This is a genomic window from Ruegeria sp. BI12, assembly GCF_056537985.1.
Map to the genome: position 1 here is coordinate 445,360 of NZ_JBQFSL010000001.1, position 110,436 is coordinate 555,795.

General features: G+C 57.2%; 120 protein-coding genes (1 of these 120 only partly in view). 62 read left to right on the top strand and 58 right to left on the bottom strand.

Annotation, left to right across the window (positions count from 1 at the left end; translation table 11 throughout):
• Positions 1–597: the 5' portion of an adenosylcobinamide-phosphate synthase CbiB gene (gene cbiB, locus ACR0AK_RS02375; RefSeq protein ID WP_480792241.1), read on the bottom strand. Its footprint begins 324 nt before the window's first position; the window shows 597 of its 921 coding nt (coding positions 1–597); its start codon is at positions 595–597; the stop codon falls past the left edge of the window.
• Positions 594–1,559, bottom strand: a complete 966-nt coding sequence (locus ACR0AK_RS02380) for a threonine-phosphate decarboxylase (protein WP_480792242.1) — start codon at positions 1,557–1,559, stop codon at positions 594–596. The genes cbiB and ACR0AK_RS02380 overlap by 4 nt, the downstream gene beginning before the upstream one ends.
• A 184-nt stretch (positions 1,560–1,743) precedes the next feature.
• Between ACR0AK_RS02380 and ACR0AK_RS02385 the strand changes: the two genes are divergently transcribed.
• On the top strand, positions 1,744–2,106 hold the full coding sequence (locus tag ACR0AK_RS02385; RefSeq protein ID WP_480792243.1) for a response regulator transcription factor: 363 nt from the start codon (positions 1,744–1,746) through the stop codon (positions 2,104–2,106).
• Here ACR0AK_RS02385 and ACR0AK_RS02390 read toward each other — a convergent pair.
• Positions 2,088–3,077, bottom strand: a complete 990-nt coding sequence (locus tag ACR0AK_RS02390) for a glutathione S-transferase family protein (RefSeq protein WP_480792244.1) — start codon at positions 3,075–3,077, stop codon at positions 2,088–2,090. The genes ACR0AK_RS02385 and ACR0AK_RS02390 overlap by 19 nt on opposite strands.
• 211 nt (positions 3,078–3,288) lie before the next feature.
• On the opposite strand from ACR0AK_RS02390, the gene ACR0AK_RS02395 reads away from it, so the two are divergent.
• Positions 3,289–3,642: a hypothetical protein gene (locus tag ACR0AK_RS02395; protein ID WP_170561222.1), complete on the top strand. Its 354-nt coding sequence runs from the start codon at positions 3,289–3,291 to the stop codon at positions 3,640–3,642.
• Positions 3,643–3,678: 36 nt separating this feature from the next.
• Here ACR0AK_RS02395 and ACR0AK_RS02400 read toward each other — a convergent pair whose 3' ends face one another.
• On the bottom strand, positions 3,679–4,851 hold the full coding sequence (locus ACR0AK_RS02400; RefSeq protein WP_480792245.1) for a MalY/PatB family protein: 1,173 nt from the start codon (positions 4,849–4,851) through the stop codon (positions 3,679–3,681).
• A 95-nt stretch (positions 4,852–4,946) separates the two neighbouring features.
• On the opposite strand from ACR0AK_RS02400, the gene def (ACR0AK_RS02405) reads away from it, so the two are divergent.
• Genes def (ACR0AK_RS02405) through ACR0AK_RS02425 form a run of 5 tightly spaced genes read left to right on the top strand, consistent with a single transcriptional unit; the run spans position 4,947 to position 7,371 of the window.
• Positions 4,947–5,465: a peptide deformylase gene (gene def / locus ACR0AK_RS02405; protein WP_480792246.1), complete on the top strand. Its 519-nt coding sequence runs from the start codon at positions 4,947–4,949 to the stop codon at positions 5,463–5,465.
• Entirely contained in the window at positions 5,462–5,956 is a 495-nt protein-coding gene (gene def / locus ACR0AK_RS02410) for a peptide deformylase (protein WP_480792247.1), read from the top strand. Before def (ACR0AK_RS02405) ends, def (ACR0AK_RS02410) begins: the two co-directional genes overlap by 4 nt.
• Positions 5,957–5,958: 2 nt before the next feature.
• Positions 5,959–6,864 (top strand): methionyl-tRNA formyltransferase, encoded by a 906-nt coding sequence (fmt, locus tag ACR0AK_RS02415; RefSeq protein ID WP_480792248.1) that lies wholly within the window; start codon positions 5,959–5,961, stop codon positions 6,862–6,864.
• A 14-nt stretch (positions 6,865–6,878) separates the two neighbouring features.
• On the top strand, positions 6,879–7,133 hold the full coding sequence (locus ACR0AK_RS02420) for a hypothetical protein (protein WP_058278955.1): 255 nt from the start codon (positions 6,879–6,881) through the stop codon (positions 7,131–7,133).
• Between the two features lies 1 nt (position 7,134).
• Positions 7,135–7,371: a GlsB/YeaQ/YmgE family stress response membrane protein gene (locus tag ACR0AK_RS02425; protein ID WP_058273291.1), complete on the top strand. Its 237-nt coding sequence runs from the start codon at positions 7,135–7,137 to the stop codon at positions 7,369–7,371.
• A 6-nt stretch (positions 7,372–7,377) separates the two neighbouring features.
• On the opposite strand, the gene ACR0AK_RS02430 is transcribed toward ACR0AK_RS02425, so the two are convergent.
• The 7 genes from ACR0AK_RS02430 to ACR0AK_RS02460 all read right to left on the bottom strand — a co-directional run bounded on the left by ACR0AK_RS02430 (position 7,378) and on the right by ACR0AK_RS02460 (position 11,865).
• Entirely contained in the window at positions 7,378–7,980 is a 603-nt protein-coding gene (locus ACR0AK_RS02430) for a COG3904 family protein (protein ID WP_480792249.1), read from the bottom strand.
• 54 nt (positions 7,981–8,034) lie between these two features.
• Positions 8,035–8,658, bottom strand: coding sequence for a trimeric intracellular cation channel family protein (locus ACR0AK_RS02435; protein WP_170561216.1), 624 nt, complete (start codon positions 8,656–8,658; stop codon positions 8,035–8,037).
• The gene (rnhA, locus tag ACR0AK_RS02440; protein ID WP_480792250.1) at positions 8,655–9,122 is read right to left on the bottom strand and encodes a ribonuclease HI; all 468 of its coding nucleotides are present in this window, start codon (positions 9,120–9,122) and stop codon (positions 8,655–8,657) included. The genes ACR0AK_RS02435 and rnhA overlap by 4 nt, the downstream gene beginning before the upstream one ends.
• Positions 9,115–9,702 carry a class I SAM-dependent methyltransferase gene (locus ACR0AK_RS02445; RefSeq protein WP_480792251.1) on the bottom strand — a complete coding sequence of 196 codons (588 nt, stop codon included), beginning with the start codon at positions 9,700–9,702 and terminating at the stop codon, positions 9,115–9,117. Before ACR0AK_RS02445 ends, rnhA begins: the two co-directional genes overlap by 8 nt.
• Positions 9,699–10,151 carry a DUF3429 domain-containing protein gene (locus tag ACR0AK_RS02450; RefSeq protein WP_480792252.1) on the bottom strand — a complete coding sequence of 151 codons (453 nt, stop codon included), beginning with the start codon at positions 10,149–10,151 and terminating at the stop codon, positions 9,699–9,701. Before ACR0AK_RS02450 ends, ACR0AK_RS02445 begins: the two co-directional genes overlap by 4 nt.
• Positions 10,148–11,098, bottom strand: coding sequence for a 4-hydroxy-3-methylbut-2-enyl diphosphate reductase (gene ispH, locus ACR0AK_RS02455; RefSeq protein WP_170561212.1), 951 nt, complete (start codon positions 11,096–11,098; stop codon positions 10,148–10,150). The genes ACR0AK_RS02450 and ispH overlap by 4 nt, the downstream gene beginning before the upstream one ends.
• 194 nt (positions 11,099–11,292) lie before the next feature.
• Positions 11,293–11,865, bottom strand: a complete 573-nt coding sequence (locus ACR0AK_RS02460) for a LabA-like NYN domain-containing protein (RefSeq protein ID WP_058278950.1) — start codon at positions 11,863–11,865, stop codon at positions 11,293–11,295.
• A gap of 153 nt (positions 11,866–12,018) precedes the next feature.
• Between ACR0AK_RS02460 and folK the strand changes: the two genes are divergently transcribed.
• The 11 genes from folK to ACR0AK_RS02515 all read left to right on the top strand — a co-directional run bounded on the left by folK (position 12,019) and on the right by ACR0AK_RS02515 (position 20,417).
• Positions 12,019–12,576, top strand: a complete 558-nt coding sequence (gene folK / locus ACR0AK_RS02465) for a 2-amino-4-hydroxy-6-hydroxymethyldihydropteridine diphosphokinase (RefSeq protein WP_480792253.1) — start codon at positions 12,019–12,021, stop codon at positions 12,574–12,576.
• 94 nt (positions 12,577–12,670) lie between these two features.
• Positions 12,671–13,024 carry a DNA-directed RNA polymerase subunit omega gene (rpoZ, locus tag ACR0AK_RS02470; RefSeq protein WP_170561210.1) on the top strand — a complete coding sequence of 118 codons (354 nt, stop codon included), beginning with the start codon at positions 12,671–12,673 and terminating at the stop codon, positions 13,022–13,024.
• Positions 13,025–13,050: 26 nt separating this feature from the next.
• Complete coding sequence (locus ACR0AK_RS02475; RefSeq protein ID WP_480792254.1) at positions 13,051–15,183, top strand: RelA/SpoT family protein; 2,133 nt, start codon at positions 13,051–13,053, stop codon at positions 15,181–15,183.
• A gap of 16 nt (positions 15,184–15,199) precedes the next feature.
• Positions 15,200–15,898, top strand: a complete 699-nt coding sequence (locus ACR0AK_RS02480) for a DUF2062 domain-containing protein (RefSeq protein WP_170561208.1) — start codon at positions 15,200–15,202, stop codon at positions 15,896–15,898.
• Positions 15,891–16,637, top strand: coding sequence for a pyridoxine 5'-phosphate synthase (locus tag ACR0AK_RS02485; protein WP_170561207.1), 747 nt, complete (start codon positions 15,891–15,893; stop codon positions 16,635–16,637). Before ACR0AK_RS02480 ends, ACR0AK_RS02485 begins: the two co-directional genes overlap by 8 nt.
• Positions 16,634–17,257: a LysE family translocator gene (locus tag ACR0AK_RS02490; RefSeq protein ID WP_480792255.1), complete on the top strand. Its 624-nt coding sequence runs from the start codon at positions 16,634–16,636 to the stop codon at positions 17,255–17,257. The genes ACR0AK_RS02485 and ACR0AK_RS02490 overlap by 4 nt, the downstream gene beginning before the upstream one ends.
• 13 nt (positions 17,258–17,270) lie before the next feature.
• On the top strand, positions 17,271–17,798 hold the full coding sequence (locus ACR0AK_RS02495) for a hypothetical protein (RefSeq protein ID WP_480792256.1): 528 nt from the start codon (positions 17,271–17,273) through the stop codon (positions 17,796–17,798).
• A complete protein-coding gene (gene acpS / locus ACR0AK_RS02500; protein ID WP_170561204.1) occupies positions 17,795–18,214 on the top strand; it encodes a holo-ACP synthase in 420 nt (139 codons plus the stop codon). Before ACR0AK_RS02495 ends, acpS begins: the two co-directional genes overlap by 4 nt.
• Positions 18,215–18,271: 57 nt before the next feature.
• On the top strand, positions 18,272–19,111 hold the full coding sequence (gene lepB, locus ACR0AK_RS02505; protein WP_480792257.1) for a signal peptidase I: 840 nt from the start codon (positions 18,272–18,274) through the stop codon (positions 19,109–19,111).
• Positions 19,108–19,785: a ribonuclease III gene (gene rnc, locus ACR0AK_RS02510; protein ID WP_480792258.1), complete on the top strand. Its 678-nt coding sequence runs from the start codon at positions 19,108–19,110 to the stop codon at positions 19,783–19,785. Before lepB ends, rnc begins: the two co-directional genes overlap by 4 nt.
• Before the next feature lie 155 nt (positions 19,786–19,940).
• Entirely contained in the window at positions 19,941–20,417 is a 477-nt protein-coding gene (locus ACR0AK_RS02515) for a hypothetical protein (protein WP_480792259.1), read from the top strand.
• Between the two features lie 29 nt (positions 20,418–20,446).
• Here ACR0AK_RS02515 and ACR0AK_RS02520 read toward each other — a convergent pair whose 3' ends face one another.
• Complete coding sequence (locus ACR0AK_RS02520; RefSeq protein WP_480792260.1) at positions 20,447–21,823, bottom strand: multicopper oxidase family protein; 1,377 nt, start codon at positions 21,821–21,823, stop codon at positions 20,447–20,449.
• Between the two features lie 157 nt (positions 21,824–21,980).
• Here ACR0AK_RS02520 and era point away from each other — a divergent pair, with 157 nt between their 5' ends.
• From era to recO, 4 genes are all read left to right on the top strand, one after another.
• Positions 21,981–22,889, top strand: coding sequence for a GTPase Era (gene era, locus ACR0AK_RS02525; protein WP_480792261.1), 909 nt, complete (start codon positions 21,981–21,983; stop codon positions 22,887–22,889).
• Positions 22,886–23,215 (top strand): DUF1491 family protein, encoded by a 330-nt coding sequence (locus ACR0AK_RS02530; protein WP_480792262.1) that lies wholly within the window; start codon positions 22,886–22,888, stop codon positions 23,213–23,215. The genes era and ACR0AK_RS02530 overlap by 4 nt, the downstream gene beginning before the upstream one ends.
• A 271-nt stretch (positions 23,216–23,486) precedes the next feature.
• Positions 23,487–24,386 carry a hypothetical protein gene (locus ACR0AK_RS02535; protein WP_480792263.1) on the top strand — a complete coding sequence of 300 codons (900 nt, stop codon included), beginning with the start codon at positions 23,487–23,489 and terminating at the stop codon, positions 24,384–24,386.
• Positions 24,387–24,465: 79 nt separating this feature from the next.
• Positions 24,466–25,191 (top strand): DNA repair protein RecO, encoded by a 726-nt coding sequence (gene recO, locus ACR0AK_RS02540; protein ID WP_480792264.1) that lies wholly within the window; start codon positions 24,466–24,468, stop codon positions 25,189–25,191.
• Here recO and ACR0AK_RS02545 read toward each other — a convergent pair.
• From ACR0AK_RS02545 to ACR0AK_RS02555, 3 genes are all read right to left on the bottom strand, one after another.
• Positions 25,175–25,567: an META domain-containing protein gene (locus tag ACR0AK_RS02545; protein WP_480792265.1), complete on the bottom strand. Its 393-nt coding sequence runs from the start codon at positions 25,565–25,567 to the stop codon at positions 25,175–25,177. The genes recO and ACR0AK_RS02545 overlap by 17 nt on opposite strands.
• A 49-nt stretch (positions 25,568–25,616) precedes the next feature.
• Positions 25,617–26,171: a hypothetical protein gene (locus ACR0AK_RS02550; protein WP_170561195.1), complete on the bottom strand. Its 555-nt coding sequence runs from the start codon at positions 26,169–26,171 to the stop codon at positions 25,617–25,619.
• A gap of 216 nt (positions 26,172–26,387) precedes the next feature.
• Entirely contained in the window at positions 26,388–28,079 is a 1,692-nt protein-coding gene (locus ACR0AK_RS02555) for an acyl-CoA dehydrogenase family protein (protein WP_170561194.1), read from the bottom strand.
• Positions 28,080–28,224: 145 nt separating this feature from the next.
• Between ACR0AK_RS02555 and ACR0AK_RS02560 the strand changes: the two genes are divergently transcribed.
• On the top strand, positions 28,225–28,989 hold the full coding sequence (locus tag ACR0AK_RS02560) for a sulfite exporter TauE/SafE family protein (RefSeq protein WP_170561193.1): 765 nt from the start codon (positions 28,225–28,227) through the stop codon (positions 28,987–28,989).
• Here the strand turns inward: ACR0AK_RS02560 and ACR0AK_RS02565 are convergent.
• The 3 genes from ACR0AK_RS02565 to ACR0AK_RS02575 all read right to left on the bottom strand — a co-directional run bounded on the left by ACR0AK_RS02565 (position 28,986) and on the right by ACR0AK_RS02575 (position 31,821).
• Positions 28,986–29,528: a hypothetical protein gene (locus ACR0AK_RS02565; protein ID WP_368040284.1), complete on the bottom strand. Its 543-nt coding sequence runs from the start codon at positions 29,526–29,528 to the stop codon at positions 28,986–28,988. The genes ACR0AK_RS02560 and ACR0AK_RS02565 overlap by 4 nt on opposite strands.
• Before the next feature lie 33 nt (positions 29,529–29,561).
• Entirely contained in the window at positions 29,562–29,852 is a 291-nt protein-coding gene (locus ACR0AK_RS02570) for a hypothetical protein (RefSeq protein WP_058273655.1), read from the bottom strand.
• Positions 29,853–30,222: 370 nt separating this feature from the next.
• Entirely contained in the window at positions 30,223–31,821 is a 1,599-nt protein-coding gene (locus ACR0AK_RS02575) for a phosphoenolpyruvate carboxykinase (RefSeq protein WP_480792266.1), read from the bottom strand.
• Between the two features lie 348 nt (positions 31,822–32,169).
• Here ACR0AK_RS02575 and ACR0AK_RS02580 point away from each other — a divergent pair, with 348 nt between their 5' ends.
• From ACR0AK_RS02580 to ACR0AK_RS02610, 7 genes are read left to right on the top strand one after another with little or no spacing between them, the layout of a single operon-like run.
• On the top strand, positions 32,170–32,874 hold the full coding sequence (locus tag ACR0AK_RS02580; RefSeq protein ID WP_170561191.1) for a response regulator transcription factor: 705 nt from the start codon (positions 32,170–32,172) through the stop codon (positions 32,872–32,874).
• A gap of 32 nt (positions 32,875–32,906) precedes the next feature.
• Positions 32,907–34,619 (top strand): sensor histidine kinase, encoded by a 1,713-nt coding sequence (locus ACR0AK_RS02585; protein ID WP_480792267.1) that lies wholly within the window; start codon positions 32,907–32,909, stop codon positions 34,617–34,619.
• Positions 34,620–34,622: 3 nt separating this feature from the next.
• Positions 34,623–35,093 carry an HPr kinase/phosphorylase gene (locus ACR0AK_RS02590; protein WP_480792268.1) on the top strand — a complete coding sequence of 157 codons (471 nt, stop codon included), beginning with the start codon at positions 34,623–34,625 and terminating at the stop codon, positions 35,091–35,093.
• Complete coding sequence (rapZ, locus tag ACR0AK_RS02595) at positions 35,090–35,971, top strand: RNase adapter RapZ (protein WP_170561188.1); 882 nt, start codon at positions 35,090–35,092, stop codon at positions 35,969–35,971. The genes ACR0AK_RS02590 and rapZ overlap by 4 nt, the downstream gene beginning before the upstream one ends.
• On the top strand, positions 35,968–36,360 hold the full coding sequence (locus tag ACR0AK_RS02600) for a PTS sugar transporter subunit IIA (protein WP_170561187.1): 393 nt from the start codon (positions 35,968–35,970) through the stop codon (positions 36,358–36,360). Before rapZ ends, ACR0AK_RS02600 begins: the two co-directional genes overlap by 4 nt.
• Positions 36,361–36,377: 17 nt before the next feature.
• Positions 36,378–36,647: an HPr family phosphocarrier protein gene (locus ACR0AK_RS02605; protein WP_058273259.1), complete on the top strand. Its 270-nt coding sequence runs from the start codon at positions 36,378–36,380 to the stop codon at positions 36,645–36,647.
• Positions 36,648–36,686: 39 nt separating this feature from the next.
• Entirely contained in the window at positions 36,687–37,586 is a 900-nt protein-coding gene (locus ACR0AK_RS02610) for a lysophospholipid acyltransferase family protein (RefSeq protein ID WP_170561186.1), read from the top strand.
• Between the two features lie 50 nt (positions 37,587–37,636).
• Here the strand turns inward: ACR0AK_RS02610 and ACR0AK_RS02615 are convergent, their stop codons facing one another.
• Positions 37,637–38,512, bottom strand: coding sequence for a 3-hydroxybutyryl-CoA dehydrogenase (locus tag ACR0AK_RS02615; protein WP_480792269.1), 876 nt, complete (start codon positions 38,510–38,512; stop codon positions 37,637–37,639).
• 162 nt (positions 38,513–38,674) lie between these two features.
• Between ACR0AK_RS02615 and ACR0AK_RS02620 the strand changes: the two genes are divergently transcribed.
• The gene (locus ACR0AK_RS02620) at positions 38,675–39,496 is read left to right on the top strand and encodes a DUF6473 family protein (RefSeq protein ID WP_480792270.1); all 822 of its coding nucleotides are present in this window, start codon (positions 38,675–38,677) and stop codon (positions 39,494–39,496) included.
• Positions 39,497–39,555: 59 nt separating this feature from the next.
• Here the strand turns inward: ACR0AK_RS02620 and ACR0AK_RS02625 are convergent, their stop codons facing one another.
• The 6 genes from ACR0AK_RS02625 to ACR0AK_RS02650 form a co-directional block, all read right to left on the bottom strand.
• The gene (locus tag ACR0AK_RS02625) at positions 39,556–40,485 is read right to left on the bottom strand and encodes an electron transfer flavoprotein subunit alpha/FixB family protein (RefSeq protein WP_170561183.1); all 930 of its coding nucleotides are present in this window, start codon (positions 40,483–40,485) and stop codon (positions 39,556–39,558) included.
• Positions 40,485–41,243, bottom strand: coding sequence for an electron transfer flavoprotein subunit beta/FixA family protein (locus tag ACR0AK_RS02630; RefSeq protein WP_170561182.1), 759 nt, complete (start codon positions 41,241–41,243; stop codon positions 40,485–40,487). The genes ACR0AK_RS02625 and ACR0AK_RS02630 overlap by 1 nt, the downstream gene beginning before the upstream one ends.
• Positions 41,244–41,424: 181 nt before the next feature.
• On the bottom strand, positions 41,425–41,997 hold the full coding sequence (locus ACR0AK_RS02635) for a cob(I)yrinic acid a,c-diamide adenosyltransferase (protein WP_170561181.1): 573 nt from the start codon (positions 41,995–41,997) through the stop codon (positions 41,425–41,427).
• Positions 41,998–42,201 carry a twin transmembrane helix small protein gene (locus ACR0AK_RS02640; protein WP_170561180.1) on the bottom strand — a complete coding sequence of 68 codons (204 nt, stop codon included), beginning with the start codon at positions 42,199–42,201 and terminating at the stop codon, positions 41,998–42,000.
• A gap of 80 nt (positions 42,202–42,281) precedes the next feature.
• Positions 42,282–43,109, bottom strand: a complete 828-nt coding sequence (locus tag ACR0AK_RS02645) for an SDR family NAD(P)-dependent oxidoreductase (protein WP_480792271.1) — start codon at positions 43,107–43,109, stop codon at positions 42,282–42,284.
• A gap of 69 nt (positions 43,110–43,178) precedes the next feature.
• Positions 43,179–43,790 carry an SH3 domain-containing protein gene (locus tag ACR0AK_RS02650; RefSeq protein WP_254453027.1) on the bottom strand — a complete coding sequence of 204 codons (612 nt, stop codon included), beginning with the start codon at positions 43,788–43,790 and terminating at the stop codon, positions 43,179–43,181.
• Positions 43,791–43,990: 200 nt separating this feature from the next.
• Here ACR0AK_RS02650 and ACR0AK_RS02655 point away from each other — a divergent pair, with 200 nt between their 5' ends.
• The 3 genes from ACR0AK_RS02655 to tuf all read left to right on the top strand — a co-directional run bounded on the left by ACR0AK_RS02655 (position 43,991) and on the right by tuf (position 48,320).
• On the top strand, positions 43,991–46,339 hold the full coding sequence (locus ACR0AK_RS02655; RefSeq protein ID WP_480792272.1) for a DNA topoisomerase IV subunit A: 2,349 nt from the start codon (positions 43,991–43,993) through the stop codon (positions 46,337–46,339).
• A 98-nt stretch (positions 46,340–46,437) separates the two neighbouring features.
• Complete coding sequence (locus ACR0AK_RS02660) at positions 46,438–47,031, top strand: hypothetical protein (protein ID WP_170561177.1); 594 nt, start codon at positions 46,438–46,440, stop codon at positions 47,029–47,031.
• 113 nt (positions 47,032–47,144) lie between these two features.
• The gene (gene tuf / locus ACR0AK_RS02665) at positions 47,145–48,320 is read left to right on the top strand and encodes an elongation factor Tu (RefSeq protein ID WP_010441214.1); all 1,176 of its coding nucleotides are present in this window, start codon (positions 47,145–47,147) and stop codon (positions 48,318–48,320) included.
• Between the two features lie 86 nt (positions 48,321–48,406).
• Here the strand turns inward: tuf and ACR0AK_RS02670 are convergent, their stop codons facing one another.
• A complete protein-coding gene (locus tag ACR0AK_RS02670) occupies positions 48,407–48,748 on the bottom strand; it encodes a RidA family protein (protein ID WP_480792273.1) in 342 nt (113 codons plus the stop codon).
• A 204-nt stretch (positions 48,749–48,952) separates the two neighbouring features.
• Between ACR0AK_RS02670 and ACR0AK_RS02675 the strand changes: the two genes are divergently transcribed.
• Complete coding sequence (locus tag ACR0AK_RS02675; RefSeq protein WP_480792274.1) at positions 48,953–50,194, top strand: dipeptidase; 1,242 nt, start codon at positions 48,953–48,955, stop codon at positions 50,192–50,194.
• A gap of 521 nt (positions 50,195–50,715) precedes the next feature.
• The gene (locus ACR0AK_RS02680; protein WP_480792275.1) at positions 50,716–52,071 is read left to right on the top strand and encodes a tetratricopeptide repeat protein; all 1,356 of its coding nucleotides are present in this window, start codon (positions 50,716–50,718) and stop codon (positions 52,069–52,071) included.
• Between the two features lie 25 nt (positions 52,072–52,096).
• Here the strand turns inward: ACR0AK_RS02680 and rpe are convergent, their stop codons facing one another.
• On the bottom strand, positions 52,097–52,786 hold the full coding sequence (rpe, locus tag ACR0AK_RS02685; RefSeq protein ID WP_170561173.1) for a ribulose-phosphate 3-epimerase: 690 nt from the start codon (positions 52,784–52,786) through the stop codon (positions 52,097–52,099).
• 163 nt (positions 52,787–52,949) lie between these two features.
• Between rpe and phnC the strand changes: the two genes are divergently transcribed.
• The 5 genes from phnC to ACR0AK_RS02710 all read left to right on the top strand — a co-directional run bounded on the left by phnC (position 52,950) and on the right by ACR0AK_RS02710 (position 57,695).
• On the top strand, positions 52,950–53,771 hold the full coding sequence (gene phnC / locus ACR0AK_RS02690; RefSeq protein ID WP_170561172.1) for a phosphonate ABC transporter ATP-binding protein: 822 nt from the start codon (positions 52,950–52,952) through the stop codon (positions 53,769–53,771).
• A gap of 64 nt (positions 53,772–53,835) precedes the next feature.
• A complete protein-coding gene (gene phnD / locus ACR0AK_RS02695; protein WP_170561171.1) occupies positions 53,836–54,738 on the top strand; it encodes a phosphonate ABC transporter substrate-binding protein in 903 nt (300 codons plus the stop codon).
• 67 nt (positions 54,739–54,805) lie between these two features.
• Entirely contained in the window at positions 54,806–55,687 is an 882-nt protein-coding gene (phnE, locus tag ACR0AK_RS02700) for a phosphonate ABC transporter, permease protein PhnE (RefSeq protein WP_480792276.1), read from the top strand.
• Positions 55,684–57,051: a phosphonate ABC transporter, permease protein PhnE gene (gene phnE, locus ACR0AK_RS02705; RefSeq protein WP_480792277.1), complete on the top strand. Its 1,368-nt coding sequence runs from the start codon at positions 55,684–55,686 to the stop codon at positions 57,049–57,051. The genes phnE (ACR0AK_RS02700) and phnE (ACR0AK_RS02705) overlap by 4 nt, the downstream gene beginning before the upstream one ends.
• A 23-nt stretch (positions 57,052–57,074) precedes the next feature.
• The gene (locus tag ACR0AK_RS02710; protein WP_480792278.1) at positions 57,075–57,695 is read left to right on the top strand and encodes an LbetaH domain-containing protein; all 621 of its coding nucleotides are present in this window, start codon (positions 57,075–57,077) and stop codon (positions 57,693–57,695) included.
• A gap of 98 nt (positions 57,696–57,793) precedes the next feature.
• Here ACR0AK_RS02710 and phnF read toward each other — a convergent pair whose 3' ends face one another.
• Entirely contained in the window at positions 57,794–58,504 is a 711-nt protein-coding gene (gene phnF, locus ACR0AK_RS02715; protein ID WP_480792279.1) for a phosphonate metabolism transcriptional regulator PhnF, read from the bottom strand.
• Positions 58,505–58,607: 103 nt separating this feature from the next.
• Here phnF and phnG point away from each other — a divergent pair, with 103 nt between their 5' ends.
• The 7 genes from phnG to phnN all read left to right on the top strand — a co-directional run bounded on the left by phnG (position 58,608) and on the right by phnN (position 63,901).
• Positions 58,608–59,066 carry a phosphonate C-P lyase system protein PhnG gene (phnG, locus tag ACR0AK_RS02720; protein WP_480792280.1) on the top strand — a complete coding sequence of 153 codons (459 nt, stop codon included), beginning with the start codon at positions 58,608–58,610 and terminating at the stop codon, positions 59,064–59,066.
• Positions 59,066–59,641: a phosphonate C-P lyase system protein PhnH gene (phnH, locus tag ACR0AK_RS02725; RefSeq protein ID WP_480792281.1), complete on the top strand. Its 576-nt coding sequence runs from the start codon at positions 59,066–59,068 to the stop codon at positions 59,639–59,641. Before phnG ends, phnH begins: the two co-directional genes overlap by 1 nt.
• A gap of 3 nt (positions 59,642–59,644) precedes the next feature.
• Complete coding sequence (locus ACR0AK_RS02730; RefSeq protein ID WP_480792282.1) at positions 59,645–60,736, top strand: carbon-phosphorus lyase complex subunit; 1,092 nt, start codon at positions 59,645–59,647, stop codon at positions 60,734–60,736.
• A gap of 297 nt (positions 60,737–61,033) precedes the next feature.
• A complete protein-coding gene (locus ACR0AK_RS02735; RefSeq protein ID WP_480792283.1) occupies positions 61,034–61,894 on the top strand; it encodes an alpha-D-ribose 1-methylphosphonate 5-phosphate C-P-lyase PhnJ in 861 nt (286 codons plus the stop codon).
• Positions 61,891–62,661, top strand: a complete 771-nt coding sequence (phnK, locus tag ACR0AK_RS02740; protein WP_480792284.1) for a phosphonate C-P lyase system protein PhnK — start codon at positions 61,891–61,893, stop codon at positions 62,659–62,661. Before ACR0AK_RS02735 ends, phnK begins: the two co-directional genes overlap by 4 nt.
• Before the next feature lie 11 nt (positions 62,662–62,672).
• Entirely contained in the window at positions 62,673–63,356 is a 684-nt protein-coding gene (gene phnL / locus ACR0AK_RS02745; protein WP_170561161.1) for a phosphonate C-P lyase system protein PhnL, read from the top strand.
• The gene (gene phnN, locus ACR0AK_RS02750; RefSeq protein WP_480792285.1) at positions 63,353–63,901 is read left to right on the top strand and encodes a phosphonate metabolism protein/1,5-bisphosphokinase (PRPP-forming) PhnN; all 549 of its coding nucleotides are present in this window, start codon (positions 63,353–63,355) and stop codon (positions 63,899–63,901) included. Before phnL ends, phnN begins: the two co-directional genes overlap by 4 nt.
• Here the strand turns inward: phnN and ACR0AK_RS02755 are convergent.
• Positions 63,883–64,566 carry a DUF1045 domain-containing protein gene (locus ACR0AK_RS02755; RefSeq protein ID WP_480792286.1) on the bottom strand — a complete coding sequence of 228 codons (684 nt, stop codon included), beginning with the start codon at positions 64,564–64,566 and terminating at the stop codon, positions 63,883–63,885. The two genes, phnN and ACR0AK_RS02755, sit on opposite strands and share 19 nt — an antisense overlap.
• 52 nt (positions 64,567–64,618) lie before the next feature.
• On the opposite strand from ACR0AK_RS02755, the gene ACR0AK_RS02760 reads away from it, so the two are divergent.
• A complete protein-coding gene (locus ACR0AK_RS02760) occupies positions 64,619–65,758 on the top strand; it encodes an alpha-D-ribose 1-methylphosphonate 5-triphosphate diphosphatase (RefSeq protein WP_480792287.1) in 1,140 nt (379 codons plus the stop codon).
• On the opposite strand, the gene ACR0AK_RS02765 is transcribed toward ACR0AK_RS02760, so the two are convergent.
• From ACR0AK_RS02765 to ACR0AK_RS02800, 8 genes are all read right to left on the bottom strand, one after another.
• Positions 65,759–66,235 (bottom strand): class I SAM-dependent methyltransferase, encoded by a 477-nt coding sequence (locus ACR0AK_RS02765; protein ID WP_480792288.1) that lies wholly within the window; start codon positions 66,233–66,235, stop codon positions 65,759–65,761.
• Between the two features lie 14 nt (positions 66,236–66,249).
• Positions 66,250–67,005 (bottom strand): polysaccharide deacetylase family protein, encoded by a 756-nt coding sequence (locus tag ACR0AK_RS02770; protein ID WP_480792289.1) that lies wholly within the window; start codon positions 67,003–67,005, stop codon positions 66,250–66,252.
• Entirely contained in the window at positions 67,002–68,144 is a 1,143-nt protein-coding gene (locus ACR0AK_RS02775) for a glycosyltransferase family protein (RefSeq protein WP_480792290.1), read from the bottom strand. The genes ACR0AK_RS02770 and ACR0AK_RS02775 overlap by 4 nt, the downstream gene beginning before the upstream one ends.
• Positions 68,141–68,725 carry a histidine phosphatase family protein gene (locus tag ACR0AK_RS02780; RefSeq protein ID WP_480792291.1) on the bottom strand — a complete coding sequence of 195 codons (585 nt, stop codon included), beginning with the start codon at positions 68,723–68,725 and terminating at the stop codon, positions 68,141–68,143. Before ACR0AK_RS02780 ends, ACR0AK_RS02775 begins: the two co-directional genes overlap by 4 nt.
• Positions 68,722–69,798 carry a glycosyltransferase family 4 protein gene (locus tag ACR0AK_RS02785; RefSeq protein WP_480792292.1) on the bottom strand — a complete coding sequence of 359 codons (1,077 nt, stop codon included), beginning with the start codon at positions 69,796–69,798 and terminating at the stop codon, positions 68,722–68,724. Before ACR0AK_RS02785 ends, ACR0AK_RS02780 begins: the two co-directional genes overlap by 4 nt.
• On the bottom strand, positions 69,798–71,045 hold the full coding sequence (locus ACR0AK_RS02790; protein ID WP_480792293.1) for a glycosyltransferase family 4 protein: 1,248 nt from the start codon (positions 71,043–71,045) through the stop codon (positions 69,798–69,800). Before ACR0AK_RS02790 ends, ACR0AK_RS02785 begins: the two co-directional genes overlap by 1 nt.
• The gene (locus ACR0AK_RS02795; protein ID WP_480792294.1) at positions 71,042–72,256 is read right to left on the bottom strand and encodes a glycosyltransferase family protein; all 1,215 of its coding nucleotides are present in this window, start codon (positions 72,254–72,256) and stop codon (positions 71,042–71,044) included. Before ACR0AK_RS02795 ends, ACR0AK_RS02790 begins: the two co-directional genes overlap by 4 nt.
• 98 nt (positions 72,257–72,354) lie before the next feature.
• Positions 72,355–72,495 (bottom strand): hypothetical protein, encoded by a 141-nt coding sequence (locus ACR0AK_RS02800; RefSeq protein WP_480792295.1) that lies wholly within the window; start codon positions 72,493–72,495, stop codon positions 72,355–72,357.
• A 117-nt stretch (positions 72,496–72,612) separates the two neighbouring features.
• Between ACR0AK_RS02800 and ACR0AK_RS02805 the strand changes: the two genes are divergently transcribed.
• Positions 72,613–74,988, top strand: a complete 2,376-nt coding sequence (locus tag ACR0AK_RS02805) for a mechanosensitive ion channel domain-containing protein (protein ID WP_480792296.1) — start codon at positions 72,613–72,615, stop codon at positions 74,986–74,988.
• Between the two features lie 88 nt (positions 74,989–75,076).
• On the opposite strand, the gene ACR0AK_RS02810 is transcribed toward ACR0AK_RS02805, so the two are convergent.
• The 5 genes from ACR0AK_RS02810 to ACR0AK_RS02830 are packed head-to-tail and all read right to left on the bottom strand — an operon-like array spanning position 75,077 to position 82,298.
• Positions 75,077–76,432, bottom strand: coding sequence for a CoA transferase (locus ACR0AK_RS02810; RefSeq protein WP_480792297.1), 1,356 nt, complete (start codon positions 76,430–76,432; stop codon positions 75,077–75,079).
• A complete protein-coding gene (locus ACR0AK_RS02815; protein WP_480792298.1) occupies positions 76,429–77,583 on the bottom strand; it encodes an ABC transporter permease in 1,155 nt (384 codons plus the stop codon). The genes ACR0AK_RS02810 and ACR0AK_RS02815 overlap by 4 nt, the downstream gene beginning before the upstream one ends.
• Positions 77,580–78,608 carry an ABC transporter permease gene (locus ACR0AK_RS02820; protein WP_170561146.1) on the bottom strand — a complete coding sequence of 343 codons (1,029 nt, stop codon included), beginning with the start codon at positions 78,606–78,608 and terminating at the stop codon, positions 77,580–77,582. The genes ACR0AK_RS02815 and ACR0AK_RS02820 overlap by 4 nt, the downstream gene beginning before the upstream one ends.
• 14 nt (positions 78,609–78,622) lie before the next feature.
• Positions 78,623–80,533, bottom strand: a complete 1,911-nt coding sequence (locus ACR0AK_RS02825) for an ABC transporter substrate-binding protein (protein ID WP_480792299.1) — start codon at positions 80,531–80,533, stop codon at positions 78,623–78,625.
• Complete coding sequence (locus ACR0AK_RS02830) at positions 80,526–82,298, bottom strand: ABC transporter ATP-binding protein (RefSeq protein ID WP_480792300.1); 1,773 nt, start codon at positions 82,296–82,298, stop codon at positions 80,526–80,528. The genes ACR0AK_RS02825 and ACR0AK_RS02830 overlap by 8 nt, the downstream gene beginning before the upstream one ends.
• 233 nt (positions 82,299–82,531) lie before the next feature.
• Between ACR0AK_RS02830 and ACR0AK_RS02835 the strand changes: the two genes are divergently transcribed.
• The 7 genes from ACR0AK_RS02835 to ACR0AK_RS02865 all read left to right on the top strand — a co-directional run bounded on the left by ACR0AK_RS02835 (position 82,532) and on the right by ACR0AK_RS02865 (position 90,510).
• Positions 82,532–83,029 (top strand): class I SAM-dependent methyltransferase, encoded by a 498-nt coding sequence (locus ACR0AK_RS02835; protein WP_480792301.1) that lies wholly within the window; start codon positions 82,532–82,534, stop codon positions 83,027–83,029.
• A 20-nt stretch (positions 83,030–83,049) separates the two neighbouring features.
• Positions 83,050–83,679: a glutathione S-transferase family protein gene (locus tag ACR0AK_RS02840; protein WP_170561142.1), complete on the top strand. Its 630-nt coding sequence runs from the start codon at positions 83,050–83,052 to the stop codon at positions 83,677–83,679.
• A gap of 112 nt (positions 83,680–83,791) precedes the next feature.
• On the top strand, positions 83,792–86,194 hold the full coding sequence (locus tag ACR0AK_RS02845) for a GcvT family protein (RefSeq protein ID WP_480792302.1): 2,403 nt from the start codon (positions 83,792–83,794) through the stop codon (positions 86,192–86,194).
• A gap of 2 nt (positions 86,195–86,196) precedes the next feature.
• Complete coding sequence (locus ACR0AK_RS02850; protein ID WP_480792303.1) at positions 86,197–87,747, top strand: trimethylamine methyltransferase family protein; 1,551 nt, start codon at positions 86,197–86,199, stop codon at positions 87,745–87,747.
• Positions 87,748–88,422: a TetR/AcrR family transcriptional regulator gene (locus tag ACR0AK_RS02855; protein WP_170561139.1), complete on the top strand. Its 675-nt coding sequence runs from the start codon at positions 87,748–87,750 to the stop codon at positions 88,420–88,422.
• Positions 88,419–89,723, top strand: a complete 1,305-nt coding sequence (locus tag ACR0AK_RS02860) for an NAD(P)/FAD-dependent oxidoreductase (protein WP_480792304.1) — start codon at positions 88,419–88,421, stop codon at positions 89,721–89,723. Before ACR0AK_RS02855 ends, ACR0AK_RS02860 begins: the two co-directional genes overlap by 4 nt.
• Positions 89,724–89,778: 55 nt before the next feature.
• Positions 89,779–90,510, top strand: coding sequence for a hypothetical protein (locus tag ACR0AK_RS02865; protein ID WP_480792305.1), 732 nt, complete (start codon positions 89,779–89,781; stop codon positions 90,508–90,510).
• 12 nt (positions 90,511–90,522) lie between these two features.
• Here the strand turns inward: ACR0AK_RS02865 and ACR0AK_RS02870 are convergent, their stop codons facing one another.
• Positions 90,523–90,882: a DUF3307 domain-containing protein gene (locus tag ACR0AK_RS02870; protein ID WP_438826354.1), complete on the bottom strand. Its 360-nt coding sequence runs from the start codon at positions 90,880–90,882 to the stop codon at positions 90,523–90,525.
• Positions 90,883–91,126: 244 nt separating this feature from the next.
• Between ACR0AK_RS02870 and ACR0AK_RS02875 the strand changes: the two genes are divergently transcribed.
• Entirely contained in the window at positions 91,127–94,123 is a 2,997-nt protein-coding gene (locus ACR0AK_RS02875) for a cyclic nucleotide-binding domain-containing protein (RefSeq protein ID WP_480793628.1), read from the top strand.
• Between the two features lie 3 nt (positions 94,124–94,126).
• Here the strand turns inward: ACR0AK_RS02875 and ACR0AK_RS02880 are convergent, their stop codons facing one another.
• The 9 genes from ACR0AK_RS02880 to ACR0AK_RS02920 all read right to left on the bottom strand — a co-directional run bounded on the left by ACR0AK_RS02880 (position 94,127) and on the right by ACR0AK_RS02920 (position 102,300).
• Entirely contained in the window at positions 94,127–94,417 is a 291-nt protein-coding gene (locus ACR0AK_RS02880; protein WP_170561135.1) for an ArsR/SmtB family transcription factor, read from the bottom strand.
• 109 nt (positions 94,418–94,526) lie between these two features.
• Positions 94,527–95,759 (bottom strand): mandelate racemase/muconate lactonizing enzyme family protein, encoded by a 1,233-nt coding sequence (locus ACR0AK_RS02885; RefSeq protein ID WP_480792306.1) that lies wholly within the window; start codon positions 95,757–95,759, stop codon positions 94,527–94,529.
• 24 nt (positions 95,760–95,783) lie between these two features.
• On the bottom strand, positions 95,784–96,878 hold the full coding sequence (locus ACR0AK_RS02890) for a Zn-dependent alcohol dehydrogenase (protein ID WP_480792307.1): 1,095 nt from the start codon (positions 96,876–96,878) through the stop codon (positions 95,784–95,786).
• Positions 96,879–96,959: 81 nt separating this feature from the next.
• Positions 96,960–98,159, bottom strand: coding sequence for a TCR/Tet family MFS transporter (locus ACR0AK_RS02895; RefSeq protein ID WP_480792308.1), 1,200 nt, complete (start codon positions 98,157–98,159; stop codon positions 96,960–96,962).
• Positions 98,160–98,226: 67 nt separating this feature from the next.
• On the bottom strand, positions 98,227–98,955 hold the full coding sequence (locus ACR0AK_RS02900; protein ID WP_480792309.1) for an alpha/beta fold hydrolase: 729 nt from the start codon (positions 98,953–98,955) through the stop codon (positions 98,227–98,229).
• Between the two features lie 12 nt (positions 98,956–98,967).
• Positions 98,968–99,756 carry a 3-oxoadipate enol-lactonase gene (gene pcaD, locus ACR0AK_RS02905; RefSeq protein ID WP_480792310.1) on the bottom strand — a complete coding sequence of 263 codons (789 nt, stop codon included), beginning with the start codon at positions 99,754–99,756 and terminating at the stop codon, positions 98,968–98,970.
• A 59-nt stretch (positions 99,757–99,815) separates the two neighbouring features.
• Complete coding sequence (locus tag ACR0AK_RS02910; protein ID WP_480792311.1) at positions 99,816–100,790, bottom strand: threonine ammonia-lyase; 975 nt, start codon at positions 100,788–100,790, stop codon at positions 99,816–99,818.
• The gene (locus tag ACR0AK_RS02915; protein ID WP_480792312.1) at positions 100,787–101,614 is read right to left on the bottom strand and encodes an alpha/beta fold hydrolase; all 828 of its coding nucleotides are present in this window, start codon (positions 101,612–101,614) and stop codon (positions 100,787–100,789) included. The genes ACR0AK_RS02910 and ACR0AK_RS02915 overlap by 4 nt, the downstream gene beginning before the upstream one ends.
• Positions 101,614–102,300, bottom strand: coding sequence for a haloacid dehalogenase type II (locus tag ACR0AK_RS02920; RefSeq protein ID WP_170561127.1), 687 nt, complete (start codon positions 102,298–102,300; stop codon positions 101,614–101,616). The genes ACR0AK_RS02915 and ACR0AK_RS02920 overlap by 1 nt, the downstream gene beginning before the upstream one ends.
• A 128-nt stretch (positions 102,301–102,428) precedes the next feature.
• Between ACR0AK_RS02920 and ACR0AK_RS02925 the strand changes: the two genes are divergently transcribed.
• Positions 102,429–102,857 carry an FKBP-type peptidyl-prolyl cis-trans isomerase gene (locus tag ACR0AK_RS02925; RefSeq protein WP_170561126.1) on the top strand — a complete coding sequence of 143 codons (429 nt, stop codon included), beginning with the start codon at positions 102,429–102,431 and terminating at the stop codon, positions 102,855–102,857.
• 18 nt (positions 102,858–102,875) lie between these two features.
• Here ACR0AK_RS02925 and ACR0AK_RS02930 read toward each other — a convergent pair whose 3' ends face one another.
• Genes ACR0AK_RS02930 through fabA form a run of 4 tightly spaced genes read right to left on the bottom strand, consistent with a single transcriptional unit; the run spans position 102,876 to position 105,691 of the window.
• Positions 102,876–103,064 carry a hypothetical protein gene (locus tag ACR0AK_RS02930; RefSeq protein ID WP_480792313.1) on the bottom strand — a complete coding sequence of 63 codons (189 nt, stop codon included), beginning with the start codon at positions 103,062–103,064 and terminating at the stop codon, positions 102,876–102,878.
• Positions 103,065–103,123: 59 nt separating this feature from the next.
• Positions 103,124–103,915, bottom strand: a complete 792-nt coding sequence (locus ACR0AK_RS02935) for an enoyl-ACP reductase FabI (protein ID WP_170561124.1) — start codon at positions 103,913–103,915, stop codon at positions 103,124–103,126.
• A 5-nt stretch (positions 103,916–103,920) separates the two neighbouring features.
• Positions 103,921–105,150, bottom strand: coding sequence for a beta-ketoacyl-ACP synthase I (fabB, locus tag ACR0AK_RS02940; RefSeq protein WP_170561123.1), 1,230 nt, complete (start codon positions 105,148–105,150; stop codon positions 103,921–103,923).
• A 31-nt stretch (positions 105,151–105,181) separates the two neighbouring features.
• Positions 105,182–105,691 carry a bifunctional 3-hydroxydecanoyl-ACP dehydratase/trans-2-decenoyl-ACP isomerase gene (gene fabA, locus ACR0AK_RS02945; protein ID WP_058279458.1) on the bottom strand — a complete coding sequence of 170 codons (510 nt, stop codon included), beginning with the start codon at positions 105,689–105,691 and terminating at the stop codon, positions 105,182–105,184.
• Between the two features lie 188 nt (positions 105,692–105,879).
• Here fabA and irrA point away from each other — a divergent pair, with 188 nt between their 5' ends.
• Positions 105,880–106,296 carry an iron response transcriptional regulator IrrA gene (gene irrA / locus ACR0AK_RS02950; RefSeq protein ID WP_480792314.1) on the top strand — a complete coding sequence of 139 codons (417 nt, stop codon included), beginning with the start codon at positions 105,880–105,882 and terminating at the stop codon, positions 106,294–106,296.
• Position 106,297: 1 nt separating this feature from the next.
• On the opposite strand, the gene ACR0AK_RS02955 is transcribed toward irrA, so the two are convergent.
• Complete coding sequence (locus tag ACR0AK_RS02955; protein WP_480792315.1) at positions 106,298–107,188, bottom strand: LysR family transcriptional regulator; 891 nt, start codon at positions 107,186–107,188, stop codon at positions 106,298–106,300.
• 86 nt (positions 107,189–107,274) lie between these two features.
• On the opposite strand from ACR0AK_RS02955, the gene ACR0AK_RS02960 reads away from it, so the two are divergent.
• Positions 107,275–108,072 (top strand): phytanoyl-CoA dioxygenase family protein, encoded by a 798-nt coding sequence (locus tag ACR0AK_RS02960; RefSeq protein WP_480792316.1) that lies wholly within the window; start codon positions 107,275–107,277, stop codon positions 108,070–108,072.
• Between the two features lie 29 nt (positions 108,073–108,101).
• On the opposite strand, the gene ACR0AK_RS02965 is transcribed toward ACR0AK_RS02960, so the two are convergent.
• Positions 108,102–108,965 carry a hypothetical protein gene (locus ACR0AK_RS02965; protein ID WP_480792317.1) on the bottom strand — a complete coding sequence of 288 codons (864 nt, stop codon included), beginning with the start codon at positions 108,963–108,965 and terminating at the stop codon, positions 108,102–108,104.
• Between the two features lie 120 nt (positions 108,966–109,085).
• Between ACR0AK_RS02965 and miaB the strand changes: the two genes are divergently transcribed.
• Positions 109,086–110,405, top strand: a complete 1,320-nt coding sequence (gene miaB, locus ACR0AK_RS02970; RefSeq protein WP_480792318.1) for a tRNA (N6-isopentenyl adenosine(37)-C2)-methylthiotransferase MiaB — start codon at positions 109,086–109,088, stop codon at positions 110,403–110,405.
• The last annotated feature ends 31 nt before the right edge of the window (positions 110,406–110,436 follow it).

The window sequence follows — 110,436 nt, forward strand, 5'->3', positions numbered from 1 at the left end:
CAGATTCAACACATCGTCCAAACGCGCGGCGGCCCAGCCAAAGTCGCGGTACTTTTCAGAGCGGTAGCCGATCATGCTGTCGGCTGTGTTGACTGCCTTGTAGATCAATAGTCCGGGGAGGCCCGCAACCAGAAACCAGAAGGCTGGCGCAATCACCCCGTCGCTGAGGTTTTCGGCGGAGCTTTCAATAGCAGACCGTGCGACCTGAGCCTCGGTCATGTCCCGCGTATCGCGTGAAACGATCATAGCGACCTTGGCCCGGCCCTCAGCCAATGATTTGCGCAACCCATCACCTACGTCGCGGACATGCGTCACCAGCGATTTCTGTGCCAACAATATCGCACCCAGGATGATTTCCGCGACTGGGCCCAACAGCGCCAGCGCGCGGCCCAGAAACACTGCAGCAAAGACCAAAAGCAGCACGACGACCACGCCCTTCAGCCGCCTCTGTTTTCCCTGGTTCAGGCGTTGATCCAGCCAGCCAATGCCATTCCCAACCATCACCGCTGGATGCCGGATGCGCGACCAAAGCCAATTTGGCTCTCCCAGTGCCGCGTCCAGACACATGGCGCAGACCAGCAGGAAAGCGGTGCTCACAACGCTGTCTCCAGCCGGCTCCACCCATCTTCGGGCGGCAGGCCCAGACGCAGATAAGTGCGAGAATAGGGAAAAACGCGGCTCCAAATTTGGGAGCTGGCGAGCTTAGCCTGCCAAGCGATAGCGTCGTCTACATCGTAAAGGCGAAACAAGGTGGTTCCACCGACCAGTTTTGCACCTTTGCCAGTTACGATCCGGTCCAGCCGTTCTGCTGCATCTGCCAATTGTTGTCGGGTTGCGTCGGCCCAATCGACGTCCCTCAGTGCCTGTTCCCCGATCCGAAGGGCAGGGCCGGAAACGGCCCACGGCCCGGTCAGATCGTTCAGTTTTGTGATCAGTTCAGGTTGGCCAATCGCAAAGCCCAGCCTTAGCCCGGCAAGCCCCCAGAACTTGCCGAAACTCTTCAGCACGATCACACCGGGTTGCTCGGTCAGATGAATCAGAGATGTATCTGGGCGGATATCGCAAAAGCTCTCATCAATCACGGTCAATGGGGCATTGACATCGTCCGCGCTCCAGATGCGCCCGTCCGGGTTGTTGGGGTTCACGATGACGCGCGCCTCGGCTGGACCATTTGGTTGAACCGTCCAGCCTTGCGCGGCAAAGGCCGCGGCGTGTTCGTTGTAGGTAGGTGCCGTGATTTGAACCCGGCCCGTCGTCGCAAGGGCAGGAATGCGCGCAATGACTGCTGATGCGCCGGGCGCAGGCAGGATCGCAGCACTATCGGGAACGGACCAGAACTGACGCGCCGCTGCAGACAGCCGCTCAAACGCGCCGTGATCAGGCAACGCAGTCCAATCCGACGAGATCAGCCCTGACACCGGGTACGGGTGTGGATTGATGCCAGTCGAAAGATCCATCCAGGTTTCGCGCGCCCCACCGAACCTGGCAATGGCACTGTCCAGCCCTCCGCCGTGGTCGCGCACCGCGCGCGGGTTCAAGTCTGTATTGGGGCTTACCATTGGGATTCTCGTCGGATTTACGTGTTTGGGGCTGCTTCAAGCGGATTTTTGCCGCTTATTCAAGCAAATCCGCGTGATCGGGCCGGTTGGTCGGCATCGTTAACACTTTGTTAAGGAATAAGCGTGATCACAAACAAACGGGGGTCGGCACCGCACACTCTACCAAGTGCCGAGGTTGTTGCAAATGAAAGTATTGATTGTTGAGAGTAACCCCGATCTTGGTCGGGTCTGGAGAAGGCATCTGGAGCGGCAAGGAGCCGAGGTAACGCTTGTTGCCGGGCAAGAGGCTGCGATCCTTGCGCTGTATGGCACGGATTTCGATATCATCGTGTTGGATCTGGTGTTGGAAAACGGCAGCGCCTTAGCGGTTGCCGATTTCGCAAGCTATCGCCGCCCCGAAGCACGGGTGATCTTTGTTACCAACACGACCTTCTTTTCGGACGGATCGATCTTTGCCCACAGCCCGAATGCTTGCGCCTATGTGCAAAGCGGCACGCCGCCAGAGGATCTGGCGGCGATGGTCGAACATTATGCGGCGGGACGCTGACCGCGCCCATGCGGCTCTTGGTAGTCCAGCACCGGGTTCGTAGGGATGATCCGATGCGGATTAATGCTTTCGTGACTAAAGTGATAATGGCGCACGATGTGGGGCATGTTCACTGTCGATGCAACGCCCGGCCATTGGTATAACTCTCGGGTATAAGCCCACAGATTTGGGTAATCGATCAGCCGCCGCCGGTTGCATTTGAAATGCAAATGATAAACCGGGTCGAACCGGATCAGCGTCGTGAACAGCCTCCAATCGGCCTCGGTCAGGCGATCCCCTATCAGGTAGCGGTTAGAAGCCAAACGATCTTCCAGCCAGTCCAGTGTTTCAAACAGCGGATCCACGGCGGCGTCATAGGCTTGTTGACTGGTGGCAAAACCGGATTTGTAGACGCCGTTGTTGACGTTGGAATAGATGCGCGCATTCACCTCTTCGATTTCTTCGCGCATCGCTTCCGGCCAATAATCGTTGGTGTTGCCAGTGATCCCGTCAAAGGCCGAATTGAACATGCGGATGATTTCCGAGCTTTCGTTCGATACGATCGTCTGCTGTTTCTTGTCCCAGAGGATCGGCACTGTGACCCGGCCCGAATAAGAAGTGTCGGCCTTGGTGTAAATCTGGTGGGCAAAGTCCAGACCGTACAGGGTGTCCCCGGTTGCCCCATTGCCATCAGTCTCAAAGGTCCAGCCCTTATCCAGCATGTCGGGATGAACAACAGAAACAGAGATGTGATTGGTCAAACCCTTGAGTTCCCGGAAAATCAGAGTTCGGTGCGCCCAGGGGCAGGCATGGCTTACGTAAAGATGATACCGCCCGGTTTCAGCGTTGAACCCGCCCTTGCCCGAAGGCCCGGCGCTGCCATCGGCCGTTAGCCAGTTGCGAAACTGTGCGGCGCTGCGTTTGAACGCGCCGCCAGTGGATTTGGTGTCATACCAGGTGTCATGCCATTTACCGTCGACCAACAGGCCCATCTCATGCCCTCCGAAAAGCGATTACGCCAAACATAGGCTGTCGCGTAGGGCGTTCCTATGCGAGGGCGCGCGCATCCTGCCTGCGCATGCGCACAGGTTGGACTGGGATTTCTGTGCAACAGATTGAATTCTCGGTTCGTATTGAAGTTACGTTCACTGGATTTTCATAATTTGCGCCTCACAATAGAGTACTCTGCCGGGGGAACTTTTTATGAGTACTTATATTTCAAAGGAAATAACTGCTGAATTGGATGCGGCACGAATCGCGGGGCTGAAGAAAACCAGCCGACTGCGTGTTGAGATTGGCGACAATACTTACAAAATTCTTCGATTGTGGAGGGATGGGTTTACAGTTGAGGCTGAAACAACGCCACAACTGCGCGGACTTGTGGATATCTATGATGGCGCCAACCATCTGTACCAATGCCTTATCATCGCAGATGAGGATGAAGCGGGCGAGATGCGTTACGAGTTCAAGCGCAGCACTGCTGCAGCCGACAAGGCTCCGCTGGATTTCTACCGCGCGCCGGATGCCCCAATTGCGTTGTTGGGCCACGAGGATTGAGGGGAGGGCCAACGACATCGCCGTTGGCCACCTCGTTCACTGCAAATCAGCAAAAGCAAGCTTTAGTCGGTCGCATGCGTCTTCGACCCGGGCGCGTTGAGTGGCCAGGTTAAACCGCTCAAATGTCTCACCACCTGCGCCAAAGCCGGGTCCGGAGGAGGTCGCAATCTTAGCATCTTTGCGCAAACGGCGGACAAACTCATCGTGGTTCATACCGGTGCCTGAAAAATCGATCCACGCAAGATAGGTGGCCTGCAGGGGCATGGACCACAGACCGGGAATTTCGGCGATGGCGGCATCGAAGACCTCGCGATTGCCCGCAAGATGCGCGACTTGTTCGTCGACCCATGCGGCCCCTTCCGGCGTGTAGGCTGCGGTGATCATTGCCACGCCCAGCGCGCTGGGGTCGTAATCAAGCGTCTGAATGCGATGGCGCATGGCGGCACGCAGTTTGGGGTCGGGGATGATCATATTGCCGGTACGCTGTCCCGCGATATTGAAAGTTTTAGACGCCGCTGTCAGGGTCACGGTCCAAGGTCGCGCATCGGGTGCCGCCACATCCATCGGCACGAACGTGTTTCCGGGATAGACCAGATCGTGATGGATCTCGTCAGAAACCAATATCAGTCCATTGCGCTCGGCAAACGCAGCCACAGCGTGCAGTTCATCCCGTGTCCAAACCCGACCCGAAGGGTTCTGGGGCGAACACCACAGCAGCATCTTCTCGGATCCGTCCAGCCGTGATTGGGCGTCGTCCAGATCAAGCCCATAGGTGTCACCCTGCCGCACCAACGGGCATTCCACCACGCGGCGACCGGATTTGTTCACCTTGTGGGCGAACTCATGGTAGACCGGCGTAAAGATCACTACGCCGTCGCCGGGTTCGGTCCAAACGTCCAGGCAAAGGGCGATTGCATTGCCCAACCCCTGTGAGGTCAGCACCCAATCGGTGTCGATTTCCCAGTTGTGGCGGTTTTTCATCCACCATTGGACCGATGCCAGATAATTCGGGTGTATCCACGAATACCCAAAGACGCCGTGATCGGCGGCCTTGCGAACTGCGTTAATCACGCAAGGGGCCGTGGGATAGTCGGAATCTGCGGTCCACATGGCCAGCCCGTATTCGGGCGAAACGCCATACAGCTGCTCCATCTTGTCCCATTTTGAACTGTTGGTTCCCCGGCGGTCGATCAGGTCGTTGAAAGTCATGTCTTCTCCATCTGTCCGGTCGAAAGCTAGCCACAAAAACGACAGGCGCAAGGGGGGGCGTTGCGGCTGGGAGCGGGATGGCCTAAATCAACCCCATGAAACGCAATATCCTGATCCATCCCGATCCCCGCCTGAAAAAGGTCTGTGCGCCCGTAGCCGACATCAGTGACGAACTGCGCACGCTGGCCGATGACATGCTGGAGACGATGTATGATGCGCCCGGCATCGGCCTCGCAGCACCTCAGATCGGCGTGCTTGATAGGTTGATCGTGTTGGACTGCATAAAGGAAGAGGGCGAAGCGCCACGCCCGCTTATCATGTTCAATCCCGAAATTATCGCCTCGTCTGAGGAGACCAATGTCTACGAGGAAGGCTGCCTGTCGATCCCTGAGCAATTCGCCGAAGTGACCCGCCCCAAGGTGGTCGACGTCACGTGGTTGGACCGGAATGGCAACCAGCAGCAAGAGTCATTCGATGGCCTTTGGGCGACTTGTGTTCAGCATGAAATCGACCATTTGAACGGCAAGCTGTTCATCGACTATCTCAAGCCGCTGAAACGTCAGATGATCACGCGGAAGATGCAGAAACTAAAACGCGAGCAAGCCCGCGCATGACCGTTCGTACCTGCCTGCCCTGGCCCGACAAACGCCTGCGCACCAAGGCCGAGGACGTCACTGAGATCACTGACGAAATTCGCACGATCTGGGACGACATGATCGACACTATGGAAGCTATGCCCGGTGTCGGTCTGGCCGCGCCACAGATTGGCGTCATGTTGCGTTTGGCAGTTGTTGATGGCTCGGCCGAGAGGGGCAAGGCTGTGCGTCTGGCTAACCCTGAAATCCTGCACAGCTCGATCGAACTGCGAGAACATGACGAGGCTAGCCCGAACTTGCCCGGTGTCTCGGCCAAGGTAAAACGCCCGCGCGCGGTGACGGTCAAGTTTCTGAATGAACAGGGTATGGTGGATCGCCGCGATTTTGTCGGGATCGAGGCCACCAGCGTGCAGCACCAGATCGACCATCTGAACGGCCAGATGTATTTCGATCGGCTCAGCAAGGTCAAACGGGACATGCTGCTGCGCAAAGCGAAAAAACAGGGGTAGAGATGCGCGTTGTATTCATGGGCACGCCCGACTTCTCGGTTCCTGTGCTGGATGCTCTGGCCGAGGCGGGGCATGAGATCGTTGCCGTCTATTGCCAGCCGCCGCGCCCAGCGGGTCGAGGCAAGAAGGACCGCCCGACACCTGTTCATGCTCGGGCCGAAAAACTGGGGCTGACCGTCCGCCATCCGGTGTCTTTGAAATCTACTGAAGAGCAGAGCGCTTTTGCGGCACTGAACGCAGATGTGGCTGTCGTGGTGGCGTATGGCCTGATCCTGCCGCAACCAATTCTGGACGCGCCAAAGCAAGGTTGCTTGAACATACACGCCAGCCTACTGCCGCGCTGGCGCGGGGCGGCCCCGATTCACCGGGCGATCATGTCGGGGGATGCGCAAACCGGGATATGTATCATGCAGATGGAGGCCGGGTTGGACACGGGCCCCGTTCTTATGCGCGAGGCAACAAATATCGGGATCGAGGAAACCACCGATCAACTGCATGACCGCCTCTCAGTGATGGGCGCACAACTGATCATCGAAGCACTGCGTGACCTGCCGGATTTGACACCCGAGCCGCAGCCCGAGGTTGGCGTGACCTATGCCGCCAAGATCGACAAGTCTGAGGCGCGGATTGACTGGTCCCGTCCTTCAGCCGAGGTCGATCGGCAGATCCGAGGGTTGTCGCCATTTCCCGGGGCCTGGACTGAGATTGATGGCAACCGGGTGAAAATGCTGGCGTCGCGTCTGGCCGAGGGGCAAGGCGTACCTGGCGAAGTCCTGGACGATGCTCTGACTGTTGCGTGTGGCGAGGGTGCCGTTGATGTGTTGCGCTTGCAACGGGCAGGTAAAGGCGCGCAGGATAAGAAAACCTTTCTGCGGGGCTGGCCTGTGGCCAGGGGAAGCCGGATTTAGAAGGAATAACAGACTTGTACATGACTTTGATGGGGACGGTGTTGATCGCAGCCGTTGTTGGAAGCCTCGCGGAAAAAACCGGCTTTACCCGAAACGGCTATCTGCAATCTATCATCATTTGTATCGGCGGTGCCTTTCTGTTTTTCTTTGCTCAAATCATGTTTGGCAGGATGTTCGGGTTTAACCTAGCTTTTGGGTCCCCGGGTTTGAACGCTATCGTGTCATCCGTCGGCGCGCTGATCATCGTGCCGACTCATTGGAGGAAGTGACATGCCTGTCATTGCCCTGATCGTCATCGGAGCCGCTGCTGGGTTCCTTGCCACCCGCCTGATGCGGATTGAGGCCAACATTCCCACGACCATGCTGATCGGGATCGTTGGCGCGCTTGTCGGCGGCTTCCTGTTGCGGGCCTTGATCACAGTGGCGGGTTGGTTGTCTGGCTTTGTCGGTGCAGTTCTGGGCGCGCTGCTGGTGATTTGGATCTGGCAGACCTACCTGCGGCGTTGAACTGCGCTACCGCTCGTCGCAAATCACTGTCGAACCCAATGAACTCGACCTGCCCGTGGCCATTTTGAAGCGATTTGCTTCCTCCGCCGACATCCAGTGCATTTCGTCCTCGGGCGCAGCATCAAGCGTGAACCAGTAAAAGGCCGGGTCGACGCCAATGTCATCGAAATAGTCGAGATAGCGATCATGCTCGGGGTGGTCTTCCGGCAGGTTCGCGGCAACATATCCGCCGCCGCCCCAGCTATGGACCCCGACACATGCGCCAGGTTCCAGGGTACGTTGATTGCCCGCTAGAAACAGGTCGGTGCCGCCAGACGCGACCAAGCCATCAGAAGGTACCACTGTATCGAACCCTTCTTCCCTGACAACGCGGCTGAAAACTACATTGGCATCATCATCGACCGAGCCTTCGATGTTCTGCAGCACAAGTGTTTTAATCCCGGGGTTCGAGGCAGTGATTTCTTCGAAAGCATCGAGCGTCGTGTGATCAATGGACCCCGAAGCAACGATTTCATCCCCCTGCACAACGAAACTGACAGGGTCATATTGCGCTGCACAAGCACCAAGAAAGGCCAGTGAGGTAACAAACAAGGGGAGAGTGATGTTCATCTCAGTCCTCACATCTGTGGCGCCGGAAATGCTGTCCGTGTAAATAATACCCGTTTATTGCCGAGGCGGTCGTGACTTGTAAACCGGAAGTCGCCAGCCAAACACCAATGATCCCGCTCTCAGTGCCCAACAGATTAGCGCGCAGGCGGCCAGTGCGGGCAGTTCGTCAAAGCCAAGCCGGTCCGCGATCACAGCGGCCAAGGCCCCGGCAAACGCGCAAGAGACATAGAGTTCGCCTTGTTTCAGGACCAGGGGCACTTCGTTGCAGACCACGTCGCGCATCAACCCGCCTAGACAACCAGTGGTGACGCCCATCAGCACTACGATAACACCGGTTTGATCCATGGATAAAGCCGCGCCCGAGCCCGCCGCGGCGGCGATGGCAAGGGCAAAGCTGTCCAGCCAGATCAACCAGTTGTACCGGCTTTCGACCAAGTGGGCCGTGAAGAAGACCAACACAGCGGCACCTACGGCGATCAGGATGTAATCCGGCTGGCCGACCCAGAATACTGGGTGGCGATCAAGCAGAAGGTCGCGGACGGTGCCTCCTCCCACGGCCGTCAGGCAGGCGATAAAGGCGAAGCCGACCAAATCAAGCTGAGCCCGACTGGCCACCAAAGCGCCAGTTAACGCAAAAACCAGTACCGAGGCATAATCGAGCAGTGCAAGGCCGCTCACGCCTGCGCCTTTTTGGGTTTGAACGGGGCCATGCCTGCGCGTGCCAGTTCATCGGCTTTTTCGTTTTCGGGATGGCCCGCATGGCCTTTGACCCATTCCCAGGTCACTTCATGGCGCGCCTGCGCCTCGTCCAGCCGCTGCCATAGATCGGCATTCTTGACTGGCTTCTTGTTCGAGGTCTTCCAGCCGTTACGCTTCCACCCGAATATCCAGCCGGTCACGCCGTTTTTTACGTAGGCGCTGTCGGTCACCACGGTGATCTTCGAAGGCCGCTCCAGCGTTTCCAGTGCGCTGATCGCGGCCAGTAATTCCATGCGGTTGTTGGTGGTTTCCGCCTCGCCGCCGTTCAATTCGCGCTCTTTCAGGACTTTTTCACCGTCCATCGCGCGCATCAGTACGCCCCAGCCGCCAGGGCCGGGATTCCCCGAACAGGCTCCATCGGTGTAAGCAAACAGTTCAGGCATGCGCGATCACCAGAATAAAGCCATCATAAGAGCCGGCCAGACCTTTACCTACGCCGGTTGTGACCCGGTCGATTGTGAATCCGGTCTCGGCCAGCGCCTCTTCGATCTCAGTCTGTGAGAAATAAGTGTAAAAGCGGTCGATATCGTCGCGGTGTTCGCCCGTACCCAGTTTCAGGCCAAGAAAAAAAGTACCCTCTGGTTTCAGCGCCCGGTGAATGGTGGCCAAGTGGCGCGGGAAATCTTCGCGCGGTGCATGCAGTAGCGAAAAGCTGGCGTAAATACCGTCATATTCGGCCGTTTCGGTCACATCATCAAATGTGCCCACATGTGCATCCACGCCGTTTTCGCGGGCATGATCCACAAAAGCCGGCGTCGCATCCAATGCCCGAACCCGTAACCCTTCACGCAGGAAGAACATGCTGTCCGCACCGGGGCCCGAGCCGAGGTCCAGCACATATCCGCCCGGCGTAACCGCTTCGGCAAAGGCCATGCGCGCTTCGATCTGTTCGGGCGGCAATGGAACGCTCAGATACTCGGCGACGCGCGTTGTGTAGGCGTCAATTGTCTTGCGGTCGGTCACAGGTACACTCCTACAGCAAGGCATATCAGGACGATCACGGTCAGCAAAATGCGCAGCCTAAGCCACCATGTTGGGGTCAATCGCCAATATGCAAACACAGCGTCCAATATCAGCAAGCCGGCGAAACCGTACATCAGGTTGATGCCCGCCTCGACGGGCCCGCCGCCAGTCATGAAGAAAGCCCAAAGCGCCGGAAGGACCGACAGTGCATAGCAAGTTGCTGCCTTGCTGCCAGACGTCTTGGTGGCGAACCCCCACAGAACACCGGACATAAAGCTAAGAATGACCGAGCCGTAGAACAGTTGAATATAAGGCCCGACAAACCGCGACCCCAGCGCCTGTCGCCCCCAGTCCTGCAAATCGCCGTTCAGATAGGTCAATGCGCCCCAAATGAATGGGATCAGCCCTGCCAGCGCCAGAACCAGCGGCGCTCTTGGAACACCTCTCATGCGGTTTGCCTCAAGACGCGTGGCACTTTGAATTCAACGTTTTCGACAGCGGTTTCGACCAGTTCGACCGTCACGCAATAGTGGTCGTTGAATGCGTCAATCACCTCATTCACCAGCACTTCTGGTGCGGACGCGCCTGCGGTGATGGCGATGGTCGAGATCCCTTCCAGTGCCCGCCAGTCGATATCGCCTGCGCGCTGTACCAGCTGCGCATAGTTGCATCCGGCGCGCGCGGCAACCTCGACCAGTCGGCGCGAGTTTGAAGAGTTCGGAGCCCCGACAACAAGCAGAGCATCTGATTTGGGTGCTACGGCCTTGACTGCCTCTTGCCGGTTGGTGGTGGCGTAGCAGATGTCTTCCTTATGCGGCCCAACGATGGCCGGAAAACGTGCCTGCAGGGCAGCGATGATATCCTTGGTGTCATCGACTGAAAGTGTCGTTTGAGTGACAAATGCCAGCTTTTCCGGATTGCGCACATGAACCGCGGCCACGTCGTCGACGGTTTCCACCAGCAGCACTTCGCCGTCAGGTAACTGGCCCATGGTGCCGACGGTTTCAGGATGGCCCTTGTGGCCAATCATGATCATCTGCAATCCGGCTTCGGCATGGCGCTGTGCCTCAACATGGACCTTGGAAACCAGCGGGCAGGTGGCATCGACATAGATCATTTCACGCTGAGCCGCCGACGCAGGAACGGATTTCGGTACGCCATGCGCTGAAAAAATAACTGGTCGGTCGTCAGGACACTCATCCAGTTCTTCGACAAAGACTGCACCCTTGGCGCGCAGGCCGTCTACGACAAATTTGTTGTGGACGATTTCGTGCCGCACATAAACCGGGGCTCCCCATTTTTGCAGCGCCATTTCGACGATCTTGATCGCCCGGTCGACACCGGCGCAGAACCCGCGCGGGGCTGCGAGGTAAAGGGTGAGGGGCGGCTTGGTCATGTCGTGGTCTCCATAGGCCACAGGTAAGTCTTTTCCTAGCCGTGGTCCAGACAGGACGTTGTCATTGATCTGACATGAAACGCTGTTAGCCAGTAAGTGTTTCAGCACCTGTGTTTAGTTAAAGAAGCGCGGCCAGGTTCAAATAAACCTGACCGCGCCAATTTCTTCCCCCAAGGCTAGTGAGTGGCCTTGTATTACTGTCCACCCGCAGCAACGCTGCGCGGCTCCATCGGCATCTCGCGCGGAGGTCGTCCGATCACATCGCGCAGGTCTTCAAGTTCGATGAAGTTGTCCGCCTGGCGGCGCAGCTCGTCCGAGATCATCGGCGGTTGGCTGCGGATGGTCGAAACCACCGAAACGCGCACGCCCTGACGCTGAAGGCTGGCAATCAGCGGGCGAAAATCCCCATCACCCGAAAACAGCACAATATGATCGACGCGCGGAGCTAGCTCCATGGCGTCCACGGTCAGTTCGATGTCCATGTTTCCTTTGACTTTCCGACGCCCCATACTGTCGGTGTATTCCTTCGCCGGTTTTGTCACCATGGTGAAGCCGTTGTAGTGCAGCCAGTCAACCAAGGGACGGATCGGGGAATACTCGTCATTTTCCAATAGCGCTGTGTAGTAAAAAGCCCTAAGCATCTTGCCGCGGCGCATGAATTCCTGGCGCAGCAATTTGTAGTCGATGTCAAACCCCAGTGCTTTTGCGGCCGCATAAAGATTCGAGCCGTCGATGAACAGCGCTAGCCGTTCGTCTTTATAGAACATAAATAGGTCCTTCCGGTATAATACAGAGCGCCGGAGTGTTACGTGAGTGGGTATTGGAAATAAGCGGCGCGCTGGTATCCCTATAATTAGGCCATTTCGGACTTATCGCAAGCATGCAATTCGCCGAATATAGTGAATGGAACGCACAAAACTATGTCAAAAGCGGTTATCGCACTGGGTGCAAATCTCAATTTGAGAGGACAGGGGCCCAAGGTGACACTTGGCGATGCTCTTGACGCGTTATTGCGTCAGGGGTTGGTGATTCGTGCCGTAAGTCGTTTTTTTGAGACCCCGTGCTTTCCCGCGGGTGCCGGACCGGACTATATCAACGCGGCTGCATTGATCGAATCGGACAGGACGCCTGCCGAATTGTTGCATTTGCTTCACCAGATTGAGCATCAGTATGGCCGCGAAAGAGTGCAGCGGTGGGGTATGCGAACTCTGGACCTGGATTTAGTGTGTTACGATGATCTAGTTCTGCCTGATCATGCCCAATACGACAAATGGTTGACCCTTTCGGCTGAGGAGCAGACCCAAAAAGCGCCAGATCAGCTGATCATACCCCATCCGCGCCTTCAGGATCGCGCTTTTGTGTTGGTTCCGATGGCAGACGTGGCCCCGGACTGGCGGCATCCGGTCCTGGGGCGGACGGTGACCGAAATGCTTGCAGACCTGCCCGCAGCGGATATTGAAGCAGTCACGGCAGCGTGAAGGGTGCATTTGCAGCATTTCTTGCTTGTCAAGGCAGGGATTCGCCCTTAGATAAACCTCTTCCTGACATGGATTCAGTAACGGAGAGCGCTCAATGGCCCGCGTAACGGTTGAAGATTGCGTAGACAAGGTTCCGAACCGGTTTGAACTGGTGATGCTTGCCGCCCATCGTGCGCGCGAGATTTCCGCCGGTGCGGGGATCACCGTGGACCGTGACAACGATAAAAACCCCGTTGTGTCGCTGCGCGAGATTGCCGACGAAACCCAAAGCGCCGACGATCTGCGCGAGCGCTTGATCGAGGCCAACCAGACCCAGATCGAGGTCGACGAGCCGGAAGAAGATCAGATGGCTCTGCTGATGGGTGCGGAATCGGACAAACCTGCCGATGACGACATGTCCGAAGAGAAGCTGTTGCGCGCTCTGATGGAGGCTCAAGGCCAGGGGTAAGCCCCAAAGATGAAGGTGCGGACCGGATGATTTCTGCAGACGACCTGATTGCGCTGGTCCGCAACTACAACCCAAAGACAAATGCTGACCGCATCGCCCGGGCCTATGAGTTCGGGAAGCAGATGCATGATGGTCAGTTCCGCCATTCTGGCGAACCCTACTTTACCCACCCAGTAGCCGTAGCCGCCATCCTGACTGAACAGCGTCTGGATGATGCGACGATCATCACGGCGCTGCTGCATGACACGATTGAAGACACCAAAGCCAATTATGGCAAAGTGTCCGAGCTGTTCGGCGAAGAGGTAGCCAAGCTGGTCGACGGCGTCACCAAACTGACCAACCTGCAACTGTCCAGCCGCGAAACCAAACAGGCCGAGAACTTCCGTAAGCTGTTCATGGCCATGTCCAAGGATCTGCGAGTTATTCTGGTCAAGCTCGCTGACCGTCTGCACAACATGCGCACGATCAAGGCGATGCGGCCTGAAAAACAGGTTCAAAAGGCGCGCGAGACTATGGATATCTACGCGCCGCTTGCAGGTCGGATGGGTATGCAATGGATGCGCGAAGAGCTTGAAGACCTTGCTTTCCGCGTTCTGAATTCCGAAGGCCGTCAGTCTATCATTCGCCGCTTCATCACGCTGCAGCGTGAAACCGGCGACGTGATCCACCGGATCACTGGCGACATGCGGCACGAGTTGGAGAAGGCGGGCATCGAGGCCGAAGTGTTCGGTCGTGCCAAAAAACCCTATTCGATCTGGCGCAAGATGCAGGAAAAGGATCAGGGCTTTTCGCGCCTGTCCGATATTTACGGCTTTCGCATCATCACCCGGTCCGAAGAAGATTGCTATCGCACGCTTGGTGCCATTCACCAGCGTTGGCGCGCTGTGCCGGGGCGGTTCAAGGATTACATCAGTCAGCCGAAATCAAACGGGTATCGATCGATCCACACAACGGTTTCGGGGCGCGACGGGAAACGGGTCGAGGTGCAGATCCGTACGCGCCAAATGCATGACGTAGCCGAAACCGGCGTTGCGGCGCATTGGTCATACCGCGATGGCGTCCGTTCGGAAAACCCTTTTGCCGTCGATCCGGCGAAGTGGATTGCAAACCTGACCGAACAGTTCGACAGCGAGGAAGATCACGAGGATTTCCTCGAAGCAGTCAAACTGGAAATGTACTCGGATCAGGTGTTTTGCTTCACGCCTAAAGGTGACGTGGTCAAGCTACCGCGCGGGGCCACGCCGATTGATTTCGCCTATGCGATCCACACCCGTATTGGACATGCCTGCGTTGGTGCCAAGGTGGACGGCATTCGTGTGCCATTGTGGACGCGCATTAAGAATGGTCAGTCTGTGGATGTGATCACCGCGGATGGTCAGACGCCCCAAGTTACCTGGCTTGAGATTGCGGTGACCGGCAAGGCGCGAACCGCCATTCGACGCGCCCTGCGCGAGGTCGACCGGGAAAGGTTTATCAAGCTGGGCAAGGAACTGGCGCGCTCTGGGTTTGAACATGTTGGCCGCAAGGCCACCGACAAGGCGCTGGACACGGCGGCGAAGCACCTGCGCCTGAAAGACCGGCACGAATTGTTGGCCCGTTTGGGCAGCGCCGAGCTGACGGCGCATGATGTAGTCAGTGCTGTTTACCCTGAACTGACCCAGGATGAGGGGGACGCCATTTCCCCGCGCCGCGCGGTGATCGGCCTTGAGCCCGGCCAAAAATTCGACCGCGCCCCCTGTTGCCAGCCTTTGCCGGGCGAACGCATCGTAGGCATAACGTATCGCGGCAAGGGTGTTGTCGTGCATGCGATCGACTGTGACCGCCTCTCAGAATTCGAAAGCGAACCTGATCGCTGGGTCGATTTGCACTGGCATTCGGGAACGCACCCGGCTGTCTATGGAGCGACGCTGGATATGACCATCGGTAACGATGCCGGTGTGCTGGGACGCATTTGCACGTTGATCGGCGAGAAAAAGGCCAATATCTCGAACCTCGAATTCGTCGACCGCAAACCGGATTTTTACCGCTTGCTGATCAATGTCGAACTGCGTGACCTGGAGCAGTTGCATTCGCTCATGCTGATGCTCGAGGCCGAAAGCGACGTGGCGGCTGTGGAGCGGTATCGGGACAGGGCAAAAACCGCAGTTGCGGCTGGCTGAGAAGGGGTGATCAGGAGTGGTTTTCAAGCGCCGAGACCGACGCTCGCCTGTCCAGATCGCGTCTGAATTCGTCTATCCCCGAGGTGGATGGACGCGGGCCTTTCACTACGTCAAACACCGTGTTCGCAGGCTGCCGGATTCCCCCGAACGCATCGCGCGCGGGATCGGCGCGGGTGTTTTCACGGCCTTTACCCCTTTCTACGGGCTGCATTTTTTAGTTGCCGCCGTAATCGCTCGTCTGATCAACGGCAATATTCTGGCCGCGCTCAGCGGGACGTTTTTTGGCAATCCTCTGACCTATGTGCCCATTGGGGTCGTGTGTCTGCAGACGGGTCATTTCCTGCTGGGTGATGATTTTAGAAAAGAAGAAACCAAGGGCTTGATGAAAAACTTCGGCGACGCGCTGGGGGATCTCAAGAACAACTTTGTTGCTTTGTTTACCGACCGTGTTGCTGATTGGCGGGGCTTGAGCGTTTTTTATGATGAGGTGTTTTTTCCATATTTTATCGGCGGGATATTGCCCGGATTGCTGGCCGGAGCGATCTGCTATTACCTCAGCCTGCCATTGATCCGGACGTACCAGCAACGCCGTCGTGACAAGATCAAGGCAAAGTTTGACGAAATCAAACGCTTGGCCGAAACAAAGCCTGCCGTTCCACATACGAATGCCCTAGGTTCGGACCAAGGGCTGAAGAAGGATTCGAGCGATGTCTGACAACCAACTGCGTCTTGGCGTGAATATCGACCACGTGGCCACAGTGCGTAACGCTCGGGGCGGGGCCTATCCTGACCCTTTGCGCGCTGCAAAGTTGGCCGAAGAGGCCGGTGCTGACGGCATCACCGCGCATCTGCGCGAAGATCGCCGCCATATCTCGGATGCAGATATCGACGGGTTGATGGAGGTTCTGTCAGTACCGCTGAACTTTGAGATGGCCGCGACGCCAGAGATGCAGAAAATTGCGCTGCGCCACAAACCTCATGCCGTTTGCATCGTTCCCGAAAAGCGCGAGGAACGCACCACTGAAGGCGGGCTGGAAGTCGCGCGCGAGGAAAACAAGCTGGCCCATTTCATTGCACCGCTGCGCGAAGCCGGGTGCCGTGTGTCGATCTTTATCGCCGCGGACAAGCGCCAGATCGAAGCCGCACACCGGATTGGCGCCGAAGTGATCGAGCTGCACACCGGTGCATATTGCGACGCGATGGCCGAGGGTCACATGGACGCGGCCAACCGCGAACTAGAAGCCCTGCGCGAGATGTCATCATTTGCCCATTCGCTGGGCCTTGAGGTCCACGCGGGGCACGGCCTGACCTATGACACCGTGCAACCGATCGCGGCGTTCCCCGAAGTGCGCGAGTTGAATATTGGCCACTTCCTGATCGGCGAGGCCATCTTCCGCGGTCTCACACCAGCGATTGCCGAAATGCGCCGCCTGATGGACGAGGCGCGGGCATGATCACGCCCGGATTTGTCGCCATCTGGTTTGCCTGGCTGATGGCCGGTGGCTCTCCGGGACCGGCGACTATGGGGATCGCCGGAACGGCTATGAACGAAGGCCGTCGCGCGGGGTTGGTGTTTGCCTTGGGTATCTGCGCGGGATCTGCTGCGTGGGGCATTGCCGCTGCGCTGGGGCTGTCAGCGATCATGCTGTCCAATATCTGGGTGTTCGAGGTAATCCGCTATGCGGGCGTGGCCTATTTGGGCTGGCTGGCGGTCAAGGCATTGCGCCGGGCAATGACGTCAGATGAAGTCGCTATGGGCAACCCCGTCACCGGCTCTTTGCGCGCAATATTTGCCAAGGGCGCGGCCATCCACCTGACAAACCCAAAGGCTATCCTGAGTTGGGGTTCGATCTATGCCATCGTGGCCCCGAATGATGCGAGCCTGTCGATGCTGCTGGGTTACTTCGCCATGCTCTATGCAGGATCTTTGCTTGTCTTCATCGGCTACGCCTTTCTCTTCTCCTCGGAACGTATGGTGCGAGCCTACCGCCGCGCCCGCCGCTGGTTCGATTTTGCATTTGCCGGTTTTTTTGGACTGGCAAGTTACAAGATTCTGACGGTGCGGTTGGGTTGATAAGGGCAAGGGAATGAACTTCAGTCTTCTCAGATACCTAGCGGTGTTTTCAGCGGCATATCTTACCGTTAACGTGTTAGGCATTGTCGAACTGGTCTGGCTGGCTTTGTCGCTGGAATTTGAATTCAACAGATACTTGGGATCGCGGTTTTTGTTCCTCTACCCGGGGATCATTTTTGGTCAGTACATCCTGGATCAGTTCTTTGCCATGTTGATCGTCATATGCCTTGTTGTGTTTGCCATATCCGCCCTTGTGGAAGGGTATTACTACTACAATCGTAATTCCGCTGTACCATCCAATGTGAGCATGTTGTCTGGATCAGTTGCGATGGCGGTGAGTGGAATGGGGGTGATCTACTTGGCTATTCTATTGATTTACTTCATTGTTCTCGGAGACCTGTCCCTTCTCGAATTCGGGTTCGACTTTTGGGAGTATTATTGGATTGCAGCCCTAATAGTTTCTGCGTCGATCGTGTGCCGCGTTGCGTTTGGCGTCGGTCTCAGACAGGCGCAACCCGTTACAAAAGGTATTGCCAAATGATCCTCGGTATCGGCACGGATCTCGCGAATATAGACCGCATTCAGGGTACGCTCGACCGGTTCGGAGACCGGTTTCGCAACCGTGTATTCACTGAGATTGAACAGAGCAAAGCCGAACGACGCGCTGATGTCGCCGGAACCTATGCCAAACGCTGGGCTGCAAAAGAGGCATGTTCTAAGGCGTTAGGCACGGGTCTGGCTATGGGCATCGCCTGGAAGGATATGTCGGTGACCAATCTACGCACGGGTCAGCCAGTGATGCATGTCACGGGGTGGGCGGCGGATCGACTGAAAGAGATGACGCCCGAAGGGTATGAGGCCATCATCCACGTCACCCTTACCGACGATCACCCTTGGGCACAGGCATTCGTGGTGATCGAGGCGCGCCCGCTTCAAGATAGCACCACGCAGCCTTGACTTGCCCCCACCCGACCCGCATGTAGCACCCCAACAACCTAACGACCGGAGAGCAGTATGGCCGAGGAAGCCAAAACAGGTAACGCCGTGTGGGAGACGATCAAGACCATCGTATATGCCCTGCTGATCGCGGGCGTGTTCCGCACGATCCTGTTCCAGCCATTCTGGATTCCGTCGGGCTCGATGAAGCCCACCTTGTTGATCGGCGATTTCCTGTTCGTCAACAAAATGTCCTACGGGTATTCCTACGCGTCATGCCCCAGCCTGATCATCCCGAGCGTCGGCCTGAATGTTGACGCCGAAGATATCTGCGGCTGGATGCAAAGCGGCGAAAACACCCGCATCTGGGGTGGTGACCCCGAACGTGGTGACGTCATCGTTTTCCGCCACCCGGTCAGCGGCCGCGATTACATCAAGCGTCTGATCGGCCTGCCCGGGGACCGCATTCAGGTGCGGGACGGTCAGATCATCCTGAACGGCACACCGGTACAACAACAGCCTGATGGCGTGTTCACTGAAATTGCCGAACCACAAGGTTCGCAAGGTCTGCGCCCGCGCTGCGAAAATGGCCCTGTCGGCTTCGGCGGTGTCTGCGAAAAGTCGCGGATGATCGAAACCTTGCCCAACGGTGTGTCATACGAAGTGCTGAACATCGGCAATCAGGCGGCGGACAATACCGGTATCTATACGGTTCCCGAAGGCCACTACTTTTTCATGGGTGACAACCGCGACAACTCTAGCGACAGTCGCGTGCCGCAATCCGCAGGCGGCGTCGGCTATGTGCCCTACGAAGACCTGATCGGTCGGGCGGACCGTATCCTGTTCTCGTCTGCTGGCCGGTCGATGCTGTTCTTCTGGACGTGGCGCGGGGATCGCTTCTTCAAGGCGGTCAATTGAGGCCTTCTGCCGAGATAAAGGCGTTCCAGCAGCGTCTGGGGTATGAATTCGCCAACCCTGAACTGCTGGTGCGGGCGCTGACGCATGGTTCGGTGTCGTCCGCGACACGACCCGACAATCAGCGGTTGGAGTTTCTGGGTGATCGGGTTCTGGGCCTTGTCATGGCGACCGCCTTGCTGGAGGCCGACAAGAAAGCTTCGGAAGGGCAATTAGCCCCGCGGTTCAATGCGTTGGTCCGCAAAGAGGCCTGCGCCGATGTGGCCCGACAGATCGACCTTGGCGCGGTGCTGAAACTGGGCCGGTCCGAGATGCTGTCAGGTGGGCGCCGCAAACAGGCCCTGCTGGGTGACGCGATGGAGGCGGTGATCGCCGCAATCTATCGCGATGCCGGATTTGAGGCAGCCCGGGACGTCATCCTGCGACTGTGGGGAGATCGTGTCCACAACGTTGAAGCGGATGCCCGGGACGCCAAAACATCGCTTCAGGAATGGGCGCAGGCGCGCGGGCAAAAACCGCCCGCTTACGTCGAGGTCAAACGCAGCGGCCCCGATCACGCCCCGGTGTTTACGATTGCGGCTCGGTTGCAGGACGGAACTGAAGCGCAGGCAACGGCAGGGTCGAAACGTCAGGCGGAACAAGCCGCCGCGAAGGCGCTGCTGGACCAGTTGAAATAGCAACTCTCGACAGCCCGAATATGTCACAATTCTCAATCTAACTTGAGGCCTATGGCAGACCTCGGGTCGCGGGCGTATCTGAACATCATCCGCTTTGGCGCATTTCTAAGAACAAGCGAGCAAAGCGAAATGGATACAATGAGTTGAGGCATTCCATGCAAAACGCAAAACTGACTACTGTGAATATCGGCTTTCTGTTTATCGCCGGTTTCATCGCTACGATCGCCTTCGATTTCTGGGGGCAGGTTGTCAGCCCCGGCATCGGCTGGGCCAATCTATCGCCCGAAGGACTTGCGCAAAGCCTGCTGGCCAGTCTCGGCTTGCCCAGCAATGCCTTTCTTGGCTTCTTCGTGCATTTCTATCTTGTGGGCCTGATTGCCTATCCGCTGGGGTGGTTTCTTATTTTCAAACCAGTCTGGGTTAAGGTACTTGGCCCCGTTCATATGTTTGTGGCCTCGGCTATCTACGGGTTTGGCCTTTGGGTTTTTGCTTTGGGCGGTATCACGACCTTGTCCGGTCTGCCGACTTTCCTGAACTTCTCGGCGATCACATGGGTCGCACTGATCGGGCATGTTCTTTACGGGATCGTCATGGTTGCCGTCCTGCGCCTGATTGAGCGCCAGAACGGCTGAGCCAAAAAGGGGGGCGCCTGGTGCGCCCCTCATACCACTCGGATAAATCCTGTCAGCCCGGTCTTCTGGTGCTCGATGACATGACAGTGGAACGCCCAGTCGCCCGGGTTATCTGCGACAAGCGCGATCTCGGCCACCTCGTCCTTCAGCAGCAGCATCGTGTCGGTCATCAGGGGCGGCAATTTGCGCAGGTTCGACCGTAGCGGGACAAAGGCCAGCCCGTGCAGGTGGATCGGGTGCAGGTTCGGGGATTCATTTCGCAGTCGCAGGACATAGGTTTTGCCCATTTCCAGTGTTGCGAGCGGACCGACACCCTGTGTCGCGTCACCGGGCCAGGGTTTGCGGTTGATCGACCAGAAGTTATACCCCAGCGAGCCGCAGAACCCGTTGTTGGGTTCACCACCTTCGGGGGTCCAACCAAAAACAAATTCCTGCAGTTCGGCGTTGGTCAGATCGGGTTTGGAGACCGGGTTTAAAGGCAGGGGGCGCAAATCTTGCAGGCCTCGTGCAGCCGATGATCCTATCGCGCGCAGCTGCGCCATGGATCTGTGTGGCTGACCCGGCAGTTTGGCCATCAGCGCAACGCTGCGCCCTTCGTTGCCGGGCATTGCAACCGCAATATCCACGCGCTGACCTGGTCCCAACAGAAGTGGCTCATCTGCGCTTGGCATTGGAATGCTGATCTCAAGCGGATGACCATCCCACGCGATGATCCGCGCTTCGCCACCTTCAAGATGTAATTTGTAGATGCGCGTTGTGTCCGTATTCACCACTCGCAATCTTACAAGGCTGCCCGCGGTGTGATCGTAGACAGGACCTTGTATCCAATTGGCGGTTTGGACGTTGCCGAACGTTCCAGCCCGTGCTGCGCCTCGTTGAGTAAAAGCCGGCAGAAACAGACCATCATCGTCCAGCCGGAAATCACGCAAGTTGATCACTTGTTCGCTGTCAAAACCGGGGTTTTCGGGTTCGGCAATCACCATGACGCCCGTCAGGCCGTGGGCCATCTGCTCCATCGTCATACAATGCGGATGATACCAATAGGTGCCTGCATCCGGAGGCGTGAACTCGTAGTTGAAGATCTCACCTTCGCCCATTGGCATCTGGGTCAGGTACGGCACGCCGTCCATATTGTTGCCGATCCGCATCCCATGCCAGTGCATTGCGGTATACTCAGACAGCGTATTGCGCACTGGCAGTTGCATCAACTCGCCCTGTTTGCCGTACAAGACCGGTGGCGGCGCGTTCGGGGACAGGCTGACCATCCCGGTCGTCACCGTATCTCGCAGGGCAAAGCTTGCCGGTTGAATGGTTAACTCCGGCGTCCCCTGCGCCAACCCGAAACCGCCCAGACCCAGCGCGCCGGCAGTGGCCCCGCTGCCCAAAAGAAACTCGCGACGTTTCATGTCTTGCCTCATTTTCCGATGGTTGCCTGGCTGGATTTGGCGCGGCTTGGATGAGGCGTGCCACCGATTTTGCATGGCCGCAATGCGACAAATCCCTCTGGCCCGCCGGGGCTTTCTGCTATAGGGGTGCGCACTTGCAAACAGGATCGCCAGACACATGACCACACGCGCCGGATTTATCGCCCTGATCGGAGAGCCCAATGCAGGCAAATCCACCCTTCTGAACCGCATGGTCGGGGCCAAGGTCTCGATCGTGACGCATAAGGTGCAAACCACCCGCGCCCGTATTCGCGGCGTGGCGATGGAAGGCGATGCACAACTGGTCTTTGTGGACACTCCCGGTCTGTTCAAACCTCGCCGCCGTCTGGACCGCGCCATGGTTGCAGCAGCCTGGGGCGGGGCAGCAGATGCGGATGTTGTTGTGCTGATGGTCGAGGCGCATCGTGGCATTACCGAAGGGGTGGAGCGCATCCTTGAGGGTCTGGAAGAGATTGGGCAGGGTCGAAAGATTGCGCTGGCGATCAACAAGATCGACAAGGTCCAATCTGAGGTGCTGCTGGCCCTGACAAGTGACCTGAACGCACGCTACCCGTTTTCCGAAACCTTCATGATTTCCGCTGAAAAGGGTTATGGCGTTGACGATCTGCGCAAATGGCTGGCGTCAGAATTGCCCGAAGGCCCGTGGTTGTATCCCGAAGATCAGATTGCAGATTTGCCCCTGCGCATGATCGCCGCTGAAATGACTCGCGAGAAACTGACCCTGCGCCTGCACCAGGAACTGCCCTATCAGCTGACGGTCGAGACCGAAAACTGGGAAGAGCGCAAAGACGGTTCCGCCAAGATTGATCAGGTCATCTATGTCATGCGCGACGGTCACAAGGGCATCGTGCTGGGCAAACGTGGCGAGACGATCAAAGCTGTTAGTCAGGCGGCCCGGGCCGAACTGGAAGAATTCCTGGATCGCAAAATCCACCTGTTCATGCAGGTCAAGGTCCGCCCGAACTGGCTGGAAGAGTCCGAGCGTTACTCGGAAATGGGGCTGGACTTCAAAGACGGCAACGCATGACTCGCCTGACGGCCGACTTCTGGGTGCACGCCTATCTGGCGCGACTTCGTTTCCAGGAAATCCCGGCTTTTGTCGTGTCGCATGGTGATGACACGGCGGGCGCTGTTTTGGTCAAACTAAACACGCTGGACGGGCAAGCTGTTGCATTTCAGCGTAGCTTTGATCTGATGAGCGGTGAGCGCAAATGGGTCGAACTCTTATCCGGTGCTGAGGCAGATGTAGACGATGCCATCACCCGGCAACGCAGTTTTGACCCCGACCTTTGGGTGATCGAAGTTGAAGATCGGCAAGGGCGCCATTTATTGGGGGAAGAGGGGTTGGAATAGCTCTCACAGCCATCGGTTTTGACTGTCGCGTCAAGCGCGCCGGTGTTGGGTGAGACCTAGTCAAATTCATAGGTTTTGGCGGAAAACGATATACGGCTTGTTTGAGATTGTACGATTGTCGGCGCTTCGGAGTTCAGCAAATTGCCGACGCAGAGACTCTGGCTTCGATTTCATTGTCACACGCTGCAATTCCATTCACTGCATCCGTTTGATCCAGTCCAACAAAATGCTATCTGAGAATGCGTACATGGCCCTATCGAGTTGAAAAACGATGAAAACCTTTGCTCTGACCTGCTGTTCAATGTGCCTTGTTTTGGGCGTGACAGCGTCATCCGCTTTTGCGCAACAAAGGTTAGGGTGGGTATATCAAATAGACGGGTTGGCAGCCTACCAAAGTGATGCGGACCTAAGTGACGGCGGAGAGTTCTCGGCCAGCCGGGCGTTTTTGCGAACTACCGCTTTGTATAATCTGGATGGTGGAACCTCGGTTGGGCTTTCGGCAAGCATCGGCCGTTTCGACTACAACTTCAGCCAGGCGAACAACCAGCCGTGGGAGGATATCCGCGATATCAGAATCTCGGCCCCGGTACGATTTCGTGTCGGCAACACGGCCAGCGTGTTTTTGTCACCGCAGATCCGATGGGATTATCAAAGCGGCGCGGATGCATCGGACGGCAGGACTTATGGCGTTTTCGCCGGTATCGCTTGGAAGTTAAGCGAGAACCTGACCATCGGCCCCGCCTTCGGGGCGTTTTCTCAGCTCGAAGATGATGATGTCGATTTCTTTCCGGCGCTTCTGGTGGATTGGGATATCAATGATCGATGGAATCTGAATACGGGTTCGGGGATTGGTGCAACGCAGGGGCCAGGCCTGACACTCAGCTATGCGCTGAACGACACAATGACCCTAGGCCTGTCTACCAGGTCCGAGCGTATTCGGTTCCGGCTTGACGGGGATGGGTTGGCCCCGAGCGGAATAGGCGAAGACAAGAGCATTCCAGTTGTGGTTTCCTTTGGCTACAACCCTAACCCCGGTGTTTCGCTGAACGTATTCGCGGGTGCCGAATTAGATGGCCGTCTTACGCTGGATGATGCGAACGGTACGGAACTTAGCCGTCAGAGCTATGAAACAGCGCCGCTGGTTGGGGTGGCCTTTCGGGCTCGTTTCTAGGTCCAAAGGTTCTTGCGGATGCGCACGCCTTGCGATTTGTTGCATGGAAAGGGCGAGCTGTGGATGAGAGGAGCCTGATTTGGACTGGCGCGATCACGGCATCCTGCTGACCACCAGACGCCACGGCGAAACGGCGGCGATTATCGAGGTGTTCACCGAAGATCACGGTCGGCATGCCGGCGTCGTGCGCGGAGGGACAAGTCGCAAGATCGCCCCGATCCTGCAACCCGGCGCACAACTGGATGTTCTTTGGCGCGCCCGGTTGCAAGAGCATATTGGCACATTCCAGGTTGAACCCCTTCGTTCACGCGCTGCAGCGGCGTTTTCCGGGCGGATGGCGCTGGCCGGCCTGAACGCCGTGGTTGCGCTCATGTCGTTTTGTCTGCCTGAACGTGAGCCACACCCGAGCATCTACAAACAGACGGAACAGCTTATGGATCTGCTGGGGCAGGACGATATCTGGCCGCTGGCATACTTGCGCTGGGAATTGGCGTTACTTGAAGAATTGGGTTTTGGCCTGGACCTGTCGACCTGTGTGGTTACAGGGGCAACTGAAGGTTTGATTTATGTCTCACCAAAGACTGGTCGAGCCGTCAGCGCCGCTGGAGCCGGGGAATGGGCGGATAAGCTGTTGCCTCTGCCGCCGTGTTTGCGCGGTGAAGGCTTGGCACCGGACGGCGAGATTGCCGCAGGGTTAAAAACCACCGGTTACTTTTTGGAACACCACCTTGCCCCATCCTTGGGCCACAACCCCTTGCCCGAGGCGCGGGCAAGGTTTGTGGATCAGTTCACTCGGCGGCTTTGAAGACCATCTCGTGCCCGTCGTCATTGCGCAAGATCAGCACGTCGCCGGAAACTTCGGACTGTGTCATCGCAATCAACGCGGCGAAATAGAATCCTTCGGCCTCAAGTCCGGCGCAGGCTGAGCGTGTTGCGGTCAGATCCAGAATCTCAAACCATGGGTAGGGTGCATTCAGGATGCCGCTATAGCTATTGCATGGGGCGTTGCCGGCGATCTTGCCCTCTTCAGGGAACCGCAGCATGGCACTGGACTCGAAAGGCTGTCCGTCAATTTCCTGCAGCACCCAAGTCTTGTCCGCGGCGCCATAGGCGGCAATAGATTCGTCCCTGTCGCATTGAAACAGGCCAATCAAGGGCAGTGTTAGGATCAGGCGCATCATACGGGTGTCCTACTGTCTTGTTGGCGCTGAGGGAACCGGAGAGGCCAGATTAGTAGGGGATCTCACCACTGATCAGTTCGTCGCGAACTTCCAGGCGTGGCCTCCAGTTGTATCTGGTATCCTCAGATACCTGATCCCAAAACAGAGCACCGCTGTTGCGCCATGGATCAAGGATGATGCCATCTTTCATCGTGTCTCCTTTGGCGCTGATAGCGGCAGAATGGTGGATGATCCGAAAAGCGGTTGGGGGCGACGTAGCCCAGTGCACGTCCAGAGTGCGGAAGTTTTCCTGTTGCAAGCGGCGGGTCATGGCCTGCGCCCAGTCGTTGCACAAACCCTTTTCCCGAAATCCGTTGATGACCTTGGTGTTATGGATGATCGCCGGGTCGGTGACGTTCCAATCCCGCTTCAGTTGCTGTGAGTAGGAGTAAGCGATGCTGGCGGCCTTTTGCGCTTCGGCCGGATCGACTTGCGGTCCAAGATCTTCGATCGCCAGCGCAAGTTCGTCTGTCTCGCTCTGGCCCGCCACAGGGTGGGTTGCGGCGCAACCGCCCAGTATCAGGGCTGCGATCATCGCCCAAAGCGCAAAAAATAGTCGGGTCATTCTATCGTCACCATCCTTCGGCCCGGTCTGGGTCGCAGCGTGCCCTAAAGGGGTTTCCGCCAAAAGCAAAGGGGGAAGTTTTTTGTACAGGACACAGAAAGGGTCTCTTTCTTGTCACAGATCGAACGTCATGTATTTGAAGCCAGGGCGTTGAGCAAAGAAAATGACCCGGCACAAGGCCGGGTCTAGTTGGGGAAACGGGATACCTAATTCCGGTCAGCCCAGCAGACGCCGAGCAATGACCTGTGCCTGAATTTCGGCAGCCCCCTCAAAAATGTTTAGAATGCGCGCGTCACACAGAACGCGGCTGATCTTGTATTCCAGCGCGAAACCGTTGCCGCCGTGAATTTGCAGACCATTATCCGCCGCAGCCCAGGCGACACGAGCGCCCAGCAGCTTGGCCATACCGGCCTCAAGGTCGCAGCGGTGACCGTGATCTTTTTCCCATGCCGAGAAATAGGTCAGCTGTCGGGCGATCATGATCTCGACCGCCATCATGGCCAGCTTGCCGGACACGCGCGGGAAGTTGATCAGTGACTTGCCAAACTGCTTACGGTCCTGCGCGTATTGCATTGCGATATCCAGCGCGCTTTGGGCGACACCAATGGCGCGCGCAGCGGTTTGGATGCGTGCGCTTTCGAAGGTTTCCATCAGCTGTTTAAAGCCTTTGCCTTCTTCGCCGCCCAACAGGTTCTCACCTTTGACTTTGAACCCGTCAAAACCTAGTTCGTATTCTTTCATACCGCGATAGCCAAGAACTTCGATCTCGCCGCCGGTCATGCCGGGGGTAGGGAACGGGGTCTCATCTGTGCCGGGCGTCTTTTCCGCAAGGAACATAGACAGGCCGCGGTGATCGGTGGTGTCCGGGTTGGTCCGGGCCAGCAGGGTCATCACATGGGTCCGCGCCGCGTGGGTGATCCATGTCTTATTGCCGGTGATCTCATAATCACCTTCCGCGTTTTTGACCGCGCGCGTACGCAGGCTGCCAAGGTCCGAACCGGTATTGGGTTCCGTGAAGACCGCGGTCGGCAGGATCTCGGCGCTGGCCAGCTTTGGCAGCCAGTTGGCCTTTTGTTCATCGGTGCCGCCCGCGATGATCAACTCGGCCGCGATCTCGGACCGAGTGCCCAGTGAGCCTACGCCAATGTAACCACGCGACAATTCTTCGGAGACCACGCACATCGAGGCTTTGGATAAGCCAAACCCACCGAACTCTTCGGGGATGGTCAGGCCAAAGACACCCATTTCGGCCAGTTCCTCGATGACTTCCATCGGGATCAGCTCGTCTTTGAGGTGCCATTCATGGGCATAGGGTTCGACCTTTTCGACCGCATAGCGGCGGAACTGGTCGCGGATCATCTCGAGTTCTTCATCCAGGCCTGAGGCGCCGAACATAGTGGCGCCGGCCTGATCTTCCATCAGAGCCACCAGCCGTGTGCGGGCTGCCTGAGAATTGGCCTGCGCCATCAGCGTTTGAATTTCGGGGATTTGAAAGCCGGATAGGGCGTCCCAACCCAATCCCATGTCCTGAAGACGCACGAGTTCGCTCTGGTTCATCGGAATGCCGCCTGCGACCTGATGCAGGTATTCGCCAAATGCGATCTGGTGCAGCAATTGTTCGATCTCACCGAACTTGCCATCGGCCTCCAGCGCTTCGGCCCAGCGTTGCATCTGTTTCAGCGACTGTGAATATGTCGCCAGCCACGACAGGCCGTGAGCGGCTGTTTGATTGGCTTCGATCAAAGCACCAGATACCCGGCCATCAGCGGAAACCATGCCGCGAACCGACTCGCGGGCAAGCTCGAAAACTGTCTCAACGGCGGGTGCAGCCGCACGGGTCAGCGTCAGAAGATCGGGCAAAATCGCAGGTGTCGTCATCTGGGTCATATCCTGTCCGTCATGGGCCATGAATCGTGTCCTTTTTCCGTGTCGTCTGGTCATACCATGCTGCACGTGCAGCGCAACAAAAATACGTATTACGTTACGAAAAAGTTCTAATATTACTTGCGCATTTTTGCAGTGCAGCGCTCGTCAGGGATGATATCACGGGGCCATGACATTGTTTTCCTTACTGTCCCCGCAGGATCTTCTGCTGGCTCTGAGCGTTGCGTTTTTGGCAGGGTGGGTCAAAGGTATTGTCGGATTTGCCATGCCGATGGTTATGGTTTCCGGGTTGAGTGTCTTTTTGCCGCCCGAGCTGGCCATTGCAGGCCTCATCCTTCCGACGCTTGTTACCAATGTATTTCAGGCGTTGGGCCAGGGCGTTTCCGCGGCGGTGACTTCGATTAAACAATTCCGCATTTTTCTGATTGTGGGCCTGGTGTTCCTTTTGGCCGGTGCCAAGCTTGTAACATTGGTGCCGACCACGACCTTCTTGTTGATGATTGGCGTTCCGGTCACGTTCTTTGCTCTGATCCAGGTTCTGGGTGTGAAATTGGTTCTGAAAGAGCCATCGGCCCGAATTGAGGCTCTGATAGGGGCTGTCGCGGGATTTGTCGGCGGAATGTCTGGTATCTGGGGCCCGCCGACGGTGGCGTACCTGACGGCTTTAAACACACCCAAGGCGGCGCAAATGCGTGTGCAGGGGGTCATCTATGGGCTGGGCGCGATTGCCCTCGTGGTTGCCCATCTGGGGTCGGGTATCTTGCGGGCCGATACTGCGCCGTTTTCGGCTGCGCTGATTCCTCCGGCGGTGGCCGGGATGTGGGTGGGACTGCAGTTGCAGTCGAGGATCGATCAGGCGCTGTTCCGTAAAGTGACGTTGATTGTTCTGCTGGCCGCCGGATTGAATCTGCTGCGCCGCGGTCTGATGGGCTAAACCCTGCGATCCATAAATCGAAACGCGAAGTAGAGCCCCAACATCAGGAAAAACAGACCCGAGATATCGCCGATCAGATAGGCAACATACTCTATTCCTGAACTGCCAAAGCTCATATTTGTCATGGCCGATGCCAAAACCGACGTAATCACGCCTACACCCATGACGCATAACCAACAGGGTTTGCGATCAGATCTTGGAAACAAGTCCCAGCCGGCCCACTTTATTATGTAGAACACTGCCGGGACAGTTGTGACCGCTATGATGATCGCCAACAATCTGCTGGGCAAAAAGACATCCATTCCCCCTAGAAACGCGAATACGGCAAAGACACCTGGCAACAGCGCGAAGATTGCACGCCATCCCAGCAGCCACGCCGCCAGAACCCTAACCCCATGGGGCAGGAATAACAGGCTTGCCCGGCTTGGATATTCCGGAAAGAACACGTTTTGCAGCGGCATCAAAACCTCGAACGTGAGGAAAGATGCAACTACGTAAGCCAATGAGGCGATGAAGGTATCAGAGGCCCATCTGCGCACGCGGTTTAGCCATCGACGCGCAGGTTGGGGGCATCACCTGGGCGCATGTACGATATACCGCCCCCGGTTGGCGTTGCCGCTTTGGGACAGATAACCTTTTTGGACCAGCGATTTCAGCGCACGGAAAAATGTCGGGCGCGAGACGCTTTGAACAAGGGTATGCTCGATCAAACCGAACGTACGGACTTCCTGATCGGCTTTAGACAATTCTTCAGCCGCGTAGTAAATGTCACGCTCAACCGGAGAGAGTTGTTCCAGGCCAAGCGTCCGTTCCATACTCTGCATCAATTTGCGAAGTTCGGTCAGTTTCGAGATTTCCGTCATTTGTTTACCTGTCGTTTTCCCTGTCGCCTTTCGCGCTAAAGCGAAAGTTAGAAACTCGCTGAAACTGAATTTTTTCAGCACGTCTCATGTTGACACCCATCCCCGATGGATTACACTAGATATCTGATTAGGTTGCTCAAATCGCGAATGTGAGTGCGCGCTCATTGAGTGTCCCCAAGGTCTTTTTACTTCCTGCCCGGTGCGAAAGCGCCGGGCTTTTACGTCATAATGACACAGTGGAGTACTGCAATCTGCTGCAGCGGGCAATGAATTTGTATATGCAAGGTGCATTATACAACCACAAGAAGATTACCGCGCAGTTACTCGTCTGTGGGAGGAGGAAGGGGGCGAAAACCGCCCCCTTTTGATATCAACCGATTGCGACGGCTTTGATGTCATCGTCAATAAAGGGCAAATACTGCTCGAAATTCTCGGCAAACATCTGCACCAGTTTTTCAGCCTGCTTGTCAAATGCCGCCTGATCATCCCAAGTGCGGCGCGGGTCCAGCAGAACTTCGGCAACGCCGGGAACGGAGACCGGGACGTCAAAGCCAAAATTCGCATCCTTGCGGAACTCGGCGTCGCGCAACGAACCTTCCAGCGCCGCGGTCAGCAGCGCGCGGGTTGCGCGGATCGGCATCCGGCTGCCAACGCCATAAGCGCCGCCGGTCCAGCCGGTGTTCACCAGCCAACAAGTTGCACCGTGTTGAGCGATCTTGTCGCGCAGCAGATTGCCGTACTCTTCTGGGCGACGCGGCATGAACGGCGCGCCAAAGCAGGTCGAGAACGTAGGCTGAGGCTCGGTCACGCCACGCTCGGTTCCTGCGACTTTCGACGTGAAGCCAGACAGGAAGTGATACATCGCTTGTGCCGGTGTCAGTCGCGCGATCGGAGGCAGAACACCAAATGCGTCACAAGTCAGCATGATGATGTTCTTGGGATGCCCACCCAGCGCGCTGCTCGAGGCGTTCGAGATATACTCTAGCGGATAAGCGCAGCGCATGTTCGCGGTCAGCGAGTCATCCTCGAAATCCAGTTCCTTGGTTTCGGGGTCGAAGACCATGTTCTCGATCACGGTGCCGAATTTGTTGGTTGTCGCATAGATTTCCGGCTCGGCTTCCGCGTTGAGGTTGATGGTCTTGGCATAGCAACCGCCTTCGAAGTTGAAGGTGCCGCGATCCGACCAACCGTGTTCGTCATCCCCGATCAGCGTACGCGACGGGTCCGCCGACAAGGTGGTCTTGCCGGTGCCGGACAAGCCGAAGAACACCGCAGTATCCACCGGGTTGCCAACAGCGTGGTTGGCCGAGCAGTGCATCGGCATCACGCCTTTTTCCGGCAGCATGTAGTTCAGAAGGGTGAAGACGGACTTCTTGTTCTCACCTGCGTATTCCGTGCCACCGATCAGGATCAGCTTGCGGTCGAAGTTCAGCGCAATCACCGTCTCGCTGCGACAACCATGCTTGGCCGGGTCGGCCTGGAAGCTGGGGCAGTTGATGACGGTAAAGTCCGCAACGAACTCTTCCAGATCTTCGCGATCGGGACGACGCAGCAGGTGCCGGATGAACAGATTGTGCCAGGCCAGTTCGGTGACCATGCGCACGTTGATCGAATAGGCCGGATCGGCACCACCAACGAGATCTTGGACGAAATAATCGCGGCCCTTCATGTGCTCGAGCATGTCAACGTAGAGCGCGTCAAACCCCTCGGGGGTCATCTCGGCGTTGTTTTCCCACCAGATGGTGTCAACGACGCTGTCGGTTTTGACGACGTGCTTGTCCTTGGGCGAACGGCCGGTGAATTTGCCGGTGGTGACCAGAAAAGCTCCGCCATTACCAAGGGTGCCCTCGCCGCGCTTCAGCGCTTCTTCGATCAGCGCCGGTTCCATGAAGTTGTAATAGACATTTCCCAGACCCTCGATGCCCTGATCTTCGAGGCGGAATTGCGGGTTAACCCGTCCAGATGTCATGCGTTTCTTCTCCTGTGGCGGCGCGTCGGCGAATGGGCCGGGATGCGCTCTTGGGGCAGTATACCGGGAAAACCCGGCGGATAGGCGGGTCTTAACATGGTCGTTTGGGGCATGAACAGGACGGTTTGGCGCAGTTAGCGCAACCAAGTCAAAGTTTAGCGCCACCACTAATTTCCTGTAGGAAAACAAGGCACTTTTCTGCGCGCATTAACGGCTTTTTTGCCGCATCTGTGTGACAACAATCGCACGATTCGCAGATACGGATTGATTCGGGGCCATAAAAACGACAAAGATGCCTTACTAATAAGAGAAATATTGCGTGAGTGAGCAGGAATAGGGGTTAACCCGATGTCGAAGATTGCATTGGTGGACGACGACAGGAATATTCTGACGTCCGTTTCCATGACACTTGAAGCCGAAGGGTTCGAGGTCGAGACTTATAATGATGGACAGGCAGCGCTGGACGCTTTCAACAAAAAGCTGCCCGATATGGCTGTTCTGGATATCAAGATGCCGCGGATGGACGGGATGGACCTGTTGCAACGCTTGCGGCAAAAAACCCAAATGCCAGTGATTTTCCTTACATCCAAGGATGACGAGATTGATGAGGTGCTCGGCCTGCGCATGGGCGCGGACGACTACGTCAAAAAGCCTTTCTCTCAGCGTCTTCTGGTCGAACGCATCCGCGCGCTGCTGCGCCGGCAAGAGGCGACAACTGGCGATGTGACAACCGCCAACACGGGTGACGCCAAAGTAATGGAGCGCGGTGATCTGCGGATGGATCCCCTGCGCCATGCGGTCAGTTGGAAGGGCTCGGACGTTTCTTTGACCGTAACCGAGTTTCTGTTGTTGCAAGCGTTGGCTCAGCGACCGGGCTTTGTCAAAAGTCGCGATCAGCTGATGGATGTGGCCTATGATGATCAGGTCTATGTGGATGATCGAACGATCGACAGCCATATCAAGCGACTGCGCAAGAAAATGCGCGCTGCCGATCCTGAGTTTTCGGCGATCGAAACACTGTATGGAATTGGCTACAGGTACAACGAAGAATAGGCGTGGCCAAATACTAGGGGTAACCGGGTCTCGTGCGCGATACGGAACAAGCCAGCGAATTGCGGGACGGTGATGTCGTTCTGGGGGATGATTGGGTCATCCCGCAGGATCCCGAGTCGGCCGAGTTTCGGGGTGCGCGCCGCCGCCGCGGCCTCTTTGCAATGCGCGGCTCGCCGCTGGCGCGCAAGATCATCACCCTCAACCTGATCGCTTTGGTGACCTTGGTCGCTGGATTGCTGTATCTCGACGATTCCCGTGATGAACAGGTTCAACAGACGGCGCGCAACCTGATCGGGGACGCGCAGCTGGTCAGTAATGTGTTCGAAGCACAACTGCGCCAGACGGCATCTGGCTTGACGCAGGATGCCACTGTGCTGGATGTGAAAGACACGCTGGAGGGTCTCACTCTGCCCGAAGGCGGCGAGGTCTTTGTCTACGACGCGCGGGGCACTCTGATTGGATGGGCGCGCGGCGCGGCATCCGAGCAGGCGGCCCTGTTGGCTTCCGAATCCGAGATTCAAACTGGCAGTACCCTGATCAGTGACGCCTTGAACGCTGTTTGGACAGGCCTGTCACGCGTGTTCACCGGCTCTGAATCTTCTGAAGCACCTACGCTGGCGCAGCGGGTTCAGGCAATAGTTCCCGGCGCGTTGCAGGGACAGATGCAGGTGGAAGCCGTTAAGGATGACTTTGGCGAGACGGTAATCGTAGCAGCCGCCCCGATCTTGCAGGATGGTGTCGCCGTAGGGGCCGTCGCCATGGCCGGCCCCTCCGGAGAGATTGACGCCCTCGCCCGACGGGCGCAGGAACGCATCCTGCAGATGTTTATCGTCGCGCTTCTTGTGTCGATCGGACTTAGCCTTGTTCTCGCCTCAACAATCGCAAATCCGCTGGCCGATCTTGCTGCGGCCGCCGAACTGGGCAAGGACCGGGGTGCCGGGGTGAACCCCGGCCGCATCCGTATTCCCGACCTGACCGCGCGTCCCGACGAAATCGGTCTGCTCAGCCGTGCGTTGCGTGGCATGGTAACCGCGCTTTACAACCGAATTGACGCGAACGAACAATTCGCCGCTGACGTCGCGCACGAGATCAAGAACCCTTTGGCAAGCCTTCAGTCTGCCGTGGGAACGTTGCGAATGGTCAAGCGGGAGGACCAGCGCGAGAAACTGATGGGCGTAATCGAACATGACGTTCGCCGTCTGGACCGTTTGGTCAGTGATATTTCGAACGCGTCCCGACTGGATGCTGAATTGGTCAAGGAAGAAGAACAGCCATTCGATCTGTTGAAGTTGGTCGGCAATATCAGCCAGTATCTGGGTGAAGATGCACGGGCCAAGGGGATCGACTATGTAACCGATCTGCCGTCCAACCCAATCATAATAAACGGGCTGGAGGCGCGACTGGCGCAGGTCTTTGTCAATCTGATCACCAACGCGATCTCGTTCTGCGAAGAAGGCGACGCGATCCGCGTTTGGGTGCGGCGGCGCGAAAACCGGGTGCTGGTCGTGGTCGAAGACACAGGCCCAGGTATTCCGGAACAGGCGCTGACCAAAGTCTTCAAAAGGTTTTATTCGCAACGCCCTGCTGAACACTTTGGAAACAACTCCGGCCTAGGGTTGGCAATCTCAAAACAGATTGTCGAAGCACACGGCGGTGTGATCTGGGCCGAAAACATCCGCCCGACCGACGCTGATGTTACTTCGGACCCACTGGGCGCGCGCTTTGTTGTCGGGTTGCCCGTGTAAATCATGAGCGCCCCGACAATCTATGATCTGGAAAAACAGGAAAGTGCCATAATCCATGCCAGCTGCGTTGCAGTTGGTAGGCGGGGTCTGCTGATTGTCGGCGCATCAGGGGCGGGCAAGTCCGCGTTGGGCTTGCAGATGATCGCTTTGGGCGCTGAACTTGTTGGCGATGACCGCGTGGCTTTGCGAAGCAATGGCGGCGAGGTGACAGCTGATGCAGCCCCGAACATCCGCGGCGTAATTGAGGCCCGCGGTATCGGACTGTTACGCGCATCACCGGTGGGACCCGTGGGTTTGCGCTATGTGGTGGACCTTGACCTTCAGGAAAAAACGCGATTGCCTGATCCAACCTCGATCCGAACCCTGGGGCAAACTGTTCCCTTGCTTCGCGGGCATGGCGTCCCCAATTTGGCCTCAGCTTTGATGCAATTGATGAAAATGGGACGTGTGAACCCGGAATGGCCCAGCAAATGAAACAACAACGGCGTATCGTTCTGGTCACAGGCCCTTCGGGTGCTGGGCGTACAACGGCGATCCGTGTGCTTGAGGATTTGGGCTTCGAGGCAATCGATAACTTGCCGATGGGTTTGATGATGCGCTTGCTGGACGGTTCAGAAAACGATCGGCCGATGGCCCTAGGCATTGATGCACGAAATCGCGATTTCTCGACAATTGGGTTCATTGATCTTGTGATGCGGTTGCGGCGGACAGAGCGGGTGGAGCTCACGATTCTCTATCTTGATTGCCGAAACGAAGTGCTGCTGCGCCGGTTTTCGGAAACCCGACGGCGCCATCCCGTTGCGGCCAATGCCGGTCCAGAATCCGGTGTGCTGCAGGAAAAAGAGCTGTTGGCCCCGATCCGTGAAATCGCCGACATTCTGATCGATACCAGCCAGCTAAACGTTCACCAGCTGCGCAAGGAGGTCGAACACTGGTTCGCTCCGGAAGGCGGCCGGCATTTAGCGGTGTCGATCGAGTCCTTTTCATACAAGCGGGGTTTGCCACACGGGTTGGATATGGTTTTTGACTGCAGGTTTCTTGCCAACCCGTATTGGCGGGCGGAATTGCGCGCGGAAGACGGTCGAAACCCGGATGTCGCGCGCTACGTTCAGTCAGACGAAAACTATGCACCGTTCTTCGACCGCGTTGTCGATCTGTTGCAAACACTGCTGCCGGCATATCGCGCCGAAGGTAAAGCGCACCTATCCGTGGCCTTCGGGTGTACCGGAGGGCAACACAGATCGGTCGCAACTGCAGAAGCGGTCGCAAAGGCCCTTGCACAGGAGGGGCAGCAAGTGGCAATTAGGCACCGCGAAATGGAACGTCGATCGTTGAATGAGAGGCCGGATTGATCGGGATCGTACTCGTAGCACATGGCGGGCTGGCTCAGGAGTATCTGGCCGCAATGCAACATGTGGTCGGAAAGCAACCAGGCCTGGCGGCGATCTCGATTGAGGCTGACCATGACCGGGAAGCCAAGCAGTCGGAAATCTGCACCGCCGCAGACGGTGTCGATGTCGGGGACGGAGTGGTCGTCGTCACAGATCTCTTTGGCGGTAGCCCTTCGAATCTGAGTCTCAAGGCCTGCACACCGCAGGATCGCCGTATTCTTTACGGGGCAAATCTGCCTATGCTGATCAAACTGGCTAAAAGTCGCCACCTGCCGATCGGGGATGCGGTCCGGCGGGCGATGGAGGCTGGACGTAAGTACATTAATGCCCAGAATGTGACGTTGGATTAAGACCGGATTGATTAAGAATGACCAACCGAAGCTTGAAAATAATCAATGAAAAAGGTCTGCACGCCCGCGCCTCTGCCAAGTTGGTCGAGGTCGTGGAAGGGTTTGACGCGCAGGCAGAGGTGTCCAAAGATGGGCTTTCTGCATCAGGCGACAGCATCATGGGTCTTTTGATGTTGGCAGCCTCTCGCGGAACGACTATTGACGTCGAGACGTCCGGACCGGATGCTGAGGCGTTGGCGGATGCATTGGAAACCCTTGTGAACGGCAAGTTCGGCGAAGGGTTCTGATCCTGTCGGTCGCGACATGAAGAACGGGAAGACCAGGAATTGGCTGAAACGACGCACGAGACCAAGACAGGCCCGGTGGTGGACGGGACGGAAGATCAGGGCGAAATCTACGACCGTAGAACCCTGACCTACGCGAACTCCTTCGACGATGCCTGGACGTCTACAGCCATCCGCGCCATTGAATGGTGTACGGGTAAGCTGACTATCCTGCGAATGGTCAACAAATTCGAGAAGAAGAACGAATACTATCGCGGTCAGCGGTTCTGGGGCGGCGCGCTTGAGGTTATGGGCATCAACCTCACCACTCCGAAGGAACAGTTTGCAAATATTCCGAAAACCGGACCCGTAGTTGTCGTGGCCAACCACCCGCATGGTATGGTCGATGGTATGATTCTGGCCGAACTGATCGGACAAGTTCGCAATGACTATCGTATCCTGACCCGTTCTGTCCTGACCGGGTTGGACGAGGCGGCGACCTCTTTCATGATTCCTGTTCCCTTCCCGCACGACCCTGAAGCTCAAACCAAAATGCTAGAAATGCGCGGCAAAGCGATGGAACACCTGAAGGAAGGTGGCGTGGTTGCGCTATTCCCGTCAGGCGTGGTGATGTCCTCGGATGACTGGTTCGGGCCTGCGCAAGAACAGGAATGGAATGTATTTACCGCCAAGATGATTCGCCGGTCTGGCGCGCAGGTGGTTCCGATTTTCTTCCCCGGCAGCAATTCGCGTGCCTATCAGATTGCCAACAAGCTATCGCCGATCCTACGCCAAGGGCTGTTGCTGCACGAAATTGTCCGCTCTTGCAATAAGCCGCAATCCCCAGTGATCGGAGAGCCGATCTCGGATCAGGATATGAAGCTGTTGGAAAGTGACCCGCGCGGTTTCATGGCATGGCTCAGAAAGCGCACAATGGCGTTGGGCAAATCACTCAATCCGTGAGCCGTGTTTCATCTGGCTGATAACATGCCGAGTGAGGGGGCAGGCCCCCTCTAGCGCGTTGGAACCGGCGTTTCACCTCTGTAGTCATAAAACCCGCGCTCGGTTTTGCGCCCAAGCCAGCCGGCTTCGACATATTTCGTCAACAGTGGACAGGGCCGGTACTTGGTGTCTGCCAGCCCGTCGTGCAACACGTTCATGATCGCCAGACACGTGTCCAGCCCGATGAAGTCCGCCAGTTCCAGTGGACCCATCGGGTGGTTTGCGCCCAGCCGCATCGACTGATCAATCGACTGCACGCTGCCAACCCCTTCGTACAGGGTGTATACGGCCTCATTGATCATCGGCATCAGAATGCGGTTGACGATGAAGGCCGGGAAATCTTCCGCGCTTGCCGCCGTTTTGCCCAGTCGGTCCACAACCGCCTTGCAAGAGCGGAACGTTTCTTCATCCGTGGCAATACCACGGATTAGCTCGACCAACTGCATTACGGGCACCGGGTTCATGAAGTGGAACCCCATGAACCGCTCCGGCCGATCTGTTCGGCTCGCTAGCCGTGTAATCGAGATAGACGACGTGTTGGATGTCAGAATCGTATGGGGCAGAAGATGAGGCTGCAGGTCTTCGAAAATCGCCTGCTTAATCGCTTCCCGTTCGGTTGCGGCCTCTATCACCAGATCGGACTGGCCTAATTGAGGCAGTTCCAATGTCGTGTTGATCCGACCCAATGCGGCTTGCATCGTGTCGTCCGAGATTTTTCCACGCGATGCCTGACGCGCAAGGTTGCCCTCAATCGTCGCGATGGCGCTATCCAGCGCGTCCTGCGACACATCGTTGAGCAGAACGTCATACTCTGCCAACGCAAGAACATGAGCAATGCCATTGCCCATCTGACCTGCGCCAATCACTCCGACCGATTTTACATCCATGTTCAGGTGCCTTTGTGTCTCGGGATACGGCGACAGTATCGACAGAACGGGGCGGGCGGCAAGGGGATCAGGCCGTTCGAATTTGCTTCAAATGCGCACATTAGGATTTTCTCAAGACGTGCGGCCGCAAGATGGCAACCGGGTGAATAATGGGTGAGTCATATGAGCTATCATCAAACAAGCTCGGGGGGACCCGGGCATGAGGTATGTCAGTACGAAGGTTCGCGGATGTGGTTTCGCGGCACGCGGCGTGTTCTGGATCAACCTTATGCCGCCTGCGTTGGTGGGGATGAGACATTCGGGCGTTTCGTCGACAGGCCATTCCCAGCGATTCTCGAAGACGGGCTTGAAATGCGGGTCCTGAATTTTGGATGCCTGTTCAGCGGTGTAGAAGCGCTGTGCCAGGATAAAGCGCTGCGTGAATTGCTAAGGGGTGCAGATCTGTGCGTCCTGCAGGCGCCAGGACTTCTGGGGCAGTCCAACCATTTCTACCGCGTTCATCGCAGGCGTAATGACCGGTTTCTGGCACCGACCGAGGATCTGATTGGGCTCTACCCTGAAATCGACTTCACCGAGGTGCATTTCGTGCGCCACCTGATGACCTGCCTGAATAAGATTCGCGACGCACGCTTTGAAGTCGTTCTGGATGAATTGCGCCGGAACTGGATCCGGAAGATCGGTGAATTCCTGCAAGGTCTGGAAACCCCTGTGATCCTCTTGCGTCTTCAGGTGCTTCAAGGGGAATTGGGCGAGCATCCCTCTGATTTGGCCTACGTTGGTGTCACGGATCAGATGATTGCGGCTGTCAGTACGCTCTGCGCCGACACCGTCGACGTCAAAGCACAAGTGTGCGGACGGTCTGATGAGATTGAGGATATGCTGTTTGGTACTCTACAACAGCCAATGGCAGAGCATATGATTGGACCAGCGGCGCATCAGGCGATTGCGGCTGAATTGATGGGGCCAATACGCAATCTGCATTGAAAAAGGCCCGCCAGATAGCGGGCCTTTTCAAAATTCAAATGAAAAAGCTAGGCGAGTGCTCAGCCGAGTTTTTCGGTCAGTTCCGGCACGGCCTGGAACAGGTCTGCAACCAGTCCGAAGTCTGCGACCTGGAAGATTGGCGCTTCTTCGTCTTTGTTGATTGCAACGATAACTTTCGAGTCCTTCATACCAGCTAGGTGCTGGATCGCGCCCGAGATACCGACAGCGACATAGAGGTCGGGTGCAACAACTTTACCGGTCTGACCCACCTGCCAGTCGTTCGGGGCATAGCCTGAGTCAACGGCCGCGCGCGATGCGCCAACGGCGGCACCCAGCTTGTCGGCCAGGGTTTCGATCAGTTTGAAGTCCTCTTCCGAGCCGACACCACGGCCGCCCGAGACAACAACTCCAGCCGAGGTCAGTTCCGGACGGTCGCTTTCGGCAACCTTGTCCTCGACCCACTCGGACAGGCCCGGGTTGTCGCCAACCGAGATGGTTTCGACCGCAGCCGAGCCGCCTTCGCCGGCCGCGTCAAAGGACGCGGTACGGAAGGTGACGACTTTCTTGGCGTCGTTCGATTTTACGGTCTGGATCGCGTTGCCTGCGTAGATCGGACGCTCGAATGTCGAACCGTCAACCACGCCGGATGCATCCGAGATCACCATCGCGTCCAGCAGGGCGGCAACGCGGGGCATCACGTTCTTAGCGTCGGTTGTTGCCGGTGCCACGATGTGCTCATAGCCATCAGCCAGACCCACGATCAGGGCTGCGGTCGATTCCGCTAGGCGGTGACCCAGCGATGCGTCTTCGGCAACCAGAACCTTGGAGACACCGTCGATCTTGGCGGCGGCCTCACCGGCAGCAGCGGCAGAACCGCCCGCGGCCAGAACGGTCACGTCACCCAGCGCCTTTGCGGCGGTGACAGCCTTGGCAGTGGCGTCCATCGCCAGTTCGCCATTGTTGACTTCTGCGAGAAGAAGAACAGCCATTACACAGCCCCCGCTTCTTTGAGTTTCTCGACCAGCTCATCAACCGAGCCCACGACGATACCAGCGGCACGTGCCGGCGGTTCTTCGGTCTTGACGATTTCCAGACGCGGCGTGACGTCGACGCCGTAATCGGCGGCGGTTTTCTCGTCCAGCGGCTTTTTCTTCGCCTTCATGATATTCGGCAGCGACGCATAACGCGGCTCGTTCAGGCGCAAGTCAACAGTCACGATGGTTGGCATCTTGACGCTGATGGTCTGCAGGCCGCCGTCAACCTCGCGGGTGATCTTGGCGCTATCGCCTTCGATGTCCAGCTCGGACGCGAAGGTACCTTGGCTCCAGCCCAACAGGGCAGACAGCATCTGGCCTGTCGCGTTCATGTCGTTGTCAATCGACTGCTTGCCCGCCAGAACGATTCCGGGCTGCTCTTCCTCGACCACTTTGGCCAGGATCTTGGCAACGGCCAGCGGCTCGATATCGGTGTGAACGTCATCGGCGGCTACAACCAGAATGGCGCGGTCAGCGCCCATGGCCAGTGCAGTCCGCAGGGTTTCCTGCGCCTGCTTCACGCCGATCGAAACCGCAACGACTTCGTCAGCCTTGCCCGCTTCTTTCAGGCGAATCGCCTCTTCTACTGCAATCTCGTCGAATGGGTTCATCGACATTTTGACATTGGCGAGATCGACACCGCTACCGTCCGCTTTGACGCGGACCTTCACATTATAGTCAATCACGCGTTTGACAGGCACGAGTACCTTCATTTTGCGCTTGCTCCTCACAAAAAACGGTAAGCCGCGTCGCGACTCCACCAATGCTCTCGGACGACTGAATAGCGTCTCAATTCATGCTGCAACAGGGCAAAATCGTCACGTCATGAACTTGAGACGTCGCGTTTTGTGTATTTTGACGCAGCGGCGTGAAATTTTATTGCTTTGAAAGTGCTCAGCGGTTGGCGCCGGGAACCCACAAAACGTCCGCGGTACCGTTTTCGTTGGCGCAGCGGGCGGCGACAAAAAACCAGTCACTCAGACGGTTGAGGTATTTTACCGCGACCGCGTTTACGGGTTCCATATTGGTCAGTTCGACCGCCAGTCGTTCGGCGCGGCGGGATACGGTTCGACAAACATGCAGATGCGCCGCCAGACGTGAGCCACCGGGCAGGATAAAGCTTCGCAGCGGCTCCAGCGTTTCATTCATCACGTCAATCTCGGCTTCCAGCCGATCAATCTGAGATGCAACGATGCGAAGGGGCGGGTAATCAGCCTCGGCGTCTTTTTCCATGTCGGGGCGACAGAAATCCGCGCCCAGATCGAAAAGGTCATTTTGAATACGCGCCAACGCTGCATCGACATCGCCAACCGCCTCGGTCCGCGCAACGCCGACAAAGGCGTTCAGTTCGTCAACCGTGCCATAGGCTGCCACTCGACCCGAGTATTTGGCAACACGTTCACCGTTGCCCAGCGCTGTTTTACCGTCATCACCGGTGCGCGTGTAGATCTTGTTCAGTACGACCATTTATTGAACTCCTTGTCCGCGCAGGTAGACGTAGAGCACGATCAGCAGCACGGCAATGAACTGAAACAGGATGCGCAGGCGCATCATCTTGTTGCTTTTCATCGCCGCAGCTTTGCCGCTTTTGCCGAAATTGGAGATGCCGATCGCCAGCACGACGACAACCGCCGCCATGGCCAACAGCAAAATGACCATCAAAAGGTCCATAAGCACACCGTCCGCGTTTCTTGTTTCGTTGGGCTATCATCTAGCCTCATGTACATGAAAAGCGAACGGGTTATTTCGCCTCAGACGTCCGACAGAATACGGTCGATGGTGCGGGTCGGCAAAAGGCGGCGTAGGTAGCCGGCGATATAGGTCGGTGTCGTGACATAGTATCGCGCGCGCGGCTTTTTTGATTCGACCGCGTGGGCCAGCTTTTCTGTCACCGCAGATGCAGGCAGTTCGAACCGGTCCGGCCCCGACGATTCATACAATCTTTTCAACAGCGAAGACTCGTACCTTTCCCGCAGGGCTGAGTTTTCCCAATTGATGAAACGTTCAAAGAAAGGGATCGAATTCTCGCGGATTTTCGATGTGATCGGGCCGGGTTCGATCAGGATCGCTTTGATGTCGGTGTCGGCCAGTTCAAGGCGCATCGTGTCGGTCAAACCCTCGATGGCATATTTCGTGGCGACATAGGCACCGCGCCATGGGATGGCCAGCAGACCCAGTACGGACGAGTTCTGCACGATTCGGCCATGCCCCTGCGCACGCATGACCGGAATCACCAAACGAGTCAGTTCATGCCAGCCAAAGAAGTTGGCCTCGAAAATCGCGCGCAGCCCTTCGGTCGGTAAATCCTCAACCGCACCGGGAAGGCCGTGGGCACCGTTATTGAACAACGCATCCAGAGTGCCCCCGGTGGCCTCAAGCACTTCGGTCAGGCCCGAGGCGATGCTGGCAGCGTCGGTATAGTCGATGCGAGGGCTTTCAAAGCCTTGCGCCCGCAGCCGGTCGCAGTCGCGCTGTTGGCGACAGGACGCAAAGACTCGCCAGCCGCGCGCACGCATACCGTGTGCCGCATCCAGGCCAATGCCGGACGAGCAGCCGGTGATAAGAATGGTTTTTTGCATGATCTTCCTGACCCTCAATTCAGGTCAAAGCTATTGCGAGGTTGGGGTCAGGACAATGACGGTGCAGCGTCAGTTTTGCACTTTTCGGACCAGTGAGGCCGAAATCCAACCGACCTGTTGCTCGGGTAACACGCGTAGGCGCAGCCAACCGGTCCCGGAATCGCTCAGTACCTCGACCTTCTGTCCGATCGCCGCTTTACCGATGATTGGATAGATGGTGCCGGGCCCATCGCGCATATTGACCCGCGTTCCCGAGATTTCGCGGATGTCCTTTTCAGGTTCCGGAATCACAGTGGCATCAGAAGTGTCCGGAAGGGGCGTTTCATCGGTCTGACGCAACCCCGTGATGCCATCTTCCAGCGAGGCGAGCGTAATGCTTGTGCTCTGATCGTCGAACACTGAGATGCCCGATAGCACCTGCAGGCTGGCAGGTTCGGCCACGATCTGCACAATTTCTTCTGTTTCGGGTTGCGGCTGTGCACGCACAGATGGGGTGCGTGCCGCGACATTGGTAACAAGTTCCTCAACCTTAGCGGGTGCGACCGCCACTGGTTGTGATGCAGAGGCAACGCGCGCAGGCTGATCGCTCCGCACACCGCGCGGTTCGAAATTGGATCCTCCGCTCATTACGTAAAAGCACCAACCCAGTGCAGCGAAAGTCAAAACAATAAGGCGCGTCATGGCGCATCCCCCGGCAATCGTTAGGTACAAGAAATAGGCAGCAGTCTAATGAAGCCAGCTTAGCATATTTCCGGCCCTGTGTCGAAAAACCGGGGAAATCCGGGGCTTATCTCCCCCTGTTGCAAAAAGCGCGACTTGTCCCCAGCAAAATGCGCTCAGCTTGCTTTACCAGCGCGCGCTTGCGGCGTATCACATCATATATGAACGATACGATCGACGACCCCAATATGGAGGCCCCCGAAGGCGGGGGCGAGATAGCTGAACCACTGCGCCGCGCAATTGGCGAACGCTATCTGACCTATGCTCTGTCCACCATTATGCACCGGGCCTTGCCCGATGCGCGCGACGGGCTGAAGCCGGTTCACCGGCGAATCCTGTATGCCATGCGCGAGCTTCGACTCAGTGCATCGGGCGGGTTTCGTAAATCTGCCAAGATTTCCGGCGACGTGATGGGCAACTATCACCCGCACGGCGACGCCGCGATTTACGATGCGATGGCGCGTCTGGCGCAGGACTTCAACGTCCGTTACCCGCTGGTCGACGGGCAGGGGAACTTCGGCAATATTGACGGCGATAACCCGGCGGCCTCGCGATACACCGAGGCACGGATGACCATCGTCGCCGAGGCGCTGCTTGAGGGTCTTAACGAAGACGCTGTTGATTTCCGCGATAACTATGACGGCACGCTGACCGAGCCGGTCGTGTTGCCCGCGCAGTTTCCGAACTTGCTAGCCAATGGTGCAAGTGGCATCGCCGTGGGCATGGCGACGAATATTCCGCCGCATAACATTTCGGAACTCTGCGACGCTTGTCTGCATCTGATCAAGACACCGGATGCCCGCGACGACACACTGTTGAACTATGTTCCAGGTCCGGACTTTCCGACCGGCGGCGTGATCGTTGAGCCGCCCGAGAACATCGCCCAGGCGTACCGCACCGGGCGCGGCTCGTTCCGCCTGCGGTGCAAGTTTGAGGTCGAGGATCTTGGGCGCGGCCAGTGGCAGATTGTTGTCACCGAAATTCCCTATCAGGTTCAGAAATCGAAACTGATCGAAAAGATCGCTGAGCTGATCCAGACTAAGAAAATCCCGATCCTTGCCGATGTGCGCGACGAATCTGCCGATGACATCCGTCTGATTCTCGAGCCACGGTCTAAGAACGTGGACCCCGAGGTGTTGATGGGGATGCTCTACCGCAGTTCGGATCTTGAGGTACGGTTCAGCCTGAACATGAATGTGCTGATCGACGGAGTGACACCCAAGGTTTGCTCGATGAAGGAGGTGCTGCGCGCCTTCCTCGATCACCGGCAAGAGGTGCTGATCCGCCGTTCGCGTCACCGCATGGCGAAGATCGACCACCGGTTGGAGGTGCTGGAGGGCTTTATCGTCGCCTTCCTGAACCTCGACCGTGTGATCGACATCATTCGCTACGACGACGACCCCAAAGCCGCGCTGATGCGCGAGGATTGGGGAATCGACCATATCCGTGCCACCAGCGAAGCCGACTATGTTTCGCCCAAGCCGGGTGAGGGCGAGCTGTCCGAGGTTCAGGTCGACGCGATCCTCAACATGCGCCTGCGCAGTTTGCGCCGTCTGGAAGAGATGGAACTGGTTCGCGAACGCGATGAGCTGATGTTGGAACGTGCCAATCTCGAAGACCTGCTGGCTGATCCGGTCCTGCAATGGGCAAAGATCTCAGAGCAGTTGAAAGAGACCAAGAAAACCTTTGGCAAGGACTATGAGGGCGGTGCCCGTCGCACGCAATTTGCGGAAGCCGGACAGGTCGAGGAAGTCCCGCTTGAGGCGATGATTGACCGAGAACCGATCACGGTCGTCTGCTCTCAGATGGGGTGGATTCGCGCGATGACCGGTCACATCGACCTGAAACGCGAATTGAAGTTCAAAGATGGCGACGGCCCGCGCTTCATCTTCCACGCCGAAACGACTGATCGACTACTGGTCTTCGCTTCGAACGGTCGCTTCTACACGCTCAGCGCCGCCAACCTGCCCGGTGGGCGAGGTATGGGAGAACCGCTGCGCCTGATGGTCGATTTGCCGAATGAGGCGCAGATCATCGACATCCTGATCCACAAGCCGGGGCGCAAGCTTCTGGTCGCCTCGGATGCAGGCAACGGTTTCATGGTGCCCGAGGATGACGTGCTGGCTCAGACCCGAAACGGCAAGCAGGTGCTCAACGTCAAGGGCGACGAGACGGCTATGATCTGTAAACCGGTTTCAGGCGATCACGTCGCGGTGGTGTCCCAGAACGGCAAATTCCTTGTGTTCCCGGTAGACGAGCTGCCGGAAATGGGACGCGGCAAGGGCGTACGCCTGCAAAAATATAATATGGCGCGCGGACGGCAAGGAACGCTGGAACTGGATGGCGGTCTGTCTGACGTCACCACCTTTAATTGGGAAGAGGGCCTGAAATGGTCCATGGGTGGAGACAAGACCCGGCACGAGGCGGACATGTCACAGTGGTTGGCCAAAAGGGCCAGTGTTGGCAAAAAGGCACCCTACGGCTTCCCTCGCGACTATAAATTCTCGTGATCAAGCTGCACTTGCAGGTGGATTTCTGCCGATACGGCTTGGCACAGGCCGTATCGGTGCGCTAGATCAAATAAAAACAGGCATATCGAGACGAGACCATGTTGCGGATACTGACCCTTATCGCCGGATTGGCCCTGATTGGCGCGTGCACGCAGACGCAGGTTTATGAAGAGCCCGAGTCGCTGGGCGAATTCAAACTACGCGTCAATTACGCATTCGCCGAAAAAGCCCGGCAGGGACCGGTATCGCGGGATGCGACGCCCAAAGAGTGGGAAGACGCCATTCAGAACGCCGTGAATATTCGGCTTGGCCGATATGAGGGCGCTCAGGAATACGACATTGGGATCAGCCTGGAAGGATACATGTTGGCACCTCCGGGTGTGCCCGTGATCTACAACCCCAAAAGCACGGCAATTGTTCTGGTGAATGTTTATGACGTGCGAGAAAAAGAGTTCCTGGCCAAAGGTAAACAGTTTCAGGTGCTGGAAGACACGACCGGTGAAAGCGCACTTACGGGATCTGGTCATTCGCGCACCAGAGAAGAGCAAATGGATGGCCTGGCCCTCAAGGTCGCAGACCGCGTAGAAGAGTGGCTGGCTGAGGAACACAAGGACAATGGCTGGTTTGACCGGCGCCCGGACCTGATCCAACCGCTGGATTCCGTCGAGGTCACGCAAAATCCGGCGTCCTAAAGACCTTTTAACGCAGGATGTGCTTGATTTTCCCCTTTGAACCAAATATCTCGCGCGCGCAGATGTAACCACGGGACCAAGGGTCCCCCAAATCGCAAAAGGGCGCCTGAGGAATGGCAAAGGAAAAGTTTGAGCGTAATAAGCCGCACGTTAACATCGGCACGATTGGCCACGTTGACCACGGCAAGACCACGCTGACCGCAGCAATCACCAAGTATTTCGGTGACTTCAAAGCGTATGACCAGATTGACGGCGCGCCTGAAGAAAAAGCACGTGGCATCACCATCTCGACCGCCCACGTGGAATACGAGACCGACAACCGCCACTACGCGCACGTCGACTGCCCCGGCCACGCCGACTACGTCAAGAACATGATCACCGGTGCCGCTCAGATGGACGGCGCGATCCTGGTTGTGAACGCAGCTGACGGCCCGATGCCGCAGACCCGCGAGCACATCCTGCTGGGCCGCCAGGTTGGCATCCCGAAGATGGTCGTGTTCATGAACAAAGTTGACCAGGTTGACGACGAAGAGCTGCTGGAACTGGTTGAGATGGAAGTTCGCGAACTGCTGTCCAGCTACGAATATCCCGGCGACGATATTCCGATCATCGCAGGTTCGGCTCTGGCCGCAATGGAAGGCAACAACCCTGAAATCGGCGAAGAGAAGATCAAAGAGCTGATGGCGGCTGTTGATGACTACATCGACACCCCTGAGCGTGAAGTTGACAAGCCGTTCCTGATGCCGGTCGAAGACGTGTTCTCGATCTCGGGCCGTGGTACCGTTGTTACAGGTCGTGTTGAGCGTGGCGTGATCAACGTTGGCGACGAGATCGAAATCGTCGGCATCCGTGACACTCAGAAAACCACCTGTACCGGTGTTGAAATGTTCCGCAAGCTGCTGGATCGCGGTGAAGCTGGCGACAACATCGGCGCCCTGCTGCGCGGCATCGACCGTGACGGCGTTGAGCGTGGTCAGGTTCTGTGTAAGCCGGGTTCGGTTACACCGCACACCAAGTTCGAAGCCGAGGCCTACATCCTGACCAAGGAAGAAGGCGGTCGTCACACTCCGTTCTTCGCGAACTACCGTCCGCAGTTCTACTTCCGTACAACTGACGTGACCGGCACCGTGACCCTGGCAGCTGGCACCGAGATGGTTATGCCTGGCGACAACGTTGGTTTCACCGTCGAGCTGATCGCTCCGATCGCGATGGAAGACGGTCTGCGTTTCGCGATCCGCGAAGGCGGCCGCACCGTCGGCGCCGGCGTCGTCTCGAAAATCATCGAGTAAGTCGCACCAGCGAATATACAAAGAAAGGGCGTCCCTCGGGACGCCCTTTTTCGTTTTTGCCTAAGCCAAAGGCTGAAAGTGCCGTTTTAGTCGTAGGCGGCGTCCACGATGAACTCCACTTTCAACTCAGGACGCGCCAGTTTGGCTTCACCGCAAGCGCGGGCGGGGGCATGGCCCTTGGGTACCCAGGCATTCCAAACCTCGTTTAATCCGGCGAAATCCTTCATATCGGCCAGCCAGATCGTCACCCGCAACATCTTTTCGCGGGATGAACCGGCTTGTTCGAGCAGGGCGTCAATTTTCTCGAGGCAAATCCGGACCTGTTCCTGAATTGTCTCGCCTTCTGCGACTTGCCCGGTCAAGTAGGCCACGCCGTTGTGTTTCACGATTTTTGAGGAGCGTTCGCCGGTGTCGATGCGTTCAATCATGGGGCATTCTCATTTATTAGTGTTTGATACGGGTGTTCATGGTCACACTCTGACCAGCAAGGCAAACGAAAACAGATTGTGCTCAACTCATACGGGTTGTCATAAATATCCTTAAACAAATTCAAAAATTGCATTTCATCCTATCTAAAAAGCCACCCAGTGTGCAGAATGCAATCACCCAATGCGTTATTAGGGAATTCCGCCATGAAAGCAGCCGCAATTATACTTGGCCTTTTTGTGATAAGCACAACTCCGGCCCTGGCCAGCGAAGAAAGCAAGACATGGGATGCTTCGGACGAGGCGAAGCAATTCGTTCAAGATACAATCGTCCTGGGAATGCTTGCCAGTCCGTACGGTACGGGCTGGACGGAATATGAACAGTTGCACACCTATTTTGACCGCGCACGAGGCAACGGGATTACTGGGCACGAAATGACTCTTGCCGCTGCAGACATGTCCTTTGAAACGCTGTTGGAGCAACACTATCATTTTCGTGCGGCCATGGCTGAGCAACCAGAAAGTTATCTGATCGTAAACGAAACACGGGATATCGAGGCTGCCCATCTACAGGGCAAAACCGCGGTGATCTGGAACAGTCAGACCGCGACCGTTCTGAATGGTGATCTCAAGAAGATGGCCCTGCTTAAGGACATGGGCATCAAAAGCATGATCCTGGCCTATAACGATGTCTTCCGGACCGGGTCGGGACAGTTGGCCGCGTATAACGGTAATGACATCGGGCTGACCCCTTGGGGCAAATCGATCATAGACGAAATGGTTCGGTTCGGAATCCTTCTGGATCTTAGCCACACGGGCTCTCGCACTGCCAATGACGCAATGGATTATATGGAAAGCAGTTATCCTGATGTTCCATTTGTTTATACGCATTCTGTGCCAGCGGGTTTGTATAAGAGCGAGCCGAACGCAACACCCCGCGGTTGCTACCGAGCAATTCCAGACGACGAAGCTGTCCGGGCAGCGGAGTCGGGCGGCTATGTCTCACCGACGTTCACTGAGTGGATGATGGACGGCGTCTGGCCAGACGACATTTCGCCAAAACAGGCAGCTGACATGATCGACTATTATGTGCAGCTTGTTGGTGTGGATCACGTTGGGATCGCGACCGATGACATGTTTTCGACCGCACTTGTTGTTGAGTTCGCGACCGCAAATGCCAGCATGTATGATGACGGCGGTTACATGATTGACGCGTTCAACAAAGGCGCGACTGGCAATGGAGAGCTGGCCAAGATCCTGGCCGCGATCACGGATGACCTTTGGGCGCGTGGATACTCGGATGAGGACCTTGCCAAGATCTACGGTGGCAACAAGATGCGCGTTTACGCTCAGGTTTGGGAAGGAAAGCCGCCGAAGCAGTTTCTGGAAGAGTATCCGGAACGTTTGCGCATGCGCCAAGAATTCATGCAGCGCTTTCCGACCCGTTGAGGCATGAGGTAATTTTTTTGGGTTAGCAAAACGAACTTAAAGCGCGGTGGTTGAAACTTCAGCAACTGCGGGCTGTGGAGTGAATACTCTGTTGCTCTCGTTATCAATCGCAGCTTAGCCGGGGTCAGCCCGGCGTTTTCACAGCTATTCGCGGACCCGTTCAGTTCAGTTGGCCCGATCCTCACAATCAAGATGGATCAGCATCTCGAAAAGGACGGTACACGCCCAACCAAGGTCCGCAAGCTTGCGGATTTTGTGGCCCCGTTTGACGACCGCATTAAGTGTAGACCTTGAGGGACTCAAGTAATTCAGATGAACAGGTCTAGTGCACGTCTTTTTCACGCAATCTATCAGGGAATGCAGGTTGAAGAACCGTGGCTGACGGTCAATCAGAAGTCTTTGCAATAGCGCCGCCCCTCCAGTGGCACACTGGCGAAATATTTGGCCGCGTCGCTCGGGGCGGCCTTTTTCTTTTCACAATTGTCAGTATTCTGGCGGCAGGTATTCAGATTTTTGGTAGCATGATCAAATCTTTAACTAAGTTCACCGGGGTTTCCCTGATAGCAGCGGCTGGGATGATCGGCGTCGCGCAGGCTAAGCCGCTGCTGACGGACTCTCAGGAAACATATGTTTCCGCCTGTCTGGATCAAAGTGACACGCCAGAGCGCATCATCGAAATTTGTCAGCGTGGGCTCGGCGGCGCAGGCGCGTCAGATCGGCAGCGCATTGAGATGTTGGATAAGCTGGGATGGGCTTACTATGACCTAGATGACATGGATAAAGCTGACGACGCTTTCGTCGAAATTCTGGCTTTGAACCCCACGGCCGAGCTTGGGCTGCAGGGGCGTGCATGGGTCAAATACAATCGTGATGATTATGCGGCTGCAGCTGCGCTATTTCGGCAGGCTGTGTCACGCAAACCCAATGCAAGCAATATGGCTGGTCTGGCCGCCAGTGCGCGCCGGTCCGGAGAAATGGATTTTGCTGAGTTCGAAGAGGTGATGCAAACCGCGCTTGCCCTAAACCCCGAATACACGTGGGCGATGCGGGAACTGGCGTGGACACTGGTTGATCATTACCGGCAGGACGAAGCGCTAACTTTGTTCAGGACCGCAAGCGACCTAGACCCGTACGACCCATACGCCGAGTACGGCGTCGCCTTTCTGTTATCGGAACAAAACGATTGGGAGGCCGCGTTCGCCCACGTAAGCCGGGCGTTGGACCTTAAACCGGATTTCGTGACCGCTTTATCACGTCGGTCCCTGATCCTGCTGATGCTGGATCGGCCCAAACAGGCGCTGAAAGACGCAGAAGCAGTGATCGCCGCCAAACCTGACGATGCAGATGGTTATGTGCGAAAGGCACGGGCGCTGTCGGATTTAGGTCAAAGATCGCAGGCGCACGAGGTGCTGGAGTTGACCGAAAGCCGGGTAGGGTCGGGCAGCAGTTATCTGCTTTATTGGCGGGCCAGCCTGTTGGCGGACGACCTCGACTACGAAGCGGCACTTTTCCACATTCGACGCAGTGTTGCGCTTGAAGGCGCCGACCAGTTTGATCACCGTCTGCATGCGGAAATAGCGTTATGGATGGGGCACACGGATGAGGCCCGTGATGCCATCGATCAGGCGCTTGGGTTCAATCCCGATGGCGAGTTTGAACAATATACAAATGCTCTGGTGATGCTGGATGAACACCGGTTCGATGCCGCCGAAAGCGCATTCGATGCGGCTATCGCTTCAGGTCTACACAAGGACTACCTTGGTGATTTTCTGTCCGCTTTGGTGGCAGAAGGGCGGTTCATTCAAGCGATCAAGATGCGCGCTCGGTATGGCAACCGCCCATCGGCAACAACCAGTGACGCGCAACGTTCCAACTAACGCGTCACTTGGTCTGAGGTAACGATTACGCAGTCGCCGCTTCCGCCGCTTCGCGTACCGCTTTGATGTTGGCACCGTAGACATCCGGGTTTTCGACCGATCCGCCCTTGAATACGGCTGAACCTGCAACCAGCACGTCCGCACCAGCTGCAGCCACCAATGGGGCGGTCTTCGGGTCAACGCCACCGTCAATCTCGATATGGATCGGGCGATCGCCGATCATCGACCGCAGCTTGCGAACCTTGCTGGTCATATCGATGAACTTTTGGCCACCAAAGCCGGGGTTCACTGTCATGACGCAAACCAGATCGGTCAGGTCCAGCAGGTGGTCAATTGCTTCGGCCGGTGTGCCGGGATTCAAAGCAACGCCCGCCTTCATACCAGCGGCGCGGATCGCTTGCAGAGTTCGGTGGGTGTGCGGCCCTGCCTCGATATGTGTGGTCAGGATGTCGGCGCCTGCATCCGCGTAGGCCTGAATGTAGGGATCAACAGGGGTGATCATCAGGTGCACATCCATCACCGTTTTGACATGCGGACGGAATGCTTTGACGGCGGGTGGGCCAAAGGTCAGGTTTGGTACGAAATGGCCGTCCATCACATCGACATGGACCCAATCCGCCCCCTGGGCTTCGATGGCCCGAATCTCGGCGCCGAAATTGGCGAAGTCGGCGGACAGGATCGACGGAGCGATCTTGATGCTGCGGTCAAAGCTCATGGTTGGCCTCATGTGAGTAACGTGTTGGCACCGCATATAGCTGCGATACGTGGCGATGGGTAGGCCTGTCGATGCAAGGCTATTTACAAAACTTTCATGCCGCCGACACAAAGCCGTTGAATCCGGTCTGTAGCTGACCGCCAACACGAATTGGGGGTGGCACGTGCTGCGGATAGAAAAACTGACCAAGCGCTTCGGCGAAAACGTAGCCGTAGATGCAGCCACGCTGGATGTAGACAAGCCTTGCATGATTGGCATCATCGGGCGGTCCGGCGCGGGCAAGTCGACCCTGTTGCGGATGATCAATCGCCTGACCGATGCAAGCGACGGTGAAATCCTGTTCGAAGGCCGCGATGTCACCAAGCTGAAGGGCCGTGACAAACGCGCATGGCAAGCCGATTGCGCGATGATCTTTCAGCAATTCAACCTCGTGCCGCGCATGGATGTGGTATCGAATGTACTGCACGGAACGCTGAACCGCCACTCGACGTTGGCGACCATGTTCAACCTGTTCCCGATGGAAGACATCCATCGCGCCATCGATATTCTGGATCGCCTTGGCATCGCCGAGCATGCGCCCAAACGCGCCGAGGCACTATCGGGCGGCCAGCAACAACGCGTCGCCATTGCGCGAGCGCTGATGCAGAACCCCAGCATCATTCTGGCGGACGAGCCCATCGCCTCGCTGGATCCAATGAACGCACAAGTCGTTATGCAGGCACTGCGTAGTATCCATGAAGAAGACGGCCGTACCGTCATCGCCAACCTGCACACACTGGACACAGCGCGCCGCTATTGCGACCGCGTCGTTGGTATGCGCGACGGCCGAATTGTCTTTGATGGCCTGCCCGAGCAACTGACAACTGGCGTGGCCCGCGAAATCTATGGTGCCGATGCCAGCTTCTCGGAAGAGGCGACCTCGACCGAGATCGAAACGCTCGACGCGACCCAAAAGGCCCTGATGGAAGCCGAGGCCACCATCTAAGCCCCACCACCCCTTTCATCGACCGGCCGATGAAAGGCCGGCACATCAAACCGGAGAGAGACAGATGAAAAAACTTATTGCTGCCCTGGTGGCCACTACTGCAATGGCCGCGCCTGCAATGGCTCAGGAAATCAGCGAGTTCCGCATCGGCATTCTGGGTGGCGAGAACGCCCAGGACCGTCTGAGCAAGCAGGAATGCCTGCGTCAGCAGACAGAAGACCTGCTGGGTGTCGAGACCAAGCTGTTCGCGCCCGCCGATTACAACGGCGTAATTCAGGGGCTGCTGGGTGGCACCATCGACATGGCCTGGCTGGGTGCATCCGGTTACGCCAAAACCTACCTGAGCGATCCTGAAGCGGTTGAGCCTGTTCTGGTCAAGGTCAACACCGATGGCAGCTACGGTTATTATTCGATCGGGTTTGCCCGCAAGGACAGTGGTATTGCCTCGTTGGAAGACATGAAGGACAAGACCTTCGGCTTCGGCGATCCTAACTCGACCTCGGGCTTCCTGATCCCGTCGATCGAAATTCCGCAGGCCACCGGCGCGACCATGACTTCGGGTGACTATTTTGGCGAAGTAAAATTCACCGGCGGCCATGAGCAGACCATCGTGGCAGTAAACAACGGTGACGTTGATGGTGGTGTGACATGGGCCGACGGTCTGGGAGACTGGGAAGACGGTTATCAGTCCGGCGCGCTGCGCCGTGCCGTGGATGCCGGTCTGGTCGACATGAACGATCTGGTCGAAATCTGGAAATCTGCTCCGATCCCCGAAGGCCCGTTCGTGCTGCGCACTGAATTGCCCGAAGATGTCAAAATCAAGATGACCGGTATGCTGGCCTCGATGAATTCTATTGATCCGGACTGCATGTACAACGTTCTGGGCGGTGAATCCAAAGGGCTGATGCCGATCACCCACGACGCTTACGAAATCATCATCGAAGCACGCAAGTTGAAGTCCAACTAGGCCTGCATCTCCAATGATCGGGGTCCGGTGGTAAACCGGGCCCCTTTTACCCACTCAGGAGCATTCCATGACAGACCTGACCGCGGGGTCCCCCAGCGTCGACCGGATCCGGGCCGACTATTCCGAGATGACACGGCGCAAGCGGGTCTATGGTGGTATCCTTCTGATCGTTTTTGTGGCCCTGATGGCTGCTGGTTTCCGAACAGCCGATGCCCGCAATGCCGGCAGTTTTGTTGACGGCTGGCACCGCATCTTCGACTACCCGGCCGAGGTTTTATCCGAGGCGTGGGAAAAGATCGGCGCGATGCCGGAAAACCTTGTGAAGTTCTTCCCAGCTTTGGTTGAAACGCTCAACATCGCCGCAGCCTCAACGCTGATCGGCGCAATCGGCGGAACGTTTCTGGCGTTGATGTCCACGCGCGGCATGGCCTTGTGGCCTTCGTTAATCCCACTGTTCCGCCGCATAGCCGATATCTGCCGTGCTGTACCAGAGATCGTAATCGCGCTGGTCCTGATCTTCGTGCTGGGTGGTGGCCCGGTTCCGGCGATGATCGCGATTGCCATTCACACAGCCGGGGCACTTGGAAAACTGTTTTCTGAAGTGAACGAGAACGCTTCGCTGAAACCGGTCGAAGGCCTGTATTCGGTTGGCGCGAACTGGTCCCAGCGGATGTACCTGGGCGTGATCCCACAGGTCGGCCCGAACTATGTCAGCTATGCGCTGCTGCGGTTCGAGATAAACATTCGCGCTTCGGCCATTCTGGGTTTTGTTGGCGCTGGCGGACTTGGATACGAATTGCGCAATTCGATGTCCTGGGGGCAGGGGCGCTATGACGAAGCTGCCGCGATCTTTCTGCTACTGTTTGTCACTATTGTCGTGGTCGATCAGATCTCGGGTATCCTGCGTGACCGTCTGACTCACGGATCTGAAAAAGGAGCGCGGGCATGAGCACCTTCGCCACCAATCTGACAATTTATGAGCTCAAGACCGAGGCCGACCGTTTGTTCATCCGTAAACGGCTGACGAACTTTGGACTGCCTGCGTTGGTGCTTGCCTACCTTGCCTATGTCTTCTTTGCCTTCGACGTTCCGGGATTGGCCGAACGGGCAAACTGGGAAAACGGCAAGACGCTGGTGGCCGACAGCTATAGCTATAAAACCCATGTCACGCGTGACAACCGCACTGGCGAAGTCTCGGCTGCCATCGAGGGTGAGCGCAAAGGCGCATACCCCGAAGGTGAGGCCCCGGAGTGGGTCTCGCTGGGCGATACCACGGTGATCGATCTGGAAAACGGCCACATTGTGCGCTTTGGCCCCGAGACTGTTGAATACGACATCCCCGGCTATGGCACCGTCCGCGCCACCCCAACCCGGTCGGCCGGAGTTCAGGCCGAATTGCCCGCAGGCGAGGTGCCGGACTGGATCAACGTCTCCAAGAACAGGATGGCGATCACCACGGATGCCGGGCGCTTGACCGTGACGCGGAACCGGTCAGAGGTGTTCCGTTACTTCAACGGGTGGGAGCTGTTCTGGTTCACGCTCGACAGCCCTTATTACGGCAAATCCCTCTGGGAACTGGCGGGCCTCGCCGCAAAGGGCGAAGGCGGGGCAATCCTGAATGACTTCTGGACCAACAAGATGTGGCGGCATCAGGACGTGGCCTGGGCCATCTTCGAGACAATCCTGATGGCCTTCCTGGGCACATTGGGCGCCGGCATGGTCGCACTGCCGCTGGCCTTTTTGGCAACGCGCAATTTCAACCCTCTTAAGTCCCTCCGGTTCCTGACGCGCCGTGTGTTTGACTTTGTTCGCGGCGTGGACGCGCTGATCTGGACGGTTGTGTTGGCGCGTGCTTTTGGACCTGGTCCACTCACCGGCGCGCTGGCCATTCTGGTGACCGATACCGGAACCTTCGGCAAAATCTTCTCAGAAGCGCTGGAAAATGTGGACCAGAAACAGATTGAGGGCGTTCAGTCCACAGGGGCCAATGCGCCGCAGCGGTATCGTTTTGGCGTTATCCCGCAGGTGACGCCGGTGCTTCTGAGCCAGTTGTTGTATTTCCTCGAATCCAACACCCGCAGTGCGACCGTGATCGGCGCGATCACGGGCGGCGGCATTGGGCTTTTGCTGACTCAGGCAATCATCACCCAGAAGGACTGGGAAGAGGTTGCTTACTACATCGTCCTAATCATTCTGATGGTGATGCTCATGGACTGGTTCTCGGGTTGGCTGCGCCGGCGGCTTATCCAGGGAGAGACTGGCAAGAAACGCAGAGCCAAGAACGCCAAGGCAAAGCCATTCCTGCTGCCGTGACCCAGACGAAGGACACCCAGACCATGCCACGACTGAGTTCCGACCAGCCGTTTATCCACCCTGATTGCAATATCACCGCAAGCTCTTTTGGCGAGTTTGTCGAGATCGGAGCTGGGACGCGTGTGGCGAATTCGGTTTTTGGTGATTACTCCTATTGCGACCGGACCTGTGACATCGCGAATGCCGAAATCGGAAAATTCGCAAACATCGCAAGCTTCACGCGGATCGGCGCGACGGATCATCCGATGGAAAAGGCGTCATTGCATCACTTTCTGTACCGCTCGGCGGACTATTGGGATGATGCGGAAGATGACGCGGAGTGGTTTGGACATCGCGCCAGCCGCATCACCCGGATCGGCCATGATACCTGGATTGGCCATGCTGCGATCATCAAACCCGAAGTGACCGTCGGCCATGGGGCTATTATCGCTTCTGGTGCGGTGGTCACCAAGGATGTTGCGCCCTATACGATCGTTGGTGGTGTCACGGCTGAGCTGATCCGGGGCCGGTATTCGCAAGGCGTTGCAAATCGCATGATGGAATTGGCCTGGTGGGATTGGGATAACTCCCGGCTGCGCGCGGCCCTGCCGGATTTCCGCGCCCTGAGTGCCGAAGCATTTCTGGAGAAATACGAAACTGCCTGAGAAAGTCGACGATAATTCTTCCGTACACGCGTCCGCATCAGCTACACCCAACGGGACTAACCCTCCGTCTTGAATACAGGCGTGAGGGCATCTGCCGTCTAGTCCTCGTTCAGGGTCAGAGTCACCCGGTCGCCGGCAAAGACTGTGCGGCCAAATTCAACAGGCAGACCATTCGGATCTGCGTTGATGCCAACGGAAAACAGAACCGGCGCACCCTCGGTCACTCGAAGGTGGAGGGCTTGCGTTGCCGTCGCCGCGCGCGCCGTCAACCGTGTGGAGATCCGGGTGTAGTCCTCGATTCCGCATTGCTTCAAAGCCTTTGTCACAGATTCCGTTTCCGAAAGAGCTTCAAGAATGCCAGGCAGGCGATCAGCGGGAAAAACGCTTTGAAATAGTCCGATTGGTTGCCCGTCGGCCAGTGACAGCCCGTCATATACGTGCACCTGATCGCCTACCGCTATTTCCAAAGCCTCCGCTTCAGTTTCATCTGCGGCGCGCGTCGTCAGTGTCAGGATCTTTTTTCCGGGGATCTTGCCACTGGCCGAGATGCTTTTGTGGTATCGGACGCGTTTGCCGATGGCATAATCGGTCGGGCGGGCAGCCACGAAAACGCCGGCGCCGCGGCGGGCATGCACCAGACCCTGGTCCGCCAAATCAGACAGCGCGCGTCTCACCGTATGGCGGTTGACCCCGTGTTTTGCTGCCAACTGCGCTTCGGTCGGCAGGCGGTCGCCGGTGTTGTATCGACCTTCCGCAATGTCCGATGTCAGGTGCAGCGCGATACCTTTCCAGACGGGTGTTTTTCTCATGTCATCAAAACTTCACAAGGTTGCGGATTGCCAGCTGCGGCGGTGAGCTGTAATATTTGTCTAGTTGTATAGTTTAGATAGACAACCCGGCCAAGAGGCTTTGATGGCAGATCAGACAAAAAAATTGAACGCGGAACGGCAGTACTGGATGGGTCTGTTGGCGCGTGCGCCAGAAAGTGCGTTGATGACACTCTGGGACAGGTACGAAACCCACTCGAGCTTTGAGTGGCTGCGAAGCCCTGAAATCGGCGGGGTCATGGTGCGCGGGCGCGCTGGAGGCACGGGCGATCGGTTCAATCTTGGTGAAATGACCGTCACACGATGTTCACTGATGTTGCCGGATGGAACAGTTGGACATGGGTACGTGCAGGGCCGGTCTAAACCCAAGGCCGAAGTGGCCGCCTTGATAGATGCTCTGATGCAGACCCCCGAAGCGGGTACGGTTCATGATCAGGTGATCGCGCCGCTCAAAGAACAGATGGAGGCTGACAAAACGGGTCGGGCTTCCAAGGCTGCGGCGACAAAAGTTGAGTTTTTCACCATGGTGAGGGGAGAAGATTGATGACGGCGCAACCCCACTATTCTGGCGGTTTTCAGAACGCACCGGTCCAGGCCGCGCATGCATTCCGCGCCGCCATGACCGTAATGGCCCGGCCCGGCGAAATCCGTGAACTAAACGGCAGTCGCCCTCCAGACCCCTTGTCTACTGCAGCGGGAACGCTGTTGCTGACTCTGTGTGATCCCGAGACAAAGGTGCACTTGGCTGGCGCGATCAATACCGATGCAGTGCGCGAATGGCTGACCTTTCACACCGGCGCGCCCCTTGCGCAGGCGGCCGATGCAGATTTCGCCGTCGGGCGCTGGGCCGAGCTGGGGTCATTGGGCACTTACCGTATCGGCACCGCTGAATACCCGGATCGGTCGGCCACATTGATTGTAGAATGTGACGAGTTGCAACAGGCCGGTGCCGAGCTAAGCGGTCCGGGGATCAAGGGAACGGCTCAGCTTTTCTTGCCGGATATTCCGGCGTTGCAGGCTAATGCGGCTTTGTACCCGCTTGGGTGCGACTTCTTTTTCACCTGCGGGAACCGGGTTGCAGCCCTTCCGCGCAGTACCCGGATCAGCATGGAGACCTAAGCAATGTATGTCGCAGTCAAGGGTGGCGAGAAGGCCATCGAAAACGCGCATGCCTGGTTGGCGGAAGAACGTCGCGGCGCACCCGACATTGCCGAGTTGAGCATCGCGCAAATCCGCGAGCAGCTGAGTCTGGCAGTCAACCGGGTGATGGCCGAGGGGTCTTTGTACGACCCCGATCTGGCGGCTTTGGCCATTAAACAAGCGCGTGGCGATCTGATCGAAGCCATCTTTCTGATACGGGCATACCGAACGACGTTGCCGCGACTTGGTTATTCGAACCCCGTCAAGACGGATGAAATGGCGTGTGATCGACGGATCTCGGCTACGTTCAAGGATGCGCCGGGTGGGCAGGTGCTGGGGCCAACCTTTGATTACACGCACCGCTTGCTGGACTTCAAATTGGCCGCAGAAGGTGAGGTTCCGGTCGCACCCACACTGCAACCCCGAACCGAGGCGACACCACATATCACGGAGTTCCTGAAGGGTGAGGACATCATTCAGGATGAACCCGCTAGTGACGCCACCCCCGGTGATCTGACGCGCGAACCGATGGAGTTTCCGTCGAACCGCCCTCTGCGTCTGCAATCCCTAACCCGCGGGGATGAGGGGTTTGTGCTGGGCATGGCCTATTCCACCCAACGCGGCTACGCCCGCAATCACGCATTCGTAGGTGAGCTGCGGATCGGAAAAGTCGCAGTTGAGATGGAAATCCCGGAACTGGGTTTCGCCATCGACATCGGCGAAATCGAATTGACTGAATGCGAGACGGTAAACCAGTTCAAGGGCTCCAAAACTGAACCGCCACAATTCACACGCGGCTATGGTCTGGTCTTTGGACAGTCTGAACGAAAATCCATTGCGATGGCCTTGGTGGACCGCGCACTGCGTTGGGAAGAGTTGGGCGAAGATAATCTGGGCGCACCCGCGCAAGACGAAGAATTTGTCCTCAGCCATGCGGATAACATTCAGGCGACGGGTTTCCTCGAGCATATCAAGCTGCCGCACTACGTGGATTTCCAGTCCGAGTTGGAACTGGTTCGCAAACTACGACGCGAAGCCGAAGAACGGATGAAGCCAAAAGAGGCTGCGGAATGAAAGTCGAGCCAAGGGAAAGGGGGCATCTATGAACTGGATAGCGCCCGTATATACGGGGTGGCAAGCCAAGATTGGGAATTTACCAACCCGCCTTATTGGCGTCGCAGGTTTCTACCGGGCGGCGAGTCCCTTCGCGCGCCAACAGATTCCCACTCGCCCTTCGGGTCACGCTTTTGCGCACGGCGACGACGCTTCGCATGACGCGAGTGAAAGAAAAGATACAGCAACAGCGCTAACAACAGCGCGCCCAACAAAAATACGTCCACAAAAACACCAAAAACAAAGTGATACATCAAAATGAATGAGTATAACTTCGCATATTTGGACGAACAAACCAAGCGAATGATCCGCCGCGCCATATTAAAAGGACTGGCAGTGCCCGGATATCAGGTCCCTTTTGCCAGTCGTGAAATGCCGATGCCCTATGGTTGGGGCACCGGTGGAGTGCAGGTTTCAGCCGCGACATTGACGCCAGAGGACACGTTAAAAGTGATCGACCAAGGTGCAGATGACACCACCAACGCCGTGTCGATCCGCAAGTTCTTTGAGAACACAGCAGGCGTGGAAACGACTGAGGAAACCGAGAAGGCCACCATTATCCAGACCCGCCATCGTATCCCCGAAGCGAAGCTACGCGAGGATCAGATTATCGTGTATCAGGTGCCAATTCCGGAACCTTTGCGCTTTTTGGAACCGCGCGAAACGGAAACGCGCAAGATGCACAGTCTTGAAGAATACGGGCTGATGCATGTGAAACTGTATGAAGACATCAGCCAACACGGGGCGATCTCGACCGCATATGCCTATCCGGTGAAAGTGTCTGACCGCTATGTGATGGACCCGTCGCCGATCCCGAAATTCGACAATCCAAAGCTTGAGATGGACGCGATCCAACTATTTGGCGCAGGTCGCGAACAACGAATTTACGCAGTTCCCCCGCACACCAAGGTCGTCAGCCTGGATTTCGAGGACTATCCTTTCGAGGCAACCAAGGCCGCTCATCCATGCGACTTGTGCGGCAGCGATGACAGCTATCTGGACGAAGTGATAATGGATGATGCTGGCAACCGGATGTTTGTCTGTTCCGACACTGATTATTGCGGGTCACGCCGAAAAGCGGGCCACAAAGGCCGACTGGCCGAGGAGAATGCGGCATGACCCCCCTGTTGCAGGTCAAAGGCATCGAAAAGCACTATGGCGCGCGGATCGGTTGCTCGGACGTGAGTTTTGATCTCCACCCCGGTGAGGTGATGGGGATCGTGGGTGAAAGCGGTTCTGGCAAGTCGACGTTGTTGAATTGCTTGGCCGGTCATTTGGAACCTGACGCTGGGCAGGTGGTTTTTGACACCCGCGCCGACGGCCCGGCGGATACGGTCACCATGTCCGAACCGGAACGCCGGATGTTAAGTCGAACGGACTGGGCTTTTGTGCACCAGCATGCGCGCGATGGCTTGCGCATGTCGGTCAGCGCTGGCGGAAATATCGGTGAGCGCCTGATGGCAGTGGGCGATCGTCACTATGGCACCATCCGCGATCGAGCGATCGATTGGTTGGGACGGGTCGAGATTGACGAGACTCGTGTTGATGACCGGCCTTCGGCCTTTTCTGGCGGGATGCAGCAGCGATTGCAGATCGCCCGCAATCTGGTCACCGGGCCGCGCCTTGTGTTCATGGATGAACCAACGGGCGGGCTGGATGTGTCGGTTCAGGCGCGTCTGCTGGATCTGCTGCGCGGGCTGGTGCGTGAGATGGGGCTGAGCGCTGTTATTGTAACCCATGATCTGGCGGTTGTTCGCCTGTTGGCAGACCGTTTGATGGTGATGAAGGACGGACGCGTTGTTGAGGCAGGGTTGACGGATCAGGTACTGGACGACCCGCAGCATGCTTACACGCAACTGCTGGTGTCCAGCGTTCTGCAGGTGTGAGGGCGAAGAAGATGATTGAACTCAAGGACGTGAGCAAAAGCTTCACCCTGCATAATCAGGGCAGTGCGGTAATTCCGGTGATGGAGGGTGCCTCGCTCAAAGTCGCCCCCGGTGAGTGCGTTGCTCTGACCGGGGCGTCGGGCGCCGGCAAATCGACGCTGATGCGGGTGATCTATGGAAATTATCTGGCCGCATCAGGCCAGGTTCTTGTCGGTGGTCTGGATGTTGCAAGGGCCGAACCACGTGAAATTCTGGCTCTGCGGCGTGAGACGCTTGGCTATGTCAGTCAGTTCCTGCGTGTTGTTCCCAGAGTGCCGACACTTGAGGTGGTGGCCGAGCCGCTGTTGGCTGTCGGATGTGCCAGGCAGGCGGCGCTGGACAAGGCGGCGGATTTGCTGGCGCGCTTGAACATTCCCGAAAGACTATGGAGCCTGAGCCCAACCACCTTTTCGGGTGGCGAGCAGCAGCGGGTGAACATTGCGCGTGGATTTGCGCATGACTACCCGGCAATGCTGCTGGATGAACCGACCGCCTCTCTGGATGCGCAAAATCGTGAAACGGTCCTGTCTTTGATCGAAGAGGCCAAAGCACGCGGTGCTGCGATTGTTGGCATCTTTCACGATATCGAAGCGCGCAACCGAGTCTGTGATTGCGAGATCGATGTATCCGAGTTCACGCCAGGAATGGTCGCATGACCCTTGCACCAATCATAGCCGTTGTAGGCCCGTCAGGAGTGGGCAAAGATAGCGTGATGGACGCGCTGGTCGCGCGGAAGCCGGGTATCCAGCGGGTTCGCCGGGTGATTACCCGCCCCAAGGGCGAAGAAGGCGAAGATTTCGACCGGGTGTCGGTCGAAATCTTCGAAAAGATGGTGCAGGACGGGACCTTTGCATTGCACTGGAAGGCGCATGGGTTGCACTACGGAATCCCGATTGAAATTGTAAAGCAACGACAATCGGCCGATGCGCTTTTGGTCAATCTGTCCCGTTCGGTTCTATTGAGCGCACAGGACGTTTTTGGCGACCTGATCGTGGTCTCGCTGACGGCGGACCCCAAGGTTCTTGCACAGCGTCTTTCCGTGCGCGGGCGGGAAAGCGCCAGTGATCAGGCCCGTCGCCTAGGGAGGGCTGGTATTGCCTTGCCGGACGGGCTGAACCGTGTGATCGAAGTTGACAATTCCGGACCGCTAGAGGTCGCGATCACCAAGATCCTTGTCGGGCTTCAACCAGAAAGGGCGTAGCGATGGATCAGATGAAACTTACCATCCTCGGCCTCGCCCATAAGCGCCAAATCCCGGATATCAAACGGAGTGGGCAACAGGGGGACCAAATGGTTCTCCAACGCTGCCTGAACCGCTTTCAGCGTTGGTTTATCCAGTTTTCCGCTGAGGGTGATGTGAAAGCGGAAGGTGTCCATCACGTAAGGATAGCCCCAACGCAGCAAGTTGGCGTCCTGTTCCGGGGTCAATCCCGAGGCGCGTCTGCGGTTCAGTTCCGCTGCGGATGCGGGGGCGCGAAAACTATCCAGTTCGCGGACGCAAGCCGCAGCCAGTGCGTTCAGAGCAGTGGTTTCGCCCAAGGGCCGCAGGGCAAGAAACCGTCCAAGCCTGGCGAGTTCAAACCCGTCCAGCGTGACGCGCGATCGCGTTTCGGCCAACTGTTCGCAGGCTTCCTGCAAATCGACCTGAGACTGCCCCTTGTTCAGGCGAAATGGCGGCTTCATGGTTGCGTGAAGGCCATATTTTCGCGGGACTTCGGTTGCAGCTGCAACATCCACACCCGTAATTACGGGGTGGGCGATCTTGGAACCAGTTTCCATGTCCCAGCCCAGCCATCGGGTTGCAAACCTCGTCCATTCGGCCTGAGCCGGTGGCGCAAAATAGATCGCGTATCGCGTGAATGTCACATTGGCCTCCTATGCGTGGCCTTCCCAATATCCCAAACCTTGTGAAGTTCAGATGACAGAAGAAATGATACTTGCCAATGCCACGCTTGTTCTTCCCGATGAGACGGTTACAGGCAGCATTCGGATCGTAGAGGGCACAATTGCTGAGGTCGCGACCGGCGCAACTGTTCCAGCTGGTGCCACGGATTGCCAAGGCGACTACGTCTGCCCGGGCCTGGTCGAACTTCACACCGACAACCTTGAGCGCCACATCCAGCCGCGCCCAAAGGTTGACTGGCCCCATGCCGCCGCCATTCTGGCCCATGATGCCGAGCTTGCCAGTACCGGGATCACCACCGTGTTCGATGCAATGCGCATCGGTTCGATTCCGTCTGGGCAGCGCTATGCCAAATACGCGCGCGGTCTGTCGCGTGAGCTGTGGCAACTGCGGGAACAGGACGCGCTGAAGATCAGCCATTTTCTGCATTTACGCGCCGAGATCTGTTCGGAAACCCTGACCGAGGAATTGGCCGAATTCGGGCCTGAGGACCGCGTAGGTTTGGTCTCACTCATGGATCACACGCCGGGACAGCGCCAGTTCCGAGATATGTCTAAGTTGCAAGCGTATCTGAAAGGCAAGTTGGGGCTGGAGGGCGATGGTTTCATGCAACACGTGGCCGACCTTAAGGCGATGCGCGACCGCTATGGCGATCAGCATGAGGTAGAGACGGTAAAAGCCGCCAAACGCTTTGGTGCGATGCTGGCCAGCCATGATGACACAACGGACGAACAAGTGCGCATATCGGCCGGTCACGGGATTACGCTTGCCGAATTTCCGACTACGGTCGAGGCCGCGCAGTCCTGTCAGGACCACGGCATCAAGGTAATGATGGGGGCGCCGAACGTGATACGCGGCGGGTCACATTCCGGCAATGTCGCAGCGCACGAACTGGCTGCGCTTGGCTATTTGGACATCCTGTCCTCGGACTATGTGCCCTCCGCATTGTTGCTGTCCGCTGCGCGACTGGGTGAGGTGTGGGGCGATTTTGCCCGCGGTTTGAGAACCGTCACAAAAACACCGGCGGATGTCGTTGGGCTTGATGACCGTGGTGCGCTGCGGGCAGGCGCGCGCGCGGACATCATCCGGTTCCGAATGCGCGAAGGCATCCCAGCTTTGGACGGCGTTTGGTCGCGCGGGCGCCGCGTCGCCTGATCAGGCCCGGTAGAACAAGTAGCGGTCCGGTGCGATGGTGTCCGGGCCGCTGATCTGTTCAAGGCCAACAAGCGGCTGGCCCGAGATCAACAGACCTCCTGGCAGCATCACCTGTGCGATCAAAGGGCTGAGGCGCGCAGCTTCGGCGACGTCCTCTTCCTTGACGCCGCGCCCGAAATCATAGTGGGCCAGCGCAATTTTTGGTCCACCTTGCGCGAGATTCTGCAACATCGGCTCGGCTTCACCCTGCAGAAAATCCTCTGCCGGAGGGGTGCTGGAAGGATGACATTGCAGCACGCGGTCCATAACCCAAATCCTACGATCCGGTAGAATTTCCCGCAGGTGGTCATAGGTGCGCCCGTTTCCCAAGCCCATGTCCAGCACGTCGCCTGCCATATCCGAGATCTGATCGACCGCCCAATTCAAACCATCACGTTGTGCGGTCAGGCGGCGCAGCATGGAATCCAGTCGGCTCATTCAGATCTCCGTATTCAGTCGGTATTGGCGGCAGACCAGACAAAACCCGGCCCATCCAGCAGCCGGTTCAGTAGGTCATGGGTAAAGGCCCAGATGTCCTCATCATGAACCAGATGGTGGGTCAAGACACCAAAGGGCTCGGCGTTGTCTGCGCCGCCCTCACGGCGGTCTCGCAGCAGCTGCGTCGTTTTGGCGATCAATGTATCGGCGTCAGCCAGTCCGCGTGATCCGCGCCAGTCGATTGGGTCCAGATGCGTGTTAACCTGGATCACCCCGGGGGCCGCCTGCGCGTTCGACCGCGGCGTAGCGGTCGACAAGATGCGGTATCCTGCTGCAGGCAACTCCTGCACGACCTTTGTTGCGATGCGGTTCCAGGGCGGCACGAACATAGGGCAAAGCCGATCCCCGAACAGCGCACGCATGCGCGACATTCCGGAACGGACATCTTGAGTGATTTCGGCCATGTCCCGATGCATGCGAAACTCGGATTTCTTTTCATCCGGCGGTGCGTGATTCAAATGAGCCCATCCGTGCACGACCGGGATAATGTTTGAATGGGCATCTACATATTCGACCAAGACGTCTTTGACGTCGCGTGGGACAATGGCCAGATGAATGGGCACCCCAAGTTGGTCGGACATTGTAGACAACCGATCAAGCTGGGGCGTCGCAGAAATGGCATCATCGTCACGCCACCAGAGAGGCAGGGTCAGCCCCTGCTGCTGCCAGATTTCCAACTCAACCGTCAGATTACGCCAATCAAGACTCATCCACGACGCTCCAACAGTGTTTTGGTAATCTGCACAGATTGTGCGGCCCCATTGAACCCCTGATCTGAGACCGCGCGAGGGTTCGACGAAATCACACGATTGACGGTCTCTGCCAGCAGATCACCGTTTAAGTCTTTGCTTGCGATGACATCTATGGCGGGCAGATCCGCAAGGGTGCGCGCGCGCAGACTTTGTTCAACCTCATTGCCATCATCGAAAGGGATGAAAACGGCTGGGGTTCCTGTTTGGAGAATATCCAACGCTGTATTGTAACCACACATGCTGACTGACGCAGCTGCCTGGGGCAACATTTGGCGAAAGTCGGGGCGCACCGGTTCCAGAAGGACAGGGGCATCCCTTACGGTTTTTTCCATCTCTTCAATGCGTGCCTTCGCGTCCTGCCCGCCGACCAACAGGCGCCAGCGCTTGTTGGGCATCTTTCGGGCGGCCTCGATGGCCGCATAAAAGATGGGCTGTCCCACCGAACCGCCACCGGCGCTGACTAGAACTTCGTCCTTGCCGATGGCCTCTTGGTGGGGCAGCGGCGCTGATGGAGCCACGAAACCGGTATAGAACAGGCGACGTTCCAGGTTCTCGGATACGGGCCAGCTAACGTTCAGTGGCACAACGCTCTGGTCCGAATGAACAAGGATTCCGTCGTAGTATTCCGCGATGATCTCTTCGGCTCGCTCGGCCTTCGCAGGCTTGGAGGGCGGCGCAAGAATATCCCGGATCGAACCAAGAATTACAGGGCGCGGGCGCACGTCGCGGGCTGCCTCCAGCGCGGCCGAAAACTCACTTGTCAGAGAACGGCGGCCAAACGGATAAAGCTCAGTGATCAAAACGTCCGGTGCAAAGCTGCGAATGGCCTCGACCAGAGCAGTCTTGCGTGCCTCAAAATACTCCTCATCCGCAACCAGGCCAGCCTGTGTCAAAAGGCGGGTGAAATCAGTGCCGTCCGAGCGTAAGGGCGGCAGACCCAGCAGGGTCATCCCGGTGGTGTCCAGCTGCGGAGCGGGCATCCCACCAGAGACCACAAAAGTCTCGTGACCATCCCCGACAAAGGCTCGCCCCAGTGTCAAGGCGCGGCTCAGATGCCCGGTGCCCAGCAGGTGGGTGACAACGATCATGACCTTCATGAATGGGCATCCTGTCGGAGCAGGCGAACCGGTTCAGCCTGCGGCTGAAAACTATCCATATCAACGATATAAAGGCGGTTTCGTTTGATCTTGAATGGGGCGTCGCCGTCAAAATTCCACCCCCAGGCCTGGGCCAGAATGACGCGCATAATCCCAATGTGGCACACGGCGAGTGTGTCGCCTTTCAGCTCGTCCAGCCAAGGTTGCAACCGCGCCCGGACATCCGCCGGGCTTTCACCGTTCGGTGGGCGAAAGTCCCAGCCCCAGTCCTCGATATGGCGATATCCGCTTTCGGGGTCCGCGATCAGATCAACGCCGCGCTGGCCTTCCCAATCGCCCCAGTTCATCTCTGTCAGTGCTTCCGAAACCATTGGATCTCGCCCCGCGACCAACGTGGCGGTTTCGCTGGCGCGATGCAGTGGGCTGGACCAGAGCGCGGCCGTGTTCCACGGCTCGGGTAGTTCGTAGCCGGCCAGTTCAGCGCGCGCGTCATCATCAAGGGGAATGTCACTGCGACCCTGAATACGTCCAGCGCGGTTCCAATGAGTGTGGCCGTGGCGTAGTAGGGAAAGTCGGCTCATGCATTGCCTCCGATCAAAGCCCGGGCAGCCTGCCAGAACCGTTCGGTTGCCGCGGGCATAAGGTGGCGGTTGGAAATATACTCTTGGGCACTCGCGCCAAGTGAACGGCGTAGGGCAGGGTCGGCTAGCAGCGTCTGTAGTCTGGCGGCAAGCCCTTCGGATCCGGCATCGACCGTGGGATAGTCATCCGGTGCCAGAACATCGCGAACGCCGGGCCTGCTCTGCGCAACAACGGGAACTCCACTTGCCTGCGCCTCAAGGTAGATCATGCCATATGCTTCATTGACACCAGGCCAAACCAAGACCGATGCGGTCGCATAAGACTCTTGAAGAGCGTCGCGATCCAACTGCCCCAGAAACCGGACCTTCGATCCAAATGGTGCCATAAGATCTTCGATCTCTGCGCGCGCGGGTCCATCTCCTGCAATGTCCAAAACCCAATCCCCGGTCAGATGCGACAGTGCCTGCGCCAGCAGTTGATACGAAGCCATCTTGTCGCCATGCCGCATCATTCCTACCGTCAACATTGACCCGTCACACGAGGACGCAGACGGCAGCGATGTGACCGGCAAAAAGGGCGGTAACTCGATCAGGCGTTGATCGCCGCATTTTTCACGCTCCAGCGTGATCAGGTCGTTGGCTGTGTGGTAAAAAATGACGTCCGCCGCGTCGCAGGCGTCATGTGCAGCCTTCGCAAAATCGGACCACGGGCCGTTTAGACGGCTTGTCGCACGGGTACTTTCCAATTGCACATAAGGTATGTCCCGGGCGGCACACACTTTGGGTCCCAACAAATCAGGGGCTTTGTAATAGTTGTGATAGGTCACCCACAAATTCGTGTCTGCGGGCATGTCAGCGATCAGTCGCCGGGCCTCAACATCGGCTTGGAAACGCAGTCGCTGCTGAACTTCTGCGTCGCCGGTTTTGTCATAAATACGCAAGTCCGTGACCAGATCGACCTTGTCGCCCTGCGCCCCGATCGCTCCGATAAGGTTACGCGCCATTTCTCTGTCTCCCGACGGCACCGGGCTGTTCGGCGATTTCATCGGTGAGAAAAAGGCGACGCGGGCCATCAGTCTTTGTCCGCGCCCAACGCGCTGAGCCGTTTGGACAGTAGGGCAATGCCGGGATCCATGCGGAATTCATCAATCAGACGGGAATAGGCAGCCGCAGCCATCGACGCTGTGCGTTCCGGTTGCGCGGCCAACTCGGTGATTGCACCAGCAAGTGCCGTTGGGTTGTCGTCTGACAAAACACCATGTGTTCCGGTTTCTATGAATTCCGGAATTGCAGAGACCGGCGTCGACAGAATCGGCAATAGCTGAGATGCAGCCTCCATCAGGACATTTGGCAGCCCGTCGCGGTCACCGTCCTCAGCAATCCGGCTGGGCAGAACAAACAGATCAGATGCGCGCATGGCCTCGATCACTTCGGGCTGATCACAGGCCCCTTTCCAGGTGATCCGGTCTGCGATACCAGCGGTCTCAGCCCTTTTGCGCAGGTCTTCCCCCAGTGCACCGCCGCCTATGTGGGTCCAGTGCCAGTCCAGCGAATTGGTCAGAAGAGAAAAGGCATCAATCAGGCGGTCAAAGCCCTTCTTCTCAACCAGACGACCGACCGATAGCATTTGGAACGGCCCATCCGGTGCCCGAGCCGTACGGGCAGGTGGGCTGGGGAAACGGTTCAGGTCCAGACCGTGATATATCAGGTCGATCCGTGCGGGGTCATCGGCAAGACTGCGCAAATGGGCGGCCCCAATCGCTGTGCAGGTTGCGCCGAAGGCCGCTCCGTGAGTGCTCGCCTGTAATTTCTCGGCCTTTTCCCAGTCCGGCGAGGTCCAGATGTCTTTGGCGTGTGCCGAAAAACTCCAAGGCAGGCCGCGCATGATTGCAGCGTAGCGAGCGACCGATGACGGAGTGTGCATGAAATGCGCGTACATCACCTGCGTTTCACCAGGCAATTCGGCGGCCAGAACGCAGGCCTGCCCAAAACGCCGGATGCGGTTATGCGTCGGGTCGCGACGTAGGTCAGAACGCCAGACCTTGTATGCCTCGTCATAGCCGAGCATTGTTCGCGCAGTATGGCGAGCGGCCCAGACGCGATCTGGTTCTTCGTACAGATATTCCGGCAGGTAGTGGACCTGCCCCTTGAACCGGTCATGCAGCGGGTGGCGTTTGATGTCGGTGGGGTGGCGCAGGGACCAGATGTCAAAACGGTGGCCAGCATCCTGCAGCGCCACAAGTTCCTGTGCGATGAACGTCTCGGAAAGGCGCGGCCATCCTTTGACCAGCACCGCGAGCTTGGGTTTTTCTGAAGTCATCCGGTGGCTCGTTCCCGTTCCCCACCAAGCAACGCGTCCACGCGGCTTGTCACATAGTCCAGACCGTCCAACAAGCCTTCGCGGATCGCCTGAGACGGCAAAGGCTGATGCGGCAGATTGCGAATAGCTTCAATCATCGCGTCCGCCGTCAACCCATCGCGGTTTTCGTCCAGCATTCTGACAAGCCCCAGGCCTTCGGCACGAGAGGCGCGGATCCATTGCTCCAACCGCGGCGTGGTGCGTGGAACGATGACCGCACGTTTGTCGAACGACAGAACCTCGCAGAACGTGTTGTATCCACCCATGCAAACGACACCTGCAGCCCCGGCAAACAGCGTTTCGATCTGCGATTCAAAGCCAACGGCCGTGACCCGGCCGTTCAGCGCGGCAACACGAGTCTCGAACTCTTCGCGCAATTCTCCCGATAGGAAGGGGCCATAGACAAGTACAGCGCGCGGCGACAGGCTGGGGTCTTTTTCATAGGCCGACAAAACCTGATTCACCATGGCTTTGCCGTCGCCACCGCCACCTGGCGTTATCAGGATGTATGGCTGTTCGGGCGGATCACCAATCGGGCCAAGGTCGCGGCGCAGATAGCCGGTCCAGTGGATGCGCGACTGCGCAGCCGGGCTAAGCGGCAAGCCTTCGGTCGGATCATAGATCGAGCGTAACCCGTACACCCAGATTTCGTCGTAAAACTTCTCGGTCGCCGCAATGGCCTCTTTCCGTTCCCACTCGGCGGCCAGTACTTCGGGTTCGTCCAGAACATCGCGAAGGCCAAGGACCAATTTGGTGCGGCGGGTCCGCTGCAGGTTGTCAAGAGTGGGCAACAGCTCGCTGCGGAAACCGGTTGGTTCCTTGTCGACGATCAGAACGTCGGGATCGAACTGCTGCACCGCTGTCTGGATCAGCCCCGCACGCAACTCGGTCACTTCCTCGATACCCATGCCGATCGTTTGGGACGCATAAGAACCATCAGCGCGCTTCGTCACACCAGGTAACCGCACGTGATCAACACGGCGCGGAAAGGTGAAACGTCCTGCTACCGGGGATCCGGTCAGTATCAGGGCCGATGCAAATGGGTCTGCCTGAGTGATAGCGCTTGCCAATGCACGGGACCGGCGCAGATGACCCAACCCGAACGTATCGTGGCTGTAAAACAGGATGCGCGGCGTACGGCCGGTTGTTTCGTTTTTTCTTACTAGGCTCATGCCTTTGCCCAATTTAGTGTTCTGGTGCAACTCCGCGCGCTTGCACCCGTATCGTATATATTTTTTTCAGCCGCATGCAAAATCACTGATCGCACCAGTTATTCCCGGCCTGTGCCGATTTTAGCCGTCGGTTTCGCACCCGCGCCTTGTTCTGCATCATTTTCCCGCTCATCCGTCATGATGACAGCACCTGGTCGGTCATATTCAGTTTTTTCCAGGTTGCAAACACTTCTGTTCATAGCATGGTTCCGGGAACACGACTTGACACGATCTTGAGAACCCGGGGGTTGACTATTTGAACCCGCCACTTGGCTTCGATAACCTGTGTTGCGACAGATAAATTGGAAATACACCCGATGACACGCACATTGCTGGCCGGATTAACGCTTTTAATTTGGTCCCTTACTTTGACACTGGTCACCGGAGCGGACGCGCAAACCTCGCTCATACCGGGGTATCCCTCGGCTGGGGGCAGCAGTTCGGAAACAACCGACGACAGTGACCTGGCTACGGCGATACGATCCGCGACCGAAGCCGGGGCCAGTGTGATTGTCATCGACAGCGCCGGTCAGATCGTGTCCTCCGGCGCACAAAACGATGTCTCTTCTGAGGCTGCCGCGGCGGACCCGATGGCTGACGGTTCGCAGCTTATGAAAGCGCAGGAGCGGTTTTCGAAGTTTCGCGAATCTATGAACTCAAGGCTTCAGGCGCTGCCCTATTCGATTTTCGAGGTGCAATACATCCTGCGTCAGACCAGCCCGGATGGTCGCATACAGACCTATGTCGAGGTCCTGTTCTGGAACGTTCTTTTCCTTTTGATCGGGCGATGGTTGTCGATTGAAATATACGGCAAGCGTATCGCAAAACGAATTGTAGTCGCGCGATCAAAAGAAGATCCGCAAGGCTATCGAGAGAAAATGCCGTTTTTGGTGTTCCGTTTCCTGATGGGGATAGGAGCCACGATTTTTGCCATGCTGATGGCGCTGATTGTCGGATTCGTGTTTTTTGGCGAGGCCGAAGATATTTCGATCCAGTTCACGGTAACAGCTATTTTCACCGCCTTCTTCCTGTCGCGCACGGTGTCTGACCTGTGGCGTATGGTTCTTTCCCCGTATCTGAGCCAATATCGTCTGCCGCCTTTCTCGGATCGTGATGCCAAACGTTTGTACATCTGGGCTTCGGCACTGGCGACATACGACATTACGGTGGTGCTTTTTGCGACGTGGGTGGCGGATTTCGGGCTGAACTACAACGTCTACGCCATGGTCTATGGTAGCCTGACGATGCTTGGCGCGATCGGTAATGTCCTTATGATCCTGTTCAACGCGCGTGCCATTTCAAACGCAATTCGCGGTGGACGGACCCCGGATCAGGTGTCGTGGATTCTGCGCTTGATCTCGTTTGCATGGGCGCCGGTTCTGATCCTCTACATGGTGTTCAGCTGGATCAAACTGGCTGTCGACCTCGTGCTTGAAATCCAAAACTCAATCCCGATCGTGGCCAGCAGCTATGCGATCTTCATGTCGGTTGTAGTTGCTTATGGGGCCATGAACTACCTTCTAGAGCGGTATTTCAATCGGAACCGCCAACTGGAAGAATTGAACGTGGATGCCGACGAGGCGGATCCTGAGGTTGAAGTAATCGAGACGCCGCAGGCGGAAATGCGCAAGCACTCGATCCTGACCTACGAAGATCTGGCGCGACGGGTCGCAGGTATTCTGGCCTTTGTTGTTGGTCTGTATGCACTGGTGGTCATCTGGAATCCGGATGCCAGCTGGAGCGAGGACCTGCCGATCGAACGGGCGTTGGACGTGATGGTGATCCTCTTCATGGGGTACATTCTGTTCCATTTCTTCCGCATCTGGATCGATTCGAAAATCGCGCAGGAAATTGACGATGGCGGCGGTGAAGCCGAGCTGGGCGATGAAGGCGGAGAAGGTGGGCAGAGCCGACTTGCAACGCTGTTGCCCTTGTTTCGCGGCGCCATATTGGCCGTAGTTGTCGTGACCATCGCCCTGATTGCCCTGATGGAATTGGGTATCAATGTCAGTCCGTTGTTCGCGGGTGCCGGTGTTGTCGGTCTGGCGGTAGGCTTTGGGTCACAGACACTGGTCCGCGATATCTTTTCGGGGGCGTTCTTCCTGATGGATGACGCGTTCCGCAAGGGGGAATACATCGACATCGGCGACGTTAAGGGAACGGTAGAAAAGATCTCGGTCCGGTCGTTCCAACTGCGTCACCATCTGGGCGCGCTGAACACCATTCCCTTTGGTGAGATCAAGGTCCTGACAAACTACTCCCGCGATTGGGTTATCATGAAGCTGCCGCTGCGGGTGACCTATGACACGGACGTTGAGAAGGTGCGTAAGCTGATCAAGAAACTGGGCCAGCAGTTGCTGAGCGATCCGGTGATCGGCGACAACTTTATCCAACCACTGAAGTCGCAAGGCGTGATTGAAATGCAGGACTCTGCGATGATCATTCGGGTCAAGTTCATGACCAAACCGGGCGATCAATGGCTGGTACGCAAGAAGGTCTATCAGGACATCCGGGAATTGTTTGCCCGCGAAGGCATCAAGTTTGCGCACCGTGAAGTCACGGTACGGTTGGCAGAGGGCAAGGAGCCGGAAGATCTGACGCCGAAACAGAGAGAAGCAGTTACTGGTGCGGTGCAGGCTGCGATTGACGAGGACTATTTGGACGATATCGGCCCGGGTGGAGATGATCGCTGAGTGCCTCTCCCGCCCCTTTGGGTGACGCCTCTGACGAGACGTGACCCAAAGCGTTGGGCCAAGCCGCGCGTTCCGCGCGGCGGTTGGTTCAGGTGACGGGCGAAGCCCAAACCGGTGCCGAAGTACCAAGTTTCGGCGCGGGGCCATCCCAAAACATCTTGGCCATGCCAACAGTCAGAGCGGGTTTCAGACGGTGGCCGGGACCCCAGCCTGAGTTTTCGAGCGTATCGCTGTAGTCTGATGGGTTGGCACCGTTGATGACCTCTTTCGTGTCCGACTTGCCGAGTATGGCCAGCAGTTCTGCCGTACGCGCCAGAGAAAGCTGACCCAGCATGATTGAGTTACCCGAGGCCGCTTCGGCAAGGGCCGACAGCACGGCGGACGCCATCAGATAGCCGGTAGCATGATCCAGTGCCTGAACCGGCAACGGAGTTGGTTTGTCTGCGATTGCCCAGTCACGACCCGCATCCGCGATGCCAGCGCTCATCTGGACAAGGCTGTCGAACCCGCGCCGCGCAGCCCAAGGACCTTGCCAGCCATAAGCGTCGAGAGTGACTTCGACCCGGTTAGGGGCCAGTTCATCGCGCTTGGCCCTGGTCAGACCGAGCGCATCCAATGCGCCAGGGCGGTACCCATGGACAAACACGTCGGCCTCAGACAGCAACTTTTGCAGCTTGTCCAAACCAGGTGGTGATTTCAGATCAAGGTATGCGCAAGATTTGCCCAACGAGATATCGGGTATGACACCGGGCTCATCCCAGCCGGGTGGGTCGATGCGCAGAACCTCGGCACCGAAACCGGCGAGAGTTCGCGTTGAAACAGGACCAGCCAAAACGCGTGTGAGATCGAGAACACGCAGGCCCGCAAGCGGGCGTTCTGCCGTGGCCTTTGATCGGTCTCGCAAGTGGATCTGGCGGGGGCTGTGCCACCCTATAAGGGGATCGCGAGACACGGCCCGGCCCTGCGGATGCTCCAACCATTCCGCGCGGCTGCGCATGGCTGCGGAAACGCCGCCCTGCGCCACGATTTCGGATTCGAGTTGACTGGCGGACCATCTTCGCACGGCGTCAGAAACCGCGCCCCGTTCTGCCTTGACCTCAAGAACCTTGAGTGCTGCCTCCCGGTGGCGCGGCAGGTTGGTGTGCAGCCTGATCCAGCCATCCGCTGTCTGATAATCGCCTGCGACCGCATCCCATAGGCTGGGCATCTCCCAACCATTGGGTTTGAAAGAGTACTGATACCAAAGCGACGCCAAGCGATGATCCACAGACACCTCTGGCACGCTAGGCGACAGATTCAAGGCTGTCGTCAGGCGTGCCAGTTCCTGACCTACGGCGCCAAAAGTCGCCGTTGCCAGTTCTGAGACCGCATACACGCTGGACCAAGCCCCGGTTCCCGTTGTCCGGTATCCGTCAGTTGCGGGCAGGGCAGAGATCAAGGTCATTGCTGGTATGGGTCCAGACTGTCGCGCAGCCCGTCACCAAGGAAATTGAACGCCAGTACGACAACGATGATCGGCAGCATCGGGATTGCCGTCCAAGGGTAGATCTCGATCGAGGCCAGATTCTGCGCGTCGTTTAGCATCACTCCCCAGCTGACGGCCGGGGCCCTCAGCCCCAGACCCAGAAAGCTAAGCGCCGTTTCCCCAAGTATCATAGCCGGGATCGATAGCGTGGCTGAGGCGATCAGATGCGACATGAAGTTGGGCAGCAGGTGTTTGCGGATGACCCGGCCCGAGCTTGCGCCCATCATCTCGGCGGCGCGGACGTATTCCTCTTCCCGAAGGGACAGGAATTTGGCGCGTACCGAACGGGCGAGGCCGGGCCAATCGAGTATCCCCAGAATAATCGAGATGATGAAGAACACCGCAACCGGGCTCCAGTTCGAAGGCACCGCAGCCGATAGTGCAAGCCAGAGCGGTAGTTCAGGCAGCGAACGCAAGACCTCGATAACCCGGTTGATGACCCAGTCGATCTTGCCGCCAAAATACCCGGCCATCGATCCAAACAGGATGCCAAGGAAGAACGACACCGAAATGCCGATCAGACCGACCGTCAGCGACAGCTGTGCGCCGTACAGGATGCGGCTGAACACATCGCGACCCAGACGATCCGACCCCCAAAGGAATAGTGTTGCGCCCTCGGGCGCGCAGAACAAGTGGGTGTCGGATTTGATAAACCCGGCAAGCTTGTACTCAGCCCCTTCGCAGAAAAAGCGAATGGGGCGTGGATCTTCGGTGTCAGGCACGAATTTCCATTGAAAGGTCTCAAGATCAGCCTCGGCCACGATGGGATAGACATGCGGGCCGATGAAGCTGCCATCATGGAACCAGTTGATGCTTTGTGGCGGGGCATAAAGATGTTCGCCGTTCCGCTCGTTCGGACCATAAGGCGCAATGAACCCTGCGAAGGGCAGCATCAAGTAACAGAACAGCAGGAAGATGCCAGAAATCAGGCCCAGCTTGTGAGTCCTGAACTTGCGCCAGACCAGAACCCAGTTCGGCGCGTCCAGATCGGCGCGCTCCAACTGTTGCAGGGAGGCATCCGGGTCGAAAGGTGCGTCGTCGACAAAGCGACCGTCGGTGTGTTTGGTCACGCTTCACGCCCCTCGTACCGAATGCGCGGGTCCAACATGACCAGCAAGATGTCAGAGATCATGGTGCCGATCAGGGTCAGCAAAGCCACGAACATTAGAATAAACGCAGACAGGAACTGGTCCTGAGTTTTCAACGCCGTCAGCAGTGTTGGGCCGATGGTCTGCAAACCAAGCACGACCGACACCAGAACTGAGCCGGATACCATTGACGGCAGCAAGTTTCCGATATCCGCGACGAAGGGGTTGAAGGCCACGCGCAGCGGGTATTTTGTCAGCATCCGTGACGGGGCCATGCCTTTGGCGATGGCCGTCTCAACATATGGCTTGCCGAGCTCATCCAGCATGTTCGCGCGCAGGCGTTGCATCATGGCTGAAGCACCGGATGTGCCAATTACAAAGGTCGGCACGATCAGATGCACAAGAATGGATTTCAATTTTTCCCAGCTCATCGGTTGGCCTTCAAAGGACGGGTCCATCAGGCCGCCGATTGGCAGGTTGAAATAGCGATGACCGTAATAGAACAGGATCAGCGCTAGCAGGAAGTTCGGCGTGGCCAGTCCAAGATAGCCAACAAAGGCCGAGGTATAGTCGATCCAGGTCCGCGATTTTGCTGCAGCGAGGACACCCAGCGGCAGGGCAACGGCATAAACAAACAGGATAGCTGCCAGATTGACCACAACTGTCAGCCACAAAGTATCTCCAACAATTTCGGCCACGGGGCGGTCGAATTCAAAGGACCAGCCATAGTTGCCTTGCAGCAAGCCCTCAAATCCGTGCGGACCGGGCCAGAACCCCATCCAGATCAGGTATTGCTCCCATACGGGACGATCCAGAGCATATTCGGCGCGCAGGAACTCGGCCTTGGCCACCCCGGCGGACTGGCCCGATGCCTGCAATTCAGCAATCTGGTTGCTCAGATAATCGCCTGGTGGAAGGTTGATGATCACGAAGATCAGAACCGACACCACCAGCAAAGTTAGCAGCATCGTGAAAAAGCGATACACCGCATAGCGCAGCATGACCATTTAGCTGCTCCTGATTAGTCGGCGAAAAAGAATTCGTCTGGGCGGTGAATGCCGAAATGTGCGCCGGGCTCCCATGCCCACATGCCTTGCTCGGGCACGTTGCGCAGACGGTTAGACACTACGATAGGCTGCGGTGCGCCGTTCAGAATTCCGATGGCAAAAAGCTGGTCGGCGTGGATGTTCAGCATTTCTGACCAAACGACCGAACGCTCTTCATCGGTAGTGGCGGCCTCCCAATCGTGGGCCAATTCCATCAGACGCTTGGCCTCGGGCATGTCAGGGGCTTCACCAACGTCCCCGCCGGTCTGGTAAAACTGTCCCCATTTGGGCCAGGCCAAAAACACCTGATCCGTGGGAGCCAAGTACGCGGGCGAGGTGTGGGCTTGCGGGATACCGTCATCCCAGCCGAACCACACTGAGGCCATAGTATTGCCTGCAAACACGCGATTGCGCAGAATGTCCCGGTCCAGAGGGCGCATTACAAGGTCTACGCCGATCTCGCGCCACGTGTCCGTGACGATCTGAAGTGCGTTTTCAACCTCTTGCCGCTCGCCGGCGGTTTCGATGATCAACTCCATCGGGCGGCCATCGGGTAGCAGGCGAATGCCGTTTTTGTCGCGTTTGGTCAGGCCTGCTTCGTCCAGAAGGGCGTTGGCCATCTCAACGTCATACTGGGCCCAAGCCTGCGCATTTTTCTCGTCATAGAACGGAGATGCCGGCAGCACAGACATCGCACCGGGATGGGCCAGTTTGAAATAGAGCGCCTGATTGATGGTTTTGCGGTCGATGGCCAGCGAAAGCGCTCGGCGGACGCGCACATCGCGCAGAACGTCGCGCCAGATTTCATCCGAGTAGTTCAGGTTCGGATAGATCGCGATTTGCGATGCGACACCTGTCTTCCACAATAGTGTTTTGTAGTCTCCGCCTGCTTCGCCCTTTTTAAGGATAGATGCATCGCGAAACGCCAAACCGCGCCCTTGCAGGTCGGTCTCACCCGCATTGGCCTTGGCTGCGACCAAACCGGGGGCGACAATCTCCATCTCGACGATGTCGATATAGGGCAACTGAACACCGTTGGAATCGATACGGTGGTAATACGGGTTACGCACAAAGTTGTGGCGGATCTTCTTGCCCGAGCTTGCGTTCAGCCAAGGCTGCAGTGTCGGCAGTTCGTGGTTGTCGAATTTATAGAGGTTGTCCAGCTTGTTGTGCAACGCGGCCCAGCTTTTGACCCTTGCGTCTTCGACCTGAAATGCCAGCTCTTCAGCGTCTGCGAATTTCTCATGGTACTGCTTCAGGAACTCGGAAGGCCGGTAAATGAAAGGCGGGCGTGCTTGTGCCAGCGACTGTAGAAAATCAGGATTTGGGTCTTCCCACTCAAAGACAATAGTGGTCTCGTCCGGGAAGGTCACAGTTGGTGTCTTACCCTCAACAATCAGGAAATCAGGCGGGCCAGACGGGCTGAGCAGTTCGTTATTGGCGACGTCTTCCCACCAATACCGGAAGTCTTCCGAGGTGAAGGGCGACCCATCTGACCACTTGTGCCCGTCTCGCAGATTCAGGGTGAATTTTCGGTTGCTATCATTTTCATAGGATTCCAACAGATCGGGGACGATCTCGTAGTTTTCGTCAAACCCAACCAGTCGCGCATAGCCGTAGACGACCATCTGACGGATATCTTTCGAGCGGGTCACCATTGTGCGCAGGGTGCCACCAGGGGTTCCAAAGTCTCGGCCTTTGGCAGCCAGATCTACGATCAGCGGCTCGTCCGGCAGGCGCTCGGCTACGGGTGGCAGGTTCCCGGAACTGACTTCGGCCTTCCAGAATTCGCTTTCCTGAGGGGTTGGCGTGCCTGCCGTGGCGGGCAGGATCCAAACGGCAGCCAATGTGGCAGCCAGAATGAGCGGGCGAGTGGTCTTAAACATGGCATCGTACCTTATGGCCGGGCTCCATCTCTACCAGTGAAGGTATCACGGAGTCCGTAAATCGGAAGGTGTCATCCCAACTGTCTGGTGAACCTGCGCCCAAAGCAACCAGTTTAAGGTCGATGGGCCGGTTGATGTCGGGTTCTGGTTGGGCGGCAATCAGCGCCTTGGTGTAAGGATGTCGGGGGTTGTAAAACAACGTCTCGGGCGGGGCCTGTTCGACGACAAGCCCGCGGCGCATCACGGCGACTTCGTCCGCAATGCGCGCCACGACGGCAAGGTCGTGAGAGATGAACAGGTAGGACAGGTTCAACCGGTCCTGCAGGTTTTCGAGCAAGGTCAGGATTTGTTCCTGAACTGATACATCCAGTGCCGAGGTGGGCTCGTCACAGACGATCAGCTGCGGGTCCAGCATCATGGCCCGGGCAATCGACAGGCGCTGCCGCTGACCGCCAGAGAAGGCATGCGGATAGCGTTTCAGCATGTCCCCGTTAAGCCCCACACGCTGCAGCATCTCGACCGCTTTGTCCCGCTGTTCCGCTGTTGAACCGATGGAGTGAATTTCCAATGGTTCGGTCAGCGCGTCCTGAATGCGCATCCGAGGACTAAGCGAGCTGTACGGGTCCTGAAACACCATTTGTGCCTTGCGCTGAAACGCTGTGCGTTGTGCGCGGGTCATATGATGTACCGTTATTGGATCTTGATTCGATGCGGTTCGAAACAGGACCTCTCCGCCTGGATCGGGCAATTCCGCGCCAAGGGCGATCCGCGCAGCCGTCGTTTTACCCGATCCACTTTCGCCGACGATTGCCAGCGTCTTGCCGCGGGCAAGGTTCAGGTCCACACCGCGGCAGGCGTGGATCAGCTTGTCATCCTTCCACCCCTTGCTGGACCGCATTGTGTAGGTTTTGGATACCCCCTTCATCTGTAGAATGAGGTCCTCGTCCGGCATCGGCAGCCCGACCGAGTCCTCGTCGGGGATCGCAGGTGCCGCGTTGAACAGTTGTTGCGTATAGGGATGTGCCGGGGCGCTCAGGATCGGCGCGGCGGCACCAGCTTCCATCACCCGGCCCTTGTGCATGACGACAACCTGTTCTGCCATGTTGGCAACAACACCAAGGTCGTGTGTCACAAGGATCAGGGCCATGCCCGTCTCGCGCTGCAGTTCCTTGATCAGCCCAAGTACCTGAGCTTGTGTCGTTACGTCCAATGCAGTTGTCGGCTCATCCGCGATCAGCAAATCCGGTTTGGAAACCATGGCCATCGCAATCATGGCGCGCTGGCGCATGCCCCCCGACAACTCAAACGGGTAAGAATCATAAGCGCGTTGTGGATCAGGAAAGCCCACACGCTCGAACTGTGTAAGAACCTCTTTGCGAGCCTCCGCCTCGGACGCGCCTCTATGCAGCCACAAAACCTCGCTGACCTGATTGCCGATCTTGTGCAATGGGGATAGCGAACGCATTGGTTCTTGAAAAATCATCGAAATCCGATTGCCGCGAATATCGCGCATCTGGCGTTCGCTGATTTTGGTCAGCTCTTCGAAACCCTTTGAATCATTCAGGGTAATCGTACCGCTGCGAATCTGCGCGGAACGCGGTAAGATTCGTAACGCCGCCCGACACGAGATGGTTTTTCCCGACCCGGACTCACCGACAAGAGCAAGCGTCTGACCGGCCTCGACATCAAAGTTGACTCCTTTGACAACTGGGTCGCCCGCACCAAAACCGATGCTGAGGTCTCTGACGGACAACAACGCGGTCATGCGGGTTTTCCACCCGTTCGTCCGTGGTTCGACATCGGCGTTTTCAACTCCCTGTGTTTTTTGACGCAGTCTCGCGCGGTTGGACCCGTGTAGTCAAACCCGTTCTTGGGCTGAATTGTCGCGAAAATGTGAAACCTAGGCCAATTTACCTACACAAATCCTTGAGGATTTGTCATCACATGCGGTGTCGGCCCCAAATCATGAGCTGACTAATACCAAGGAGAGATTTCCCCGTGCCCGACAACCAAAGCCGCCTGGATCTGTTTATCGACCGTATGGTGTCCCAACGGGCCTGCCTAGATTTTGCCATCGCTCAGACCAAAGGTATGCCGGGACCGGTGTTCGAACTTGGGTTGGGCAACGGGCGCACCTATCATCACATGGCGCAATATATCTCTGATCGTCCTGTTTACGTGTTTGAACGCGCCGTGGCGTCGCATCCGGACTCCACTCCGCCCGAAGAAAGAGTGATTTTGGGGGACGTTCGGGAAACACTACCGGCTTCGCTGGATCAGTTCGGGGCCACTGCCAGCCTGATCCACGCGGACCTCGGCGGCCACAACCGCAAAAAGAACGACGACTTTGCCAGATTTGTCTCACCCCTGATCGAGCCCCTGTTGGCGGACGGCGGTCTGATGGTCTCAAGCGACCGCATGTATTTCGACACCCTGACTGAGGTTTCCCTTCCCGAAGGAGCCGTTGAAGGGCGTTGCTTCATTTATCGTCGCTGACCGACGAGCGGGAGAACCTGATGCTTTTTTATGATTGTTCCACGGCCCCCAACCCGCGACGCGCGCGCATGTTCATTGCTGAAAAGGGTTTGGATATCGAAACCCGAGAAATCTCGATCGGCAAAGGTGAACAGCTCAGTGACGACTTTCGCGCCGTGAACCCCAACGCAACAGTCCCTGTGCTGGTGACGGATGAGGGCAGCACGCTAACCGAGAATCTCGGGATCGCCGCCTATCTTGAGGCGCGCTTTCCTGAGCCACCTTTGATGGGCCGCACTCCGGATGAAAAGGGGCAGGTTCTGATGTGGAACAGCATCGTTGAGCAACAGGGCGGCGCGCCAGTAGCCGAGGCGTTGCGCAATACCCATCCGGCCTTTGCCGACAGGGCGATTCCGGGCCCGGTGAATCACCCGCAAATCCCAGAGCTGGCGCAGCGCGGGTCAACGCGCGTTGACCATTTCTTTTCGCTTCTGGAACAGCGGCTGAGCGAAAGCGCGTTTATCGCAGGTTCGGATTTCACTCTGGCTGACATTTCCACCTTTGTCTTCGTTGACTTTGCCCGCGTGATCAAAAAGCGGATTCCGCAAGAAAACACAGTCACTTTGGCGTGGTTTGATAAGATCGCTTCCCGTCCCAGCGCACAACTTTGAAAACTGCTGGTCTAAGGCGGTTTCTAGGTGCGGGCAGAACTGTACAGAAATGTCTAGACAGATGTGAACAGTGCCTCTAGCGTCCCTCGTGAGACATGCAGGGGAGCGCAGGATGAATTCTCAGTATCGCGTTGTGGTCATCGGGGGCGGCGTCGTGGGCGCCTCGGTTCTGTATCATCTGGCCAAGTTTGGCTGGTCAGATGTGGTCATGCTGGAACGGCGTCGGTTGGCCTCGGGGTCATCCTGGCACGCAGCGGGGGGCATTCACGCGCTAAACGCCGATCCGAACATGGCGTCGCTACAGGCCTATACAATCGATCTGCTCAGCGAGATCGAAAAGGAGTCTGGTCAGAATATCGGGTTGCACATGACCGGTGGTCTGACATTGGCCGGTACGCCGGAGCGATGGGAGTGGCTGCAGGCGAACTATCGCATTTTCCAATCCATCGGCATTGACGACTGCGAATTGCTGTCTCCGGAAGAGGCGCAAAGGCGTTGCCCTATCATGTCCACCGACGGCGTATTGGGCGCGATGTGGGCCGACCGCGAGGGCTATATCGATACAACCGGCACGGTGCAGGCTTACGCAACGGCTGCCAAAAAACGCGGTGCTGAGTATTATGAGGAAACCAAGGTCGAGGAGCTGATCCAGACCGATGATGGCTGGCAGGTCATCACCGACAAGGGCACGATCACTTGTGAACACGTGGTTAACGCCGCTGGCCTTTGGGCCAAGCAAGTAGGGCGTATGGCGGGGGTAGAGTTGCCGGTGTCTCCTCTGAAACACCACTACCTGATCACCGACACAGTCCCCGAGGTCGCTGAAGCCGAGTTCGAAATGCCGATGACCGTCGACCTCGAAGGGTTCACCTATATGCGGCAAGATCAGAAAGGCGTTCTGGTCGGAATTTATGAAGTCGATCACGAACACTGGGCCATGGACGGCGCGCCGTGGAACTATGGTGAAGAGCTGTTTCAGGAACAGCTCGACCGGATCGAGAATGAGCTGACGCTTGGCTTTGAACGCTATCCGTCGATCCAGAACGTAGGCATCAAGACATGGGTAAACGGTGCTTTCACCTTTGCGCCCGACGGAAACCCGTTGGTCGGCCCGGTTCCCGGCAAGCGTGGCTATTGGTCGGCCTGCGCGGTTATGGCAGGTTTCCTGCAGGGCGGCGGTGTCGGCAAGACGCTGGCTGAATGGATGATCCATGGCGAGCCCGAGGCGGATGCCTGGCCGATGGACGTGGCGCGCTTTGGCGATTTTGCGCAGAACAAGCGGTATATCCGTGAAACCACGGGCCAGTTTTATTCCCGCCGCTTTGTAATGACCTACCCGAACGAGCAACTGCCCGCAGGGCGGCCGCTTAAGATGGCACCAGCGCATGACGCGATGACGGATGCGGGCTGCAAATGGGGCGTTAGCTGGGATCTTGAAGTGCCGCTGTATTTTGCACCGAAAGGGTTCGAGGAAACACCGACGCTCAAACGGTCGAATGCGCACGATATCGTAGCTGACGAATGCAAAGTGATCCGCGAAGGCGTCGGCTTGATGGATATCTCGGGATTCTCCCGGTTTGAGGTCAGTGGCCCGAATGCTGAGGTTTGGTTGGACAAAGTCATGGCCTCAAAACTGCCCGCACCAGGTCGGGCGAAGCTAGCGCCGATGCTGGGTGAGAACGGGCGGCTCAAAGGGGACCTCACGGTGTTCAACTGGGGCGACGGAACCTGGTGGATCATGGGCAGCTACTACTTGCGGGCGTGGCACATGCGCTGGTTTGACGATCACATGATCGACGGCGTTAATGTACAGGATCTGGGCGAGGAATATTGCGGATTTGCGGTGGTTGGTCCCAAGTCGCAAGCCGTGGTCGAAAAGTTGGCTGAACAGGACATCTCGGGTCTGAAATTCATGGGCTGTGGAGATTTTGACATCGGGTTGGTCCGCGCGCGCGTCGCCCGTATGTCGGTGACCGGCGAGAAAGGGTATGAGATCAACTGCCGCTATGGCGACCACATCAAGTTGCGCCGTATGTTGCTGGAGGCCGGTGCCGAAGAGGGCATTCGCGAGTGCGGTTTCAACGCGATGCTGTCAACGCGGCTTGAAAAAAGCTTTGGCATCTGGTCGGCAGAGTTCACGCAGCTTTACACGCCGGGAATGACCGGCATGGATCGCTGGATCGATTGGGAGAAGAACTTTGTCGGTAAAGAGGCCGCTGTGGCTGAGCGTGATGGAAATGGTCCGGCGCAGATACAGGTGACACTGGAAGTGGACGCCGATGATGCGGATGCAAGTGGGTATGAACCCGTTTGGGCGGGCGGTGAGCGTGTCGGCTTTGTGACATCCGGCGGATACGGTCACTACACCGGCAAGTCTTTGGCAATGGCTTTGGTCAATCGCGACAAGGCCGCGCCCGGAACAGAGCTTTCGGTCCACGTGGTTGGTGTTGAAAGGCCCGCGCGGGTTGTCGCGCCTTCACCTTACGACCCGCAGGGCAAAGCGATGAGGGGCTAAGCATGATCGGACAAACATCCGAACGCGGGCGACGACGGCGCGGGCGAAGCGCTGAGGCCGCCCCCGCGCCCAGTCGGGACGTGAATTATCGCCAGTTGAAGAATCCTTTCCCGTTGATGGAGGTGTTCCCGGCTGACCAGATTGCGGACATGCACGAAACGGCATTGCGAACACTTCAGGAGTTGGGCGTCAAATGCCTGCTTCCGGAAGCCCGGCGTCTCTTTGCGAAAGCGGGCGCGCGGGTGGATGATGACACCGAGATGGTCTTCATCGGCCGCGACATTGTTGAAGCCGCCGTCGCTTCAGCACCAAAGTCGATTGCGTGCCATGCAGGCGCGCGACACAGAGACTTCACCCTTGAGCTAGGTAGTTTGGTGTTTCAACCGGGGGCAGGGGCACCGAACGCGACGGATCTTGAACGCGGCCGCCGTCCCGCCACAGGGCAGGATTATCTTGAGTTCCTGAAGCTTACACATCATTTCGATGTGTTCCAGATGATCTCTCCCCAGGTCGAGCCTCAGGACGTGCCGACGCATCTGCGCCACTATTTCACGACGAAGGCGCAGATGGAGCTGACGGACAAGTTCCCGTTTTTCTTCTCACGCGGAACGCCGCAGGTGATGGATTGTTTTGAAATGCTATCCCTCGCGCGGGGCCTGTCAGATGATGAGTTTCAGGCGGGCGCACATTGCTACACGATCATCAACACGAACAGTCCGCGCACGCTGGATATTCCAATGGCGCAGGGGCTGATTGATTTCGCCCGCAACGGCCAGATGTCGATCATCACGCCGTTTACGCTGATGGGCGCAATGGCCCCGATCACCGTGGCCGGCGCGATCACACTTTCACATGCCGAGGCGTTGGCGGCGCTGACACTGACCCAGTTGGCCAGGCCAGGAGCGCCGGTTTGCTATGGAACGTTCACCAGCAACGTAGACATGAAATCGGGCGCACCTGCATTTGGTACACCGTCACATTTTCAAGCCTCGCTTGCAGCGGGCCAATTGGCACGGCATCTGGGGCTGCCATGGCGATCGGCTGCCGGATCGGCATCGAATATCAACGATGTTCAGGCGGCCAACGAAAACCAGTTCGGGCTTTGGGGTTGCCTGATGGCCGGAGCGACGGTGATCATCCACTCGGCTGGTTGGCTCGAAGGCGGCCTGACCGTGTCCTTCGAGAAGATGATCTGTGATGCCGAGGTTCTGAACATGGTGGCCGAGCTTTGTGCCGGGGCCCAAGCAGGCACCGCCGAGATCGGGTTCGACACAGCGCTAAGCGAGGTTGAACCCAGCGGGCATTTCTTTGCGTCCAGCCAGACAATGGAGCGGTACAACACCGAGTTCTACCAACCCCATGTACATGACTATGCCAATTTCGGAACCTGGACTGAACGCGGGTCGGTTGATGCCAATCACCGTGCAACAGGTGTCTGGAAAGGCATTCTGAGCGAGTTCAAAGCGCCGCCAAGTGACAGCGACCGTATCGGAGCCTTGCAGGACTTTATCGCACGTCGCACCGCTGAAGGCGGCGCGCCGCCGGAGAGTTGAATGAACACGAAACCTATCCTGCACCGGGATGACCCCGAAGCCGAGCCGTTGGTCGGCAACATCAAGGTCACGCGTGATGACTGGCTGAACGTGGCGATGGACGTTCTGATCTCGGATGGGGTCGATCAGATCAAGGTGCTGAATCTGGCGGAACGGATGGCCGTATCGCGGTCGTCTTTCTATTGGTACTTCAAGTCCCGGCAAGAACTTCTGGATGCATTGCTTGCGCGCTGGCAGGCCACGAATACCGCCGCATTGGTCGCGCAGGCTGAGGCCCCGGCAGCGACGATAACGGCGGCGGTCTGCAATGTACATCGCTGCGTGGTGAACACCACATTGTTCGATACGGCGCTTGATTTTGCCGTCCGCGACTGGGCGCGTAAATCTGGCAAGGTGCGGCGGGCGCTGGATCAATCTGATGCGCGCAGGCTCAAGGCGCTGCATGCCATGTTTGCGCGATATGGCTATTCCGAATACGAGGCCGAAACCCGCGCGCGGGTGCTGTACTACATGCAGATCGGCTACGATCTGGCGCAGTTGAACGAACCGATGGAGATGCGGATCGCCATGGTTCCGCACTACCTATACGTTTTCACCGGAGTTGAACCGAAACCCGAAGAAGTCGAAGAATTCAGCGCTTATTCAATGCGCTATTGGAAAGGAGATCCCTCATGAGCCAACCTGACGCAATCATCATCGGAACCGGTGTGATCGGCGCAGCCATCGCCTTTGAAATGGCAAAAGCGGGCTGGAAAACCCTGTCGCTGGATCGCAACAGCCAGGTTGGCCACGGTTCAACCGCGGGGTCTTGCGCGATCATTCGGATGCACTACTCGACCTTCGACGGAACCGCCTTTGCGTGGGAAGGCTATCACTATTGGCGCGATTGGGCTGAATACCTTGGCCTGCCGGAAGACGCCAACCTGGCGCAGTTCCGCGAGACCGGCTGTCTGGTGATGAAAACAGACGCGAACGGGATGCTGGAAAAGCATATGAAAAACAGCGCGGATCTGGACTGCCCATTCGAAGAGTGGTCTGTGGACAAGGTCAGTGAGCGTCTGCCGATCTATTCCAAAGACAGTTTCGCGCCTGCACGTCGTATGGACGACCCGGAGTTTGGCCAACCCAACGGCCGCAAAATGCACGGCGGTGTGTTCTGGCCGCAGGCGGGCTATGTCACCGATCCGGCGCTGTCCGCCCAAAACCTGATGGATGCAGCCAAACAGCACGGCGCGGAAGTGCGCACGGGGGCTGAGGTGGTTGAAATCCTGACCGACGGGGGCCGGGTCTCGGGCGTTAAACTGGCGTCGGGTGAAGAGATCCATGCGAAAGTTGTCGTGAATGTCGCCGGGCCCGGCTCGGCAATCATCAACAAAATGGCCGACGTTCTGGACGATATGACGATCGAGACGCGTCCACTGCGGCAGGAAGTTGTCCACGTTCCCGCACCCGAAGGATTTGATTTCGAAAACGACGGCACGATTGTTTCTGACAGCGATATTGCGTGCTATTGCCGCCCCGAACACGGCAACCACATTCTGGTCGGTTCGGAAGACCCGGAATGCGACCCGCATCAGTGGTGCGAAGATGACGTACACTATAATCACGACTTCACTGACCAGTGGACAACGCAGGCCATGCGATATGCGCAGCGTGTGCCCAGCCTTGGCATTCCATCTAAGACACGCGGCGTTGTAGATCTGTACGACGCATCGACCGACTGGATCCCGATCTATGACAAATCCAGCCTGCCGGGTTTCTACATGGCCTGCGGGACCAGCGGGAACCAGTACAAGAATGCTCCGATCGCGGGTAAAATGATGACGGCCCTGATCGAGTACTGCGAAGGCGGCGCGGACCACGATGCGCAACCGTTGCAGTACGAACTGCCTTATATCGGGCGGTCGATTGATGTTGGTTTTTATTCTCGTAAGCGCCCCATCAACGAAGAAAGCAGTTTTTCCGTTCTGGGCTAGTCTGCATCCGAAATCGCTCTAACATCCTGGGGACTGTAAATAGGCAGGACCCAGGATGACCGAGCCGAAAAATCGAGTTTTGATACTTGGAAGTGCCCCGTCCGCTTTGGCCGCGCGTGACTGGGCGCGAGAACCCTTCACCCATGTCGTTGCCATCAACAATGCTTGGCGTATTCGGCAAGATTGGGATGTTCTTATCCACCCCGAAGATTTTCCTGCCCATAACCAGCCATCCGAAACCTGTTCTGGTCAGAGAATTGTCGAAGCCGCCGAATACGTTCCTTTGCAAAACCAATTCGGTGGATTTGTGTACGCTGGCGGCACGATGGCTTTTACGGCAGGGTATTGGGCTTTGTCAGCGCTACAGCCCGCCGTGCTGGCCTTTTTCGGCTGTGACATGATCTATCCAAGGTCCGGCCAAACTCATTTCTATGGCAAAGGTTCAGCCGATCCTTTGCGGGAGGACATCACCTTGCGCTCGCTTGAGGCGAAGTCTGCCCGGTTGGCGTTGTTCGGCGCTACGCAGAACTGCCGCGTGGTGCGGCTGTCGCAGGGCGAAAGCCGGCTGGTTTTTCCGTCTGTGACGGCTGATAGCTTAAGGTCTGCCGGGCTGCCCTCGACAAAGGGTATGCAATCGGCATTACAGCTCGAGGAAAGGCTGAGCTATTTTGTTCCATCTGGTCGCTACTGGAAGGAAGAAAACCGTTTCGACGCAGCCAAAATCGACTATTTGGATCGTATGTGGCTAGACGCGTATAGTTCGCAATCTCTGGAAAACGTCGCCTGAGTCACGAACTGATCAGGTAGCGAATTCAACCCAGGCCCATACCATGGCGATATAGGTCAGGTTGTGCAGGCACTGGTCCAGACCAGCAGCTCGCCAAAATGCGGCCTGAGTCGGCATCAGTTGCTTTTTGTCCGAATAGCTGGCCTTGGCAAAATCAATATTGAAATGAACAATCCACTCCAGTGCGGCAATGATCAAAATGAACGACCACGGCGCGCCAAACAGCGCAAAGACAATCACTGACCCGATGACATGCACACCCGCATGCTGCGCGCGGCCCACGTGAAAATACTCACCGCGCCCTGCCAACATTTTCGGAGTCTGTAGAAAAAAGTCCGCAAACATATGTTTGATCTGCAATAAGCAGAGCATCAACAGCACTGCGCCTAAACTGGCAGTCAAATGACTCCTCCCGATATCGTCCCAAAGCAGACTCTAGGCACTAATTTGTGGTTGCGCAAATGAACTTGTTCACACTCGGCAGTTAACTGATCAAATTGGAAACTATTTGCCTCTTTTGGCTGGACTAAGGTAAATTCAGAGTGTTGGATTTGCGGCACTTTCGTCAAGATCGTTTCAGTGATCCGTAGTAGGGGCAGGTTCCATAGAACGTTCAATTTTCCAGTTTATTTGGAAGTACTCGAAACGCGACCAGTTGATTCTGCTGGCCGTGACGTCCACGTTGTTTCCATTACTCTATCTGACGCTTGAACTGCCAAAACGCATCATCAACGATGCAATTGGTGCTGCCAGTCCGATTGTGGACGTTTGGGGTTATAGCCTTCCGCAGACCACATTTCTGATTGTTCTGTGTATTGGGTTCCTGATTGCAGTGCTGGCGCATGGCCTGATGAAAATGCGCATCAACACGATGAAGGGCGTGCTAAGCGAGCGTATGTTGCGCCGGTTCCGGTATGTGTTGATCAGCCGCGCGTTGCGTTTCCCTCAACCCTACTTTGAGCGGGTCAGCCAGGGGGAACTGGTTTCGATGGTCACCGCCGAAAGCGAGCCGATGGGCGGGCTAATGGGGGATGCGATCAGCCAGCCGGTACTGCAGGCGGGTCAGATGATCACGATCTTGTCCTTCTTGTTTCTGCAAAGTTTCTGGTTTGGACTGGCCGCAGTTGCACTGATCCCTCTGCAAGCCTGGCTGATCCCGAAACTGCAACGTCAGATCAACCTTCTGAACAAAAAACGCATTCAAGAGGTCCGGGTGCTGGCCGCCCAGATCGGCGAAAACGCAGCAGGCGCGTCCACTTTGCGTACCAATGGTGGATGGCGATACCGCCGAGCGTTGGTTTCAGATCAGCTGGGCCGTCTGTTCGGTATCCGGTTCGAAATTTACCAGAAAAAGTTCTTTATGAAGTTCATCAACAACTTCATCTCGCAGCTGACGCCGTTCCTGTTCTACCTTGTTGGCGGTCTTCTTGTTCTGCAGGGTTCGGTTTCTTTGGGTGCTCTGGTCGCAGCTTTGGCCGCGTATAAAGACCTCAGCTCGCCATGGAAGGAACTGTTGACCTACTACAATCAGACACAGGATATGTCGCTGCGTTGGGAAGTGGTAACGGAACGGTTTGCGCCTGCCGGAATACACAATGAGAAACTGTTCGAGGGCGAACCTGAGGCCAGCCCAAGGCTGAATGGTGACATTGCGCTGGATCATGCCTCGGTCCGCGATATGGACGGCAATCAGGTTCTGGATGATTTAAACCTGACCTTTCCCAGTGGGAAGACCATCGGCATTGCCGCCCCCAGTGAAGAAGATCGACGCGCCGTAGCTGAATTGCTAACACGGGAAATCCTGCCCAGCTCGGGCCAGGTGCGGATCGGCGACGTCAATTTGTCAGAGCTGCATCAAAGCGTTGTGGCTGCCCGCATTGGGTACGCTTCATCGCGGCCCGTCATGTTCCAGGGCACGTTGGGCGACAATGTCATGATGCCGATGCGGTTCAAGCCGCAGACAACTGAAACTAACGACCCCGGATATGATGAAACCCTGCGGGCTGGCAATAGCCCGGACCCCTTCAAGGCAAACTGGCTGGACCCGACCACTGCGGGATTGGACAGTGCTGAAGAGGTGCGCGACTGGTGGTTGAAGCTGATTGACGGGATGGGGTCGGGCGCGGCGCTGTTCCTGCGCGGGGCTGAGCAGGTGTTTGATGCGGCCGAACACCCAGAGTTGGCTGAAAAACTGGTTGAGTTGCGGCCTTTGGTTCAGGAAGCGGTGAAAAGCTCGGGCCTGGACCAGCAGGCGCTGATCTTTGATCGCGACAGCTATAACTCCGCTTTGCCTGTTGCCGAGAACCTGTTGTTCGCGACGCCCAAGGTGCCAGTCACACAAGAGCTTTTGGCCCAGCAGACGGTGTTTCTGGGTCAGCTACGTGAGTTTGGTCTGGACGAAACTCTGGTCAGCTTGACACGCGATGTGATTGAGATGTTGCGCCAGATTTTCGGGTTGGACGGTACCGATCATCCTTTGTTCCGCAAACTGGGACTTGAGGCGCAGACATATGAGGCTGCGGTCGAACTGGTCGAGAAAACCCGGAATGAAGGCGTATCGGGATTGGACGACGAACAACTGGCAAACTTGCTGGCGGTTCCGTTTGTGATTTCGGCAGAACAGATTGGCCCGGCGTTTACAGATGATCTAAAGGACCGAATTCTTGAGCTGCGGCACAGCCATTCCGAAACACTGCTGGATCGGTTGCTGGACGTGTTTGTGCCATTGGACAAAACGAAGTTCGCGCCCGGTTTGACAGTTCTGGAAAACGCTTTGTTTGGAAAGGTCAGTCAGATCGGCGGTGCCCGTTCGGATGAGGCGCGCAAAGTGATCGTGGATGTTCTGAACGAAAACGGTGCGCGCCCGCTGGTGGTCGAGCTGATCTATGACGTTCCGGTTGCGCTTGGCGGTCAAAACCTGCCTGCGGTCTTTGCTGAACCTCTTTCCTTTACACGTGCGACGATCAAAAAGCCTGATATCCTGATCCTTGAGGACGCGCTGGCCAGCTATGATATGGCCTCGAAAGTGGCCGTTTACAAAAACCTTCGCGCGTTGCTGCCGGATACCACAGTGATCTACCTGAACGACCAGTTCGAAAACCCAGGCGTATTCGACATGTATGTGGAAATCAGGCAAGGTCGGGTGGTTTCCGACGAAGGACCTACGGACGTGGAAGAAGACAGTGCCGCCTCAGCTGACCTGACGCGCAAACTGCGCGCTCTCGAACAGACGCCGCTGTTTTCGGGGTTGGACCGTCGACAGTTGCGCCTGCTGGCTTTTGGTGCGCGCTGGTTCGATGCCAAACCACAAGAGATCGTGTTTCTTAAAGACGATCAACCAACCGATGGCGCGTATGTGGTGCTGGAAGGGGAAGCCGGGCTCTACCTTCCGCAACCCGACGGAGAAGATCAGTTGATTGCCAAAGTCGGCCCTGGTGCGCTGGTCGGAGAATTGGGCTTGATCCGTAAAGAGCCTCGGGCACTAAGCATGATCGCCGAAACGGAACTGTCTTGCCTGCGGATCGGTGAAGAAGAATTCCTGGCCGTAGTCGAAAATGATGCCGCAACCGCGTTCAAGCTGATGCAGGTGATCGCGGGCTATGTTTCGAACTAGTGGCTAATCATCGTCGGGGCTGCAGAACATATCGTAGAGCACCGCGATCACCTGTGCCGCACCGTCATTATTCAACGAATAATATATGGATTTGCCGTCCCTGCGCGTTGCAACAAAGTTCTCCGCGCGCAGGCGGGCCAGCATCTGACTGACTGCTGCCTGACGGATATGCAACAAGGCCTCCAGTTCACCCACGGATTTCTCACCCTCCGCCAAATGGCACAGGATCATCAATCGGCCCTCATGGGCGAGCGTTTTCAGAAACGCAGAGGCCCGCACCGCACTTTCTTTCATTCCAGATAGCGCGGCTTCGGCTTGTCGGTTTTGGTCGTCTTTAAGTGTCACGCGTGGCCAATCCAACACCCATTGGTTGGGTCAATGTGCCCCAAGATCTATGGGATTGTCACCCCTCGGTTGCAGGGGCACCACCTTGAAAGGCGTTTCCGTTCACGTAGTCACAAGGCTCTTCCTGCATTTGCAGATGCAAGCCGTCACCATTGTAAGGGTGGGCCCGGGCAAGGTCTTCGTTCACCTCGATGCCCAGTCCCGGTGCGGTCGGAGCAGGAACAAATCCGGCGTCAACCCGCAATGAGCTATTGATGAGTTGATCGTGGAACGGAGTTTCAATGGTCTCAAGAAGCAGCAGGTTTGGGATGGATGCGGCCAAATGGATATTGGCGGCCCATTCAATCGGACCGGCGTACAGGTGCGGGGCCATCTGGGCGTTGAAGACCTCGGCGATGGCGGCCACCTTCTTCATCTCCCAAATGCCGCCGGCACGGCCCAGCGCGGGTTGCAGGATCTCCGCCGCCCCAGCCCGCAAAACGGCAGAAAATTCTGCCTTGGTCGTCATCCGCTCACCGGTTGCGACCGGGATTCGAACGTTTCGCGCGACGCGGGCCATGTCTTCGATCATGTCCGGGGGTGTCGGCTCCTCGTACCAAAGCGGTGAATAGGGCTCGAGCGCCTGACCCAGACGAATTGCGCCCGCGGTGTTGAATTGCCCGTGGGTGCCAAACAGCAAGTCGGCCTTGTCGCCCACGGCATCTCGGATCGCTTTGCAGAACGCCACAGACATCGAGATATCAGACATCGCAGGCATGTGCCCGCCCCGAACAGTATAAGGCCCGGCGGGGTCAAACTTGACGGCTGTGAACCCGCGCTGAACCATTTCTGCGGCGCATTCCCCGGCCTGTTCCGGCGAGGTCCAGAAATCGTTCAGGTTATGTTGGGGCAGGGGATAGAGATAGGTGTAGGCCCGAATCCTTTCGTTCACCAACCCACCCAGCAATGCATAGACCGGGCGATCGCGATCTTTGCCCAAGATGTCCCAGCATGCGATTTCTAACCCGGAAAACGCGCCCATAACCGTCAGGTCAGGGCGCTGCGTAAAGCCGCTGGAATAGGCGCGGCGGAACATGAGCTCGATGTTTTCGGGGTTCTCGCCTTGCATGTGCCGTTCGAACACGTCCTGAATGACATGGCGCATTGCCTCGGGACCAACTGAGGATGCATAGCATTCGCCCCAGCCAGTGATCCCGGTATCGGTCGTGACTTTGACGAGTATCCAATACCGCCCACCCCATCCAGGCGCAGGAGGGGCTGTGACGATGATATCGAGGTCTTGCAGCTTCATCAGGTGTTCTCCTGCCCTGCTGGGTTAAGCCCTGTCGAAAACGATCACGTTTCGCTTGGCAGATCCGGTTTTGGTGTCCTCGATCGCTTCGTTGATCTGCGATAGCGCCCACCGGCCCGAAATCAGCTCATCCAGTTTCAGGCGCCCTTGATCGTAAAGGTCGATCATCCATGGAATATCGCGTTGAATGACAACATCGCCCATTTTCGACCCGATCAATCCCTGACCCAATGCGGCCAGAACAACCGGTTCGTAACTTGCCATATCCCCTGAGTGGGGCATTCCGATCATAATCGCCTTGCCACCGGGGCCCAAGTAACGAGGGGCCTGATCATAGGCAGGGATTGCTCCGACAGTAATCAACACGGCGTCTGCGCCACGCCCGCCGAGTGCTTTGTAAGCGGCCTTCCAGGGGGCTTGCTGATCGGCCAATACGCCATGGGTTGCACCAAATTCCTTGGCGATGGCCAGCTTCTCTTCGGTCATGTCCACGGCCACGATGCGGCGCGCGCCTGCGATCCGCGCACCCTGGATCGCATTCAGCCCAACGCCACCCGCGCCGATCACGACCACGTCCTGTCCGGGACGCAGGCCTGCGGCATTGACGGCGGCACCGACACCTGTGATCACTCCGCAGGACAGCAGGCTGGCGACGTCTTTGGGCATCGACGGCGGAATTTTGACGATCTGTCGGTGGCTGACCACAACCTTTTCGGCAAAGGCGCCACAGGCCATTGCTTGTTCCAGCGGTCCACCGTCTGCCGTGCGCAAGGGTCCTTTGACCGTGTCATAAGGCGTTTCGCAGACGGTTGGTTTACCCCCAGCGCATGAGGGGCACGAGCCGCATGCCCGGATCAGGGTGACGACAACCGGGTCCCCAACCTCGAATCCACCAGCCGAGTCGCCAACCGCAGTAATGATTCCTGCAGCCTCGTGCCCATAGACAGCAGGCAGGTGCCCACCCCATGCGCCGCTGGCATATGATATGTCCGAATGGCAGATTGCAACCGCATCCAGCGTCACCTCGACCTCGTCGGATTTGGGCGGTGCGATTTGGACGTCTTCGATGACCAGAGGTTCGCCGAACGCCCGACAAACGGCGGCTTTGATGGTTTGCATGCTGTACCTCGCTCCCTTTGCGCCACGGTGGCGCGCTTATGGGGGCGCTGCAAGACGGAATCCGTCAAAGGGATGTCGTAGTTAAGCCATGACCTTGCGTGAACGAGAAAACACGACCAGACCGATCACCATCAAGACCAATGCCAAAAGGAATGGCGCGCCCGGCAGGTAGATAGCCGCGTCGGGTTTTATGAACTGGGCGAAAACGCTGGTCATGAGCAACGGCGCAATAACCATCGACAATGCGTGCAATGACGTCAGCACGCCCTGCAATTCGCCTTGTTGCGTATCGGGGGTCGCACGCGACATCAAGGCCTGCAGGGCAGGGGTCACAACTGCGCCAATTGCGGTGACGGGAATCAGCATCAGGGCTATGATCCCATTGGTCAGAAAGGCCAGAAGCAAAAAGCTGAACAGCTCGAAGCCCATGCCGTAGATGATGGTGACGCGTTCCCCCAAATACTTGGTTGCGGGGCGGATCAGGCCGCCTTGCACAGCCGCCATGCCAATCCCGTAGACGCCCAGTGACAAGCCGATCATCTGTGGCGACCAGCCGAAACGTTCGGTTGTGAAATACGCCCAAATTGCCGGGTAGACGTAGATCGAGACGGAATACAGGAAATAGACCCACAGCATCGGCCGAATGCCGGGCAAAGCCGCTATTGCGCGCAACGAATTCACAGGGTTGGCACGCCGCAGGCTGAAGGCCCGACGGGTCTTGTCGGTGACTGTCTCGGGCATGACGAAAACACCGATAACAAAGGCCAGAGCAGACAAACCAGCTGCCGCCCAAAACGGCGCTCGCGTGCCATATTCGCTCAGCAGCCCACCAAGCACCGGACCGAACACAAAACCCACTCCAAACGCCGCACCCAGCAAACCGAAATTCGCCGCTTTTTCATGAGGTTTGGACACATCTGCCATGAAGGCTGCCGCTGTTGCGTGTGTGGCGGCTGTAATGCCTCCTACGATGCGGCCGGCCAACAACAGCCAGATACTGCCAGCAAGGGCCATGACAACATAGTCCAGCGACATGACGAACAGCGAGACCAGCAAGACCGTCCTTCGCCCATAAGCGTCTGAAAGGTTGCCCAAAACCGGGCCGAACATGAACTGCATTGCGGCAAACGCGGTGCTTAAAATGCCACCCCAGATCGCAGCAGTCGCCAATGTGCCGCCCTGAACTTCGACGATCAGTTCCGGCATGATAGGCAGGACAAGGCCGATGCCCATGGCATCGATCATGACCGTAAGAAGAACGAAGAAAAAGGGCAGGCGCATTTGAACCGCGAGGATGGAAATTCGAGCGGACCTTAACCGCAGATGATGCTGGTTAAAAGAGTCGCGCTCAGACTTGTGGTCCGGACAAGTCCGTTGCGATTTTGTCTAACAATTCAGCCAACCTTTTCGGTTGCGCAAAAAATGGGGAGTGCGACGTGTCAATGGTATGGCGCATGGCCTCTGGGGCGGCGTGGCTCATCTGTTCCTGGTATTCGGTAGGGATCGTCCGGTCTTCCGTTGTCCGGATGTAAGCCTTGGGAACCTGGTCGAATTTGCCCGTCAGCAGCAAAGCGGTGTCCTGGGGTGCAATAGCTTGCGGGCACAGACGCGCAAACGCAAAGGGCACAGTTTCGGGTGGGCAATCATGGTAGAACAAATCTTGCACCTTGTTTGGTCTAAACGTGTACGAGAGACCGTCAGTCGATTTTTCTAGCGCATCATGGATAGTCTGGCGGGGTGAGCGTTTGCGCATTTCCACCATGGAAAGACCATCCTGTGGGACGTAGGCGGCCAGGTAGACAAGAGCCCGCATAGCCTGCGGCGCGGCCTCTGCTGCGGAACTGATCGGGTACCCTCCCCAGGAATGTCCGACAATGATCGTATTGGGTGAGGTCGCCTGCAAGACCGCGTCGCGGCAGCTATCCAGTGTAACATCCGCAATGAGTGTCGGATCCGAACCGTGGCTGGGCAGATCAATGGCACGCACCTCGTGTCCTAGTGCTTCCAAAGCCGGGATAAGGTCCCGCCAACACCAGGCACCGTGACAGGATCCGTGGACTAACAGAAGATCGGCCAAACCAATTCTCCTTCACACATGTCCGATTTCAGTCAGAAAGCTGTGGAGTAGTGCCGCGTATTCTGCCGGTTGTTCCACACAAGGCAAGTGCCCAACGCGCCGCATCAGTTCGAATCGGGAACCGGGGATCAGGTCAACGGTTTCCCGCACCAGATCCGGTGGGGTCGATCCGTCCTCGCTGCCGGCGATGCCGAGTGTCGGTAGACGCAGGCCGCTGGTGGGGGTGTAGAAGTCCGTACCTGAGATTGCCGCGCAGCAGCCCAGATAGCCATCAACCGGCTGTCGCACCATCATGTTTCGCCACAACAGGTGTTCGGTCGACGCGCGGAACGCCTTTGAGAACCAGCGTTCCATGGTCGCATCGGCCAGGGCTTCGATCCCACCTTTTCGTATAGCGTCCATGCGGTCCTGCCAGATCGATGGGATGCCGATTTTGGCCGCTGTATTGGACAGCACCAACGCGCGCACCTGATCCAGCCGTTTGACGGCCAGCCCTTGTCCGATTAGCCCGCCGATGGACAGGCCGACAAACACGCAATCGCGCACCTTCAGGAAATCAAGCAGACCTTCCGTATCGCGCACGAGGGCACCCATCGAATAAGGCGCCGGGGGTTGAGAGGACAGGCCGTGCCCGCGCTTGTCAAATCGGATGATACGCAACCCGGCAGGCAGGTGCGGCAGCAAATCGTCCCACAACCGCAGGTCGGTTCCCAATGAATTGGCAAACACAATCGGCGCGCCGTCTGGATCACCATCGATCCGATAGTGGATTTGCACGTCTCCAACGTCTGCTATTTGCACAACTCAATCCCCTGGCGTCATACGCACAATAGTAAGGTTGCCTCAGCCCAAACGGCTTGTCAGGTCAGGTATTCCAGTGCTTGCCCAAAGACTTCGGGGTCGGCGTTGCCGCCCGATGCTACTACGATCACAGTGTCGCCCTCGATTTCCTCGGCGCGAAAAAGGGCTGAGGCCAGCGATACTGCCCCGCCCGGTTCCAGCACGATCTTGAGGCGCAAAAACGCCTGAGCCATGGCGCGGAGCGCGTCTTCCTCGGACACCGACAGGCCTGGGCCGCACAGCCGGTTCAGGATTGGAAAGGTAATCTGGCCCGGTTGCGGCGTCAGGATTGCATCGCAGATATTGCCCGATGCGGCGTTGTTGCTTTGAATGTGCCCCGTTGCCAAAGACCGTTTGACATCGTCGAACCCCTGAGGCTCGCACGGGCGGGCGCGCAGCCCCGGCGCGTGGCCTTCCAGCGCCAGCGCAATGCCTGAGGTCAACCCGCCGCCGCCGCAGCACACCAGAACATCTGCCTTTTCGATACCCAAATCGGCCGTCTGCCGGGCCAGCTCCAACCCGACCGTGCCTTGTCCTGCGATGACCTGAGGTTCGTCGTAAGGCCGGATCAGGGTCAGGCTGCGTTGGGACGCCAGTGCCTCGCCAATTTCTTCGCGGCTTTCGTTCGCGCGGTCATACAGAACGACCTCGCCCCCCAGCGCCCGGGTGTTATTGATTTTTAGCAGCGGCGCGTCAGAGGGCATGACGATGACCGACGAAATCCCATGCTGAGCTGCAGCAAAGGCCACGCCCTGCGCGTGATTGCCCGAAGAATAGGCAATCACACCGCGTTGTCGTTGCGCGTCGCTGAGCGCCGAAATGGCCGACCAGGCACCGCGAAACTTGAAGCTGCCGGTATGTTGCAGGCACTCGGGTTTCACCAGCACGCGGCGACCCGCGATTTCGTCCAGAAACGGCGAGGTTAGAATCGGTGTCTCGCGAACATGCCCTCTGAGGCGCTCGGCGGCGGCCTCGATCATTTCAAGTGTGCTCATGCGGTGACCAGTACCTTGCGAATGAGTTCTACCGACTGTGGTTCATCCAGAAACGGGGGGTGACCACGGTCGGGTATTACTGCCGATATAAGATCAGGGTGGCGGTTGTGCATTTCAGTCAGCGTGTCTTTGCCCAAAATGTCCGAATTTGCGCCGCGAATGACGCCGGTTGGAAGGCCCTGCAATGCTTCAAAAAGGGGCCACAGGTCTGGGGCGGGCCCTGCAGCAGCCTGTTCCAGAAGCGCTGTACGCAGCGCAGGATCATAGCTGAGGCTCAGGCCATCAGGCGTTTCGTCGAATTGGACTTCGGCCTGCTGCCGCCAACGCGTTAGTGGCACGCCGGGAAATTGGGGGCCCAAGACGTGCTGCAATGCCCGAGCCGCCAAATCATATGTTTTGGAAACGGGCTGCTTGCCGACATATTCCATGATCTTGGCGATGCCCGATGGTTCCAGCACCGGACCGACGTCATTCAGAGCAACGCTCAACAACCGTTCGGGATGGCTGGCGGCTAGCGCCATGGCAATCAGCCCCCCACGCGAGGTGCCGATGACATTCACACGGTCCAAACTAAGATGGTCCAGCAGCTCGATCGCGTCTTGAGATTCGCGAAGGACGTTGTAGTTCATGAAATACGGGTCATGGTCCGAGCGTCCGCGACCGCGGTAATCCATCGCTATTACCCGCATGTCTCCCAGATGCGGCGCCAGGAACGAAAAATCCTTGCTGTTGCGGGTCAACCCGGCAAGGCAAAGCACAGGCGCACCAGAGCCGGTGTCCTCGAAAAAAAGACGCCTGTCATCAGACGAAATGAAAAATGCCATTAAAGTCCAGCCAGTTGCGGAATCGTCGTTAGGTCGGACAGTACATGCGCAGGTTTCCATGGCAAGCGGTCCATCGGCTCCCCGGCGCGATTGACCCACGCGGTTACAAAACCATACCCGCTGGCACCAGCCGCGTCCCAGCCGTTTGAACTGACGAACAGCACCTCGTCACGGGCGCAGTGGAAACGCTCTTGCACAAGGTCATAGACACGCGAGTCCGGTTTGAACACGCCGACGCTTTCCACCGACAACACATCGTCCAAAACATCTCCGATACCCGCAGACTGGACCGCGCCGTCCAGCATCGGTGGTGAGCCGTTCGACAAAATCGCTGTTTGCAATCCACCCGATTTCAATGCGCGCAGCATTTCCGGAACTTCCGGATAAGCCTGCAATTCCCAGTAGAGATCCAGCAACCGTTGCCGCAGAGTGGCGTCGCCGTGTAACTCAGTCGCCTCGAGCGCCCAGTCGAGACCATCTTGGGTGACATCCCAGAAATCTGAATGGGCGTCCGTAACCGCGCGCAGCCAAGTGTACTGCAGCTGTTTCAGGCGCCAATGATTGGCCAGTTCGGGCCATTTCTGTCGCAGTTTCTCAAAGCCCGGTTCATCGGCCGCCTGTCGTGCGGCGGCGGCCACGTCGAACAATGTTCCATAGGCATCAAAAACGCAGGTTGTGATTGGCATCCGGTCCCCTCCTGGTCGTTCGGGGCAGGTTTGCATAACAACAGTGAGCATTAAAGAGGCCGGGGTTTACAATGTCGTGTGACCTCCTAGGCTTGGCCGCTTAAACCCTACAGAGGCCGGAGGCCAATATGACCGAAATCAAACAAGGCGACACGGTTCGCATCCACTATAAAGGAACGCTGTTGGACGGAAACGTCTTCGACAGTTCCGAAGGACGCGACCCGCTGGAATTCGTTGTCGGCTCGGGGCAGATTATCCCCGGTTTGGATTCGGCGATGCCGGGTTTGAACGTTGGCGACAAAAAACGGGTCGAGATTGCATGTGTCGATGCCTATGGTCCGATCAACCCCGCAGCGCGCCAGCAAATTCCACGCGAAGGTATCCCTGACGACATTCCGCTGGATCCCGGTACCCAGTTGCAGATGCAAACACCGGATGGGCAGGCGGTGCCAGTAACAGTAGTCGACGCCGACGAGGCAACCGTCACGCTGGATGCCAACCACCCATTGGCCGGTCAGGATCTGATTTTCGATATTGAGGTCGTTTCGATCAACTGACCGGAGAAATACGCTGGATCAGCCCGTTAAAAGGCTGATCCAGGCTTCAACAGTTTCTCGCATCTGTGGCTGCGTGAAGAACACAAACAACAAAAGGGCGATCAGGGCCAATAGTACGACGATAACGCGCGTGCCAAGGAACCCGCCCTTGCGGGGTGATCGGATGTTGCGGGTGTTGCTGGTCAGGATATGTTCGGCTTTGCTCATGCCGATATCCCTGCCGAGGAAAGATGGTCAAATCTTGGCGCCGACAGGGAAAGTTCGGGTCACATGTGATCGGGCTGCGGCATACCCAGAACGTGGAAGCCACCATCGACGCGGATGATCTCGCCCGACGTGCAAGCACCTGCGTCCGATGTGAGGTAAACTGCAGTGCCGCCAACGGCCTCGAGCGTCGCATTCGAGCGCATGGGAGCGTTCTGATCACAGAACTTGTAGGTCTTGCGGGCACCGCCGATGGCTGCGCCGGCCAGCGTCTTCATCGGGCCGGGCGAGATCGCGTTGACGCGAATACCTTCAGGACCCAGATCGTTGGCCAGATAACGAGTCGCAGATTCCAGCGCAGCCTTGGCCACACCCATCACGTTGTAGTTCGGCACCACCTTGTTCGACCCCTGATATGTCAGCGTCAGCAGCGTGCCGCCATTCTCTTGCATCAGAGGGTAAGCGCGGCGCGCGACCTCAATGAAGGAATAGGCCGAGACATCCAGCGAATGCTTGAAATTCGCCCGGGTGGTGTTCAGGAAACGGCCCGTCAGCTCGGATTTGTCCGAGTAGGCAATGGCGTGGACTACGAAGTCGATGGTGGGCCAGCGCGCTCCAAGCTCTTGAAACGCACGGTCCAGCGAGGCGTCATCCGTGACGTCCGCGTCCACCATGAAATCGCTACCCAGGCTTTCAGCCAGCGGTTCAAGGCGTTTGCCGAATGCTTCGCCCTGATACGTGAATGCCAGTTCGGCACCGGCTTCATGCATGGCCTTGGCAATGCCCCACGCTATCGAGCGGTCATTGGCCACGCCCATGATCAGGCCGCGTTTACCTTTTAGAAGATCCGACATTACGTTCACCCGTTATACTTCGACAGAATCATGGAACCGTTGGTGCCGCCAAAGCCGAAGCTGTTGGTCATCACACTATCCAATCCTGCGTTTTCAACTACTTGAGTTGCAATTTCACCGGGCAGAATGCCTTCGGCAAGCGTGTCGACATTGATCGACGGCGTAATAAAATCATTGTCCAGCATGAGCAGGCAGAAGATTGCCTCAAGCGCACCTGCCGCACCCTGTGCGTGTCCGGTCATCGACTTGGTGGATGAAATCGGGGGCACGTTGCCTTCACCAAAGATGCGGCGCACGGCTTCAACCTCTCCCACGTCTCCGACCGGGGTCGATGTACCATGGGCATTGATGTAACCAACCTTGCGGTCTTCTGGCAGCGTCGACAGGGCCAGACGCATCGCGCGTTCGCCACCTTCACCGGACGGGGCCACCATGTCGTGGCCATCCGACGTGGCCGCATAACCGGTCACTTCGGCATAAATCTTTGCGCCACGGGCCAGAGCGTGCTCCAGATCCTCAAGAACGACGATCCCGCCGCCGCCCGAGATGACGAACCCATCGCGGTCCTGATCGAATGCACGGGAAGCTTTTTCCGGGGTGTCGTTGTACTTGGAGGACATGGCACCCATCGCGTCAAACAGACAAGACAGTGTCCAGTCCAGTTCTTCTCCGCCCCCTGCGAACATCACGTCCTGTTTGCCCAGCATGATCTGTTCCGCTGCGTTGCCGATGCAATGCAGCGAAGTGGAACAGGCCGAGGTGATCGAATAGTTGATACCTTTGATCTTGTACGCGGTCGCCAGGTTGGCCGAGATCGTCGAACACATGCATTTCGGCACTGCGAAGGGGCCGATGCGCTTAGTTGCGCCCGTTTTCAGAACAGTTTGATGCGCGGTCAGCATTGCGCTGGTCGACGGGCCGCCGGAACCGGCCACCAAACCGGTACGGGGGTTCACGACCTGATCCTCGGTCAGACCGGCATCGGCAATCGCCTGGTTCATGGCGATATGAGCATAGGCGGCGCCGGGACCCATAAAGCGCAGTGTCCGCTTGTCCACATGCTCGGCCGGATCGATCTTGAGCGTTCCGGCGATCCGGCTGCGAAAGCCGTGTTCGACCATCTGCTCGTTAGCTTCGATGCCGGACTTGCCAGCCTTGAGAGAGGCCAATACTTCCTGGGCATTGTTCCCGATGGAGGACACGACCCCCAGACCGGTGACAACTACTCGACGCATTTGCGTGCTCCTTATTTCGGGCCGGTCAGGCTCAGGCTTCGGACAGAACGACTTTCATGTCTTTGACATCGTAAATCATTTCACCATCCGCTTCGACGATACCATCCGCCACACCCATGGTCAGACGGCGCGTCTGGATCGCTTTTTTGAAGTCAATCTTGTAGGTCAGCATTTTGCGGTCGGGGCGGACCATGCCGGTCAGCTTGACCTCGCCGACACCCACGGCCATGCCGCGTCCCTGCCAGCCACGCCAACCCAGGTTGAACCCGGTCAACTGCCACAGGCCGTCCAGCCCCAGGCAGCCGGGCATGATCGGGTTGCCGGGGAAATGGCAATCAAAGAACCACAGGTCAGGGGTGATATCGAATTCGGCCAGTATATGGCCCTTGCCATGTGCGCCACCGTCAGCCGAGATGTCTGTGATCCGGTCCATCATCAGCATCGGCGGAGCTGGCAACTGCGCATTGCCGGGGCCGAATAATTCGCCACGGGCGCATTTCAGCAGATCGTCCTTGTCAAAGCTGCTCGGGAATTGGGCCATTCTGCCGCCTCTCCTGCCAGGGGTCCGTTCGTTATATCTGGCCTCGTCTAGCACCCGTATGCAAGGTCCTGCAAGAGCACCACGGCACATCCTGTTGTGCAGACGACATTCTTTGCGAATGAATTTCAATTGAAATTGCCTGAACACAGCACTTATATATGGTTCAGCAACAATTGGGTTTCGGATTGATGACACCTCAGAGCCAGAACAGAGCTACGGATTGGTTGGTCGGCGCCGGGCTGCGCCCAACGCGCCAGCGTGTCGCTTTGGCCGAACTTCTGGTCGGCGATGGGCGCCATCGGCATGTCACGGCCGAAAGTTTGTTCGAGGCGGCCAAAAAAAATGGGGACGCCGTATCTCTGGCAACTGTCTACAACACGCTGCGTGCGTTTTGTGAGGCTGGAGTTCTGCAGGAAATCACGGTTGACGGTTCGAAAAGCTATTTCGACACTAATACACATGATCATCCGCACTTTTTCTGGGAAGACGAAAGCCGCCTGAGCGATGCACCGTCGGACCAATTAGTGATTCAGCGCCTGCCGGAAGCGCCTGAGGGTGTTGAGATCGCGTCGGTCGACGTGGTGATCCGTCTGCGAAAAAAGTGACTTAAACTAAAGTTTCCATCAGAATCTGTTCCGCCTGTGCCGTGTTCGGGTCAGCGGGCCCGGTCCCATGGCGCGCCAGAACTACAGGTTCAGCAGCGATGTCGTCCAAAATTTTGCGGTTGATCAGGGGCATTCCGTCATAACTGAAATCCGAAGGCGGGTTGGCGTAGCTTATCGCGACACCTTCGTGGTTAGCGGCAAGGCTGCGCTGAATTTCCAATGTTGCCGCCCGGTGTGCGACCACAGGCTGCAACCGATTCTGCCTGAACAGGCCAAGCACGTGCTGCGCCGAAAGGCCTTCGTTCGACAGGATCAGCGGATATGCCCCCAGATCGCTCAGCGAAACGGATTGCTTGGATGCCAGGGGATGATCCGGGGCCATGATTGCATTCGGCCGGATGGGGAACAGGGTCTGTTGTTGAAACCCAGCATCCATGCTCAGGCCGTATGTCAACGCCAGATCAATTCGTCCGTCGATCAGGTCAGAAATCAGGCCTTCGAAACCGTCCACCTTGTACGACACAGTCAAGTCCGGCATGGCCGAACGCAAAGGTTGCAGTGCCTTGGCAAGCAAAAACGGGGCCAAATCCACGAAACATCCCAACCGTATTTGAGTCCTTTTTGAACCGACCTGATCCACATTCTCAAGCCGGGCTGCATTGGCCAGCAGGGATTCTGCGTCTTCAATAAAGCTGCGTCCTTGCGGGGTCAGCGCCAATGCGGCCCCGCGCTTGCGCGAAAAAAGTGGATGGCCAAGAAGCGATTCGACGCGTGTCAGGGCGGTGGACAACGCCGGTTGTGACACGTTCAGTTCCTGTGCTGCTGCAGACAAGCTGCCGAAGCGGCCGATGGCGCAGATATATTCGTATTGGCGAATTGAGATATATAACATGAATTTAAGTCTAACTTAGAAAGATATTATTTGAACAGAGGGGTAATCCATGCGCAGATCAACAAACCACCGGCACGGAGACAGACATGACGCACCCTCTGGTTACGCAAGAGATGATCGACACTTTTCAACGGGACGGCGTGGTCCTGATAAAAGGATTATTTGCCGATCACGTTGAAACTCTGCGCGAAGGGGTTGCAGCGAACATGGCGGAGCCGGGCCCTTATGCCTCCGAGAACAAGAAAGAAGGCGAGACTGGCCGTTTTTTCGACGATTATTGCAACTGGTCACGGATTGAGCAATTTCAGTCGGTTGTTCATGAATCCCCAGCGGCAGAGGTTGCCGCGGACCTGATGCAATCGGATACTGTGCAGATGTTCCACGACCACGTTTTGGTCAAAGAGCCTGGAACCTCGATGGCCACGCCGTGGCATCAGGATGGTCCGTACTACTTTGTCGAAGGCCGTCAGACGATCAGCTTTTGGTCGCCGCTTGATCCGGTCACACAAGCCACGCTGCGCTGTGTGGCAGGCTCGCACCTGTGGGAGAAAGAGGTTTTGCCGACTCGTTGGGTGTCGGAAGACGGTTTCTTTCCGGACGAAGGCCAGTACATCCCCGTCCCGGACCCGGACGCCGAAGGAATGGAGGTTGTCGAATTCGAGATGGAGCCCGGCGACGCGGTTGCTTTCAACTACCGAACGCTTCATGGCGCGCGGGGAAATCAATCCGACAGCCGCCGTCGCGCATTTTCACTGAGGTTGGTTGGTGACGATGCGCGCTATGTAGAACGGCCAGGACGAACATCTCCGCCGTTTCCCGGGCATGACATGGTGCCCGGCCAGCGCCTGCGTGAAGACTGGTTTCCAATGTTGTTGAAACGGTGATCAGGCACCGAAAAGGTCAAAGAGACGGGTCAGAACCACTGGCCCGTTTCGATCAGCCCCATCTCAAGCAACTGGTTTGACGACCATTCGAACGGGATAGAATTGCGCCAGCGGAACGTTGGAATATCGAATGTCGATCCAGCGTTGGTTTTTAAAGCCTTGGCCGCCCGGAACGAGCACACCGCGGCTGTCAAGTTGTGGTGCCATGGGCAGGAATATGTGTTGTATTCCTCGTCGTTGAACGTGTGATCCGGTCGCAACTCCAATCCATTTTTGGATTTGAACAGGGCGATCCGGTCTATTCGGCGGCTTTGCGCGGGAACGTGTTCTTCAAATCGCCATCGCAGCCCGCCCGACATGTCCAGCTGGCGTTCCTTCGGGTGCTTCTTCGAATCCAACCGCGCTTGGGCGAAATACCCCGTACGGTCCATCATCGCGTTTTGAGGTGCGACGCCATTCGGGAACTCGTTCAGATCTTCGGCATAAAGATCGACAACATGGCTCAGCATCGCGTCGCGACGTTCTTCCGTATGAAAGGCCAGCATTTCTCCGATCGTGCGCGTCTCGCAAAATGGGAAAAAGAGGTATTCGGCGTTGTAGCAGTAGTACATCCACAATCCCGGCGCCGCCTGAATGATTCGATTGATCGTCTCGAACACAACTGTGCGCGGAACGCAGCTGAGGGTGACGCGATGAATTTGCCCCTCAAGTTCGGGGTCCAGCGCAAACTCCTGTGGCATGAATACAATCAGGGATTTGAAGCCCAAGTTTAGATGGTGGCGGATCGAGCCGTCTACTTCGACATCATCTTCGACAAAAACCAATGCGACAGGTTCCTTTGCCAAAGCGGCCTTGCCCGTTTGCAGGAAAGAGTCGAGAGATTCGTATTGCATTGCCTGTCCACTGTCGCCTTGCTGGAGTTTCGGGCCAAAATCAGGTAATCGCGTCGCCATTGCAAGCGGCGTTCGTTGGGTATAGACGACGCCGATCCCGCGAATGCAAAGGCCGTTTTCATGTCAGAACCCAAAAAGCTGTACATCAAGACCTATGGTTGCCAGATGAACGTTTACGACAGCGAGCGTATGGCGGAGACGCTGGGCGGCCAGGGTTACGTGGAAACGAAAACTCCCGATGATGCGGATATGATCCTGCTGAACACCTGCCACATTCGGGAAAAGGCCGCGGAAAAAATCTATTCCGAGCTTGGTCGGTTCAAGGGATTGAAGACTGAAAAACCGGAACTGAAAATAGGCGTTGCGGGATGTGTTGCGCAGGCCGAGGGTGAAGAGATCATGCGTCGCCAGCCGATGGTCGACCTTGTCGTTGGCCCGCAAAGCTATCACCGCCTGCCCGAGATGGAAGCGAAGACGCGTGCCGGCGAAAAGGCTCTGGACACCGATTTTCCCGAAGAGGACAAATTCGAGAAACTCAAAGGTCGCCCCAAGGCCAAGCGCGGACCAACCGCATTTTTGACGGTGCAGGAAGGCTGCGACAAGTTCTGCGCTTTCTGCGTGGTGCCGTACACTCGTGGGGCCGAAGTCAGTCGTCCGGCCGATCGCATCCTGCGTGAAGCAAACGATCTCGTCGAGCGCGGGGTACGCGAAATTACCCTGTTGGGGCAGAACGTCAACGCCTATCACGGCGCCGGTCCGAACGGAGACATGACGCTGGCCGGCCTGATCTGGGAGCTGAACAAGGTCGATGGGCTTGAGCGGATCAGGTTCACCACCTCGCACCCCAACGACATGGCTGATGACCTGATCGAGGCACATGGAACCTGTGAAAAGCTGATGCCCTATTTGCACCTGCCAGTTCAGTCAGGTTCGGATCGTATCCTCAAGCGGATGAACCGCAGCCACACAGCGGAAAGTTATCTGCGCCTGATCGAACGTATCCGGGCCGCGCGTCCGGATATCGTGATGTCTGGCGACTTCATCGTCGGGTTCCCCGAAGAGACGGAAGAGGATTTCCAGGCCACTATGGATTTGGTGGAAGAGGTCAAATACGGATACGCATATTCGTTCAAATACTCGACGCGCCCTGGAACACCTGCCGCAGAGAGGTCTCAGGTTGATCCTGAAGCGGCGGACGATCGCCTGCAGCGCTTGCAAGCGCTAATTACAACTCACCAGCGCGAGATCCAGGACGCGATGGTTGGTCGAAACGTCAAAGTTCTGTTCGAAAAGCCGGGTCGTCTGCCCGGACAGATGGTCGGAAAATCTGAGTATCTTCATTCGGTTCACGTGTCGGACGCCGATGTCGCAGTGGGCGAATTGCGTGATGTTCGCATTACGTCATCGGGTTCCAATTCTTTGGCGGGTGCGTTGCGCTAACGCATCCGTTATTTGAAATTTGGAAACCATA

What these genes read in the sequence shown, in the direction of transcription:
- ACR0AK_RS02380 (WP_480792242.1), bottom strand. Translation starts at nt 1,559, where the DNA reads ATGGTAAGCCCCAATACAGACTTGAACCCGCGCGCGGTGCGCGACCAC.
- ACR0AK_RS02385 (WP_480792243.1), top strand. Translation starts at nt 1,744, where the DNA reads ATGAAAGTATTGATTGTTGAGAGTAACCCCGATCTTGGTCGGGTCTGG.
- ACR0AK_RS02390 (WP_480792244.1), bottom strand. Translation starts at nt 3,077, where the DNA reads ATGGGCCTGTTGGTCGACGGTAAATGGCATGACACCTGGTATGACACC.
- ACR0AK_RS02395 (WP_170561222.1), top strand. Translation starts at nt 3,289, where the DNA reads ATGAGTACTTATATTTCAAAGGAAATAACTGCTGAATTGGATGCGGCA.
- ACR0AK_RS02400 (WP_480792245.1), bottom strand. Translation starts at nt 4,851, where the DNA reads ATGACTTTCAACGACCTGATCGACCGCCGGGGAACCAACAGTTCAAAA.
- def (WP_480792246.1), top strand. Translation starts at nt 4,947, where the DNA reads ATGAAACGCAATATCCTGATCCATCCCGATCCCCGCCTGAAAAAGGTC.
- def (WP_480792247.1), top strand. Translation starts at nt 5,462, where the DNA reads ATGACCGTTCGTACCTGCCTGCCCTGGCCCGACAAACGCCTGCGCACC.
- fmt (WP_480792248.1), top strand. Translation starts at nt 5,959, where the DNA reads ATGCGCGTTGTATTCATGGGCACGCCCGACTTCTCGGTTCCTGTGCTG.
- ACR0AK_RS02425 (WP_058273291.1), top strand. Translation starts at nt 7,135, where the DNA reads ATGCCTGTCATTGCCCTGATCGTCATCGGAGCCGCTGCTGGGTTCCTT.
- ACR0AK_RS02430 (WP_480792249.1), bottom strand. Translation starts at nt 7,980, where the DNA reads ATGAACATCACTCTCCCCTTGTTTGTTACCTCACTGGCCTTTCTTGGT.
- rnhA (WP_480792250.1), bottom strand. Translation starts at nt 9,122, where the DNA reads ATGCCTGAACTGTTTGCTTACACCGATGGAGCCTGTTCGGGGAATCCC.
- ACR0AK_RS02450 (WP_480792252.1), bottom strand. Translation starts at nt 10,151, where the DNA reads ATGAGAGGTGTTCCAAGAGCGCCGCTGGTTCTGGCGCTGGCAGGGCTG.
- ispH (WP_170561212.1), bottom strand. Translation starts at nt 11,098, where the DNA reads ATGACCAAGCCGCCCCTCACCCTTTACCTCGCAGCCCCGCGCGGGTTC.
- ACR0AK_RS02460 (WP_058278950.1), bottom strand. Translation starts at nt 11,865, where the DNA reads ATGTTCTATAAAGACGAACGGCTAGCGCTGTTCATCGACGGCTCGAAT.
- folK (WP_480792253.1), top strand. Translation starts at nt 12,019, where the DNA reads ATGTCAAAAGCGGTTATCGCACTGGGTGCAAATCTCAATTTGAGAGGA.
- rpoZ (WP_170561210.1), top strand. Translation starts at nt 12,671, where the DNA reads ATGGCCCGCGTAACGGTTGAAGATTGCGTAGACAAGGTTCCGAACCGG.
- ACR0AK_RS02475 (WP_480792254.1), top strand. Translation starts at nt 13,051, where the DNA reads ATGATTTCTGCAGACGACCTGATTGCGCTGGTCCGCAACTACAACCCA.
- ACR0AK_RS02485 (WP_170561207.1), top strand. Translation starts at nt 15,891, where the DNA reads ATGTCTGACAACCAACTGCGTCTTGGCGTGAATATCGACCACGTGGCC.
- ACR0AK_RS02490 (WP_480792255.1), top strand. Translation starts at nt 16,634, where the DNA reads ATGATCACGCCCGGATTTGTCGCCATCTGGTTTGCCTGGCTGATGGCC.
- ACR0AK_RS02495 (WP_480792256.1), top strand. Translation starts at nt 17,271, where the DNA reads ATGAACTTCAGTCTTCTCAGATACCTAGCGGTGTTTTCAGCGGCATAT.
- acpS (WP_170561204.1), top strand. Translation starts at nt 17,795, where the DNA reads ATGATCCTCGGTATCGGCACGGATCTCGCGAATATAGACCGCATTCAG.
- lepB (WP_480792257.1), top strand. Translation starts at nt 18,272, where the DNA reads ATGGCCGAGGAAGCCAAAACAGGTAACGCCGTGTGGGAGACGATCAAG.
- ACR0AK_RS02515 (WP_480792259.1), top strand. Translation starts at nt 19,941, where the DNA reads ATGCAAAACGCAAAACTGACTACTGTGAATATCGGCTTTCTGTTTATC.
- ACR0AK_RS02520 (WP_480792260.1), bottom strand. Translation starts at nt 21,823, where the DNA reads ATGAAACGTCGCGAGTTTCTTTTGGGCAGCGGGGCCACTGCCGGCGCG.
- era (WP_480792261.1), top strand. Translation starts at nt 21,981, where the DNA reads ATGACCACACGCGCCGGATTTATCGCCCTGATCGGAGAGCCCAATGCA.
- ACR0AK_RS02530 (WP_480792262.1), top strand. Translation starts at nt 22,886, where the DNA reads ATGACTCGCCTGACGGCCGACTTCTGGGTGCACGCCTATCTGGCGCGA.
- ACR0AK_RS02535 (WP_480792263.1), top strand. Translation starts at nt 23,487, where the DNA reads ATGAAAACCTTTGCTCTGACCTGCTGTTCAATGTGCCTTGTTTTGGGC.
- ACR0AK_RS02545 (WP_480792265.1), bottom strand. Translation starts at nt 25,567, where the DNA reads ATGATGCGCCTGATCCTAACACTGCCCTTGATTGGCCTGTTTCAATGC.
- ACR0AK_RS02550 (WP_170561195.1), bottom strand. Translation starts at nt 26,171, where the DNA reads ATGACCCGACTATTTTTTGCGCTTTGGGCGATGATCGCAGCCCTGATA.
- ACR0AK_RS02555 (WP_170561194.1), bottom strand. Translation starts at nt 28,079, where the DNA reads ATGGCCCATGACGGACAGGATATGACCCAGATGACGACACCTGCGATT.
- ACR0AK_RS02560 (WP_170561193.1), top strand. Translation starts at nt 28,225, where the DNA reads ATGACATTGTTTTCCTTACTGTCCCCGCAGGATCTTCTGCTGGCTCTG.
- ACR0AK_RS02570 (WP_058273655.1), bottom strand. Translation starts at nt 29,852, where the DNA reads ATGACGGAAATCTCGAAACTGACCGAACTTCGCAAATTGATGCAGAGT.
- ACR0AK_RS02575 (WP_480792266.1), bottom strand. Translation starts at nt 31,821, where the DNA reads ATGACATCTGGACGGGTTAACCCGCAATTCCGCCTCGAAGATCAGGGC.
- ACR0AK_RS02580 (WP_170561191.1), top strand. Translation starts at nt 32,170, where the DNA reads ATGTCGAAGATTGCATTGGTGGACGACGACAGGAATATTCTGACGTCC.
- ACR0AK_RS02590 (WP_480792268.1), top strand. Translation starts at nt 34,623, where the DNA reads ATGAGCGCCCCGACAATCTATGATCTGGAAAAACAGGAAAGTGCCATA.
- rapZ (WP_170561188.1), top strand. Translation starts at nt 35,090, where the DNA reads ATGAAACAACAACGGCGTATCGTTCTGGTCACAGGCCCTTCGGGTGCT.
- ACR0AK_RS02605 (WP_058273259.1), top strand. Translation starts at nt 36,378, where the DNA reads ATGACCAACCGAAGCTTGAAAATAATCAATGAAAAAGGTCTGCACGCC.
- ACR0AK_RS02615 (WP_480792269.1), bottom strand. Translation starts at nt 38,512, where the DNA reads ATGGATGTAAAATCGGTCGGAGTGATTGGCGCAGGTCAGATGGGCAAT.
- ACR0AK_RS02620 (WP_480792270.1), top strand. Translation starts at nt 38,675, where the DNA reads ATGAGCTATCATCAAACAAGCTCGGGGGGACCCGGGCATGAGGTATGT.
- ACR0AK_RS02625 (WP_170561183.1), bottom strand. Translation starts at nt 40,485, where the DNA reads ATGGCTGTTCTTCTTCTCGCAGAAGTCAACAATGGCGAACTGGCGATG.
- ACR0AK_RS02630 (WP_170561182.1), bottom strand. Translation starts at nt 41,243, where the DNA reads ATGAAGGTACTCGTGCCTGTCAAACGCGTGATTGACTATAATGTGAAG.
- ACR0AK_RS02635 (WP_170561181.1), bottom strand. Translation starts at nt 41,997, where the DNA reads ATGGTCGTACTGAACAAGATCTACACGCGCACCGGTGATGACGGTAAA.
- ACR0AK_RS02640 (WP_170561180.1), bottom strand. Translation starts at nt 42,201, where the DNA reads ATGGACCTTTTGATGGTCATTTTGCTGTTGGCCATGGCGGCGGTTGTC.
- ACR0AK_RS02645 (WP_480792271.1), bottom strand. Translation starts at nt 43,109, where the DNA reads ATGCAAAAAACCATTCTTATCACCGGCTGCTCGTCCGGCATTGGCCTG.
- ACR0AK_RS02650 (WP_254453027.1), bottom strand. Translation starts at nt 43,790, where the DNA reads ATGACGCGCCTTATTGTTTTGACTTTCGCTGCACTGGGTTGGTGCTTT.
- ACR0AK_RS02655 (WP_480792272.1), top strand. Translation starts at nt 43,991, where the DNA reads ATGAACGATACGATCGACGACCCCAATATGGAGGCCCCCGAAGGCGGG.
- ACR0AK_RS02660 (WP_170561177.1), top strand. Translation starts at nt 46,438, where the DNA reads ATGTTGCGGATACTGACCCTTATCGCCGGATTGGCCCTGATTGGCGCG.
- tuf (WP_010441214.1), top strand. Translation starts at nt 47,145, where the DNA reads ATGGCAAAGGAAAAGTTTGAGCGTAATAAGCCGCACGTTAACATCGGC.
- ACR0AK_RS02670 (WP_480792273.1), bottom strand. Translation starts at nt 48,748, where the DNA reads ATGATTGAACGCATCGACACCGGCGAACGCTCCTCAAAAATCGTGAAA.
- ACR0AK_RS02675 (WP_480792274.1), top strand. Translation starts at nt 48,953, where the DNA reads ATGAAAGCAGCCGCAATTATACTTGGCCTTTTTGTGATAAGCACAACT.
- ACR0AK_RS02680 (WP_480792275.1), top strand. Translation starts at nt 50,716, where the DNA reads ATGATCAAATCTTTAACTAAGTTCACCGGGGTTTCCCTGATAGCAGCG.
- rpe (WP_170561173.1), bottom strand. Translation starts at nt 52,786, where the DNA reads ATGAGCTTTGACCGCAGCATCAAGATCGCTCCGTCGATCCTGTCCGCC.
- phnD (WP_170561171.1), top strand. Translation starts at nt 53,836, where the DNA reads ATGAAAAAACTTATTGCTGCCCTGGTGGCCACTACTGCAATGGCCGCG.
- phnE (WP_480792276.1), top strand. Translation starts at nt 54,806, where the DNA reads ATGACAGACCTGACCGCGGGGTCCCCCAGCGTCGACCGGATCCGGGCC.
- phnE (WP_480792277.1), top strand. Translation starts at nt 55,684, where the DNA reads ATGAGCACCTTCGCCACCAATCTGACAATTTATGAGCTCAAGACCGAG.
- ACR0AK_RS02710 (WP_480792278.1), top strand. Translation starts at nt 57,075, where the DNA reads ATGCCACGACTGAGTTCCGACCAGCCGTTTATCCACCCTGATTGCAAT.
- phnF (WP_480792279.1), bottom strand. Translation starts at nt 58,504, where the DNA reads ATGAGAAAAACACCCGTCTGGAAAGGTATCGCGCTGCACCTGACATCG.
- phnG (WP_480792280.1), top strand. Translation starts at nt 58,608, where the DNA reads ATGGCAGATCAGACAAAAAAATTGAACGCGGAACGGCAGTACTGGATG.
- phnH (WP_480792281.1), top strand. Translation starts at nt 59,066, where the DNA reads ATGACGGCGCAACCCCACTATTCTGGCGGTTTTCAGAACGCACCGGTC.
- ACR0AK_RS02730 (WP_480792282.1), top strand. Translation starts at nt 59,645, where the DNA reads ATGTATGTCGCAGTCAAGGGTGGCGAGAAGGCCATCGAAAACGCGCAT.
- ACR0AK_RS02735 (WP_480792283.1), top strand. Translation starts at nt 61,034, where the DNA reads ATGAATGAGTATAACTTCGCATATTTGGACGAACAAACCAAGCGAATG.
- phnK (WP_480792284.1), top strand. Translation starts at nt 61,891, where the DNA reads ATGACCCCCCTGTTGCAGGTCAAAGGCATCGAAAAGCACTATGGCGCG.
- phnL (WP_170561161.1), top strand. Translation starts at nt 62,673, where the DNA reads ATGATTGAACTCAAGGACGTGAGCAAAAGCTTCACCCTGCATAATCAG.
- phnN (WP_480792285.1), top strand. Translation starts at nt 63,353, where the DNA reads ATGACCCTTGCACCAATCATAGCCGTTGTAGGCCCGTCAGGAGTGGGC.
- ACR0AK_RS02760 (WP_480792287.1), top strand. Translation starts at nt 64,619, where the DNA reads ATGACAGAAGAAATGATACTTGCCAATGCCACGCTTGTTCTTCCCGAT.
- ACR0AK_RS02765 (WP_480792288.1), bottom strand. Translation starts at nt 66,235, where the DNA reads ATGAGCCGACTGGATTCCATGCTGCGCCGCCTGACCGCACAACGTGAT.
- ACR0AK_RS02770 (WP_480792289.1), bottom strand. Translation starts at nt 67,005, where the DNA reads ATGAGTCTTGATTGGCGTAATCTGACGGTTGAGTTGGAAATCTGGCAG.
- ACR0AK_RS02775 (WP_480792290.1), bottom strand. Translation starts at nt 68,144, where the DNA reads ATGAAGGTCATGATCGTTGTCACCCACCTGCTGGGCACCGGGCATCTG.
- ACR0AK_RS02780 (WP_480792291.1), bottom strand. Translation starts at nt 68,725, where the DNA reads ATGAGCCGACTTTCCCTACTACGCCACGGCCACACTCATTGGAACCGC.
- ACR0AK_RS02785 (WP_480792292.1), bottom strand. Translation starts at nt 69,798, where the DNA reads ATGGCCCGCGTCGCCTTTTTCTCACCGATGAAATCGCCGAACAGCCCG.
- ACR0AK_RS02790 (WP_480792293.1), bottom strand. Translation starts at nt 71,045, where the DNA reads ATGACTTCAGAAAAACCCAAGCTCGCGGTGCTGGTCAAAGGATGGCCG.
- ACR0AK_RS02795 (WP_480792294.1), bottom strand. Translation starts at nt 72,256, where the DNA reads ATGAGCCTAGTAAGAAAAAACGAAACAACCGGCCGTACGCCGCGCATC.
- ACR0AK_RS02800 (WP_480792295.1), bottom strand. Translation starts at nt 72,495, where the DNA reads ATGAACAGAAGTGTTTGCAACCTGGAAAAAACTGAATATGACCGACCA.
- ACR0AK_RS02805 (WP_480792296.1), top strand. Translation starts at nt 72,613, where the DNA reads ATGACACGCACATTGCTGGCCGGATTAACGCTTTTAATTTGGTCCCTT.
- ACR0AK_RS02810 (WP_480792297.1), bottom strand. Translation starts at nt 76,432, where the DNA reads ATGACCTTGATCTCTGCCCTGCCCGCAACTGACGGATACCGGACAACG.
- ACR0AK_RS02820 (WP_170561146.1), bottom strand. Translation starts at nt 78,608, where the DNA reads ATGGTCATGCTGCGCTATGCGGTGTATCGCTTTTTCACGATGCTGCTA.
- ACR0AK_RS02825 (WP_480792299.1), bottom strand. Translation starts at nt 80,533, where the DNA reads ATGTTTAAGACCACTCGCCCGCTCATTCTGGCTGCCACATTGGCTGCC.
- ACR0AK_RS02830 (WP_480792300.1), bottom strand. Translation starts at nt 82,298, where the DNA reads ATGACCGCGTTGTTGTCCGTCAGAGACCTCAGCATCGGTTTTGGTGCG.
- ACR0AK_RS02840 (WP_170561142.1), top strand. Translation starts at nt 83,050, where the DNA reads ATGCTTTTTTATGATTGTTCCACGGCCCCCAACCCGCGACGCGCGCGC.
- ACR0AK_RS02845 (WP_480792302.1), top strand. Translation starts at nt 83,792, where the DNA reads ATGAATTCTCAGTATCGCGTTGTGGTCATCGGGGGCGGCGTCGTGGGC.
- ACR0AK_RS02850 (WP_480792303.1), top strand. Translation starts at nt 86,197, where the DNA reads ATGATCGGACAAACATCCGAACGCGGGCGACGACGGCGCGGGCGAAGC.
- ACR0AK_RS02855 (WP_170561139.1), top strand. Translation starts at nt 87,748, where the DNA reads ATGAACACGAAACCTATCCTGCACCGGGATGACCCCGAAGCCGAGCCG.
- ACR0AK_RS02860 (WP_480792304.1), top strand. Translation starts at nt 88,419, where the DNA reads ATGAGCCAACCTGACGCAATCATCATCGGAACCGGTGTGATCGGCGCA.
- ACR0AK_RS02865 (WP_480792305.1), top strand. Translation starts at nt 89,779, where the DNA reads ATGACCGAGCCGAAAAATCGAGTTTTGATACTTGGAAGTGCCCCGTCC.
- ACR0AK_RS02870 (WP_438826354.1), bottom strand. Translation starts at nt 90,882, where the DNA reads ATGCTCTGCTTATTGCAGATCAAACATATGTTTGCGGACTTTTTTCTA.
- ACR0AK_RS02880 (WP_170561135.1), bottom strand. Translation starts at nt 94,417, where the DNA reads ATGAAAGAAAGTGCGGTGCGGGCCTCTGCGTTTCTGAAAACGCTCGCC.
- ACR0AK_RS02885 (WP_480792306.1), bottom strand. Translation starts at nt 95,759, where the DNA reads ATGAAGCTGCAAGACCTCGATATCATCGTCACAGCCCCTCCTGCGCCT.
- ACR0AK_RS02890 (WP_480792307.1), bottom strand. Translation starts at nt 96,878, where the DNA reads ATGCAAACCATCAAAGCCGCCGTTTGTCGGGCGTTCGGCGAACCTCTG.
- ACR0AK_RS02895 (WP_480792308.1), bottom strand. Translation starts at nt 98,159, where the DNA reads ATGCGCCTGCCCTTTTTCTTCGTTCTTCTTACGGTCATGATCGATGCC.
- ACR0AK_RS02910 (WP_480792311.1), bottom strand. Translation starts at nt 100,790, where the DNA reads ATGAGCACACTTGAAATGATCGAGGCCGCCGCCGAGCGCCTCAGAGGG.
- ACR0AK_RS02915 (WP_480792312.1), bottom strand. Translation starts at nt 101,614, where the DNA reads ATGGCATTTTTCATTTCGTCTGATGACAGGCGTCTTTTTTTCGAGGAC.
- ACR0AK_RS02920 (WP_170561127.1), bottom strand. Translation starts at nt 102,300, where the DNA reads ATGCCAATCACAACCTGCGTTTTTGATGCCTATGGAACATTGTTCGAC.
- ACR0AK_RS02925 (WP_170561126.1), top strand. Translation starts at nt 102,429, where the DNA reads ATGACCGAAATCAAACAAGGCGACACGGTTCGCATCCACTATAAAGGA.
- ACR0AK_RS02930 (WP_480792313.1), bottom strand. Translation starts at nt 103,064, where the DNA reads ATGAGCAAAGCCGAACATATCCTGACCAGCAACACCCGCAACATCCGA.
- ACR0AK_RS02935 (WP_170561124.1), bottom strand. Translation starts at nt 103,915, where the DNA reads ATGTCGGATCTTCTAAAAGGTAAACGCGGCCTGATCATGGGCGTGGCC.
- fabB (WP_170561123.1), bottom strand. Translation starts at nt 105,150, where the DNA reads ATGCGTCGAGTAGTTGTCACCGGTCTGGGGGTCGTGTCCTCCATCGGG.
- fabA (WP_058279458.1), bottom strand. Translation starts at nt 105,691, where the DNA reads ATGGCCCAATTCCCGAGCAGCTTTGACAAGGACGATCTGCTGAAATGC.
- irrA (WP_480792314.1), top strand. Translation starts at nt 105,880, where the DNA reads ATGACACCTCAGAGCCAGAACAGAGCTACGGATTGGTTGGTCGGCGCC.
- ACR0AK_RS02955 (WP_480792315.1), bottom strand. Translation starts at nt 107,188, where the DNA reads ATGTTATATATCTCAATTCGCCAATACGAATATATCTGCGCCATCGGC.
- ACR0AK_RS02960 (WP_480792316.1), top strand. Translation starts at nt 107,275, where the DNA reads ATGACGCACCCTCTGGTTACGCAAGAGATGATCGACACTTTTCAACGG.
- ACR0AK_RS02965 (WP_480792317.1), bottom strand. Translation starts at nt 108,965, where the DNA reads ATGCAATACGAATCTCTCGACTCTTTCCTGCAAACGGGCAAGGCCGCT.
- miaB (WP_480792318.1), top strand. Translation starts at nt 109,086, where the DNA reads ATGTCAGAACCCAAAAAGCTGTACATCAAGACCTATGGTTGCCAGATG.